Genomic DNA, 111574 nt, shown 5'->3' on the forward strand with positions numbered 1-111574 from the left:
ATATTAGACATCGAATGCGTACCTGTAAAGCGTTTTTTTCAGAAAAATCAAAAACTTTCAGCTTTGCTGCGCTACCGGGTTTTGTAGGAGCAGCCTTGTGCTGCGAAAGGGCCCGAGTGGTCACCGCAGATCAATGTCAGCGGGATTGTCCTCTTCGCAGCACAAGGCTGCTCCTACAGTAAAACGCGTGCGCAATAAAAAAGGGTGACCCTTGCGGATCACCCCTTTTCGATTTGGTAGGCACAATTGGACTCGAACCAACGACCCCCACCATGTCAAGGTGGTGCTCTAACCAACTGAGCTATGTGCCTGTCGTGTGGTGCGCATTCTACGCAATCCAAAAACCCTGTCAACACTTTTTTTCGTGCTAACTCACTGAATCTTAACCTCTTTATAGAAAGGCTTCGGCGACAGCCGGGTAAAGGATTTTTAACGGACGACTAGCGGGTGTTTATTATTATTGATAGCATCGCTACATTCGTTAAAAATATAAAACACGAGGTTCCTCGAGCATGGCCAACACCCCCTACCCCCAGTCCTACTACGCCGCCTCGGCTAACCCGGTGCCGCCACGTCCGGCGCTGCAGGGTGAGGTGGAAACCGATGTGTGCATCATCGGCGCCGGCTACACCGGCCTGTCCAGCGCCCTGTTCCTGCTGGAAAACGGCTTCAAGGTCAGCATCGTCGAAGCGGCCAAGGTCGGCTTCGGCGCATCCGGCCGCAACGGTGGCCAGATCGTCAACAGCTATAGCCGTGACATCGACGTGATCGAACGCACCGTCGGCCCCAAGCAGGCACAACTGCTGGGCCAGATGGCGTTCGAAGGTGGCCGCATCATTCGTGAGCGCGTCGCCAAGTACAACATCCAGTGCGACCTTAAAGACGGTGGCGTATTCGCTGCCCTCACTTCCAAGCAGATGGGCCACCTGGAGTCGCAAAAGCGCCTGTGGGAACGTTTTGGCCACAATCAGCTGGAGCTGATGGACCAGAAGCGCATCCGTGAAGTCGTCGCCTGCGACAGCTACATCGGCGGTATGCTGGACATGAGCGGCGGCCACATCCACCCGCTGAACCTGGCCCTGGGCGAAGCTGCCGCGGTCGAATCGCTGGGCGGCATCATTTATGAGCAGACCCCGGCCGTTCGCATCGAGCGTGGCGCCAACCCGGTCGTTCATACGCCACAGGGTAAAGTGCGCGCCAAGTTCATCATCGTCGCCGGTAACGCCTACCTGGGCAACCTGGTGCCAGAACTGGCCTCCAAGTCCATGCCGTGCGGTACTCAGGTGATCACCACCGAGCCCTTGGACGCAGACCTGGCACGTACCCTGCTGCCGCAGGACTACTGTGTCGAAGACTGCAACTACCTGCTCGACTACTACCGCCTGACCAGCGACAAGCGCCTGATCTTCGGTGGTGGCGTGGTCTACGGCGCACGCGACCCAGCAAACATCGAGGCGATCATCCGTCCGAAGATGCTCAAGGCCTTCCCGCAGCTGCAGAACGTGAAGATCGACTACGCCTGGACCGGCAACTTCCTGCTGACCCTGTCGCGCCTGCCTCAGGTCGGCCGCATTGGCGACAACATCTATTACTCCCAGGGCTGCTCGGGCCACGGTGTGACCTACACACACCTGGCAGGCAAGGTGCTGGCCGAGGCGCTGCGTGGTCAGGCCGAACGTTTCGACGCGTTCGCCGGCCTGCCGCACTACCCGTTCCCGGGTGGCCAGATGCTGCGTGTACCGTTCAGCGCCATTGGTGCCTGGTACTACAGCCTGCGCGACCGCCTGGGCTTCTGATACCTCTGTAACAACGCACCGGCCGCTTTGCGGGTAAGCCCGCGAAGCGGCCGGTGCGCGGCTTACCGCCCCAGGCTGTTCACCGCCTGTTTGGCGGCGACTTCCTGCCCTGCGCGGGCCAGCTCATCGGCAGCCTGCAACCAACGTTGCCGGTCAACCTGGGCGGGCAGTTGCCGCGGCGGTTGCAGCAGCACCGCCCAACTCCCCTGCTTGGCCCAGGCCGAGGCAAAGTCATCAAAGGCCATCAGTTGCCGACGGTGCATGCCAGAGCGCAACAGTACCCGTTGCTTGTAGCGGTCATAACCGATCAGCACGGCGTAGCGTGGCTCGCTCCACCAGGCCGAACCCTCCTCGTAACGCAGCAACACCGGGTTGCCCGCCGCCACTTGTGTGAGCAAGGCGTCCAGTTGTTTGTCCAGCGCATACACCACCATGCCGTAGTCCCGTGCGACACGGGGGATACTGGTATCCAGCGTTTCGGCGCCTTGGGGCAGGTTCAAAGGTTTATCCAGCAGCCCGGGGGTGATCGGCGCACCCTGTTGCGAAAGCAGCGCCGCCAGGGCCATGGCCCCGCTGTGGTTGGCGTTACCCCGGTAGAACGGCACGCTGCTGATTTCGACCCGCTGCGGCAGGCCTTTGAGGCTGGCGGGCGGTGCGCTGGCGCAACCGGCCAGGCTGACTGCCACCAAGCCAGCCAGCAGCAACCGGCGTGGGGCTGAAGCCAGCGATTTGAAGGAAACTTGCTCCATGGGCACTCGCTTGTTCCTATGCCAGGCAGGCAGCGCCCGGCTCTGGCCACCGATCATAGGGCCCACAGGTGCGCGGGTATAGTCCGACACCGGCTTGTAGCGAATCGGCCTCAGCAATAGACCTAAGGTCAATGGAACGTCACAAGGGGCAGGCTAGACTAATGAAGTGTCTGTAAGGCGAGCCCTGGCTGACAGCGCGCTGGCCCGAGAGAAGGAGGCACACATGAGCCTGACCCTGGCAATCCTCATGCTGGTAGGTATGTGGCTGAGCGTCGCAGCCGCCATGCTGTGGGGTGTACTGCGTATCGTACGGCGTCATTCCCATCATCACCTGCCACCGCAGGGTGTGGCCGAACCTCAGGCTGTGCGCGGGGCGCGGCGGCAGGTAGAGGCGCATTAAACGCACGTATTTGATGTATACCTGTGGGAGCGGGCTTGACCCGCGAATGGGGCCACGCGGTGGTTGGCACCGGCTTCGCCGGTGTTCGCGGGGCAAGCCCGCTCCCACATGGCCCCGCTTTTTCTAGATCAACCCTCAGCCGCTTCGCGCTTCATCCGCGCCCGGCGGGCCATGATGTTGAGGATCTCGATCAAGGTCGAGAACGCCATCGCCGCATACACATACCCTTTCGGCACGTGAGCGCCCATGCCTTCGGCAATCAGGGTCATGCCGATCATGATCAGGAAGCCCAGGGCCAGCATCACCACGGTCGGGTTGTCATTGATGAACTTGGCCAGCGGGTCGGCCGCCACCAACATCACGATCACAGCAGCGATCACGGCAATGATCATGATCGGCAGGTGTTCGGTCATGCCCACGGCGGTGATGATGCTGTCGATCGAGAAGACGATATCCAGCAACAGGATCTGGCCAATGGCCGCGGCGAAGCCCAAGGTGATGGTGGAACCGGCCTTGGATTCTTCCTTGGCGCCGTGCGGGTCGACGTTTTCGTGAATTTCCTTGGTCGCCTTCCACAGCAGGAACAGGCCACCGGCGATCAGGATCATGTCCTTCCACGAGAAGCTATGGCCGAACACATCGACCACCGGCTCGGTCAGCTGGACGATCCAGGCCACGGTGCTGAGCAGCGCCAGGCGCATGACCAAGGCCATGCTGATACCAATGCGCCGCGCCTTGGAGCGGTACTCCAGGGGCAGTTTGTTGGTGAGGATGGAGATGAAGATCAGGTTGTCGATACCCAGCACGATCTCCATGGCCACCAGCGTGGCGAGGGCGACCCAGGCGGTCGGGCTTGCGGCGAGTTCCAGCAAATATTCCATTTAATCAATCCTGCATCGGGTCTTGGGGTCAGATGTCCTGGGTCTTTTCTTGCTTTTCAACGTCTTTTGGCGGCTGGCCTTCGCTGCCGATGGCATCGCTCAGGGCCTGCTGCGCCGCTTCGTTGGTCTTGTCGATGGCCTGCTTGGCCGACTGGGCCGCCTGGTCCAGCATCTGCTGGGCGGATTTTTCGGCCTGATCGCAGCCGGCCAGGGTGAACAGGGCCAGGGCCAACACCAAAGGCGTGCCAATGGATTTAAGCTGCAACATGGGTTCCTCGCTTGTCGATATTCCGGCGGCGCACGCAGCGCCTGATGGAGTCGCATTCTAAAGAGGCCAATACATCAGGAAAATTCGTATTTTCAGCGGTTATACTTCGGTTTTTACGAATCGAGAAAACCCGATGCTCAACTACCGCCAATTGCACTACTTCTGGGCCGTGGCCAAGACCGGCAGCATTGCGCGGGCCAGTGAGCAATTGAACCTGACGCCCCAGACCATCAGCGGGCAGATCAGCCTGTTCGAGCAGACCTATGGCCTGGAGCTGTTTCAACGGGTCGGGCGGCAGCTGGAGTTGACCGAGACCGGCCGCCAGACGCTGGTGTATGCCGAGCAGATGTTCCAGATCGGCGGCGAGCTGGAAGCCCTGCTGCGTGCCGGCCCACAGGAACAGATCCTGTTCCGTGTGGGCGTGGCCGACGTGGTCCCCAAATCCATCGTCTATCGCCTGCTGGCGCCGACCATGGAACTGGACGAGGTGCTGCGCATCAACTGCCGCGAAGACAAGCTGGAGCGGCTGCTGGCAGACCTGGCGATCCAGCGCCTGGACCTGGTTATCTCCGACAGCCCGATGCCCAGCCACCTGGACATCAAGGGCTACAGCCAGAAGCTGGGCGAGTGCGGCCTGAGTTTCTTCGCCACCCAGGCCTTGGCACAACGCCATGGCGGCCCCTTCCCTGCTTGCCTGCAAGATGCGCCCCTGTTGATTCCAGGCCAGGAAACCGTGGTGCGCAGCCGCTTGCTGCGTTGGCTGGGCGAGCAACAGGTGCAGCCGCGCATCGTTGGCGAGTTCGACGACAGCGCCTTGATGCAGGCATTCGGGCAATCGGGCAGCGGCATTTTCGTCGCGCCCAGCGTCATCGCCGAGGAGGTGTGCCGCCAGTATGGCGTGCAGTTGATCGGGCAGACCGAGGCGGTGCATGAGTCGTTCTATGCCATCTCAGTGGAGCGCAAGGTCAAGCACCCGGGCATCGTGGCCATTACCGAGGGGGCACGGCGGGAGCTGTTTCACTGGTAATTTTTCCCACTTCATTGCCGGCAAGCCCTACAGCGGTCTGTGGTAAAGTCCCGCCCTTTCAAAAACCGAGACTGCGCTGCACATGACCCCTGTCTTCCGCCTCCTCAACCGCACCAGCCTGGTGACGCAGATCGTCATCGGCCTGCTCGCGGGCATCGCCCTGGCACTGCTGGCGCCCGACGTCGCCCGCAACCTGGCCTTCCTCGGCAAGGTGTTCGTCAGCGCCCTCAAAGCCGTGGCGCCGATCCTGGTGTTCATCCTGGTCATGGCCTCGATCGCCAACCACCGCCATGGCCAGGAAACCCACATCCGCCCGATCCTGTGGCTGTACCTGCTGGGTACCTTTGCCGCAGCCGTGGTGGCCGTGGTCGCCAGCATGCTGTTCCCGTCGCACCTGGCACTGAGCGCCGGCGACGCCGCCCTGAGTGCACCGGGCGGCATCACGGAAGTGCTGCAGAACCTGCTGCTGAGCGCCGTCGACAACCCGGTCAATGCCTTGCTCAACGCTAACTTCATCGGCGTGCTGACCTGGGCGATCGGCCTGGGCGTGGCCCTGCGCCATGCCGGCGAAACCACCCGCACTGTGGTCGAGGACCTGTCCAACGGCGTGACCCTGATCGTGCGCGTGGTCATCCGCTTCGCCCCGCTGGGCATCTTCGGCCTGGTCAGCGCGACCCTGGCCCAGTCAGGCTTGAACGCCCTGCTCGGCTACTTGCACCTGCTGGCCGTGCTGATTGGCTGCATGCTGTTCGTAGCCCTGGTGATGAACCCGCTGATCGTGTTCTGGAAGATTCGCCGCAACCCGTACCCACTGACGTTGTTGTGCCTGCGTGAAAGCGGTATCACGGCGTTCTTCACCCGCAGCTCGGCCGCCAACATTCCGGTCAACCTCGCGCTGTCGGAGCGCCTTGGCCTGCATGAAGACACCTATTCGGTGTCGATCCCCCTGGGCGCGACCATCAACATGGCCGGCGCCGCGATCACCATCACCGTGCTGACCCTGGCGGCCGTGCACACCCTGGGTATCCCGGTCGACTTGCCGACTGCGGTGTTGCTGAGTGTGGTGGCAGCGGTCTGCGCGTGCGGCGCTTCGGGCGTGGCGGGTGGTTCGCTGTTGTTGATTCCGCTGGCTTGCAGCCTGTTTGGCATCCCCAGCGAGATCGCCATGCAGGTGGTTGCCGTGGGCTTCATCATCGGCGTACTGCAGGACTCGGCCGAGACTGCGCTGAATTCTTCGACCGACGTGCTGTTCACGGCAGCGGCGTGCCAGGCTGAAGAGCGACGCGGGGCTTAAGCGTGTTGGGGCCGCTTTGCGGCCCTTTCCGACCAGCCCGGAGCCCCGGCAAGGCCGTTCAACAAGCGCTGCCAATTGCCTAATGCAGCGGCTTTACCTACGCTAGTGGCCTTTTCCTCGCAATGAGACTGGGCCATGTCAGAACACGAAACCGCAGGTGAAGGCCGTTTCAACAGCACCGAGATCCGCATTCTCGGCTCGCTGATCGAAAAACAGGCCACCAGCCCGGAAAGCTACCCACTGACTCTCAATGCCCTGGTCCTGGCCTGTAACCAGAAGACCAGCCGCGAGCCGGTGATGAACCTCACCCAAGGCCAGGTCGGCCAGGCCTTGCGCGCACTCGAAGGCCAGGGCATGACACGCTTGCAGATGGGCAGCCGCGCCGACCGCTGGGAGCAGCGCGTGGACAAGGCCCTGGAATTGGTGCCGGCGCAGCTGGTGCTGATGGGCCTGATGTTCCTGCGCGGGCCGCAAACCCTAAACGAGCTGCTCAGCCGCAGCAACCGCCTGCACGACTTCGACGACACTGAACAAATCCAGCACCAGCTGGAGCGCCTGATTTCACGGGATTTGGCTTTGCACCTGCCGCGCCAGGCAGGCCAACGCGAAGACCGCTATACCCATGCGCTGGGTGACCCGGCAGAAATCGAGGCGATTTTGGCCGCGCGCCAGCAGGAGGGGGGCGCCCGCAGCAGTGGCGGTAATGTTTCGGAGGAGCGCATAGAGGCCTTGGAAGCCCGGATTGCAGCGCTGGAGGCGCGCCTGGCCGAGCTCGAAGGCTGAGCCCTTCAGTGCTCGGGGTCGGGGAAGTTGCGGCAGCTTTTGCGCTCGGCCAGTTCTTTATCGCTGGGGCGCTGGTCGACGAACACAGTGCGGCCATCGGCGTAGATTTCCAGATAGCCCCAGTGCAGGTCCTGCTCCTTTTGCCCGGGCTTGGGTGGCACTAGCCACCAGGGTTCGCGGCTGATCAGGGTCATGGGTGAGATTCCTGAGGGTGTCTGGAGTAATCATAGACACCCTCAGGCTTGCGCTTGGCTTACGCCGGCGCCGAGGTGCGGATCAGGTGATCGAAGGCTGCCAGCGAAGCCTTGGCGCCCTCGCCTACTGCGATGACGATCTGCTTGTACGGCACGGTGGTCACGTCACCGGCGGCAAACACGCCTGGGATGTTGGTCGCGCCTTTGGCATCGACAATGATCTCGCCACGCGGCGACAGCTCGACCGTACCTTTCAGCCAGTCAGTGTTCGGCAGCAGACCGATCTGTACGAAGATGCCCTCCAGCGCCAGGTCATGCAGCTCATCGGTGGTGCGATCCTTGTAGCGCAAACCGGACACTTTCTCGCCATTGCCCAGCACTTCGGTGGTCAGCGCACTGGTGATCACCTTCACGTTCGGCAAGCTGTGCAGCTTGCGTTGCAACACGGCGTCAGCACGCAGTTGGCTGTCGAACTCGATCAGCGTCACCTGGGCGACAATGCCGGCCAGGTCGATGGCCGCTTCCACACCAGAGTTGCCGCCGCCGATCACCGCCACACGCTTGCCCTTGAACAGCGGGCCGTCACAGTGCGGGCAGTAGGCCACGCCGCGACCGCGGTATTCCTGTTCACCCGGCACGTTCATTTCGCGCCAGCGGGCACCGGTGGCCAGGATCACGGTCTTGGCCTTGAGCGAGGCACCACCGGCCAGGCGTACTTCGTGCAGGCCGCCGTCGGTGGCAGGGATCAACGCCTCGCCGCGCTGCAGGTTCATGATGTCGACGTCGTACTGCTTGACGTGTTCTTCCAGCGCGGTGGCCAGCTTCGGCCCTTCGGTTTCCTGCACTGAAATGAAGTTTTCGATGGCCAGGGTGTCGAGCACCTGCCCACCAAAGCGCTCGGCGGCAACACCGGTGCGGATGCCTTTACGCGCGGCATAGATCGCCGCCGCGGCGCCGGCTGGGCCACCACCGACCACCAATACATCGAATGCGTCCTTGGCGTTGATCTTCTCGGCCTGGCGGGTGCCGGCGCTGGTGTCGATCTTGCCCAGAATCTCTTCCAGGCCCATGCGGCCCTGGCCAAACACTTCGCCGTTCAGGTAAACGCTCGGCACCGCCATGATCTTGCGCGCTTCGACTTCGTCCTGGAACAGCGCGCCATCGATGGCCACATGGCGCACGTTGGGGTTGAGCACCGCCATCAGGTTCAGCGCCTGGACCACGTCCGGGCAGTTCTGGCACGACAGCGAGAAGTAGGTTTCGAAGGTGAATTCGCCTTGCAGCCCTTGGATCTGCTCGATCACGTCGGCGCTGGCCTTGGACGGGTGGCCGCCGACTTGCAGCAGCGCCAGCACCAGGGAGGTGAATTCGTGGCCCATGGGGATGCCGGCGAAACGCAGGCTGATGTCAGCCCCTGGGCGGTTGAGCGAGAACGAAGGACGACGGGCGTCGCTTCCGTCCGCGCGCAGGGTAATCAGGTTCGACAGGCCGGCGATTTCCACCAGCAGGTCGTGCAATTCGCGGGACTTCGCGCCGTCGTCGAGGGAGGCAACGATCTCGATCGGCTGGGTGACCCGCTCCAGGTAGGTTTTCAGTTGCGATTTAAGCGTGGCGTCCAACATACGGGCGATTCCTTTTTCAATCTTCAGATACAAAAACGCCCAGGCAGTAGCGCCCGGGCGTTTGGCGGGGCGGTAGGTATTTCAGCTTTGGCGGCTGCTTACCGCCCGCGACTGGCGCACGACCTTAGATCTTGCCAACCAGGTCCAGCGACGGTGCCAGGGTGGCTTCGCCTTCTTTCCACTTGGCCGGGCAGACTTCGCCTGGGTGGGCGGCAACGTACTGGGCAGCCTTGACCTTGCGCAGCAGCTCGCTGGCGTCACGGCCTACACCACCGTCGTTGAGTTCGACGATCTTGATTTGGCCTTCTGGGTTGATCACGAAGGTACCGCGATCGGCCAGGCCGGCTTCTTCGATCAGTACGTCGAAGTTGCGCGAGATGATGTGAGTCGGGTCACCGATCAGCGGGTATTCGATCTTGCCGATGGTGTCCGAAGTGTCGTGCCAGGCTTTGTGGGTGAAGTGGGTGTCGGTGGACACACCGTAGATCTCGACGCCCAGCTTCTGGAACTCGGCGTAGTTGTCAGCGAGGTCACCCAATTCGGTTGGGCAGACGAAGGTGAAGTCGGCCGGGTAGAAGAACACGACAGACCACTTGCCTTTCAGGTCGGCTTCGCTGACCTGGACGAACTCGCCTTTGTGGTAGGCAGTGGCGTTGAACGGTTTGACTTGGCTGTTGATGATAGGCATGAGAGACGCTCCTTCATGGGGTTGGAATCAGTTGATGGAGAGAATCCTAACCGTTCATCCCAATGAAGGCTCATTGGCAAAGCTGATGCTGCTGATTGGTTTTGGCTATAACCAAGGTTTATTAATAGAAGAGATTGCGCTGAACAACGCAGCTGCTGGTGTAGCAGAACCCTGTGGGAGCGGGTTTACCCGCGAACACCGGCAAAGCCGGTGCCATACACCGCGTTGCATTCTTCGCGGGTAAACCCGCTCCCACAGGATGGTGTCGTCACACGCGATTATCAGCGGGTAACGGTACGCATGGTCACGAACTCTTCGGCCGCCGTCGGGTGCACACCGATGGTCTCGTCGAACTGCTGCTTGGTCGCCCCGGCCTTCAGCGCAATCCCCAGGCCCTGGACGATCTCACCGGCATCCGGCCCAACCATGTGGCAACCCAGGACCTTGTCGGTCTCGGCATCGACCACCAGCTTCATCAGGGTCTTTTCCTGGATGTCGGTAAGGGTCAGCTTCATGGCCCGGAAACGGCTCTCGAAAATCTGCACCTTATGCCCGGCTTCCAGCGCCTGCTCTTCGGTCAGGCCGACGGTACCGATCGGCGGCTGGCTGAACACTGCGGTGGGGATGTTCTGGTAGTCCACCGGGCGGTACTGCTCGGGCTTGAACAACCGCCGTGCAACGGCCATGCCCTCGGCCAGGGCCACGGGGGTAAGCTGCACCCGGCCGATCACATCGCCGATGGCGAGGATCGATGGCGCAGTGGTCTGGTACTGGTCGTCGACGCGAATGTAGCCGCGGGCATCCAGCTCGACGCCGGTGTTTTCCAGGCCCAGGTTGTCCAGCATCGGCCGGCGACCGGTGGCGTAGAACACGCAGTCGGCAACCAGCTCGCGGCCGTCCTTGAGGGTGGCCTTGAGGCTGCCGTCATCCAGCTTGTCGATACGCTGGATGTCCGCATTGAACTGCAGATCGAGGCCGCGTTTTTCCAGCTCTTCTTTCAGGTGCGTGCGCACCGAGCCGTCGAAGCCACGCAGGAACAGGTCGCCGCGGTACAGCAAAGTGGTGTCGGCACCCAGGCCCTGGAAGATGCCGGCAAATTCGACGGCAATGTAGCCACCGCCCACCACCAGCACACGGCGTGGCAGTGCCTTGAGGTAGAACGCCTCGTTGGAGGTGATGGCCAGTTCCTTGCCTGGGATGTCTGGCACCTGCGGCCAGCCACCGGTTGCGATGAGGATGTGCTCGGCCGTGTAGCGCTGGCCGTCGACGTCCACTTCGTTGGCGCCGGTGAGCCGTGCATGGCCTTGCAACAAGGTCACCCCGCTGTTGACCAGCAGGTTGCGGTAGATGCCGTTGAGGCGCTCGATTTCCCGGTTCTTGTTGGCAATCAAGGTGCCCCAGTCGAAATGCCCTTCTTCCAGGGTCCAGCCGAAGCCTGCGGCTTGTTCCAGCTCGTCAGCGACGTGCGCGCCATACACCAGCAGCTTTTTCGGCACGCAGCCGACGTTGACGCAGGTACCGCCCAGGTAGCGGCTCTCGGCCACTGCCACTTTCGCGCCAAAGCCCGCGGCAAATCGCGCAGCGCGCACACCGCCGGACCCGGCACCAATCACGAACAGATCAAAATCGTAGGCCATTTATTCAGTCTCCTAGGCTGGCGCCCAGCATACCGCCGTTGGCCGCCGCAAACAAAAAAGCCACCCCGAAGGGTGGCTCTCAGACCTGCCAGGCTTATCAGTAAGCCTTGCCCGTCTTGTAGTAGTTCTCGAAGCAGAAGTTGGTCGCGTCGATGTAGCCTTCGGCGCCACCGCAGTCGAAACGCTTGCCCTTGAACTTGTAGGCGATCACGCAGCCATCTTTGGCCTGCTGCAGCAGGGCGTCGGTGATCTGGATTTCACCGCCTTTGCCCGGCTTGGTGTTGGCGATGATATCGAAGATATCCGGGGTCAGGATGTAGCGGCCAATGATCGCCAGGTTCGATGGCGCGTCTTCAGGGGCCGGTTTTTCGACCATGTCGGTGACGCGGAAGATGTCGTCGCGGATCATCTCGCCGGCGATCACACCGTACTTGTTGGTTTCCTGCGGGTCGACTTCCTGGATGGCAACGATCGAGCAGCGGTACTGCTTGTACAGTTTGACCATCTGGGTCAGTACACCGTCACCTTCCGGGTTGACGCACAGGTCGTCGGCCAGGACGACGGCGAACGGTTCGTCGCCGATCAGCGGGCGGCCGGTGAGGATCGCGTGGCCCAGGCCCTTCATTTCGGTCTGACGGGTGTAGGAGAAAGAGCACTCGTTGAGCAGACGACGGATGCCGACCAGGTATTTTTCCTTGTCGGTGCCCTTGATCTGGTTTTCCAGCTCGTAGCTGATGTCGAAGTGGTCTTCCAAGGCACGCTTGCCACGGCCAGTCACGATGGAGATCTCGTTCAGCCCGGCATCCAGCGCTTCTTCAACGCCATACTGGATCAGCGGCTTGTTGACCACCGGCAGCATTTCCTTGGGCATGGCTTTGGTAGCGGGCAGGAAGCGGGTGCCGTAGCCGGCGGCCGGGAACAAGCATTTTTTGATCATATACGTCCTTAACGAAGGCTAGGCCTGTGGAATTCGGCGCAGTCTAATCAGGCGGCAGTCACCTTACAATGCCCCACCTGAGGCCGACCGATGCCATGATAGAGATAACCCAGTGTAGATAGTTCCTGAGCATCGTAAATATTGCGACCATCGAATACCACTGGCATGCGCATAAGCCCCCGCACCCGCACGAAATCCGGCTGCCTGAACTGCTTCCATTCGGTCACCAGTACCAAGGCGTCCGCACCTTCGACGCAGGCGTAAGGGTCTTCGCTCAGGCGCAGTTGGCCAGTGGCCAAGGCGTGGGGGTAGCGCCCTGCCATGCCGCCCAGCGCCACCGGGTCGCAGGCCTGTACCCGCGCACCGGCCGCCAGCAAGGCGTCGATCAGTACCAGGCTGGGCGCCTCGCGCAGGTCGTCGGTACCGGGTTTGAAGGCCAACCCCCACAGCGCCACGCTACGCCCACGCATGAAGCCGCCAAAATGCTGGTGCAGCGCCTTGAACAGCAAGGTTTTCTGCGCTTCGTTACGGGCTTGCACCGCCTGCAGGATACCCGCCGGGTAGCCAAGCTGCTCGGCGGTGCGGATCAGCGCCCGGACATCCTTGGGGAAGCACGAGCCGCCATAGCCACACCCGGCATAAATGAAATGGCTGCCGATGCGCCGGTCGCTGCCAATGCCTCGTCGCACCTGCTCGATATCCACGTCCAGCTGCGCGCAAAGCCCGGCCAGTTCGTTGATGAAGGAGATCTTGGTGGCCAGAAAGGCATTGGCGGCGTATTTGCTGAATTCGGCGGCACGCGGCGCCATCAACAGGATGCGTTCACGGTTACGCACAAACGGCGCATACAGCCGCTGTAGGCACTGGCTGGCGGCTGCGCTGTCGGTGCCGATGATGATGCGGTCCGGGCGCATGAAGTCTTCGAGGGCGCTACCCTCCTTGAGAAACTCAGGGTTGCTCGCCACCTCGACAACGAAGCCTGCGCCACGCTCGCGCAGGCCAAGCGCAATGTGCCGGGCTACGCGTTCTGCGGTGCCTACGGGAACTGTCGACTTGTTCACCACCAGGCACGGGTGGGTCAGGTGTCGCCCCAGGCTGTCGGCCACGGCCAGCACATGCTGCAGGTCGGCCGAGCCGTCTTCCTGGCTCGGTGTGCCCACTGCGATGAACACCACCTCGGCGGCGGCCAGGGCTTGCTGCCAGTCATCGCTGAAGGCCAGCCGGGCCGCCTGCATGGCGCTGTGCAACAGCGCCTGCAGGCCTGGCTCGTGGATCGGGCAGTGGCCTTGGCGCAGTTGCATCAGGCGCTGCGGGTCGCGTTCCAGGCAGACCACGCGATTGCCCATTTCGGCAAAACAGGCCGCCGTCACCAAACCAACATACCCCGCCCCGATCACACAGAGTTCCATGGCCGCGCTCCTTCAGGATGATGGCGGCCATTGCAACCCGGCAGTGGTTGCAGGGCGGTGACGGGTAGATGACAAAAACGGTTGTTGCCTGTGCTGGCCCGCGAATAGGCCAGCACAGCAACCCCGTCAGCTACCGGTTCCCTGCCCGATCAGCACCCCCTCGACCTTCTGCCCATACAGGTTCACCCCGTCATTGGCATGAAACTTCAGCCGCGTCTTCTCGATAGAGCCCTCCACCAACCGCGGGTCCTGCGGGCGCTCATGGCGGTTGATCCATGCCGCCACATCCCAGGCCTGTTCATCGCTCAGGCTGCCAGGCTTGCCCAGCGGCATGTTGTATTTGATGAAGGACGCCGCCGTGTTGATACGGTGCATCCCGGCCCCCCAGTTGTAGGAATCCTTGCCCCACAACGGCGGCATCACATACTCGCCGGCCACCTGCTGCCCTTCGCCATTGTCGCCGTGGCAAATCGCACACTGGTCACGGTAGACCTGCTGGCCACGCTTGAAGTCGTAGCCACCCTGGGGTTGCGGTACGTCGGGGTAGCCGCGCCCGGCGATCTCCACGCCTGTCGGCGCCTTGGTCGACAACCAGTAGGCATACACCGACAACGCCGTCATCTGCGGGCTGTCAGCCGCCGGTGGTTTGCCATTCATGCTGAACTGGAAACACCCCTGAATGCGCTCGGCATAGGTGTTGACCTTGTCGTTTTTCTTGCGATACGCCGGGTACATCGGATACGCACCCCACATCGGCGCAGAGTGGGCCAGGCGCCCCTGATCAAGGTGGCAGTTGCTGCAGTTCATGCCGTTGCCCACGGCTTCAGGCATCAGCCGCCGGGTATCGACAAACAGCGCATGGCCCTGGCGGACCATCTTGCCAAAGGCATTGTCCGGCAACTCGCTCTCGGCAGGCGGCACGAACTGCGGCGCGGCCTGCACGCCCGGCACTTTCAACTGCGACTGGTCTTCCATGGCGATCGGGGCTGCCTGGGCACTGCCCATGGCCAACAGCAGCACGGCTGGAATCATCGGTTTCATGGCGTGACCTCCGGGTGGACGGGACGGGCGAAGAACGCGGCAATCGCCTTGACCTCGTCATCGGTCATGGCCTTGGCCACGCCGACCATCAGTTGGTTGGGGTCATTGCTGCGGCTGCCGTCGCGCCAGGCATTCAGTTGGGCTACCAGGTAAGCCGCAGGCTGGCCTGCCAGCGGAGGGAAATGCTCACCCACGCCGCTGCCGCCTGGGCCGTGGCATTGCACACACCCCGGAATCTGCCGCTCCCAGTCGCCATACAGTGCCAGGCGCGTGGTGGGGTCATCGGCGATCTGCTGGCGGCGCAGATCGGCTGCTGGCTCAGCCGGGAGGCTGGCCAGGTAGGCACTGACGGCTTTGATTTCGTCGTCGCTCAGGGCCTTGGCAAGCGGTTCCATGACCGGCTGCTTGCGGGTGCCATTGCGCCAATCCTGCAATTGCTTGCTGAGGTAACCGGCCGGCAGGCCGGCCAAGCGAGGGAACCCGGCAGCGGCAATGCCCTTGCCGTCTGGGCCATGGCAACCTATACAGGCCATGGCGGCGGGGTTCGCCCCGCCCTGGGTGAAGATCTTCTGGCCATCGGCGGCATGCGCCGTGGGCCAGGCCAGGATCAGCAGGCTGCCGATCACGACTCGACTCAACGGGGTCATCACGAATCTCCATTTCTTTTGTTATAAGCTTAGGCTTAAAAAACATAAGCAAATGGATACTAGACCCGTAGGGCAAGTCGCAACAACGCCAACACCTACCAGGTGACAGCTATTGGCCTTTTAACCGCGCATCCGTTGCGCCAGATCAATGGCCAGAAATGCACTGCGTCGCTGCGGTGCGCACATCACCCAGGCGCAACGGGAAGTTGTTCAACCGTTCATGCAATTTGATGCTGCTGCCGCTGCCACGCGAGTCGATATCGACCAGTGCCGCCGGCCCAGCCCCGGCCGTGAGCTTTTGCGGGACGATCAGGCGCAAGCCATCACCGCGTTGCTCCTCGACCAACGGATCACGGGTATCGGCCAGCTTCTGCTTGACGCAATCGGCGTATTCACGCGGTGTCTTGCCAGACATCACATCCAGCGTTTCGTGCGACTGCTCAAGCTCCGAAACGCTGACACAGCCCCCAAGCCCCAGGAACAACGCCGCCACCATCCACTTCATTTGCAGCACCTCTGCCATCAAGAATCCAGTTCGACCACAGCCAGGCCTGTTTGCTCCCTGCTTTGGCAGAATTATCTACGCCTGGCCATCGAGCGCGGCAGCTTAGCGTGACATCGTGGTATCTTTCGCCTTTGCAGATCCAAACCTTGCGGAGCATCACATGAAATTCGTACACCAGCGCGAGCACCTCAACGAGGACGATATCGTCGTCATCGAGTGCTCCCAGCGCTGCAACATCCGCCTGATGAACGACGCCAACTTCCGCAGCTTCAAAAATGGCGGTCGACACACCTACCATGGTGGTGCCTTCGACAAGTTCCCGGCCAAGATCACCGTTCCAAGTACCGGTTTCTGGAACATCACCCTCGATACCGTGACCACGCGCCCGATCTCGGTAACGCGCAAGCCGACCTTGACCCACAAGATCAAGATCATCCGTCGCTCGTCGTCGAAACTCAGATAAGACCGCCATGACCCAGACCATCAAGTACGTCATCAAATACAAACTCGACGGCGCGCGCCGTTGGGATTTCGCACTCATGACCGATGCCTCCCACGAGCAGGCGCTGCAAGCGCTGCGCAAGATCCACGGCGAAGATGCCGAAAAGATCAGCGACATCCAGGTCAGCAAGGCCCTGTAAACGCCCCGCAGGTACTGCCGCACCGATCACGCCGCCCGCAAGGAGACCCGCATGAGCCCTTGGCCCGACCGCCGTATTCTCGATCTGCTGGGCATTGAAGTGCCTATTCTGCAGGCGCCGATGGCAGGTGCGACGGGCTCGGCCATGGCCATTGCCGTGGGCGCTGCGGGCGGCCTTGGCGCACTGCCCTGCGCCATGTTGAGCAGTGACCAGGTACGTGATGAGATCGAAGCGTTCCGCGCCGGCTGCCCTGGGCGGCCGCTGAACCTGAACTTCTTCTGCCACCAACCACCACCGCCCGACGCGATCCGCGAGGCGCGCTGGAAGCAGGTACTCAAGCCTTACTACAGCGAGGTGGGTGCCGATTTCGACGCCCCTACGCCGGTCTCCAACCGCGCGCCGTTCGATGAGCAAAGCTGCCAACTGGTCGAGCAGTTGCGCCCTGAAGTGGTGAGCTTTCACTTCGGCCTGCCCGAGCCCCACCTGCTGCAACGGGTCAAGGCCAGTGGCGCCAAGGTGCTGTCCAGTGCTACCACGGTGGAAGAAGCGCTGTGGCTGGAGCGCAACGGCTGTGACGCGATCATCGCCATGGGCTATGAAGCGGGCGGCCATCGCGGCATGTTCCTCAGCGAAGACATCACCAGCCAGATTGGCACCTTCGCCCTGGTGCCACAGATCGTCGACGCGGTCACGGTGCCGGTGATTGCAGCCGGGGGCATCGCCGACCACCGTGGCCTGGTCGCGGCCCTTGCGTTGGGCGCATCGGCTGTGCAGATCGGCACAGCCTACCTGTTCTGCCCCGAGGCCAAGGTGTCTGCGGCCCACCGCCGCGCGCTGGACACCGCGCCCGCCAGCGACACGGCCCTGACCAACCTGTTCACCGGCCGCCCAGCGCGGGGCATCAACAACCGCATCATGCGTGAGCTGGGGCCGATGAGCGACCTGGCACCGCGCTTCCCGCTGGCAGGTGGCGCGCTGATGCCACTGCGTGCAATCACCGACCCGCAAGGCAACAGCGACTTCAGCAACCTGTGGTCGGGCCAGGCGCTGCGCTTAGGCAGGCACATGCCGGCAGCTGAGCTGACCCAGGAAATTGCCAGCAAGGCACTGCAAAAGCTATCGCGCTGAACAGCACTTGCAGGCCATTACCGCCGTCGTCGTCCAGCCCCCTTCCCGGCCAATGGCCTATCGCTATATAGTTCACGCTATAACGATAACCCAAGGAGCTGTCTTCATGCGTATCCGCCCATTCCACCTGGCCGCCACTGCACTGGCCAGCCTGATCTGCCTTAACACTGCCTGGGCCGACGAAGTCCAGGTCGCGGTCGCAGCGAACTTCACAGCCCCCATCCAGGCCATAGCCAAAGACTTTGAAAAGGACACCGGCCATACGCTGGTCGCCGCCTATGGTGCTACCGGGCAGTTCTACGCCCAGATCAAGAATGGCGCGCCGTTCGAAGTGTTCCTCGCCGCCGACGACAGCACCCCGGCCAAGCTCGAGCAGGAAAAGGAAATCGTCCCAGGCTCGCGTTTCACCTACGCCATCGGCACCCTGGCCCTGTGGTCGGCGAAAGAAGGTTACGTGGATGCCAAGGGGGACGTGCTGAAGCAGAACACGTACAAGCACTTGTCCATCGCCAACCCTAAAGCCGCCCCCTACGGCCTGGCCGCGACCCAGGTGCTCGACAAGCTGAAACTGACCGAGGCCACCAAGGGCAAGATCGTCGAAGGGCAGAACATCACCCAGGCCTTCCAGTTCGTGTCCACCGGCAATGCCGAGCTCGGCTTCGTCGCGCTGTCGCAGATCTACAAGGACGGCAAAGTCACCAGCGGCTCAGCCTGGATCGTGCCATCCAACCTGCACGACCCGATCCGCCAGGACGCCGTGATCCTTAACAAAGGCAAGGACAGTGCCGCTGCCAAGGCGCTGGTCGAGTACCTGAAAGGCCCGAAAGCCGCCGAGGTAATCAAATCCTACGGTTATGAGCTCTGATGCCACTAGACGCCAGTGACCTGGGTGCCATCTGGCTGACCATCAAACTGGCCAGCCTGACCACCTTGATCCTGCTGATCGTCGGCACACCCATCGCCTGGTGGCTGGCGCGCACGCGCTCTTGGCTGCGTGGGCCGGTGGGCGCGGTGGTGGCCCTGCCGCTGGTGCTGCCACCGACGGTCATCGGCTTTTACCTGCTGATCGCCCTCGGGCCCCATGGCTGGCTTGGCCAGGCCACCCAGGCATTGGGCCTGGGCAGCGTGGTATTCAGCTTCAGCGGGTTGGTGATCGGCTCCGTGATTTACTCCATGCCCTTTGTGGTGCAGCCCTTGCAAAACGCCTTTGGCGCGATCGGCCAACGGCCGCTGGAAGTGGCTGCCACCCTGCGCGCCAGCCCATGGGACACCTTCGTCCATGTGGTGCTGCCGCTGGCCCGCCCTGGCTTCATCACCGCCAGCATTCTGGGCTTTGCCCATACCGTGGGCGAGTTTGGCGTGGTGCTGATGATCGGTGGCAACATCCCCGACAAAACCCGCGTGGTCTCGGTGCAGATCTTCGATCACGTCGAGGCCATGGAATATGCGCAAGCCCACTGGCTGGCCGGTGCCATGCTGGTGTTCTCGTTCCTGGTGCTGCTCCTGCTGTACGCGGGGCGCCGCGGCAAAGCTGGCTGGAGCTGAAATGACTGCATCGATTGTGGCGCGCCTGAAGCTGGCACGCGACGACTTTACCCTGGATGTCGACCTGCAACTGCCAGGGCGCGGGATCAGCGCGTTGTTCGGCCATTCCGGGTCTGGCAAAACCTCCTGCCTGCGCTGCCTGGCAGGGCTGGAGCGCGCCGCCAGCGCCTACATCGAAGTAAACGGCGAGGTCTGGGAAGACAGCAGCCGCGGCTATTTTCAAGCGCCTCACCTGCGCCCGGTGGGCTATGTATTCCAGGAAGCCAGCCTGTTCCCGCACGTGTCGGTGCGCGGCAACCTGGAGTTTGGCTGGCGCCGGGTTGCGCCCAGCGAGCGCAAGGTCAGCCTCGAACAGGCGTGCCAGTTGCTGGGCATCGGCCACCTGCTCGCACGTCGGCCCGCCACATTGTCCGGCGGTGAGGCGCAGCGCGTCGGTATCGCCCGCGCGCTGCTGAGCAGCCCACGGCTGTTGTTGATGGACGAGCCGTTGGCTGCCCTCGATGGGCCGCGCAAGCGCGAAATCCTGCCGTACCTGGAGCGCCTGCATGACGAGCTGGATATCCCGCTGGTGTATGTCAGCCATGCCCAGGACGAAGTAGCGCGCCTTGCCGACCACCTGGTGCTGCTGGAGCAAGGCCAGGCCGTGGCCAGCGGCCCGATTGGCGAAACGCTTGCACGCCTGGACCTGTCGCTGGCCCAGGGCGAAGATGCCGGGGTGGTGTTCGAAGGCTTGGTAGTCGGGCATGACCCCAACTACGACCTGCTCGACCTTCGCCTGCCCGGCAGCGGCGCGCCGATACTGCGCATCGCCCACCCCGCTCACGTCATGGGCAGCCCCCTGCGGGTAAAGGTTCAGGCGCGCGACGTGAGCCTGGCCCTGACGGCGGACGGCGCCTCCAGCATTCTCAACCGGCTGCCGGTGCAGGTGCGCGAAACCCGCCCGGCAGACAACCCGGCCCATGTACTGGTGAGCCTGGATGCCGGGGGCAATGCCTTGCTGGCGCGCATCACCCGCTTCTCGGCCGACCAGCTCGGCCTGCACCCAGGCCAGGCCCTGATCGCCCAGATCAAGTCGGTGGCTTTATTGGGCTGAGCAACCCTGACGCGGCCGTTGTCCATTGATCAGAGACCTGATCGAGGCCTGCCGCCAATGCTCGACTGCCCCCTGCCCCGCACCCTGCATTACGTTGACGACAGCCAACCTGGCTTGAGCCGACGGCGCTGGCGCGACCGCTTCATCTACCTGGACACCGAGGGGCAGCGGGTTCGCGACGCCGACACCCTCGCACGCATTGCCGCACTGGTGATCCCTCCGGCCTATAGCGATGTGTGGATCTGCGCTGACCCGCAAGGCCATCTGCAAGCCACCGGCCGCGACGCCCGTGGCCGCAAGCAGTACCGCTACCATGAGCAATGGCGCGAACTGCGCGACCAGCACAAATACGGGCGCATGTTGGCATTTGCCCAGGCACTGCCGAAATTGCGCTCGCAACTGGAGACCCACCTGGCCAGACCGGGCCTGGACCGGGAAAAGGTGATGGCACTGGTCGTCAGCCTGCTGGACCACACCCTGATCCGCATCGGCAACCAGCGTTACCTGCGTGACAACCAGTCATACGGGTTGACCACGCTGCGCAACCGTCACGTCAAGGTGCAAGGCGGCACCATCCGCTTCCAGTTCCGTGGCAAGCGCGGCGTCGAGCACGATGTCACCTTGCACGACAGGCGCCTGGCCAACCTACTCAAGCGCTGCATGGAGCTGCCGGGCCAAGCGCTGTTCCAGTACCTCGACGAAGAGGGGCAACGCCACAGCATCGGTTCCAGCGATATCAACCAGTTCTTGCAGGCGCTTACTGGCGCTGACTTTACCGCCAAAGACTACCGCACCTGGGCTGGCAGCAGCCTTGCGCTGAACCTGCTAAGGCCGCTGGCCTGGGAGCCGGAAACCGAAGCGAAACGCCAGGTCGCTGCCATCGTCAAGCAGGTCGCCACGCGCCTGGGCAATACCCCGGCGGTATGCCGGCGCTGCTACATCCACCCAGCCGTGCTGGAACACTTTGCCCTCGGCCGCCTGGCCAGCTTGCCCCGCAAACGTAATCGCAAAGGCCTGGATCCAGAAGAAGTGGCGCTGTTGTTATTTCTACAGGCGCTGGAGGAACAGGACGATCATTGACACTGTCTATTTAGGCCATGATGCAGAGAAATTTCCCATCCGGGCTGAACCCCCCTATTCTTGCCACCGAGCACCTTCGCCGGGACACCGCTTGCGGCAGTTACCGGCGCCTGCACCTGAAGATACGCAACAGAATTTGTCTGTCGGGGAATTCCTATCCGCCGAAAGCGTCTTTAATGAGAAGGAAGAGGGACTGGCTCCCACCGCCGCGGCAATTAGCCCGACGGATTTCAACATTACCAAGGAGAACTACATGCTGATACTCACCCGTAAGGTTGGCGAAAGCATCGTCATCAACGATGACATCAAAGTCACCATTCTGGGCGTCAAAGGGATGCAGGTGAGGATTGGCATCGATGCACCGAAAGATGTTCAGGTGCACCGCGAAGAGATCTTCAAGCGTATCCAGGCTGGCAACCCAGCCCCGGAAAAACACGACGACTCGCACTGAGCAGCACTGCCTCAAGCCGCACGGACGCGCTTGATCGACCTGCGCCTCAGGTGCCCAGCAGTTCGCGCACCTTGGCGATCATCCTGTCCATATCGAAGGGCTTGTCGAACACCGCGGCGAACAGCTCCGGGCATCCTTGGCTGGCCTGCGCGCCGCTCATGAGGATGACCGGCAAGTCGCTTAGCTGCAGCTCATCGCGCATCCTGCGTGCCAGCTCTTCACCATTGAGCAATGGCATCATGTAGTCGGTGATCACCAGCTCGACGCGTTTTTCCTTCAGTGCTTCCAGCGCCTTCAGGCCATTGCTCGCCTTTTCCACCAGATAACCTTCATCCTCCAGGGCAAAGCCGAGGATGTCGGCGATCAGGTATTCGTCATCGACGATCAGAATGGTGTTCATCAGCCGCCCCGTCACCCGCCGCCTTGCTGCACCGGCGTCCCGGAGAGCACGCCGCTGGCGCCCTCGAAGGCCTTGCGCAAGGTAATGCCCTGCGGGCCGAGCAACAGCTCGTGCAGCGCGGGGTCATGGTGGCTGTCACGCACCTTGAGAATCGACAGCATGCGCCGCAGCTGGGAATCCAGTTCGACGAAACGCATCAGCATCAAGTTGTCGACGATGCTCGACAGGTCCGGTGCCGGGGCCATGATTTCCGACCCGAACATGTCACGCATCTCCCAGGTCAGCAGCACACTGACGTCTCGTGCCCGCAACTCGCCGGTCAATGCGCGGAAAAACGCGTTGAGCCGAGTCGGGTCGATTGCCAGGCGGCTGAAGGCGCCCAGGCTGTCGATCACCACACGCTTGCTGCCTAGTGCCTCGATACGCTCAAGCAAGCGCGCACCAACCTGGTCCAGCAAACCCTCCGTGGTGGGCTGCCAGCACAGCTGCAGCGCACCTTCGCGTTCCAGAGCGGCAAAATCGTAGCCAAGCGATAGCGCCTTGAGGCGCAGGCGTTCGGGCGTTTCGTAGAAGCCAAAATGCACACCAGGGGCTTCTTTCGTGCACGCGCTAAGGAAGGCCAGGCCCAGGGACGTCTTGCCGATACCGGAGGGCCCCATGATGAGGCTGACCGAGCCTGTGGCCAGCCCGCCGTCGAGCATTTCATCCAGGCTCGGAATGCCCGAAGAAACACGGCTCAGGCTGGCGTTGCCCAGGTGGCTGGGGTGGCTGAACAGCGATTCCAGACGTGGAAAAACATGCATGCCCGCTTCATCGATCAAGCATTCATGGCGCCCCGACAGGGCTGCGCTACCACGCGTCTTGCGCAGTTGAATATGGCGCACGGCACGGCTGCCCACCAACTGCTCGCCCAGTTCGAGCACACCATCGACCATGGTGTGCTCCGGGCTACCCTCGTCCAGCCGGGCGCTGGTCAACAACAGCAGGGTGCAGCCGGCAAAGGCCGCGTGGCCTTGCAGTTCCGACACGAATTTCTTGGTGTCCAGGGTCGTTTCGGCGCGCACGCGGGCATTGAGCACCCCATCGACGATCAGCAAGCTGGCCTGCTGCCGGTTGATTTCCTGGCGCAGCAGCTTGACCACGGCATCGAGCCCTTCCTGCTCCAAGGTATCGAAGGCACTGACAAATTGAATCTGGTCACCCACCAGCGTCGGATCAAAAAACGCCAGCGTCCCAAGGTACTGGAACAGCCGCTCGTGCGATTCACTGAGCAACGTCGCTACCAATACTCTGCCGCCACCCTGTACGTGGCCACAGGCCAACTGATTGGCGAGGATGGTTTTGCCCGCGCCAGGCGGGCCTTGAATGATGTAGGACGCGCCCGTGACCAGTCCGCCCTTGAGCAGGGCATCGAGCCCTTCGATCCCCGTCACCAGCCGCTTGAGTGCTTGTGCCATGGTGTGTACCTGTAGAATTGGCGATCCGCTTATGGGTCACACGCGGGCAAATAGAGACGCATGCACGTGCCTTGGCCAGGCACGCTGTCGACGCTGATGGCGCCATTGCTCTGCTTGGCAAAGCCATAAACCTGGCTCAGGCCAAGGCCGGTGCCCTTGCCGAAGGCCTTGGTGGTGAAAAACGGCTCGAAGATACGTGGCAGTACGTCGGGAGCAATCCCGCTACCGCTGTCCTGCACCTCGAAGCACACATAACGGCCCTGCAACCCTTCCACATCCCCAACCAATTCGACAACATCGACCGCCAGGCCAATGCTGCCTTTACCCTCGATGGCGTCACGGGCATTGAACAGCAAATTGAGCAGCACCATCTGCAACTGCCCGGCATCGACTTCGATGGCGGGCAGACTCGCGGGCAAATGGTGTTGCAGGTCGATTTCACTTGTCAGCGAATGCTCGAGCAAGCCACGCGTGGCAGCGATCAATTCCAGGGGCGCGATGCGCGTGACATCCAGTTTGCGGTGGCGGGCAAAGCTGAGCAGTTGTTGGGTCAGCTCGGTGCCCCGTTCGCCGGCCTCGACGATGTGATGCAACATGCGCTGGATGCGCTCCGGGTCGTGGGAGGCCAGGGCCAGCCGGGCGGAACTCAGGATGATCGTGAGCATGTTGTTGAAATCATGCGCCAGCCCACCGGTCAGCTGGCCGAGCGCTTCGAGCTTCTGCGCCTGGAACAGCTGCGCACGCACAGCGTCGAGCTGCAGTGCCGATTCGCGCCGGTCGGTAATGTCCCGGGTGACCTTGGCCAGCCCAATGATCTGCCCAAGGTCATCGCGAATCACATCTAGCGCGGCCAGCGCCCAGAATTGCGAGCCGTCCTTGCGCACGCGCCACCCCTCATCCTGCGCCACGCCTTGCTCGAGCGCCTGGCGCAGCAAGCGCTCGGGGCGCCCTTGCGCGCAATCCTGGGGGGTGAAGAATAACGAGAAATGCTGGCCGATCACTTCATCGGCCCGGTAGCCCTTGATGCGTTCGGCGCCAGCGTTCCACGACACCACATGCCCCGTCGGGTCGAGCATGTAGATGGCGTAGTCCACCACCGACTGAACCAGCTGTTCGTAGCGGTGCGCGGGCATGACAGGGTGTTCGAGACAGTCAGCTGAAACCATGCAAACTCCACAGGCACAGCGGGGAGGAATTGGGCGTGATCAGGAGTGTCCTCTGCAGCCGCCCTTGTGGCAACTGATTGTCAGCGTTCTCGGTCGACGAGTACAGGCATTGCGGCCACGGATGAGGGCTGTCTTCCCTTGATCATAGGTGCTGCGGTTGACGCAACTATAACAATGGGTTATAAAGCGCGCTTGAATGCAACGCGCTTTCTACTTAGATACATCTGCTTAGAAGCCCGTCGGTCGTCAAGGCCCATTCAAGTGCGAGTGTGGTGGAATTGGTATACACAGCAGACTTAAAATCTGTCGGCGTGAGCCTTGCGGGTTCGAGTCCCGCCACTCGCACCAAATTCCTTCTAAAAAGGCGCCCTGGTGGCGCCTTTTTGCTGCCCAGCGGAAATCCCCGGTGCAACTGCTAGAGTGGAGCTTGTCCCCGTCCACTGGTATGCCGCCATGCGCTACTCCCTGTTCGATGGTCAACGCGACGTCATCATCCTGGTTGCCCGCATTCTGCTGATGATTCTGTTTGTTGTGTCCGGGTGGGCCAAGTTGACCGGCTTTGAAGGCACGGTCAGCTACATGACCTCCCTCGGCGCCCCCGCCCCTTCAGTTGCCGCGGCCGTTGCGGTGATCATGGAGTTTTTCGTCGGCATCGTGCTGATTCTGGGGTTCTACACGCGCCCGCTGGCCTTCCTGTTTGCACTGTTCGTGCTGGGCACCGCATTGATCGGCCACCCGTTCTGGAACATGGTCGACCCCGAGCGCAGCGCCAACATGACCCAGTTCCTGAAAAACCTGAGCATCATTGGCGGCTTGCTGTTGCTGGCCGTGAGTGGCCCCGGCCGCTTCTCGCTGGACCGTCGCTGACTCACGCGTCTTCGCAGTCGTCGAACCAGGCCGGGTGATCACGCTCCTCATCATCGAGGTCATCCAGCGTTTCCTCATCCTCCTCGACAGGGTCTTCGGCGCCTTGGGCGTCTGCCTCGAGGTCGATGCCGTCGTAAAGGAATTCGTGGTCGAGCAGGTGGTCATGCTCGGGCTCGTGCAGATCGTCTTCGTCGCGCATGCGGGGCGGGCTCCTGGAATGGCGGGAGGCTTGTATAGGCTGAACAGGGGGCGAGGTCAATGGGTTGCGGCTTAATGCTGAGTTAACGGAGCGGGCGCAATCTGCAGGCTCTCCCTTCAAACGTTATTTGCCCGCCTGTTCATGGCGGGCTTTTTTTGGGCGGTGATTTTTTGATAGCAGGGCGAAGGGCCTGGCTTGAGATTTTTAGCGCGTTTGAGATCGAGCGCCGCGCGGGCGGCGCTCGATCTTATAAGCGCAGAAGCTCCAACGCCTTACACTTCGCAGCCCATATACCCCCCAGAATTGAACCCTACCCACACCAAAACGACAGCTTAATGACCCCCGCTTCACGTATTACCGACAATAGGGGCGGCACACTGGCCTTGCTCCGTACGTTCTTTTAGCCCGCCCCTTGTAGGCGGGCTTTTCTTTTCTATTGCATCGCCCGACCGGCTGACCAACGAGCGCCCCCTTCAAAACGCACTAAGCTCCACTATCCGATACTCGGGTATTCGGCTTTTCCACACATTGCCCATCGTCGCTCTGGCGATTCACACCGACGTGCCGATTTTCGGCACAAAGAGGGTGCTCCAATGGCGACAATCGAGACAAAAGCGTTCGCTCGCGGGTTGCTCAAAGTAGAGAACTGCTGGCAGGCCTACATCCTGTCACGCCAATCCACCCAGGGGCTTGCCGGCCACGAACTCACGGCTGCGCAAGAAGCGTGCGACCGCGACTACATTCGGTTTCAGAACCAAAGCCAGCAGTTTTACGCCGAAGTGCGCAAGCGGGTAGGCGACGCTGAAAAGCTGGAAGCGGACTTGGCACGCTACCCACCTCAATAACGCTTCTTCAGCCGTCATTGGGGTCGCTGTGCGACCCCATTCGCCTTATCTGACGACTTTGGAGCTGGGCCACCTCGCCGATGGCAGCTTGGGGCCGACACGATCGGATGCACCAATGCCAGACGCCACTTCCTGGATGGCTCCGCCCTTAGAAAGGAATGCTTTGATCTGCTCGTCTAGCCGCAGATGGGCTTTGTGCGTGGGGGACTGATGGGAGGCATTCATGACTGAACCTCGATAGAGGAGTCACTGAAATGCAGCAACTCGTTTGTCACTATACGCTGCATCGGCCACAGAATGGGCGAAATCCCCTGCCCTTGCCACCAGAGACTACCTTTACAGGGCCTCCACTCGCCGGTCACCGGCCGGCGGCGCCGCTTTCAAGATGTGGGTAAAGCTCCCGGTCAGGCCGAACCGAAGCTCTTTGGGCATCAAGAATGTGAAGTGGATGAGCCATGACCCATCGCCGAGCAACAACGTCTCGCTTCTGTACCGAATGACTTCCGCTTCGCTAATGCCGATCGCCACAGCGACTTCCTGATTGCTTGGCTTGCGATCCATTGAGGTGACTCCCTCCGACATTGCGCCGGGAAGCCATCAATACTCCTCCAGGGTCGGAAGCGCTACTTATAAATTTGTACCCTGACATACCGCTTCATGCTGCTGTAGCCCGATCAGTATGAAACGCCATCAAAAGGCAATGAGGTAAGCAGCAACGCCCTTAGCTAAACGCCAGGGTTTCCACAAGGAAAGGTGGTCGAACAATCGGCTGGAATGACCCGCGACACCTGCAACAGCGAGGTAGACGAACCACTTTCGCAGCGCTCTGGAGAGTTTCTTTTTTGTGAATCGCAACAGTCGGTACACCTTGAAAATAACCCTGTCGCTAAAAACGGAAAAGCCCAAGACCATGCTGAGCTTAGGCGTCACGCCCCAAGGGGATTCTGTATTTTCCGCCCCACAAAGAAAAACCCCGCAGACGTTAATCTGCGGGGCTTTCGAATAATGGAGGCCGAGGTCGGAATCGAACCGGCGTAGACGGATTTGCAATCCGGAGCATAACCACTTTGCTACTCGGCCTCAAAGTCGGATCTAGCTGCTTGCGCTTTGCTATCTCCTTGAAACACTGAACCTTTTTCAAAGTTCGCTGCGTTTCGATGGGCGCCATTATGTCTTCAATCATCAAACCTTGCAACCCCCTGAACATAAAAAAATTTCAAGGGGTTCAAGGTGTTAGCGCAAGCGGCCGAGTTTGCTCCAAAGCCCCACCACGGTGTTCTCCACCGTGCCGCTGGCAGCCATGCCGATACGCTCCTGCAGGCTCTTGCGTTCGGCGTAGTGCAGGTGGAACAGGTTGGCGTTGCGGGCGCGGTCACTGAGGTACTCGTCGCTGGTCTGCAGCTCGTCAACCAGCTTGCGGTTGAGAGCCGCCACGCCCAGCCAGACTTCGCCGGTGGCCACTTCGTCGATGTGCAACTGCGGGCGATAGCGCGAGACAAAGTCTTTGAACAGCTGGTGGGTGATGTCCAGGTCTTCCTGGAATTTCTCCCTGCCCTTTTCGGTGTTTTCGCCGAACACGGTGAGGGTGCGCTTGTATTCGCCCGCCGTGAGCACTTCGAAATCGATGTCATGCTTCTTCAACAGGCGATTGACGTTAGGCAGTTGCGCCACCACACCAATCGAACCCAGCACGGCAAATGGCGCGCTGACGATCTTCTCGCCAATGCAGGCCATCATGTAGCCGCCGCTGGCCGCCACCTTGTCGATGCACACGGTCAACGGGATGCCCGCCTGGCGAATACGCGCCAGCTGCGAAGCCGCTAGGCCGTAGCTGTGTACCAGGCCGCCGCCACTCTCCAGGCGCAGCACCACTTCGTCCTGCGGGGTGGCGAGGGTCAGCAGCGCGGTGATTTCGTTGCGCAGGCTCTCAGTGGCCGAGGCCTTGATGTCGCCATCGAAATCGAGCACGAAAACTCGGCCCTTTTCTTCGGCCTTGCCTTTTTTCTGCTGTTTTTCCGCCTTGGCCTGCTGTTTGCGCAGGGACTTGAGCTGGGCCTTGTCGAGCAGGCCCGACTCCAAGCGCTCACGCAGCTCTTTATAGAACTCATTGAGGCGGGTGACCTGCAATTGCCCGCCCGGTTTGCGCCGCCCTTTACCGCGCAAACCGGCGATGGCCGACAGCACTACCAGGATGGCAATCACCAAGGTGGCGGTTTTGGCGAGAAAGCTTGCGTATTCGGCAAGAAACTCCACGTTGACTCCTTCATAGACCAGCGCCAGTTCGGCGCGTAACTGCTGCAAGCATACCGGTGCGCCTGAGGCGCTGCCAGCCGGTGTAAACGCTGGCAACACAGTTCAAACAACCTTTTCAAACGCTTGTATGTTTTTTCGTTGACAGCCTGTGTGGCACATCCTAACCTCGCAGCAACCTCCAACAGGCCGGATACCTCCGTGGGCAACCTCTACCTGATCCGACATGGCCAAGCCTCCTTCGGTGCCGAGGACTACGACGTCCTCTCGACCATCGGTGTGCGTCAGAGCCAAGCCCTGGGTGAACACCTGGCCCTGCTCGGCGTGCAGCTGGATCGTTGCGTGGCCGGCGACCTGCGCCGCCAGCAGGACACCGCACGCCTGGCCCTGGAGGCCTTGCACGCCACAGGCTGCCCGGTTCCGGCTGTTGAGACCGATGCGGCATTCAATGAGTTCGATGCCGATGGCGTGATCCGTGCCCTGCTGCCCGGCCTGCTGGCGCAAGAACCCGATGCCCTGCACATCCTGCGCAATGGCGCGCAGCATCGCAGCGAATTCCAGCGCCTGTTCGCGCTGATGGTGCAGCGCTGGCACGCGGGCGATCATCCTGCCGACGATGGCCTGGAGACCTGGCAGGCCTTCACCGCGCGCGTCCAGCGTGGCCTGCAACGTGTGCTCGAAGGCGCGGGCAGTGGCGACAACATCGCCATCTTCACCTCCGGCGGCACCATTGCGGCCCTGCTCCATCTGGTTACCGGCATTACCCCCAGCCAAGCCTTCGCGCTGAACTGGCAGATCATCAACACGTCGCTCAGCCAACTGAAGTTTCGGGGCCGCGACGTGGCACTGGCCTCCTTCAACAGCCAAGCCCACGTGCAGCTGTTGAGGGCGCCGGAGCTTGTCACCTACCGATGAGCCCGGCTTGTTGTGTCCCTGCGGACGCGAATATAACTTAATAAGGATTACGCCATGAGCGATGTAGCTAAAGCCGTCGAAGCGATGAAAGCAAAGTTCAATCCAGCCGCTGCCGCAGGCCTGGACCTGGTGTTCAGCTTCGACATCACCGACGAAGACAAAAAGTACGCCCTGATCATCAAGGACGGTACGTGTGACATCCAAGAAGGCGAAAACCCAGACGCCAACTGCACCCTGGTGCTGGACAGCGAGACCCTCAAGGGTATCGTCAGTGGCGAGACCGACGGCATGCAGGCCTTCATGGGTGGCAAGCTGCGCGTCGAAGGCGACATGATGCTGTCGATGAAACTCAGCGAGCTGTTCCCGTCCTGAGTGATGGGCACGCCGATTGATCAAAAAACCGAAGCCTGACCGGCTTCGGTTTTTTTTTGCCCGATCACATCAAGGCGATTGATCCATCAGCAACACCCTCACCTATATGACGGCTGGCACGCTTGTTCCAACGCCGGCAGGCCATTAGATTAGCCAATAGTTGTTGCGAACGAAAATAAGGAAAACGCATGACGCTCACCGATCAGTCCACCCAGGTCCGCCCCGGCGAAGAACTCGACGCGGCCGTCATCGACCCTTATCTCAAGGCCCATATTCCCGGCCTCGAAGGCTCGCCGAGCATCAGCCAGTTCCCCGGCGGGGCCTCCAACCTCACCTACCTGGTCACCTACCCCGGCCGAGATTTTGTGCTGCGCCGCCCGCCATTCGGGCAGAAGGCCAAGTCGGCCCACGACATGGGCCGTGAATTTCGCATCCTTAATCAGCTCAACAGTGGCTTCCCTTACTGCCCCAAGGCGTACGTGCACTGCACCGACGAGACCCTGATCGGCGGCGAGTTCTATGTGATGGAGCGGGTCAACGGCATCATCCTGCGCTCGGACATCCCGGCTGAACTCAAGCTCGACGCAGCCAGTACCGAAGCCCTGTGCAAAAGCTTCATCGACCGCCTGGTCGAGCTGCATCAGGTCGACTACCAAGCCTGCGGCCTGGCCGACCTGGGCAAGCCGGAAGGCTATGTGCAACGCCAGATCGAGGGGTGGACCAGCCGCTACGCTAAAGCCATCACCGAGGATGCCCCGCGCTGGGAGCACGTGATTGCCTGGCTGCACGACAAGATGCCCGCCGACCACCCACGCCCCGGCATCGTCCACAACGACTACCGCTTCGATAACGTGATACTCGATGCCGACAACCCGATGCGCATCATCGGTGTGCTGGATTGGGAGATGGCCACCCTCGGTGACCCACTGATGGACCTGGGCAACAGCCTGGCCTACTGGATCGAGGCAGCAGACCCGGCGCCCGTGCAACTGATGCGCCGCCAACCCAGTAACGCGCCCGGCATGCTCACCCGCCGACAGTTCGTCGACTACTACGCCGAGCGCGCCGGCATTCGCCTCGACAACTTCGATTACTACTATTGCTATGGCCTGTTCCGCCTCGCCGGCATCGTCCAGCAGATCTACTACCGCTACTACCACGGCCAAACCCAGGACAAACGCTTCGCCCAGTTCATCCACATGAACCGGCTGCTGGAGCAGATGGCCTTGCAGGTGACCCGCACCTCCACGCTCTGACGACAGATAACAAGGAAAACAGCATGTCCAAGACCCACTTGTTCGACCTTGACGGCAAGATCGCCTTCGTTTCCGGCGCCAGCCGCGGCATCGGCGAGGCCATTGCCCATCTGCTGGCGCAGCAGGGCGCCCATGTCATTGTCTCCAGCCGCAAACTGGACGGCTGCCAGCACGTTGCCGACGCGATCATCGCCGCCGGGGGCAAGGCCACCGCAGTGGCCTGCCATATCGGCGAAATGGAGCAGATCCAGCAGGTGTTCGCGGGGATACGCGAACAGTTCGGGCGCCTGGATATCCTGGTCAACAACGCGGCCACCAACCCGCAGTTCGGCAACGTGCTGGACACCGACCTGCTCGCCTTCCAGAAGACCGTCGACGTCAATATCCGCGGCTACTTTTTCATGTCGGTGGAAGCCGGCAAGCTGATGCGCGAACACGGCGGCGGCAGCATCATCAACGTGGCGTCGATCAACGGTGTTTCGCCTGGGCACTTCCAAGGCATCTATTCGGTGACCAAGGCTGCGGTGATCAACATGACCAAGGTCTTCGCCAAGGAATGCGCGCCATTCGGCATCCGCTGCAACGCCCTGCTACCCGGCCTGACCGATACCAAGTTCGCCTCGGCACTGGTGAAGAACGAGGCCATCCTCAACGCCGCCCTGCAGCAAATCCCGCTCAAGCGCGTGGCCGACCCCAAGGAAATGGCCGGCGCGGTGCTGTACCTGGCCAGCGACGCCTCCAGCTACACCACCGGCACCGCACTCAACGTCGACGGTGGTTACTTGTCCTGATCAGGCCTTGATCGCCTGCAAGGTGTAGCTCAAGGGCAGGCGTGACGGCTGGTGGCGCAAACGCCACTCGCCGTCGGCGCCCTTGTCCATCTGCCCAGGCAGCGCTTCCCAAGGGATGCTCGGGTGCTCGACCAGGCCGGTCAGTTGCAGCCCGTGCGCCAGCAAGGCACTGATAACCTCGCCCAGGCCGTGGTTCCACTCATGGGTCTCGGTATGGACGAGGCGCTGGTCGGTTTCGACGTACGTCTGGTCGGTGTGCCACACCGTCGGGGTTTCGTGCTCGAAGTACGGATACTCGATCAACAGGCGGTCCTGGTGGTCTTCGTTGACGGCCATCAGCATCGGGTGGCCATCGCGCAGGAACAGCCGCCCACCCGGTCTCAACAAGGCCGCCACAGCGCGCGCCCACGGCTCGATGCGAGGCAGCCAGCAGAGCGCGCCGATGCCGGTGTAGACCAGGTCGAACGTCCCCGCTGGCAGCACCTGGTCGGCGGCGTAGACATCTGACTCCACATACGCGATTGGCGCTGCGCAGCGTTCGGCCAACGCCCGCGCCTGCGCCAGCGAAGCCGCGGAAAAATCCAGACCACAAACCTGCGCGCCAAGGCGCGCGAGCGACAGGGTATCGGTGCCGATGTGGCACTGCAGGTGGACGGCCTTGAGCCCGTGGATATCGCCCAGCAGCGGCAAGTCGAAACGAACGGTTTCGGAAAGATGCGCGGGGCGTTCGACCAGCAGCTCGACCTCATAGTCTTTCGAGGCAGCGTGCAAGGGGGCGCGTTCGTCCCAGCTGGTGCGGTTGAGTTGCAGCGATCGGTCCATGGTTGACGTCCTTGTCTGCTCGTACTGTTTTATTACAGGCACGTCGCCGCAGCAGCACGCCGCTGCAGCGCCACGCCGTCATTTTTTTGCGCGTAGTAATCGACCCGCGCCCCACCCGCCTGCGGATAAACGTCCACGAACGCCTCGGCCTCGCGGGTATACACGGTGAAACCACCCTGTTTGCGCGGCTCCAGGTAGCCACTGGCATCGTCCCCGAACACCGCCTCTTCCTGCCAGCTGAACTGAATGCATTGGGCGACCAGCTCTGGCGCCTTGTGCGAATCGAGCTGCGCGGTCGGCTTGCCGCCACGTGCCGTTTCCATGGTCGCGGAAGCGCAACCGACCAGCATCAGTACTGCGGCCATCGGCAGAATCGCTCGCATGTTCAATCCTCAGGGCAAAAAAGAAGGCGACTCTAGCATTGGCGGGCACCGCGAGTGAATTGTCGGGCGCATGCTGCTGTCGCAGTAGGAACATGCCGTCACAAGGAAACCGCGATGAAAAAGCATCACCTGATACCCGCCCTGCTGCTCGCCGCCCTGCCCTGCCTGCCGTTGGCCGCTTCTGCCGCCCCGTCCGCCGAAGAAAGCATTACGGGGCCAGAAACCCACAACCGTGAACTCAAGGTGGGTGACAAGGCCCCCGACCAATACAAGCGCGATGATCAGACGGTAAAAGACTGGAAGGCCAAAGGCCTGCCCACCCCAGAAAAGGAAAGCCATTGGGTACGCATGGGCGAGCACTACGTGCTGGTGCAGATCACCAATGGGGTTGTGTTGGCGATCCACCCGGCCAGCTGAATCAACTGACCTGCACCAAGGCCGCCATGTGCACGGTGTTGCGCCCGGCGGCCTTGGCCTGATAAAGCGCTGCATCCGCCTGCGCCAGCAGGCTTGATGTGCTGTCCCTGGGCCCCGGCACACCGCACCACAGCCCGACACTGAAACGCAGCTCGATCTCATCACCGGCAAAACGCGCGGGGCTGTTGGCAATCGCTTCCCGCAAACCCTGCAGCGCGGCCATCGCCCCGCTTCTGTCGGTACCTGGCAACAGCAGCAGGAATTCTTCACCGCCATAGCGCCCGAGGCTGTCCCCCTGGCGCAAACGCTGCTGCAACTGACGCACGCAATGGCACAACACCTCGTCACCCGCCAAGTGCCCATACAGGTCGTTGATCCGCTTGAAATGATCGATATCGATCATGGCCACGGCCAGGCTGCTCTGCGCCTCGCGGGCGCGGTCCAACTCGACGCCGAAGCGTTCAAGGATCGCCCGGCGGTTGTAGGTGCCGGTCAACACATCGCGCAAGGCCAGGTGCTGCAAGCGCGATTCGCTACGCTCCTTGGCCATCAAGACCAGGCCAATGGAATACATCATCACCGTGACTGTGCCGATCGCCACCGAAATGCTCTGTTTGAGGTTGCTGGTGTCATAGCGCATTTCCACCGCCGTGCCATTGGCCACCGCCACGGCGCGCATGCCCAACCCGACCAGGCTGATCAGCGCACCGATCTGCAGCAGCAGGTGCGCCCTGCCTGGCCGCTCGACGTACCGCCTGGCCCAGTACAGGATCATCGAGCACTGCAGCATCAGCACCAGCGTCGCCAGCAACATGCGTGGTTCGAGGGTGTCGAGCAGCAGCATCAGCCCGACCAGCATGCACGCCGGGATGATGAAGATCAGCCGCCACGGGATCACTTGCTCACGCACCCGGAACAAGCTGGCCGAATAAAACGCCAGGGCCAGTGACAGCAAGCTGTTGCCCAGGCCATAGCTGAGCCACAGCGGCGCTTGCGTGTAAACGGTGTAGCAGACATACGCCAAGGCATGCACCAGCAGCCCGCAGCCGGTAAGCAGCAGGTTGTCGCGGCGGTTGCTGCGGCCGACCAGCAGCAGGCAGAAAGCCAGAATGGTCGCTACCAGGGCGACCGCGGCGAACAGCGTGGGGGTGTGGGCGATCATCGTGATTCACCGTGTGGCAGTTTGCCGTCTTGGCTGCGGCTTACCGTGCAGTCTAGGTGCCGACGGCCGGCTCGGCCATGACCGAGCGAGACAGAACAGCAGCCGGCAAGCACGCCACTCATCGCTGGCAGGACAATTTTTTGCCCGCCCAGGAAACCAAATGGATCGATCCCAGTCTGAGGAAGTGTCCCGTAAACCTTTGCGGATCAAGGACCTATATCGTGATGACCCGCCTTGCAAGCTTTTCGCTGATTGCCGCCATCCTGCTGACTGCTGGCTGCCACAGCCATCGCTACCATGACGACGACGATGGCTGGCGTGATCGCGACCGTGGCCATGGCCACCATCATCGGCATGACCGTGACGATGACGACGACCGTCAATACCGCGGTGACCGCTACTACCGCTGAAGCGTCTTTGCAACCCTGACCCGCCGCCCGCTGCGCGGCACCTTAACCTGATGATTCCTTTTGAGGTTCGTACCATGCGTCTGACTCTGCCTTCCCTTGCCCTCGGCCTGCTGCTGTGCCAGGGCGCTTTCGCCGGTGACGGTACCGCCGCCATTGGCGGTGGCCTGGGTGGTGTACTGGGTAACGTTGTCGGCCAACAGATCGGCGGCAGCACAGGTGCTGCCATCGGCGCCGGTGTCGGCGGCGCTGCCGGCAGTGCGGTAGGCGCTCGCAAGGGCAACCGCACCGAGGCTGCCATCGGCGGTGGCCTGGGCTCTGCGGGCGGTTCGCTGCTCGGTGGCAAAGTCGGCGGTTCTGCCGGCTCCACCATTGGTGCCGGCCTGGGTGGCGCGGCCGGTGGTGCCATCGGTAACCACATGGGCGACAACAACGGCAAGAAGCACCACCGTCACCGTCACTGATCCAGGCGATAAACAGGGGCCGCATAGCGGCCCCTTTTGCGTCTTAAACCCTGCAACACATCAACACACCCTTCATCCCAAGCTGGCACACTGGCTGCTAATGTCTACCGTGCCCCTGTGTGAAGGAACACCCCCTCCCCATGAACCACGAGCTGCTCTGGGTCCTCGGCCTGCTGGCCATCGTCGTCGTCCTCTTCATCATCAACCGCCCGCGCATGGACGTGGTCGCCCTCATGGTGATCCTCGCCCTGCCGTTATCGGGCATCCTCACGGTGGAGCAGGCACTGGCCGGTTTCAGCGACCCCAACGTGGTACTGATCGCTGCCCTGTTCGTGATCGGCGAAGGCCTGGTACGCACCGGCATTGCCTACCGCATCGGCGAATGGATGAGCGAACGCGCGGGCAACAGTGAAGCGCGCTTGCTGATACTGCTGATGGTGGCGGTGGCGGGCCTGGGGTCGGTGATGAGTTCTACGGGAGTGGTGGCGATCTTCATCCCGGTGGTGCTGAGCATCGCCGCACGCCTCAAGCTCTCGCCCAGCCGCCTGATGATGCCGCTGAGCTTTGCCGGCCTGATCAGCGGCATGCTCAGCCTGGTGGCCACGCCGCCCAACGTGGTGGTGCACAGCGAACTGGTGCGCCATGGCGAACAGGGCTTCAATTTCTTCAGCTTTACCCCGTTCGGCCTGGTGGTGCTGGTGCTGGGCATCGGCTACATGCTGCTCACCCGCCACTGGCTCAACGGCGAAGTGCGCAAGGACGGCCGGGTAGAAACCCGCCGCACGTTGCTTGACCTGGTACTGGACTACAAGCTCAGCGGCCGCGAGCGGCGCCTGCGCATCCGCCCGCATTCACCGCTGATTGGCCACACCCTGGGCGAGCTGGAGCTGCGTACAAAGCATGGCGCCAACGTGATCGGCATCGAGCGCCAGCACAAATTCACCACACGGGTGATCACCGCCGACTCCAATACCGTGTTGCACCAGGGCGACGTGCTGCTGCTCGACTTGTTCGCCAACCGCGACGACCTGCGCAGCCTGTGCCAGACCATGCAACTGGAGCCCCTGCATTTCAAGGCAGCCTACTTCATCGATCAGTCGCAGGAACTGGGCATGGCCGAAGTGTCGCTGCCACCCGGCTCGCAGCTGATCGGCAAGAGCGTCCTCGAGCTGGCGTTCCGTACCCGCTTCGACCTTAACGTGGTCGGCTTGCGCCGCGATCAGGTGGCCATCGAAGAGCAACTGGTGGAAGAAAAGCTGCGCCTGGGCGATACCCTGCTGGTGGTCGGCCCCTGGAAAGCCGTGCGTCAACTGCAGAGCAAACCGCACGACTTTCTGGTGCTGAGCTTGCCCGCCGAGATCGACCAGGTCGCCCCGGCCCGCACGCGTGCGCCGCAGGCCTTGTTGAGCCTGGCGGTGATGGTCGGGCTGATGGTCAGCGGCGCGGTGCCCAATGTGATCGCCGCGCTGATCGGCTGCCTGCTGATGGGCGCAGGCCGGTGCATCGACATGAACAGCGCCTACCGGGCAATCCATTGGCAGAGCCTGGTACTGATCGTCGGCATGCTGCCGTTCGCCCAGGCCCTGCAAAAAACCGGCGGCATCGACTTGGCCGTGACCGGGCTGGTCAGTGTGCTGGGCGGGGCCGGCCCCAGTGCCATTCTTGCCTGCCTGTTTGCCGTGACGGCGGTGATCGGCCTGTTCATTTCCAACACCGCCACTGCCGTGCTGATGGCGCCGGTGGCAATCAGCACGGCCACGCAACTGGGCATGTCGCCCTACCCCTTCGCCATGACCGTGGCCCTCGCCGCATCGGCTGCGTTCATGACGCCCGTTTCGTCACCGGTCAACACCCTGGTGCTGGGCCCGGGGCAATACCGGTTCGGTGATTTCGTCAAAGTCGGCGTGCCATTCACCTTGCTGGTGATGCTGGTGACTGTGGTGATGGTCCCGTGGTTCTTCGGCTTGTAAGGAAATCGACTGGGGATACCGGCAATTTGGCATTATCTTGCAGGATCGCGGCAGATTGACATCAAGTACCCTGTCGAAACACACTGACACGTAATTGCCCCAGGTGCTTCAAGCCGTTGTCCTGGATTTCGTTTCCGCTTGCCGGTCGAGTTCATGGTTTTTCCAGCCCAATCGCGCTTGTTGCCCTATGTCGCGCTGCTTTGCCTCACGTTTGCCCTGACCCTCGGCGGCATCCTGGCACGCCCCATCGAGTCCCTCTCCCTGTTCTGGCCGGTGAATGCGGTATTGGTCGGCGTGCTGTTGCGCTACCCCCGCCAGGCCAACGCCCTCGGCTTCATGCTGGTGTGGCTGGCCATGGTGCTGGCCGACCTGCTGTGCGGCAGCGCCTGGAAGCCGGCGTTGTGGTTCAACCTGTGCAACCTCGGCATGGTGTTCACCGTGTGGCAGTTGTTGTCACGCGTGCCGCGCCTGCACCGACGCATGCGCAGCCCGCATGGCGTACTCAGTGTGTTTGCCGCGTGCGCCGCTGGCGCAATGGTTGCCGCGAGCCTGGCCTCGGTGATGGCCGCACCGTGGTTCGAGCAATCGCTGCAGGCCACCTGGCTGGCCTGGTTCAGTGAACAGTTCTCGACCGGCGTACTGGTGCTACCGGTGCTGCTGTCGGCGCCCTCGGTGCGGGCAATGGTGCGCAGTGGCGCCCAAGCAGTGCGTTTGCCGCCGCTGCTGGTGCTGCTTGGCTCGCTGGCCTTCAGCATCGCCTTCGGTGGGCCAGGGGCGATTGCCTTCCCGATCGCCGCCCTGCTGTGGTGTGCCTGGACCTACCCGCCGTTTCTGGTCTCGATGCTGACGCTCACCGCCGGCAGCACCCTCATCGTCGCAGTCGCGCAAAACCTCATGCACTTCAGCGTGCCGCAGAGCGAACCCGGGGTCACCACCCTGATGTCGGCGCGCCTAGGTATCGCCATGCTGGTGCTCGGGCCGCTGGTGGTGGCCTGCGTCAGCCAGGCCAACCGCAGCCTGATGGCACGCCTGGCGCACCAGGCCACCATCGACCACCTGACCGGGGTACTGACCCGCAGCGCGTTCACCCGCCGCGCCAATGCACTGCTCGACAGCCGCCAGCAACATGCCCAAGCATTGCCGCTGACGTTGATGATGCTGGATATCGATCACTTCAAGGCGATCAACGACGCGCATGGCCACGCTATCGGTGATCAGGTACTGCGCCAGTTCGCCCGCACCCTACAAGACCAGTTGCACGAAGGCGAACTGTTCGCGCGCATGGGCGGCGAGGAGTTCGTCGTGATCCTCCCAGGCCTTGCGCCAGATCGCGCCAAATTCACTGCCGAACGCCTGCGCCGGGCCGTACAGGACCTGCACGTGGTGCACGCCGACCATCGCCTGCAGATCACCGTGAGCATCGGCCTGGACGGCTGCGCCGCCGACACCCCGGCGCCGAGCCTGGACGAGCTACTGGCGCGCGCTGACCAGGCGCTGTACCGGGCCAAGGCGCATGGCCGCAATTGTGTTGAACAGGCCGAGGCACAGCGCCAGGTGGTCTGACTCAACCGGCCAGCAAATCCCAGGACAGCTTGGCAATCAGTACGCACAGCAAAATCAGAAACAACCCACGCACGAAACCTGCGCCCTTGCGCACCGCCAGCCAAGTGCCGGTCAATGCACCGAGGATGTTGCAGGCCGCCATGGGCAAGGCGATGGCATACAGTACGTTGCCCGACGGCACGAAGAACACCAGCGCCGCCAAGTTAGTGGCGATATTCACCACTTTGGCCGAAGCCGAAGCGTGCAGGAAGTCCAGGGCAAAAAAACGAATGAACAGAAAGATCAGGAAGCTGCCGGTCCCTGGCCCGAACAGGCCATCGTAAAAACCAATGGCCCCACCGATCAACACCGCCAGGCATTGCTCCTTGCGGCCGATCTGCGTGGGCTTGTGCAACGTGCCGAAGTCCTTTTTGCAGAACGTGTAGATCGCCATCAGCACGATCATCACCAGCACGGCCGGGCGCATCACGCTGGGCGGCACCAGCGATACCGTGGCGGCGCCGGCAAACGACATGACAAAGGCACTGAGCGCCGCGGGCACGATCAGCCCCCAGTCCAATGTGACCTTGCGGATGAACGAGCGAGCCGCAAAGGCAGTGCCGCACACCGAGGCCAGTTTGTTGGTGCCCAGCAAGGCCGCCGGTTGCGCGGTGGGCAGCACGTTGAACAGCGCCGGGATCTGAATAAGCCCGCCACCGCCTACGGCGGCATCGATCAAACCGGCGGCAAAGGCGAACACAGAAAGTACAGCGATATCCATCATGACGCGGCTCCAGGCAGTAAGACAGGCTGCAAGGCTAATCAAAGTGCCGCGCTTGTGTTGAAATGCCACATTGCGAAAACTGCAATGAGGAGCAGGCAATGGCCTTGGACATGCTGCGGGAGATTCAGGCGTTCGTCAGTGTTGCCCACAAGCGCAGCTTCGTCGCTGCGGCACGCGCCCTAGGGCGTTCACCCAGCGCAGTAACCCGAGCGGTGCAAACGTTGGAGGACAACGCCGGCAGTAAACTGCTCAACCGCAACGCCAACGCGGTGACCCTGACCGAAGCTGGCGAGCGCCTGCTCCCCCATGCCGAACGCTTGCTGGATGTGCAACGTGATGCAGTCGACGAGTTGGCCGCGCTAAGCGGTAGCGCCCAAGGCTGGATCCGTTTCGCCGTGCCGCAATTGCTCGGTGAGCATGTGTTGCCCCGGGTACTCGCTGAGTTTTCCCAGCGTCATCCACAGGTGACCCTGGACGTGCAGTACAGCGATGCCGCCCTGGACCCGCTGCTGGACAAGTTCGACTTCGTGGTGCGCGGCGCCTTTCCGCAATCCAGCGAACTGATCGGCTATCCGCTGTGGGGTTACCAACGCCATCTGTATGCAAGCCCTGCTTACCTGGCCAGCACCGGCAACCCGCAACACCCAGAAGACCTGGAGCGCCATGCACTGATTCTGCATACCGCCCCACGCATACTCAAAGCCTGGCATTTCTGCCGAGATGGCCAGATCACCAGCCTGCGCCCAACGCCACGGCTTCGGCTGGGTTCTGGCGATGCGGTGTACCACAGCACACTGGCCGGGGCCGGTATCGCCCGCCTGGCGGCCTGGGTGGGCGAAACTCAGGTCAAGGCCGGGCGCCTGGTGCGGGTGTGCCCGCAATACCGCTTGACCTCAAGCACCGGCCAAGACCCGCAAATGCACGCGCTGTACCCGGCCGGCGAGTTGCCCGCGCGGGTTCGTGAACTGCTGCAGGCCCTGCGCCGCGCCGGCCTGTCGGCGTGACGGCGAGGACTCAAAAGGACTGTTCAAATTCTGCTCAATTTAACAGAGCCCGCTTCCGGCTTGGCTTGCAGCATTTTATCCACAGACCTACCCACGTTTTTTGTGGACAGATTTCCCAGCGCAAAGAACGACTTATCGCACATGCAGCAACGCTGTATTGGCCAGCCTGACCAACTCGATCCACTCAAGCGTGCTGATCTCACCCGCCTGTTCCAATACGCCTGCGCTTCGCAGTGCCTCGTCGTACGCGTCCTCATCGAGCGTGCCTTCAGCGAGAAAACGGCTACGCCACTCCAGCATGGCTGAAGTGCCTTTCTTGCATTCCATGTGTGTTTCGACTCCAAGGCAAAAGACCGGCCCATCAACGTGGGCCGCAGGACGGCGGCGGGAGATTACACGAGCCATTCGCACTTGAGAATTACTTGCAGGTACCACTGATCAGTCATGGTGAATGAACGGGGTAGCCGGGGGCGCAGGCGGGTGGGCCCATCTGGCGAATCAGACGGGCCGCGAAGGGAGGAGTCGGGTGAAAGTCAGCTTGGCGGAATGGTGCCCAAAATACCTATCAGAATGGTCAGGAGCAGAAAACCACCCAGGAACAGCGTCAGCTTGCCCATCGGAACCTCTACAGTGTGATGCGGGGATGGGCCTATTGTCGGTCCATGGCTGATACGGTTACAGATGCAGGTTTGTAGAAAAAAAGCGGATCAGATGCCAGTGATCAGCACCGTGGTGCGCCCCACCTCAACTCAGTTGCTCCAGTTTTGTCAGCGGCAACCAACCGAACTCATCATCGTCATGGCGCCGGCACCACATCCAGCCATTGAGCGAGCGCACCTTCTGCACCAGTTGCCCGGGGTCGGCATCCAGCTCATGGGCCGAGTAGTGATCAAGCGCCCTGCCTTTCTCCACACTGAACCGCTCGATCAATTGCGCCGGCACCCACCCCGGCTCCTGCCCAGGGCATGAACACAAGTACCAGTCCTGCCAGCCCGGCTCCCCTTCATAGCGCGGGCCGATATCCAGCAGCGTGCCCTTGGCAAAACGAATCGGCCTTGGGTATTCGCTGCGGTGGCGCTCAATCACGACGTAATGCATAGGGCCTCTCCTTGGCCTGGGGAAATTATCGATCGTAGCAGAAGCGGTCTGACACGCTGCGACGGCATGGTTGTATCTTTATGTGTACAAACTGAGACCTGATACACAAGAACGTTTCCTACAGCTAAATCGGACATACCCTTGATACAGAGGTCCTCTTTACTGGCTTGCATCAACCCATACCTGCGGCCTTGCCAAGGAGATGCATGATGCTTGCCCACCCCTCGACACCTTCAAGCCACCCAACACGCCGCATCCGCCACCTCCTCGCCTGTGCCCTTCTTCCCCTTGGCCTGATGGCGACTGCCGCCTGTTCGGCTGCGTCAGCACCGGCTCAGGCAACGGCCACCCCAGCGGAGCGCTTCGGCCCACTCAAGCACGTTGAAGCTGGCGTTCTCGATGTGGCCTATGTCGAGCAAGGCCCAGCCGATGGCCCTGTGGTCATCTTGCTGCATGGGTGGCCCTACGACATTCACAGTTTCGAGGCGGTGGCACCGAAGCTCGCCGCAAAAGGCTACCGCGTGCTCGTGCCGTACGTACGGGGCTATGGGCAGACCCGCTTCCTTTCAGCGCAGACCCTACGCAATGCCCAGCCCTCGGCCCTGGCCAGCGACGTCATCGCCTTCATGGATGCCCTTCACATCCAGCACGCCGTACTCGCCGGTTTCGACTGGGGCGCCCGTACTGCCGACATCGTCTCGGCCCTGTGGCCCGAGCGGGTCAAAGCACTGGTGTCAGTCAGTGGCTACCTGATCAGCAGCCAGGAAGCCGCCAAGGCGCCGCTCCCGCCCAGTGCCGAACTGCAATGGTGGTACCAGTACTACTTCGCCACCGAGCGCGGCCAAGCCGGTTATGACAAGAACCGCCATGCGTTCGCCAAGCTGATCTGGCAAACCGCCTCACCCAAGTGGGCCTTCGATGACACCACCTTCGAGCGCAGTGCCAAGGCGCTGGACAACCCCGATCAGGTTGCCATCACCGTGCACAACTACCGCTGGCGCTTGGGGCTGGCACAAGGCGAGGCCCGCTACGCCCCACTGGAAGCGAAACTGGCCACCTTCCCCAGCATCAGTGTGCCGACCATCGCCTTGGAAGGTGATGCCAACGGAGCACCGCACCCACCGGCAGAAAGCTATGCACAACGCTTTACCGGCAAGTACGCGTACCGCCTGATCAGTGGCGGCATTGGCCACAACCTGCCCCAAGAAGCCCCCGATGCGTTCGCTCAAGCAGTGATCGACGCGGACCACCTGTAGTCACCGACGTGTTTCCCGCGTCAGCAGCCCCTACTTCAGGGGCTGTAATTGCTACATAAGGTTTCACAACGTTCGGTGACCCTGCTTTACACCGCTGCTGGCGACGGCGCGACCTAAATTGCTCGAAACCCTTGAGCCTGGGGCGTTGAGAACCTTATGCAGCACACGATTTGAAACGGTCAGATGCGAAGTTTGTAGGATCTTTACCCGTACATCGTAGGAGAAATCCAAGCAGTGGCATTTCCCTGTATGAAACATCAGTTTCATCGGCAAAATCGAGCTGCTACGGTCCCATTTTCCTACAACGGCACGGATGCCCACCGCATGAGAAAAGCATGGACCCGTTCGACGCCTCGGCCCTGAAACTGCAAAAGAACCTGCTCAACCTGCGACAGTCGCGTGATCGATTTAGAAAGGAGGGCTATGACAAGGAAGCCGATGACCTTGATAAGTCGATCGCGCGAATAGAGGCGGTGTTGAGCAAGATGTCGGGCACCGTCAAACCACCGACCTTGCAGTAGCCCCTGTTCAGCCAGCGGCCAGCGCATGAGTGATTTGTAGCGTCTGCGCGGGTAAGCTCTTTGCTCATGCCTTCATACAGGAATAAGGAAATGAGCGTTGACTGGCACGCAGGGCCGATCACCAGAAGCACCCCACTGGACAAACACTACCGGAGCACGCAAAAAGTTCGACGGTTCCTAACGGATGAGTGCGGAAGCGCATTCAAGTTTGATCGCGCCTTCATGGCCTGGATCAAGAGCGGCGAGCCGTTGACGATGGGCGACGTGGCTGACGGGTGGATACGTACCCATCTTTGAAGCTGGCGCGCTGAGGGTGAGGGGTTAACTCAAGCTAGATGTACTCGGTAACGTGCGGTAATACACCGAACCCAGGCGGGGTGAGTTACCGAGATAATATCCATCGATGATGCAGGGCCACTCCCTCAATGGCCTGATGAACAATGGACTGGTCAGGACGCTTTATCGATGACGAGCTGGAACGCTTTCTATAAGCGCACGGACAAACGTGCCCCCTCCCCACTGCTCAGTTACGCGATTGACCACGTCAAAGATCAATACCCCCGTCACGCAGTCGACCTGGGGTGCGGCGCCGGTAATGAGGCTTGGCAACTCATCCAGGCAGGCTGGCAGGTTCTGGCTATAGACAAAGAACCTGAAGCCATCGCCAGGACGATCCGCAAGTGCTCATTGAGCGACGCCCGCATGCTCGACGCGAAAGTCGCAGACTTTGAGCACCTCACCGAGTTGCCTGCCTCGAACTTGATCCACGCCGGCCTTTCACTGCCTTTTTGCCACCCTGGCCGATTCGATTACCTCTGGAGCCAGGTGCGCGATGCACTACTGCCAGGTGGCGTCTTCGTGGGCCATTTCTTCGGCCTGAGGCACAGCTGGGCGAGCCAAGTGCAGATGTCATTTCAAAGCGTGGAAGACGTTCGGCGGCTTTCAGAAGGGCTTGAGGTTATCCTGTTGCGTGAAACCGAATGCCCTATGATCATCGACTCTGAATCAGTGAATTGGCATCGGATCGATGTGATCGTGCGCAAGGTGCATTCCGCCAAGGCTGACCAAGCCTAATGACCCGAACCGTATCCCCTTTACGCCTTTTGTCGTTCTCTGCTGGAAGCCCTAATGAACAAATTGATCCTGCCTATCGCCATCTTCTTTAGCGTACTCATCGCTGGGAAGGCATCCGAACATTTCGGGCTGGAAGGCAGCTGGAAAATCGGCCTGCTTTGCGTCGTAGCGGCTGCCGTGCAGATCGCCGTGACCCGTTTCCAGCGCCTGCAACAGCAAAAAGTGCAACGCTGACCCTGCGACGGAACCGCCTTAGCCCGCCTTGGCGGGCTTTGTTTTGCCCGTTGAAATCAGAATCGATATCCCCGGTTCGCGAGAGCAAACAAAAGGGAATTGGCCTCACCATCAACCCAACTGTCTGCCTCAGCACCCGCACAGCCAGATGATCGCGGATCCGTTTTGTACGTTCATTTCTCGAATGACGCCCACTGCTTTACGCAAATCAAAACAACGAAAGCGGGTAGTTAATGATTAGGCGGTTTTCATTGAAACTGGTATTAGTCCCCCACGCTCGACGCAGTGTCGAATTTCGCCATTTGACGTTCAGGTCTTTAAGTGCGCCAGATTGAAAAACATAAGCCAGTTCACTCTCCCTGCCCCACTCCTTGGCGTCAGTCTCAGTACCCACATGGATACCGCTTCCCTTGATGTACCGGTTCATAAGGGTCAGCCCGGGCACACCCAGCGCCGTGAAATTATAATCATGTCGCAACTGCCAAGAGCGCTCATTAGCATTTTCGTAGCTAGAGTTAAAGCTGTCATTGGCCAGTGAGCCACCCGACGTGCCGTTAACTTTCATCCAACCGTCCTGACCAGAGACCTTTTGCAACCCGATATAAAATGTGTTTGCACCATACTTGGCGAAAAACAAACCAGATCCTGTACGGTTATCAAGATCTCCCGCCAGAGATCGCCCCTCATCCTTACCAGTGAACCATTGTAAATTGGCACCCAGCGTCCAGTCGCCAACGGATTGGCTATGGGTGAGCTGCACCATCTGCTGACTATAGATATCTTTCAACTCAGCCCCCCACACGCCGAGCATCGTCCGCTTGTCATTGAACGTATACTCGCCACCCAGGAAGTTGAACCGATCAGAGGTGACGCCCGGTTTCTGCGCGAGGAACATATCCTCCATGCTGGCATCATTTCGCGGGCTGTTAGCACGGAATTGCCCGCCGTAGAGGGTAACATTTTCGATTTCTCGAGAAGTAATCTGTGCACCGCGGAACGTCTGGGGTAACGACCGGCCGTCATCTGAACGCAAGATTGGCAGCGTGGGCATCCATTCGCCGACCTTGAGCTCTGTAGAAGAGAACCGCGCTTTACCTGCAATTGCCAAACGCCCGTAATCATCGGCCGCGCGGCCATCGTCATGAATGGGCAGCAATTGTGTTCCTCGGGTGCCACGCCCACTGTCTAACTTCACGGCGAACAGCCCCAGGGCGTCAACGCCAAAGCCCACCGGCCCCTGGGTAAAGCCCGACTTATAACTCATGATAAAAGCTTGACTCCACTCTTCTGCTTTGCCTTGAGTGGCAGAGTCGCTTACAAAGTTACGGTTAATGTAAAAATTACGTAGCGCCAGCGCAGCTGTTGAATCCCCTATAAATCCAGCCTCGGTTGCCTGCACGCAGGCTGCCGTACTGAAAAGCGGCAGAACAAAAAATATCTTTGCGTTATTGTAAATATATTCGGATGCGCGGATTTTCATTTTTTATTATTTCCATCACAGACATTTAATATAAACGCAGCTTGTCACGCCGAGCATTCATTCAACGAGGTTTTGTACAACGCTTTCTATTAATTGACGCCCCCCTTTAAGCAGAGGGTTCTTCCGTTTCTATGAATAGCGCAAGCCTGCATGACCTCAGGCTTATTACTGCGCCTCCGTGGCGCAGCGCGGCGCGCTATTGTTGCGACATCCAGCAGACGGCGACGGCCGAGCCCGTCAATTCGTGAGCGCAGGCCAAACTCCCACTACCCTCTATAAAGTCAAAAAATGAGCACGCCAAAGACAAAGCGCATGGCACTTGGCGAGGCGCGCCCAGAAGAGGAAAACGATCAAGCACTACCTGCAGTGTCGCTGCAGGTCAGCAAATCTCAACCCGCGCTGGAAGGTGTCTTGCAGCGGGTGTATTCCAGTTGGTAAAGCGTGGTGGCGAGCTGCTGCTCAGGGTCGTCCAGCAGGTTGCTCAACTCCGCGACCAGTCGCTCTCTGATATGTCCGACATAGTCAGCGGCGCAACCTTCGATCATGATGATCCAGGATGGAATTTCAGTGCCCTCTGATCGGGCCTTCTTCTCCGCAGTCTCAACCTTGCTGACGGCTTCATCAGCGGTGCAGAAGTGGACACCGGTGATCCCTTGTGCGTCGACCAGCGGGGGCAACATTCGATCGCGCAATGCTTGCAGAACGTCCGTGTAGCGCTCGACGGCGACATTGAAGCGCAGGGTCACCAAATAAGCGCCATTACCCACACCGGCCGTGTAATGAACGTCGCAAATCGATCGGGCGACATTACGGTATGACTGCACGACTTTCTGTGTCCATGGCGTCGGCGCATTTAGGCGAGCCAGGTAATCTGGCCCCCCCAGCACCTCGACAGAATCAGCCTCGTACAGATTGAAATAAGCAGGCCCAGCATCGAGCGCGATGTATCGTCGCCCCCGCTGAAATCCCGGAATCGCCGCGCGCTCTGGCATGTGTTCACGGTTATGCCATTCGTAGAACTCATCCCGCGCGTCGGGCACAAGATCATGCCAAATTGCAACCACACCTGTTCCTGCAAAGCTCATGTCTCATTCTCCGGCATTAATCAACGTTAGGATGACGGCCCGCAACCCAGGCAGCTCCCATTTCCGCTACATACGGCACTACCGCCTGAGACTGTTCGCCCAGCCCTGTGCCCCCTACGCGCATGACGTCACCCGCCTTGAGAAACACATTTGGTTTCTGTCCAAGCCCAACACCTGGTGGTGTCCCGGTGATAATCACATCACCCGGCATGAGCGGCATGAAACGGCTCAGGTAAGAAACGATGTGCGCGACACTGAAAATCATGGTCCGAGTGTTACCGTTCTGATAACGCTTGCCGTTCACTTCCAGCCAGAGGTCGAGGTTCTGCGGATCGGCGATTTCATCGCGAGTCACCAACCAAGGGCCAAGTGGCGCGAAGGAAAAGCTGCTCTTACCCTTGGTCCATTGCCCTTCGTACTCAAGCTGATAGGCACGTTCGGAGACATCGTTAGCCAGGCAGTATCCGGCCACATGATCCAGCGCCTTGCTTTCTTCTATGTGCCAGGCGGGTGAACCAATCACGATGGCCAGTTCAACTTCCCAGTCGAGCTTCTTAGAATCACCCGGCAGAATCACAGGGTCGTTTGCACCGCTGATAGAGCCTGTGTGTTTATTGAATACAACAGGCTGGCTCGGAATAGGCGTGTTGGTCTCGGCGGCGTGGTCAGAATAATTGAGGCCGATGCAGATCAGGTTCGGCACACTGCCCACACACGGCCCTAGACGCGATCCCGCAGGCGCGAACGGCAGACGCTCAATGTCGACACCGCGCAGCTTCTCGATGCTGGACGGCGACAGCGCCGCTGCATCGATATCATCGACGATGCCAGTGAGATCCCTGACCTGTCCTTGAGCATCCAAAATTCCAGGCAGTTCTTGTCCAGGCAAACCGAAACGAACCAAGCGCATACGTTACTCCTCAAGCGTTGAAAAAAAGACAGACAGTGAACCTGCCTCGCCGAACTGGATGTCCAGCGGCTGGTGAGTGGGAACTTCGAGTACCCCTGCATAGGAGCCGGTGATCACGACCTGACCCGCTTGCAGATCAATGCCCCGTGCAGAAAGAAAATTGGCAAGCCAGACGATCGGCGAGACGGGGTCTTGATCCGGGTGAGTGCCGGCAACGCTCACAGGCTCGACACCCGGATGACTAAGCGTTACATCAAGGTGAGTGGGCAAATTGTTCGAGGTTAGTGAAACGGCACGTGCCCCCAGGACTAGCCCCTGGTTGAACAACCCGTCAGCCAGCAACTGCTCAAACGTAACTTTTTGCGGATCGGTGTACCGACTGTCGATCACCTCCAGCGCAAGGTGTACCTGGCTGATAGAGCGCGTTATATCGTCGGCCGTGTAAGGCGCCGCGCGGGCAGGAAGGCCGGCCCCTAACACGCATGCAAGCTCAGGTTCGATTCGCACCTTGGAAGTTGCGAAGCCCAGGGAGTATTGGTCGCAGCTCACGATGCTATCGGTGTAGATAGGCGCGACTATCCACTTGCCGGGCTTGGGCAATGCGCATTTCCATCCGCCCACTTTTTTCCCGGCCAGCACACCGACATGCTGCTGTATCTCGAAGCCTTGCTCTAGGCTCAGTGAAATCTCATTGCATGGCAGGGCATCTAATTTATTACCCGTTTGGCGTGCGTTCACGAGGTGCGCGGCGGCTTGCAGAAGGATGGATTCAGGCGCATCGGCTGATTGACTGAACTTATCCATGCACTTCATCCCTGCACACTGGATTGCCGAGGCCATACCGTACCGAGCTTGTTCGCAGCATCCTCGAGCAATGCATGCAAATCCTCGTAGCGGTCTGGATGCATGCGCAACACCGGACCGGCGATACTCATGGTCCCGACCACAATTCCAGATGGAATGAGCCTCACCGGAACCGCGATTGCCCACACGCCGGCCTCAGCCTCTTCCACAACGAGTCCGTAGCCCCGTGCTCTGGTCGCCGCCAAGTCGGAAAGTAAGCGTTCGACAGTATTGATAGCCCGAGGACCCTTGCCTGTACCCTGGTCTTTGCCCAAACCGTCGCGGATAGCAATCTCGACAGCTTGCTCGTCAGGCATAGATGCAAGCCAGGCTTTGCCATTAGCGGTGGTGTACAGATTGATAGGCTGATCCATGGCGGGCGAGTACATCAACCCAGGTGCAGCGCCTTGAGCCGAGGCCAGCCAGGACAAACCGCCCTCGCATACGACAGTTAGGCGTACCAGCTCATGGGATAAAGACGCTACATTTTCAATGATCGGCTGAACAAGCTCCGGCAAGCCGATGCCGTTCAGATAACGCTGCCCCAAAAGCGCCAATTTGAGTGTCAGACGGTATTGGGATGTCGCCTCATCCTGCTCGGCCCACCCTTGCTCCACCAATTGTGCAAGCACACGGTGCGCAGGCCCCTTTTCCATCCCCAATTCACCTGCAATATCGGACATTCGCATCCAGCGGGCCTCACGAGCCAGCAGCTCGATAGCCTCAAGGCAACGATCAACAGCACCTTTAACGACTCTCATGGAATTATTCTCAGCTGGTTTTGAGCAGCGCCGACGAAAATGTCACGCCGTTCTATCTGGAACACAGTTACAATAGTAATCATCACGCGATCGTCAAGTCAACGCAAATACGTTCAGTCGCTTGCCCCCTCCCCAACTGCTTATCTATACCCGACTCACTAGAAGTACAGCGATGAGGCTGCATTCACGCTGGCGGGCCTTCCACTCCCTCAAACCATGAATGGCTCGTGAACAGCCGGCCTAAGGGCGGCCGACTCATGAACCTGAACCGTGCCAGCACGCTTGACAAAGGCAATGCTCGGGAACAACATTACAAATGGAACGACGTTACAATAACAAAATTACGGTACCGGAGACACTTCATGAGCCATGGCATCCCGAGCGATCCACACTCCAAGCGTCAGTCAAGGAAGGCCGCAGCTAGCGGCTGGATCGGCTCGGCGTTGGAGTACTACGACTTTTTCATTTATGCGACTGCCGCTGCCCTGCTTTTCCCGCAACTGTTTTTTCCAACGGACGATCCAACCGTAGGAATCATCGTTTCACTCGCTAGCTTCGGCGTTGGGTATATCGCACGACCTATAGGAGCAGTGGTGCTAGGGCACTTGGGTGACCGCCATGGCCGCAAGACAGTATTGGTCTACTGCATGTTCTTGATGGGCTTCTCGACCATGTGCATTGGCTTACTCCCGACCTACCAGCAGATCGGCGTGTGGGCTCCCGCAATACTGATTATCTTGCGTCTGATCCAAGGGTTCGCGGTTGCCGGTGAAGTGTCTTGCGCAAGCTCTATGACCATGGAGCATGCACCTGACGGGCGCCGTGGTTACTTCGCAAGCTTTACCCTTCAAGGGGTGCAAGCCGGGCAACTGCTCGCGGCGGCGGTTTTCCTGCCGCTCGCCCAATTCATGCCTGCGGATGACTTTGCGTCATGGGGCTGGCGAATTCCCTTCTTGCTTAGTGCTGTGGTGCTTGTGGTCGGATGGATCATCCGCCGCGAAGTACATGAGGCCCCAGTCTTCGCGGAGGCGCGAGCACAGGACAAGCCTCGTAAATTGCCAGTAGTCGAGGTACTCACTGAAAGCTGGAAGGATGTATTGCGTGTCATCTGCATGGCACTCTCTGCAGTACTTGCAATCCTCGCCTCCGTGTTCGGCGCCACCTATGCAGTCCAGCCAGCTTACGGTATTGGTTTTCCCTCCGGCTTGTTCATGTGGATTCCTGTCCTGGGCAATTTGTGCGCTGTGATACTTATCCCATTCGTCGGTAAACTCTCTGACAAAATTGGCCGTCGCCCCCCGGTGATCGTGGGCGTGCTCTGCGGCGGTCTCTTGTCGTTTGGGTACCTCTATGCAATCAGTATCCACAATCTCTGGCTGTCTTTGATTCTCTCGCTTCTCATGTGGGGCGTGGCCTACCAAGGTTTCAATGGTGTTTTCCCAAGCATGTTCCCTGAGTTGTTCCGCACACGGGTACGCGTCACTGGTATGGCCATCGGTCAAAACATCGGCGTGGCATGCACTGCGTTTCTACCAGCCCTGTTCGTATCGGTTGCGCCGCCTGGCACCGAAAATATCCCTCTGAAAATTGGAGCGCTGACTTTCGGTATCTGTGCCATCTGCGCCATTGCGGCGTTTACTACCCGCGAAACGTTCCGTATTCGTCTGAGCGAACTGGGTGACCCCAACGCTGTGCCAATGTCGAAGGAGGAGTACGAACTGCTGCGGGAAAAATCCAATCCCAGATCGAGCACTAGCACCCCCAATCAAGCACTCAAAAATCAACTCCAGTGATGCCCGACTGACAACCAGACCCATCACTCTCAACGTGTTGCGCAGTTGCTCTGCGCAGCACGTTAAGCACCCCGGCGATAAACGTGTGCGCCGCCAGCAAGAAAGTCCAACAGCTGCGAGCTGGCAATTGGCGTGCCCCCGTCAACTACAGTAGGTTCACATGCATCCACTCATCACCGGCACAACGCGCATCTATGGATTGATAGGTGATCCGCTCAAGAGCGCCAAATCCCCGATGCTGCTGAATAGGCTATTCGCCGAAGCACAGTCTGACGCCGTCTGCATTCCATTCGAGGTCGGTACGCAGGGCCTGGCCGAGTTCGTAAAAGGCGCGCGCGCAATCCGCAACCTCGCTGGACTGCTGATTACCATGCCGCACAAGCAAACCATGCTTGAAGTCGTAGACATTCTTCACCCTACCGCGCGCCAGATCGGCGCAATCAATGTGGTTCGCTGCGACAAGGACGGTCGCTGGGAGGGAGCTGTGTTCGATGGGCTCGGCTGCGTACTGGGCATGCAGCGTCAGGGTGTTTCTCTACACGGGAAATCAGTTCTCCTGGTCGGAGCAGGGGGCTCGGGAAGGGCCATCGCTTTCGCCGTTGCCGCTGCTGGCGCTCGCTCACTGACCATTTCAGATTTGGATCCGCTCCGCGCCGCTGACTTGGCGCAAAACGCTGGCAAAGAAGGGGCGTGCAACGTACAAGCAGGGCCTCCAGACCCTACAGGTCATGACATCGTTATCAATGCTACCCCGCTTGGCATGAACCCTGATGATCCGATGCCAATAGAAGCAGCGCGGCTGAACCCAGCCACGGTGGTGGTCGACATCATCACTCGAGCCGAGCCGACCGCTTTATTAATTGAGGCACAAACACGCGGATGCAAAACCCTTGACGGCCAGCCCATGCACGTAGGCCAGGCCTTGCTGGCTCTTAGTTTCTTGGGTTTTGAAGACATCGAGCGCCGTTACTCGACGGGATTGTAGCCTCCCATACCCTTCCCCTGACTGCCAGCCCGCACCCTCCTCATCACTCCAATCAGAACATTCCACGATGCGCATGCTTTCGGCATGCGCGCACCCCTCACGCCGACTGCTATTGCTCCACAGCGCCGGCGCAGCGCTCAGCGCCAGATCAAAACGTAACTTACTTCCGTTCATAACAGGGTCGTGATAGTCTGTTTTGCAACCTCAAAAATGTAGCTTGCGCGCTATTCTTTCGCGGTTCGATCCGTAACCTCCATGGCACCGCAGGTTTGTCAAACATACTTATTTATAAAGGTGGATGTTTGAAAGTCGTTCTCCTAGAAGTCAGCCACTGGCACACCCCGCTCTATCTCGATGCGCTTGAGCGCTTGCCTGATGTAACGGTCACGGCGGTGTCCGACGCAACGGGGTCGCGGGGCCCCGCTCTCGCCCAGCGTTTCGGAGCGCAACTTTACGATCACTGGGAAACCCTGCTGGAAAACGAGGAAGCCGATTTTGCCTTCGCCTTTGGCCCGCATGATGAGCTGTATGCCATGGGCGAGGCATTGATCGAGCAAAAGGTCCCCTTCGCGATGGAAAAGCCTTGCGGGCTAACCCAGCATGAGGTGCTGGACCTTTACCAACGCACCGAAGCCAACGGTCTGTTCGTGGCGGTGCCGTTGATATGGAGGCACAGTGAATTACTGAACCGCCTAAAACAAGAAGCCAGGCAGAGTGAAGCCAAGTGGAGAACCCTGGCGTTTCGGTTCAACGCTGGCCCGCCTGGACGTTACCTGGCTAACAGTTGCTCTTGGATGCTTGAGCCGAAACGATCGGGGGGCGGATGCACGATCAATCTCGCCCCTCATTTCGTCGATCTGGTTGAGGAAATCTCCGGAGAGGCGATTCGCAGCGTGTCGGCAGTGATGTATCGCGATTCGCTACTGACAGCAGTAGAGATCGGCTCGTTGATGACCCTGGTGACCGAGAGTGGCTGCATCTGCACTATCGAAACGGGGTACAATTATCCCGCCAATACACCCGAGCAACGGGAGTATTCATTTTCAATGTCAACTGATCAGTTCTATGCGCGCTCTACCGCTGACGGCTTGCGACTGGTCGACGCGGCCGGGCAGGCAAGTGACCTGCACATGAGCTTGAACTCTGACGTGTATTACGACAACTTCGTAACCGACATCCTCGCGCCTGACCGAGACGTTGCTTATACAGGCGCCGGGCTAGCAACCATGCACCGCGTCATGCGTATCATCGAGGCGGCCTATGAGTCAGATCGCCTGGGTGGCGCCCCCATCACCCTATAATGCCCTGACGCGAAACAAAGGACTAAAAATTGTCACATATAGGCCGCTACTTCAATACTCTGGAACTGCTCCTTTCCCATCCAGGCGGCCTCGCCCTGTCTGAAATCAGTGAACAGACTCAAGTGGCGATGGCCACGGCTCACCGTATATTGAGCGCCCTGCGGGAAAGAGGCTACGTTTACCAGGACGAGCAGGACCATTACTGCCTGACGCTGAAAATTCCCAGCATGGGCGTGAACTACATCACTGAAACTGGGTTTGCCAGGATCATGCAACCTTTGCTCAACGAACTAGCCAGCGAAACCGGCGAGCATGTTCGCCTGGCGGAAGTTGCAGAGGATCATCTGACTTGGGTACTGCAGGCCACGAAAAATACCAGGGGCCTTCAATACCGCCGCGCCCTAGACGAAAAAATCATTCCCCATACCACTGCGGCAGGCAAAGCATGGCTCTCCACTATGCGTGATGAGCGCGCCATGCGCATTCTCGCCGCCTGGGATATCGAGAATAGCCGAGAATATGCAGGGCCCAACGCACGCGTTTCGATTCGCGACATTTTTGATGACATCGCACTGATCCGCAAAGAGGGGCATGCGGTAGTACGAGAAGAAGGCGAAGTGGGCGTGTGCGTCGTGGCAGTGCCTGTATTCGACCCCTCACGATCAAGCAACTCGGCCCCGGTGGCAACCCTAAGCATCGCCGGCCCCATTGCACGCATGCGCGAGGAAACCTTGGATGCTCATATCGAACACTTGAAACGATCGGCCACAAGGGTGGGAGAGTGCTGGTCCCTGTGGACTTCTGTCAGCGAGGGAGACTTGTAAGCTGCGCGCTAACGCTCTAACTTGCACCTGGGCCCATTGCGGGCCTCAGGGCTACGGAGACGACGAGCGATAGGAGGCAACTACGAAATATTCCAACCCTTCTCACGCAGGTCCTGGACACCTTTATTCAGTTCATATAAGGCGTTTTCTTCGCGGATGATTTCGAGCACGCAGTTTTCAATACCGCAGGTCGCGTGAACGGCCTCACCCAATCCGATGAAGTCTACGACTCCGGTGCCAACTGGGTCATGCCCCCACACATCCGTGCCGGTGTCGGATACATGCACAAAGTCGATAGCACTGTGGTAGGCCAGCAAACTCGCTACTGGGTCCTCACCTATGTAAGCAGCGTTGGCGATGTCATAAACGACTCTGACGACATCATCATTGACAGTATCAACAACCTCAGCCAGCTCCCGCATTGTAGGGGTGAAGCAATACGGGGTATTTTCTAGCAGCAAGCGCACACCAGCCTGTTTCGCCAGCGGCGTCAGAGCCGCCAGGCTCTCGTACATCCAATCAAAAGTCTTTTCGAGCGGTGGAGAAATCATCGGGCGCCGCGTGCCAGGAGATATCACCACCTCCTGGGTATCCCAAGCGACAGCCAGGTCAATCACCGCCTTAATGTGATCAATGCTCTTCTGACGCATGTTGGCGGCGGGACTAGCCAAGTTGACGTCATAGCCGCCGGCATTGAGCGACCTGATCTTGGCATCGTACTGACGCAGACGCACGCTTGCAGCAGAACGCTCTGCAGTCGACATTTCCACCGGCCAGCAATGTGGCGAACTTACGGGCACCTCGAACACACGGTGCCCATGCTCAGAGAGCTGCGCAATTGCATCGATTGCCGTGGATGACCACAGATAAGAAAACGTGCTGATGATCAAAGGCTGCGCTTGCCCGGGGCTCGCAGCCGAAAATTGCCGTTTGTGGGCAAGCCCCAAACGCAACCCAGGATGAAATCGTTCGAAAAATCATGGCCATGGGTGGCGTCGCGATCTCATTGTCTGGTGATCTCGGCGATCCTGCGGTGCCTGACCAACTGGTAGCAGCTGCAGTAGCCGAATTCGGCGGGCTTGACACGCTGGTTGCGAATGCTGGCGTCGCCAGCCCCGGCGCGATCTGCAATTTGTCCATTGAGGATTGGGACGACATGTTCGCCGTCAATCTTCGCGGCGCCTGGTTGCTTGCCAAAGCAAGCTACCCGCATCTTCGCGAGAGCCGAGGCTCAGCGTGCTTTACCTCGTCGATGTCTGGCCAGCTTCCGCACGCCGGCTCTGGCGCCTACAGCCCCACCAAGGCAGCATTAACAATGCTGGCGCAAACTCTCGCTCTGGAGTGGGCACCTGAAGGCATTCGGGTCAATATCGTGTCGCCAGGCATGACACATACACCCATGTCTGAAAAAATGTACGCTGATCCGCAGATCAAGAAAGCACGAGAAGCGATCATTCCACTGGCCAGAATCGGCGAACCGCTAGACATCGCAAACGTGATCGAATTTCTCATTAGCCCGCTAGCCGGCTATGTCACGGGGCAGGATATCTGTGTCGATGGCGGGTTCTCCAAATCGATCCTTAGCCATATTCCAGGTCGCCCAAGCTCCAAATGATTATCACGGCTGCGGATTGAGCCCTATACAGAAAGAGTTAAATCCAAACCCTCTACAAGATACTAAAATGGGGCCGTCCGACCTTGCGTTGTGTCGTGCGGCTTCGACCGAAGCTGTATCCTCGCGAGCTTCTACTCGCACTTACCTGCGCCTCCTGGCCTTTTAAACCCCTCCCCCTAAAACTCAAGCCCGCCGACCTACTCGGGCGGGGCGGCCTTAGCATCGATGGCGACAACATTTACAAGCAGTTGATCTGCGACGCAGCAGTGGGGGATGGCGGTCGGCAAACAAAGCATCAACCGACCGTCGAGGGGCGCGGGGTCAGCACCTCTGAGCTATTGGCCAGGCCGAGGGCGAGCCACAAAACGAGCTCATCGACTCGCTGAAAAGGTCACCTACTACCGGCGCAAGCGCACCAGCAAGCGCAGGAAGAACCGCGGCAAGGAATGAATCAGATATTTCTTCCTGGACAAGTCAGCAAGCCGAGACCCTTAGGCAGCGATCTGAGCTTGGCTCGACTGAAGTGGGGCGAACTCGAAGCGAAGGCGAGCAGCTAAGGACTTAGTCATGCTGGGGCCGAGGTAGGCAGTTGCTCGACATCTTCGAGAAGGCGCCAATCGACGGGCTCAGACCTACGGACGTATCAGAAGCGCTTCCGAGATCAACCATTCCCAAGAGTGTTCCCACGGGTAGTTTTTCTGTGCCCTAAAAACGCAAAAAGCCCTGAATAATCAGGGCTTTGAATATGGCGGAAGCGTAGAGATTCGAACTCTAGGATAGTTGCCCATCGACGGTTTTCAAGACCGTTGCCTTAAACCACTCGGCCACGCTTCCAGCTCGTTTTGCGGCCGCCATAATACCGTAATGAAACACGCTGTCAAACTCTCTGTGTCGCGGGTTGCAGGACGTCTGATAGACTCCTAGCATCTGAACGTCTGAAACCACAGGTTTACCAAGGAGCCTCGCCATGCGCGAACAGGATTACGCCGTACACCACGGCCAGCAGGTCGAGCAGCAGGAGATCAGCAAAGTCCTGCGCAACACGTACAGCCTGCTGGCACTCACCCTCGCCTTCAGCGGTGTCATGGCCTTTGTGGCCCAGCAGATGCGCGTCGGCTACCCGAACGTGTTCGTGGTGCTGATCGGCTTCTACGGGTTGTTCTTCCTCACCAACAAACTGCGTGATTCGGCCTGGGGCCTGGTGTCCACCTTCGCCCTCACTGGCTTCATGGGCTTCATCCTCGGCCCTATCCTCAACCGTTACCTGGGCATGGCCGGTGGCGCTGAAGTGGTCAGCTCGGCATTCGCCATGACCGCACTGGTGTTCGGTGGCCTGTCGGCCTATGTGCTGATCACCCGCAAGGACATGAGCTTCCTCAGCGGCTTCATCACGGCAGGCTTCTTCGTGCTGCTGGGTGCGGTGGTTGCCAGCTTCTTCTTCCAGATCAGCGGCCTGCAACTGGCGATCAGCGCTGGCTTCGTGCTGTTCTCGTCGGTCTGCATTCTGTTCCAGACCAGCGCGATCATCCATGGCGGCGAGCGTAACTACATCATGGCGACCATCAGCCTGTATGTATCGATCTACAACCTGTTCGTCAGCCTGCTGCAGCTGTTCGGCATCATGGGCCGCGACGACTGATACCGCGCCTCATGACAAAAAGCCCGCTTCGGCGGGCTTTTTTGTGCGCCAAAGACTGACTTAAAAGTCAGCTTATTGAGCGAACAGACACCGATCATGCCGCCATCGTGCTTGCCCCTACCCCAATTGCGCTTCAGCCCGTAGAATGCGCTCCTTTTTTCTTCCGGGGCGGCTTTCTGCAATGAGCTCACACGAACACAGCCCAGGCGCATCGGCGCCTGCCAATGAACTGGTGCTGGGTCTTGAGGACAAGCCACGGCTGCTGATCGGCCTGCTGGCGGCGCTGCAGCACCTGCTGGCGATCATCGTGCCGATCGTGACACCTGGCCTGCTTATTTGCCAGGCGCTGGGTGTTTCGGCGCGGGACACCAACCTGATCGTATCCATGTCGCTGGTGATCTCCGGCATTGCCACCTTCGTTCAGTGCAAGCGCTTCGGGCCGTTTGGCGCGGGGTTGCTGATCGTTCAGGGCACCAGCTTCAACTTCGTCGGGCCGTTGATTGCTGGCGGCGCGCTAATGGTGAAGCAAGGCACGCCGGTGGAAGGCGTGATGGCGGCCATTTTTGGCGTGGTGATCGCAGGTTCGTTCGTGGAGATGGGTGTGTCGCGCATCCTGCCGTTCGTCAAACGCCTGATCACGCCACTGGTGACCGGCATCGTCGTGCTGATGATTGGCCTGACCCTGATCAAGGTCGGCCTGATCAGCATGGGCGGCGGCTTTGGCGCGATGGCCAACGGCACCTTCGCCAATGGCGAAAACCTGCTGCTGTCGGGCGTGGTGCTGGCGATCATCGTCATTCTCAACCGCATCCCGGTGGTATGGATGCGCAGCTGCGCTATCGTCATCGCCTTGGCGGTGGGCTATGCGCTGGCGGGCTACCTCGGCCGCCTGGACTTCACCGGCATGCACGAGGCTGCGCTGTTCCAGGTGCCCACGCCGCTGCACTTTGGCCTTAGCTTCTCGTGGGCGCTGTTCATTCCGATGCTGGTGATCTACCTGGTGACATCGCTGGAAGCCATTGGTGACGTTACCGCCACCAGCAAGGTCTCGCGCCAACCGGTCGAAGGCCCGGTGTGGATGCAGCGGATCAAAGGCGGCGTGCTGGTCAACGGCGCCAACTCGCTGCTGGCCGGCTTGTTCAACACCTTCCCCAGCTCAATCTTCGCCCAGAACAACGGCGTTATTCAGCTGACCGGCATCGCCAGCCGCCATATCGGCATCTGGATCGCCGTGATGCTGGTGCTGTTGGGCCTGTTCCCGTCGGTTGCCGGAGTAATCCAGGCGGTACCAGAGCCAGTACTGGGTGGCGCGGCCATGGTGATGTTCGGCGCGGTAGCGGCCTCGGGTATCAACATCCTGGCCAGCACGCAGCTGGACCGTCGCGCCCTGCTGATCATTTCCGTGTCGCTGGCCTTGGGCCTGGGCGTGGCCCAGGTACCTGAGTTCCTGGCCCACATGCCGGCGGCAATCCGCAATGTGCTGGAGTCGGGCGTCGCCACCGGCGGTATTTGCGCCCTGGTGCTGAACTGGTTCCTGCCAGAGAGCAAAGAGCGCGCCTGACCCTTCAGCACCTCGCTGAAAAGCCCACCCCCTCTGCACAAGGCCACGAGGTCCTTGTATGAGCGGGGTTGGGCTTTTTTGCTTTATCATGGCGGCATTCCTTTGCATGAGTTGTCCATGAAATTCGCTATCGCGGTTTTTTCCCCGGCCCATGCGCCCTCCTCGCGCCGCGCCCTGCGCTTTGCCGAGGCGGTGCTGGCCGGCGGGCATGAGGTTGCCCGGTTGTTCTTCTATCAGGACGGGGTGCACAGTGCCTCGGCCAACGTGGTAACGCCCCAGGACGAGTTGGATGTCGCCGCTCAATGGCGCACCTTCATCGACCTCCACCAGTTGGACGCGGTGGTGTGCATTGCCGCTGCGTTGCGCCGTGGCGTGCTCGACGAGGCCGAAGCCAGCCGCTATCAACGGCCGGCCGCGAACCTGCCCAAGCCCTGGGAGCTGTCCGGGCTCGGCCAACTTCACGAGGCGGCGCAGAGTGCCGATCGGCTGATCTGCTTCGGAGGCGATTGAAATGGCCAAGTCCTTGTTGATCATCAGCCGCCAGGCACCCTGGAACGGCCCATCGGCCCGTGAGGCACTGGACATCGCACTGGCCGGTGGCGCGTTCGACCTGCCACTGGGCATGCTGTTCCTGGACGATGGCGTGTTCCAGCTCGCCCCGGGCCAGCAACCCGCAGCCTTGCAACAGAAGAACCTGGCGGCCAACCTGCAGGCTTTGCCGATGTTCGGCGTCGAAGCGCTCTTCGCCTGCAGCCATAGCCTGCGCCAGCGCGGCCTTGCCGCCGACACCCTGGCGCTACCGGTGCAGGTGCTAGACGACGCGGCACTGACCGCATTGATCGCCCGTTTTGACCAGGTGGTAACGCTGTGATGACAACCCTGCATGTAATTGCCCACTCGCCCTTCGCCGACGACCGCCTGGCCAGTTGCCTGCGCCTGCTCGGCGCCGACGATGCACTGCTGCTGTGCGGTGACGCGGTCTATGCACTGCACGCCGACAGCGAGCCCCAGCGCCTGCTGCAAGCCGCCGCGCTCGAGCAGCGCTTGTTCGCCCTCGAAGAAGACCTGCACGCCCGCGCGGTCGCCAACGACCTGGCCACGCCTGTGGACTATGCGGCATTCGTCGAGCTGTCGCTGCATTACGACAAGGTCAACAGCTGGCTATGAGTACGCTGAACGTTGGCGATCAAACGATTGCCCTGGACAAGGACGGCTTCCTGGTCGACCTGCACGACTGGTCCCCTGCCGTCGCCGATGCCCTCGCCACGCGTGAAGGCATCCCGCTGACCGCTGACCACTGGGAAATCCTCGAGCTGCTGCGCCAGTTCTACCAGGAATTCCAGCTTTCGCCGGCCACACGCCCGCTAATCAAGTACACCGCGCTGAAGCTGGGCCCTGAAAAGGGCAACAGCCCGCACCTGAACCGCCTGTTCAACGGCACTCCTGCCAAACTTGCCGCCAAGCTGGCGGGCCTGCCCAAGCCGACCAACTGCATATGATCGAACCACGCCCGCTCACCCTGGAAACACCCGCCGAACACCCGTTCGCCGAATTCGTGCGCATCCTTGGCAAAGGCAAGCGCGGCGCGCGCGGCCTGACCCGCGAAGAAGCCCGCGCGGCCATGACCTTGCTGCTGGAAGGCAAAGTCGAGGACACCCAGCTCGGTGCCTTCCTCATGCTGCTGCGGCACAAGGAAGAAAGCGCCGATGAACTGGCCGGTTTCACCGAGGCCCTGCGCGCGCACTTGCAAGCGCCGCACATTGCCGTGGACCTGGACTGGCCCACGTACGCGGGCAAGAAGCGCCACCTGCCCTGGTACCTGCTGGCGGCCAAGTGCCTGGCCAACAACGGGGTGCGCATCCTGATGCATGGCGGCGGCGCCCACACCGCCGGGCGCATGTTCACTGAACAACTGCTCGAACAGCTGCAGATTCCGCTGAGCCGCGACTGGACGGCCGTCAGCACCGCGCTCGACCAGCAGCGGCTGGCGTTTTTCCCGCTGCAGGACTGGGCACCCCAATTGCAACGCATGATTGACCTGCGCAACACCTTGGGCCTGCGCTCGCCAATTCACTCCTTGGTTCGGGTACTGAACCCGCTGGGTGCACGCTGCGGCCTGCAGAGCATCTTCCACCCTGGCTACCAGGCGGTGCACCGTGAAGCTAGCCGCCTGCTCGGCGACCATGCCGTGGTGATCAAGGGCGATGGCGGCGAGATCGAGGTCAATCCCGATGTCATCAGCCATCTCTATGGCACTACAGCGGGCGAGGCCTGGGATGAAGAGTGGCCAGCCCTGAGCGAACGCCGCCATGTCAAACCATCGAGCCTGCAGCCGCAGCAACTGCTCGCCGTGTGGCAGGGCGAAGCCGAAGACAGCTACGGCGAAATGGCCGTGGTCGCCACCATGGCCCTGGCCTTGCGCGGGCTGGGGCAGAACCGTGACGACGCCTTCGCCACAGCGCGTCGCTACTGGAGCGAACGCAACGCATCGATTTAATCGATTAAAGACCCCGAGTCTTTGCGCTATTTATTCGAACGATATTCCCTAGACTGGGCTCCAACGACAAACAACTTTGTTCCAGGAGCTCAACATGGGCCTTTTGATCGACGGCCGCTGGCACGACCAGTGGTATGAAACCGGCAAAGACGGGGCCTTCAAACGCGAAAACGCCCAGCGCCGCAACGCGTTGCCCGCACCCGAGGCCGGCCGTTATCACCTGTACGTGTCGCTGGCTTGCCCATGGGCGCACCGCACCCTGATTTTCCGTGCCCTCAAGGGCCTGTCGCCGCTCATCGATGTGTCGGTGGTGAGCTGGCTGATGCAAGAGAATGGCTGGACCTTCGACCAGCAGCAGGGCTCCACCGGCGACCACCTCGACGCACTCGAATTCCTGCACCAACGCTACACCCAGGATGACCCGCACTACACTGGGCGCGTTACCGTGCCGGTGCTGTGGGACAAAAAAGAGAAGCGTATCGTCAACAACGAATCGGCCGAGATCATCCGCATCTTCAACAGCGCCTTCGACGAGCTGACCGGCAACCGCCTGGACCTCTACCCCGAGCCCTTGCGCCCGGCGATCGAAGCGCTGAACGAACGGATCTACCCCGCGGTGAACAATGGTGTCTACCGCGCAGGCTTCGCCACCACGCAAGAGGCCTACGAGGCCGCGTTTGACGAGGTGTTCAATGAGCTGGATTACCTGGAAGACGTGCTGAGCCGCAATCGCTACCTTGCTGGCGAGTACCTCACCGAGGCGGATGTACGACTGTTCACTACGTTGGTGCGCTTTGATGCGGTGTACCACGGGCACTTCAAGTGCAACCTGCGACGCCTGAGCGACTACCACAACCTGTCAAACTGGCTGCGCGAAGTGTACCAGTGGCCGGGGGTGGCGCAGACGGTGGATATGGAGCATATCCAGAAGCATTACTACATGAGCCACAAGACCATCAACCCGAATGGGATCGTGCCTAAAGGGCCATTGCAGGACTTTGGTCTGGCGCATGATCGGGAGCGGTTGGTGGGCCAGGGAATCTGGGTTAACCGGTGACACAGCGGGGCTGCTTTGCAGCCCTTCGCAGCACAAGGCTGCTCCTACAGCTCCGGCGCACGCCTGTGTAGGAGCAGCCTTGTGCTGCGAAGGGCCGCAAACGGCCCCACCCGTTTCAGCTATGTTGCGAACCTTCAAACCACGCCAGCTTCTCACGCAACTGCACCACTTCCCCCACAATCACCAGGGTCGGCGCATGCACTTCATGCTGGGCGACAAGCGCCGGCAAATCCGCCAGGGTACCCGTAAACACCCGTTGATTGCGCGTAGTGCCTTGCTGCACCAGCGCCGCTGGCGTACTGGCCGCACGCCCATGACGAATCAGTTCGGCGCAAATGGTCGGCAAGCCTACCAACCCCATGTAGAACACCAGGGTTTGCGCCGGTGCCACCAGGTCATCCCAAGGCAAATTGCTGGTGCCATCCTTGAGGTGCCCGGTCACGAAGCGCACCGATTGGGCGTAGTCGCGATGGGTCAGCGGGATGCCGCCATAGGCTGAACAACCACTGGCCGCGGTAATGCCGGGCACCACCTGGAAGGGGATGCCCTGCTCGGCCAGCTGTTCGATCTCCTCGCCACCACGGCCAAAGATGAACGGATCGCCACCCTTGAGCCGCAGCACGCGTTTGCCCTGCTTGGCCAAGTCGACCAGCAGGCGGTTGATCTGGTCCTGCGGCACGGCATGGTCAGCGCGGCGCTTGCCGACGTAGATACGCTCGGCATCACGCCGGCACATGTCGATGATGGCCGGGGCCACCAGGCGGTCGTACAGCACCACATCGGCCTGCTGCATCAGGCGCAAGGCGCGGAAGGTCAACAAGTCCGGATCGCCCGGCCCTGCCCCCACCAGATACACCTCACCGCCCTGCTGCACCGGCGCGCCATCGACCATGGCCTGCAACAGGCGTTCGGCCTCAGCACCCTGCCCGGCCAGCTGACGCTCGGCAATCGGGCCCTGGAAGACATTTTCCCAAAAGCCGCGACGCTGGTTGACGTCTGGGTACAGGCGTTTGACCTGGTGCCGGAACCGCGCCGCCAGCCCGGCCAGTTCGCCGTAGGCCGAAGGGATCCACGCTTCCAGCTTGGCGCGAATCAAACGCGCCAGCACGGGCGCATCACCCCCACTGGAGACTGCCACCACCAACGGCGAGCGGTCGACGATGGCCGGGAAGATCACCGTGCACAGGGCCGGCGCGTCCACCACGTTGACCGGCAGGTTGAGCGCCTGGGCATCGGCCGACACCTGGGCGTTCAGCCCAGCGTCATCAGTGGCCGCGATCACCAGCCGGCAACCGACCAGGTCGGGCGCCTGATAGCCGCGCACCAAGACCTCACCGCCACCTTCCCGGGCCAGTGCGGCCAGTTGGCCGTCAACCTCGGGCGCCACCACGCGCAGCGCGGCGCCGGCATCCGCCAGCAGGCGCGCTTTGCGCAAGGCAATTTCACCGCCGCCGACGACCAGTACCCGGCCGCCCTGCAGCTTGTGGAACAGTGGCAGGTAATCCATTTAGCGGATGACCTCGACACCACCCATGTACGGCTTGAGCACCTCAGGCACACGGATCGAACCGTCGGCCTGCTGGTAGTTCTCCAATACCGCCACCAGGGTGCGGCCTACTGCCAGGCCGGAACCGTTGAGGGTATGCACCAGCTCTGGTTTGCCGGTTTCCGGGTTGCGCCAGCGGGCTTGCATGCGACGCGCCTGGAAATCACCGCAGTTGGAGCAGGAGCTGATCTCGCGGTACTTGTCCTGGCTCGGTACCCACACTTCCAGGTCGTAGGTTTTCACCGCACCGAAGCCCATGTCGCCGGTGCACAGCGCCAGTACCCGGTAGGGCAGTTCCAACAGCTGCAGCACGCGCTCGGCATTGCCGGTCAGGCCTTCGAGGGCTTCCATCGACTTGGATGGCTCGACTACCTGGACCATTTCGACCTTGTCGAACTGGTGCTGGCGGATCATGCCACGGGTGTCACGGCCCGATGCGCCGGCTTCACTGCGGAAGCAAGGCGTGTGGGCGACCAGCTTGAGCGGCAGTTGCTTGGCATCAAGGATTTCACCGGCAACCAAGTTGGTCAGCGAAACCTCGGCGGTTGGGATCAGGTAGAAGTCAGCTTCGCCTTCGCGGCTGATCTTGAACAGGTCTTCCTCGAACTTCGGCAGCTGGCCGGTGCCCTGCAGGGCCGGCGCTTGTACCAGGTACGGGGTGTAGTGCTCTTCGTAGCCGTGCTCGCCGGTGTGCAGGTTGATCATGAACTGCGCCAGGGCGCGGTGCAGACGGGCAATCGGGCCACGCAGCACGGCAAAGCGGGCGCCAGACAGCTTGGCTGCCGCTTCGAAGTCCAGGCCACCGCTGATTTCGCCCAGGGCGACGTGGTCTTTGATTTCAAAGTCGAAGGCCTTAGGGGTGCCCCAGCGGCGTACTTCAACGTTGTCGTCTTCGCTGGCACCAACCGGCACGCTGGCGTCCGGCAGGTTAGGAATGGTCAGCAGGATGCTATCCAGCTCAGCCTGGATGCCGTCCAGCTCGACTTTGCCTGCGGCCAGCTCATTGGCCATGCGCTCGACGTCGGCCATCAGCGGCGCGATATCTTCGCCCTTGGCCTTGGCCTGGCCGATGGACTTGGAACGGGCGTTACGCTCGGCCTGCAGTTGCTCGGTGCGCGTCTGCACGGCCTTGCGGCGCTCTTCCAGTGATTCGATGCGCGCGACATCCAGGCTGAAGCCACGGGAGGCCAGGCGATCCGCCACTTCCTGAAGTTGGCCGCGTAACAGTTTGGAATCGAGCATATCGTTCTCTCGTTATGTGTAGGTGTTGGTTCAGAATCGGGTCAAGGACAGGCCAGCCCAGGTCGCGAGCAGCCCGCCCACCACGCTGATACCGGTATAGCCCAAAGCCAGGGGCATCTGCCCGCTTTCCATGAGGCGTACGGTATCGAGCGAAAAGGAGGAAAACGTGGTTAAGCCGCCCAGGAAGCCGACGATCAGGCCCGCGCGCAGCTCGACCGGCACCAGGGGCTTGTGCAAAAACAGGCCATACAGCAGGCCGATCAACAGGCAGCCGATCAAATTGACCGCCAGCGTACCGAGATAGAAGTGCCGTGGCCAGTGGGCAACCACCCAGTTCGTGGTGGCGAAGCGCAGTAACGTGCCGGCGATGCCGCCTGCACTGACGGCGGCGATCAATGCAATCACGGTTTTCTCCGTTGCCGGGGGCTGCTGCGATCCAGCTCGGCCAGGTGCCGCAGCTTCTCGCCGATCTTCAGCTCCAGGCCGCGGGGCACGGGTTGGTAATACTGGCGAGGCTCGAGTTGGTCAGGGAAGTAGTCTTCACCTGCCGCGTAGGCATCGGGCTCGTCATGGGCATAGCGGTATTCGTCGCCGTAGCCCAATTGCTTCATCAACTTGGTCGGGGCGTTGCGCAGGTGCAGCGGCACTTCCAGCGAACCATGCTCGGTCGCCTCACGCAGGGCAGTCTTGAAGCCCATGTATACCGCATTGCTCTTTGGCGCACAGGCGATGTAGGTGATGGCCTGGGCCACGGCCAGCTCACCCTCGGGGCTGCCCAGGCGCTCTTGCACGTCCCACGCCGACAGGCAAAGGCTCAGAGCACGAGGGTCGGCGTTGCCGATGTCTTCGCTGGCCATGCGCACCACGCGGCGGGCGATGTACAGCGGGTCGCACCCCCCATCGAGCATGCGCGCGAACCAATACAGCGCGGCATCGGGGTTGGAGCCACGCACCGATTTGTGCAACGCTGAGATCTGGTCATAGAACGCCTCGCCGCCCTTATCGAAGCGCCGACGGCTGTCCCCGAGCAGGCTTTGCAGCAGCTCCACGCCAATTTCGCTGCCATCTTCAGCCAGGTCCGAGGCGTTTTCGAGAAAGTTGAGCATGCGCCGGCCATCGCCGTCGGCGGCAGCCATGAGCATCTTGAAGGCCTCGTCGCCCACCTGCAGGTTGTGCTTGCCCAGGCCGCGCTCTTCGCTCAAGGCACGGTCGACGAGCTTGCGCAGCGCCGGCTCGTCCAAGCTCTTGAGCACGTACACCCGCGCGCGCGAAAGCAACGCATTGTTGAGCTCGAAGGACGGGTTTTCGGTGGTGGCGCCAATGAAGATCAGCGTGCCATCTTCCACGTAGGGCAAAAAGGCGTCCTGCTGCGACTTGTTGAAGCGGTGCACTTCGTCGACGAACAGGATGGTGCGACGGCCATACTGGGCCGCCTGCTGCTTGGCCACCTCGACCGCCTGGCGAATCTCCTTGACCCCTGCCAGTACCGCCGAGACCGTTTCGAAGTGCGCGTCACAGAACTGCGCCAGCAGCCGCGCCAAGGTGGTCTTGCCCACCCCGGGCGGCCCCCAGAAGATCATCGAGTGCAACGCCCCCTGCTCCAGCGCTTCGCGCAGCGGCTTGCCGCGCGCCAGCAGGTGCTCCTGGCCAACGTACTCGTCCAGGTTGGACGGGCGCAGGCGAGCAGCCAGGGGCTGGGCGACGGGTTCGCTTCGAAACAGGTCCATCACGGGCTCCGGTTACTCCTGGATGATATCCGCGCCTTTCGGGACATCGAACTTGAACTTGCTGTCAGGCACCGCCTGGTTGGCCTTCACCCCACTGAACAGGATGTTTGTCCGCTGGCCGACGCTGTCGATCAGCTGCATGTCATTGATCAGGCCCTTGCGGAACGACACGCGCAGGGAGTCGAACAAGGTGTCCTTGGTTTTCGGCTTCAAGGTGAAATCCATGACTTCGCCCTGCTCCTTGGACGCGATGTCGAAGCTTTGGCTGATCTTCGACACGTCACCGGACAGCAGCAGCGCCGGGGTCTGGTTCAGGCGTACATCAAGCTTCTTGATGGTGGCCTGCTCAAGGTCCGGGTCCCACAGGGTGACCATCTTGCCATCAGACACCACCACCTGCTCCTGCGGGGCATCGGTGTGCCAGTAGAAAAGGCCCGGGCGCTTGACGGTCATCTGGCCCTTGGTCTCCTGCAAGCTGGTGCCGTCGGCACCCAGCGTCAGCTGAGAGAAATTGGCATCGATCGTCTGCGACTTTTCCAGCAACTGGGTCAGGCGCTTCACGTCCAACTCGCCGGCATGGGCCGACACAGAGCCCATGGCCAGGGCAGAAACCAACAGCATGCGAATCGCGCGCATGGAAATCCTCGTAGGACAGTAAATGAGCCAGGCGCCGATCAGGCGCCCGGCAAGGTGTTCATCAATCGCGCGGGCCGCCTGGGGCTATCACTTCCCGCGAGCCGTTGCTGTTCATCGGGGTGACCACGCCGGCCATCTCCATTGCCTCGATCATGCGTGCGGCACGGTTGTAGCCGATCTTCAGCTTGCGCTGCACAGCAGAAATGGAGGCACGGCGGCTCTCGAGCACGAACTGCACGGCTTCATCATACAGTGCATCGCTTTCCGAATCGTCGCCGTCACCACCACCGCCGCCGCCTTCGAAGCCGCTGCCGGCCTCTTCGACGCCGTTGAGGATGTCGTCGTTGTAGTCCGGCGCGCCACGCAGCTTCCAGGCTTCCACCACGCGGTGCACTTCGTCATCGGAAACGAACGCGCCGTGCACGCGGATCGGCAAGCTGGTGCCGGGTGGCATGTACAGCATGTCACCGTGACCGAGCAACTGCTCGGCGCCACCCTGGTCGATGATGGTGCGGGAGTCGATCTTGCTCGACACCTGGAACGCCATGCGCGTCGGGATGTTGGCCTTGATCAGGCCGGTGATCACGTCAACCGACGGGCGCTGGGTGGCGAGGATCAGGTGAATACCGGCGGCCCGCGCTTTCTGGGCGATACGGGCGATCAGTTCTTCGACCTTTTTGCCGACGATCATCATCATGTCGGCGAATTCGTCGACCACCACCACGATGGTCGGCAGGGTCTTCAGCGCGGGTGGCTCGTCGTCCATGCTCTCGCGACGGTACAGCGGGTCGTGGATGACCTCGCCGGCCTCCTGAGCGTCCTTGATCTTGCGGTTGAAGCCGCCCAGGTTACGCACGCCCATCGCGGCCATCAGCTTGTAGCGCCGCTCCATCTCGGCGACGCTCCAGCGCAGCGCGTTGGCGGCGTCCTTCATGTCGGTGACCACCGGGCACAACAGGTGCGGGATGCCTTCGTAGATCGACAGTTCGAGCATCTTCGGGTCGATCATGATCAGCCGCGCGTCTTCCGGGCCGGACTTGAACAGGATCGACAGGATCATCGCGTTCACACCCACCGACTTACCAGAACCGGTAGTACCGGCCACCAGCAGGTGCGGCATCTTGGCCAGGTCGGTGATCACCGGTTTGCCACCGATGTCATGGCCCAAGGCCAACGCAACCGGCGACTTGGACTCGTCGAACTGCGGCGACGACAGCACTTCAGAGAAGCGCACCATCTGCCGGTTTTCGTTAGGGATCTCGATACCCACGGTGGTCTTGCCCGGGATCACCTCGACCACGCGCACGCTGGTCACCGCCAGCGAGCGCGCCAGGTCCTTGGCCAGGTTGGCGATACGGCTGACCTTGACCCCTGCCGCGGGCTGGATTTCGTAGCGGGTAATGACCGGGCCTGGGTGGATGGAGTCCACCGAGACTTCCACGCCGAATTCCTTGAGCTTGATTTCCAGCAGCTGGCCAACACCGGCCAGGGATTCTGGCGAGTACTCGATCTTTTTCTGCTCGGCCGGATCGAGAATGGAGATCGACGGCAACGTGCCTTCCACAGCGCTGTCGACGAACAGCGGGGTCTGTTTTTCCTTCATCACCCGCTTGCTCGGCTCTGGCGCCTTGGCCGGGGCTGGCGGGATGATCACTGGCGCCGCAGGTTGCTCGCGGGGCACCACTGTCTCGCGCGCCACCACGGGTTCGCGCGGTGGGGCAGGCCGGGCGGGCGCCTCTTCGCGCTCGACGCTACGCTCACGCAGCTGAGGCTTGACCGGCTCGCGCTTCTGCGCAGCCGCTGGCGCGGTGTTGAAACTCGGTTCATCCACCTCACGCAACTGCGCCTCCAGGCGCTTGCGCTCGTTGCGGGCTTCCCACCAGCGGTTGGCGGCGCCTTGCACCAGCTCGAACAGGTCGAGGGTGATCTTGCCGGTAAGGTCCATCACTTTGAACCAGGACAGGTCGGTGAACACCGTCAGGCCAAACAGGAACAGGGCAATGAACATCAACGTGCTGCCCTGCACGTTCAACAGGCTGCGCGCCAGTTCGCCCAGGCTTTCGCCGAGGGCACCGCCCGCGGAGAACGGAATGCTCGCCGGCGGGTGGAAATGGATATGCGCCAGGGCTGCGCCCGACAGCACCAGGAACACCAGCCCGATCAGGCGCCAGGAGAACAGCCAGCCGCTCCACTCCCAGGGTTGGTGGCGCTCGCGGAAGATCTGCCAGGTCTTGATCGCCAGCAACAGCGGGAAGATGTAGGCGAAATAGCCCAGCACCATGAACAGGATGTCGGCGAAGTAGGCCCCTGCTCGCCCGGCGGCGTTTTGCACCTGGTCAATGTTGCTGGTGTGGCTGAAGCCAGGGTCGGAAGTGTCGTAGGTCAGCAGCGCCATCCACAGGTACAGGCACAGGGCGCCGACAGCGATCAACGCACCTTCCTTGAGACGATAGTGCAGCTGCTGCCGCCACATAGGCACTGGCAAGGGAGCTGGAGTTGCGGTGGATTTCTTCAAAACGCGTCTATTCCTGCGCGTGCTGCGCGTCCAATAGTGATCGGCCGGTGTCTGGCCAATGAACCACTACTTTTAACATTACTGCCCGCCAGCCGCCATGGCGGCGCGCCGCACATGGGCTTGAGGGGGCTGCTTTCACTTAGCTGCAATTTGAGCATGCATTTTCTTTTGTGACAAAGGCTTATGCTGTGTTTTTGCACAGGTGTGACAGCAAATGTCCCGGATGGTGCCTGAGGCCTCATGAATGTGTAGGAAAATGCCTAAGGGCTGCCTGCGCTACGGCGAATGAACCGCAGTGATTGACCCTGCTTTTCAGCCACGCCATGCTGACCACTCCCCTCCCCCACCGCACGATAGACCATGCTTACCTGGCTGACCCGCGACTCGCTGACCTTTCCGCCACTGGAAAAGGCCCTGCACGAACCCAACGGCTTGCTCGCCGCCGGCGGCGACCTGAGCCCCGAGCGCCTGGTGCAGGCCTATCGCCACGGCTGCTTCCCCTGGTACCAGGACGGCCAGCCGATCCTCTGGTGGTCACCCAACCCTCGCACCGTGCTGCTGCCAGACGAACTGCACATCTCGCGCTCGCTGGCGAAGTTCATGCGCCAGGGCCACTACCAGGTCAGTTTCGACACCGACTTCTCCAGCGTGATCGCCGCCTGCGCCGCGCCGCGTGACTACGCCGACGGCACCTGGATCACCGACACCCTGCGCGCGGCCTACTGCGAGCTGCACCGGCTCGGCTACGCCCATTCGGTGGAGGTGCGCCAGGACGGTGAGCTGGTCGGCGGCCTGTACGGCCTGGCCATGGGCCGCCTGTTCTTCGGCGAATCGATGTTCAGCCGCGCCGACAATGCCTCCAAGGTCGGCTTCGTGACCCTAGTCACACACCTGCGCCAGGCCGGTTTTGTGCTGATCGACTGCCAGATGCCGACCAACCACCTGCACAGCCTTGGCGCGCGCGCCATCAGCCGCGCCGACTTTGCCGACTACCTCGCGCGCTACCTCGACCAGCCCAACAGCGCCACCTGGGTTCCCTAGGCGAGTTCTCAGAGCTGGCTTACACTTAAGGCAAAGTCTCACCGAAGGGGTTGATCATGACAGAGTTGGCGCGGTTGAAGTTTTATGCCACTCAACCCCACTCCTGCAGCTACCTGCCCGAGGAGCAGGCAACCACGCTGTTTCTCGACCCCAGCCAGCCAATGGACGTGAACGTGTACGCCGACCTGTCGGAGATGGGTTTTCGGCGCAGTGGCGATCACCTGTACCGCCCCCATTGCCAAAACTGCAACGCCTGTGTGCCAGCACGCATTCCGGCGGCGCGCTTCATCCCCAACCGCCAGCAACGGCGCATTCTAAAGCGCAACGCCGACTTGACCGTGACCGCCGCACGCCCGGCGTTCAAGGAAGAGTATTTCGACCTGTACCGGCGCTACATCGAAACCCGTCATGCCGACGGCGACATGTACCCGCCCAGCCGTGATCAGTTTTCCACCTTCCTGGTACGTGACCTGCCCTTCTGCTGGTTCTACGAGTTCCGCCTGGCAGGGCGCCTGCTGGCGGTGGCGGTATGCGACCTGCTGCCCAACGGCTTGTCGGCGGTCTACACCTTCTACGAGCCCGACGAAGAGCGCCGCAGCCTGGGCCGTTTCGCCATCCTCTGGCAGATCACCGAAGCCCTTCGGCAGAACCTGGAGGCGGTTTACCTCGGGTACTGGATCAAGAACTGCAAGAAGATGAACTACAAGACCCAGTATCGCCCCATCGAGCTGCTGATCAACCAACGCTGGGTCACCCTCAACTGAAAGCATTGGCTTGAAATACTATTTTCCGGCATAATCCACGCCACTTTTTTGCCCGGTGCGGTTATGCGTCGGGCCAACACTGGACACCGAGGGCTCAACTGCATGTCGAAAGAAGACAGCTTCGAAATGGAAGGTACTGTCGTCGACACCCTGCCCAACACCATGTTCCGCGTGGAGTTGGAAAACGGGCACGTCGTAACCGCGCACATCTCCGGAAAGATGCGCAAGAACTACATCCGTATTCTCACTGGCGACAAGGTCCGCGTCGAACTGACACCTTACGACCTGAGCAAAGGCCGCATCACGTATCGTGCGCGCTAAGCCCAAGCCATGAAAAAGCCCGGCCAAGTGCCGGGCTTTTTTGTGCCTGCAAGAGTGGCTGGGCTGCTTTGCAGCCCATTCGCAGCGCAAGGCTGCTCCTACCTGGGAATGTGACACCCTGTAGGAGCAGCCTTGCGCTGCGAATGGGCCGCAAAGCGGCCCCCGCTATCACGCCACCTCAGCCGTGGTTTCGAAGTCGAACACCAACTCGCCATCGCGCAAGTCGACGTGCACCACGCCGCCATGCTCGGCCAGCTCACCGAACAGGATCTCTTCAGCCAGCGGCCGCTTGATCTTGTCCTGGATCAGCCGCGCCATCGGCCGTGCACCCATCTGCACGTCGTAGCCCGACGCCGCCAGCCAGCCGCGCGCTTCATCACTGACCTCCAACAGCACACGTTTATCTTCCAGCTGCGCCTGCAGTTCGATAAGGAACTTGTCGACGATGCTCTTGATGGTTTCGTGGCTCAGGCGGCCAAACTGGATGATGGTGTCCAGGCGGTTGCGGAACTCCGGCGTGAAGCTCTTGCGAATGACTTCCATGGCATCGGACGCATGGTCCTGATGGGTAAACCCGATCGAAGCCCGCGCCGCAGTCTCAGCCCCGGCGTTGGTGGTCATGATCAGGATCACGTTACGGAAGTCTGCCTTACGCCCGTTGTTGTCGGTCAGCGTGCCGTGGTCCATCACCTGCAGCAGCAGGTTGAAGACTTCAGGGTGCGCCTTCTCGATTTCGTCCAGCAACAACACGCAATGCGGCTGCTTGGTGATCGCCTCGGTCAACAGGCCACCTTGGTCGAACCCGACATAGCCAGGCGGTGCACCGATCAAGCGCGAAACGGTATGCCGCTCCATGTACTCAGACATGTCGAAGCGCACCAGCTCCACACCCAGCGCCTTGGCCAACTGCCGCGCCGCTTCGGTCTTGCCGACACCGGTAGGCCCGGCGAACAGGAACGAACCCACCGGCTTGTCGGGCGCCTTGAGCCCCGCACGGGACAGCTTGATCGCCGTCGCCAGCGAGTCGATGGCAGCGTCCTGCCCGAACACGGTCAGCTTCAGGTCACGCTCAAGGTTGCGCAGCAGCTCCTTGTCGGAACTGGTGACATGCTTCGGCGGAATCCGCGCGATCTTGGCGACAATGTCTTCGACTTGTGGCACTTCGATACGCTTGACTCGGTTTGCCTCAGGCTGCAGGCGCTGATAGGCACCCGCCTCGTCGATCACGTCGATGGCCTTGTCCGGCATGTGCCGGTCGTTGATGTAGCGCGAGGCCAGCTCTGCAGCGGCGCGCAGGGCTTCGTCGCTGTACTCGATGTTGTGGTGGCTCTCGAACCGGCCCTTGAGCCCGCGCAGGATCCCCACGGTGTCTTCCACCGAAGGCTCGCTGACATCGACCTTCTGGAAACGCCGTGCCAGTGCACGGTCCTTCTCGAAGATGCCGCGGAATTCCTGGAAGGTGGTCGAACCGATGCAGCGAATGTCGCCAGACGACAGCAGCGGCTTGAGCAGGTTGGACGCATCCATGACCCCACCGGAAGCCGCACCGGCGCCGATGATGGTGTGGATCTCGTCAATGAACAGGATCGCCTGCGGGCGTTTGCGCAGTTCGCCGAGCAGCGCCTTGAAGCGCTTCTCGAAGTCGCCGCGGTACTTGGTACCGGCCAGCAGTGCACCCAGGTCGAGGGAATACACCACGCTCTGGGCCAGCAGGTCAGGCACCTGGCCGTCGACGATACGCTTGGCCAGGCCTTCGGCGATGGCCGTCTTGCCCACCCCGGCCTCACCGACCAGCAGCGGGTTGTTTTTGCGCCGGCGCGCCAGGATCTGCGCAACACGCTCGACTTCCTGCTCACGCCCCACCAGCGGGTCGATGCGACCGGCACGTGCCAGTTCGTTCAGGTTGCTGGCATAGGCATCCAGCGGGTTGCTCGACGATGACGTTTCGCCACCGTCCTCGTCCTGCATCTCCTGGTCGCCTTCGGTGTTGGGGCCATGGCCCGGCACCTTGGAAATACCGTGAGCGATGTAGTTGACCACGTCGATACGGGCCACGCTCTGCTGCTTGAGCAGGAACACGGCCTGGCTTTCCTGTTCGCTGAAGATCGCCACCAGCACATTGGCGCCGGTCACTTCGCGCTTGCCGGAGCTCTGCACATGGAACACGGCACGCTGCAGCACACGCTGGAAGCCCAGGGTAGGCTGGGTTTCGCGGTCTTCGTCGTTAACCGGAATCAGGGGTGTGGTGGAATCGATGAACTCTTGCAGGTCGTGCTTGAGTTTGTCGAGATTGGCGCCACAGGCGCGCAGAACGGTCGCAGCAGCCTCATTGTCAAGGAGTGCCAGCAGCAGATGTTCGACGGTCATGAACTCATGACGCTTCGAACGAGCCTCCTTGAAGGCCAGATTGAGGGTGACTTCGAGCTCGCGGTTTAACATAGCTTCACCTCATACCCAAGTGGTCGGCGATTAACCGTCCTTCTCGATTTCACAGAGTAGCGGATGCTGGCTTTCCCTGGCGTATTGGTTGACCTGCATGGCCTTTGTTTCGGCGATGTCACGGGTAAACAATCCGCACACTGCCCGCCCCTCGGTATGGACGGTCAGCATGATCTTGGTCGCCAGCTCGCGGTTCAGACTGAAGAACGTCTCGAGCACTTCGACGACGAAATCCATTGGTGTGTAGTCATCGTTGAACAAAACCACCTTGTACATCGGTGGCGCCTGCAGGATCGGCTTGGCTTCCTGGACAGCAAGACCTGAGCCGTCGTCCTCATTCGATTGCGGGCGATCCTGATTGAATGTTAGTCGAATCTCACTAGGTGCATGCATGGAAAGAATTTCATCATGATCGACAGGTTAAAGTTGTGGGTTGAGCGCAAAGTCAGCCTCCGGCGCACGCGCCGCATGACCTTGACTATCGGCAAAACGGTGTTACAACCAATAAGAACCCACCGTGGTCGATAAAGATCCGCGCAGTCAACCAGATTTTTCGCATGGTTCGTATGCGGATGAAGTGGATGATACTCCAGTGATGGAGTCCTTTGCAGAGGGACATAGGGATGGCAAGCGGTAAAGTCAAGTGGTTCAACAATGCCAAGGGCTACGGATTCATCAACGAGGAAGGTAAATCCGATGACCTTTTCGCTCATTACTCGGCCATCCAGATGGACGGATACAAGACGCTGAAGGCTGGCCAGTCCGTGGAGTTCGACATCATCCAGGGCCCCAAAGGCCTGCACGCGGTCAACATAAAGGACGCCGCTGCCGCTGCGGCTGCCAAGGCCCAAGGCCAGACCGCAAGCGAAACCGCCAGAGCCTGACCACTGCTCCGTGTGGGTATACGAAAAAACCGGTCGCCTCTTTAGCCAGGCGACCGGTTTTCTCTTGCCTCACATATGCTTGATCATCTCATCGCCAAAGCCCGAGCTGCCCACCAACGTCGCCCCGTCCATCAGGCGTTCGAAGTCATAGGTCACGGTCTTGGCGGCAATCGCGCCATTGGTGCCCTTGATGATCAGGTCGGCCGCCTCGGTCCAGCCCATGTGGCGCAGCATCATCTCTGCAGACAGAATCACTGACCCCGGGTTGACCTTGTCCTGCCCGGCGTACTTGGGCGCGGTGCCGTGGGTGGCCTCGAACATGGCCACGGTATCCGACAGGTTGGCACCCGGCGCAATGCCAATACCACCCACCTCTGCCGCCAGGGCGTCGGACAGGTAGTCGCCATTGAGGTTGAGGGTGGCGATCACGTCGTATTCAGCTGGGCGCAGCAGGATCTGCTGGAGCATGGCGTCGGCGATGGCATCCTTGACGATGACCTCACGCCCAGTCTTGGGGTTTTTGAACGTCATCCAGGGGCCGCCGTCGAGCAGCTCGGCAGCAAACTCGTCGCGGGCCACCTCGTAGCCCCAATCCTTGAAGGCCCCTTCGGTGAACTTCATGATGTTGCCCTTGTGCACCAGGGTCAGCGACTCGCGGTCGTTGTCCACCACGTATTGCAGAGCCTTGCGCACCAAGCGCTTGGTACCCTCGCGGGAAACCGGTTTGACGCCGATACCGCAGTCCTGGTCGAAACGGATCTTGGTGACGCCCATTTCCTCCTTGAGGAACTTGATCACCTTGTTCGCCTCAGGCGAGCCGGCTTTCCATTCGATGCCGGCGTAGATGTCTTCGGAGTTTTCGCGGAAGATCACCATGTCGACATCGCCCGGTTTTTTCACCGGGCTCGGCACGCCCTGGAACCACACCACCGGGCGCAGGCACACGTACAGGTCAAGCTGCTGGCGCAACGCCACGTTCAGCGAGCGGATACCGCCCCCAACCGGCGTGGTCAGCGGGCCCTTGATCGACACCACGTACTCGCGCACCGCATCGAGGGTTTCCTGCGGCAGCCAGGTGTCCTGGTCATAGACCTGGGTGGCCTTCTCGCCCGCGTACACCTCCATCCAGGCAATCTTGCGCTTGCCGCCGTAGGCCTTCTGCACGGCGGCGTCCACGACCTTGATCATCACCGGCGAGACATCGACGCCAATCCCATCGCCTTCGATATAAGGAATGATGGGGTTATCGGGCACATTGAGCGAATGGTCTGCATTGACGGTGATCTTGGTGCCGTCGGTCGGAACCTTGATTTTCTGGTATCCCATGCTTGCACTACTCCGCTTTCGGGTGTGATTGGACATCCTGCAATCCAATGAGCCTAAACCACATCTGCTGACCTGCAAGGGCTGCGACATCGCGCCACATTGCCCCTACGTCTTTGGTCTTATAAATGGCGCCGATGTCACTTGGCCTTGCTGATTAGCCCAAAGGGTTTGATATACTCCGCCGCGACCGAAGGGTCATTGGGGCGATCCCTAGGAAAATGCGGCTCGCCCTTGGCCAAGAACGGCCACAAAGCCTGGGCTGTTACCGCAGCTCAGCACTTGACGCTCGACTGATGCATCCACCATCACCGCTCGCAGCCTCTCGACTTTCCGCTCATGGCGTCGCCAGGGCGAAGCGCCTACCCTGCGCACCTCGAGACTCGAGTACGCTCAGCACATAGAGAGTTAACCCGCATGCCCACCCGTTCCAAGATCATCTATACCTTCACCGACGAAGCCCCCGCCCTCGCCACCTACTCGCTGCTGCCGATCGTCGAAGCCTTCACCGCTTCCGCTGACATCGCCGTCGAAACTCGCGACATCTCCCTGGCCGGCCGTATCCTCGCGGCATTCCCGGAGCAACTGGGCGCCGAGAAGCAAGTAGGCGATCACCTGGCGGAACTGGGCCAACTGGCTACTACGCCTGAAGCGAACATCATCAAGCTGCCGAACATCAGCGCCTCGGTACCGCAGCTCAAGGCCGCGATCAAGGAACTGCAAGGCAAGGGCTTCAACATCCCTGACTACGCCGATGAGCCGTCCACCGAGGCCGAAAAAGAATCTCGCGCCCGTTACGACCGCATCAAAGGCAGCGCCGTTAACCCGGTACTGCGCGAAGGCAACTCTGACCGCCGCGCGCCGCTGTCGGTCAAGAACTACGCACGCAAGCACCCGCACAAGATGGGCGCCTGGGCTGCCGACTCGCAGTCGCACGTTGCCCACATGACCCAAGGCGACTTCTACGGCAGCGAAAAGGCCGCCCTGATCGAGGCTGACGACAGCCTGCGCATCGAGCTGGTCGCCAAAGACGGCACCACCACCGTCCTGAAAGCCAAGACCGCGGTCAAGGCTGCCGAAATCGTCGACTGCGCGACCATGAGCCGCAAAGCCCTGAAAGCCTTCATCGCCGAGCAGATCGCCGATGCCAAGGCCTCCGGCGTGCTGCTGTCGGTGCACCTGAAAGCCACCATGATGAAGGTCTCCGACCCGATCATGTTCGGCGTCATCGTCGAAGAGTTTTATAACGACGTGCTGGCCAAGCACGCCGCTGCACTGGCTGAAGTAGGCTTCAACGCCAACAACGGCATCGGCGACCTGTACGCCCGCATCAAGGACCTGCCAGCTGACAAGCAGGCCGAGATCGAAGCCGACATCCAGGCTCTGTACGCCGTTCGCCCGGCCCTGGCCATGGTCAACTCCGACAAAGGCATCACCAACCTGCACGTACCGAGCGACGTCATCGTCGACGCCTCGATGCCGGCCATGATCCGTGACTCGGGCAAGATGTGGAACACCGCCGGCGAGCTGCAAGACGCCAAGGCGATCATCCCGGACCGCTGCTACGCCGGCATCTACCAGGCCACCATCGAAGACTGCAAAGTCAACGGTGCCTTCGACCCGACCACCATGGGCAGCGTGCCGAACGTTGGCCTGATGGCGCAGAAAGCCGAAGAGTACGGCTCCCACGACAAGACCTTCCAGATCCAGGCCGATGGCGTGGTACGTGTGGTCGATGGCAAAGGCCAGGTCGTGCTGCAGCAGAACGTCGAAGCCGGTGACATCTTCCGCATGTGCCAGACCAAAGACGCGCCGATCCAAGACTGGGTCAAGCTGGCCGTCAACCGTGCCCGCCTGAGCAACACCCCGGCGGTGTTCTGGCTGGACCCGGCTCGCGCCCACGACGGCGTGATGATCGAGAAAGTCCAGAAGTACCTGAAGGATCACGACACCGCTGGCCTGGACATCCGTGTCCTGGCACCGGTCGATGCCATCAAGTTCTCCCTGGCTCGCATCCGCGAAGGCAAGGACACCATCTCGGTGACCGGCAACGTGCTGCGCGACTACCTGACCGACCTGTTCCCGATCATGGAGCTGGGCACCAGCGCCAAGATGCTGTCGATCGTCCCGCTGATGAACGGCGGTGGCCTGTTCGAAACCGGCGCTGGCGGTTCGGCACCGAAGCACGTGCAGCAGCTGGTTGAAGAGAACTTCCTGCGTTGGGACTCGCTGGGTGAATTCCTGGCCCTGGCCGCTTCCCTGGAGCACCTGGGCAACACCTACGACAACCCGCGCGCCAAAGTCCTGGCCAACACCCTGGACCAGGCCACCGGCAAGTTCCTCGACACCAACAAGTCGCCTTCGCGCAAAGTCGGTGGTATCGACAACCGCGGCAGCCACTTCTACCTGACCCTGTACTGGGCCGAGGCCCTGGCTGCTCAAGCTGACGACGCCGCCCTGCAGGCGCGTTTCGCACCGCTGGCAAAAGCCCTGGCCGAGAACGAAGCGACCATCGTCGCCGAGCTCAACGCCGTTCAAGGCAAGCCGGCCGACATCGGTGGCTACTACGCCCCGAATGCCGAGCTGACCGCCAAGGTGATGCGCCCAAGCCAGACCTTCAACAGCGCCATTGCCGCCCTGTAAGGTCCGCTTGAAGTAACCCCACAAACCCCGGCCACGCACCGGGGTTTGTGCTTTCTGGATCTTGGGGGCTGCTTTGCAGCCCATCGCCGGCAAGCCAGCTCCCACAGGTGATGCATACCCTGAGATGTATGCATCACCTGTGGGAGCTGGCTTGCCGGCGATGGACCGCAACGCGGTCCCGGCAATCGACAAGGACACTTCAATGACCTGGCAACCCCACATCACCGTCGCCACCCTCGTCGAGCACGAAGGTAAATTCCTGTTCGTCGAAGAATTCAAAGCCGGCCAGCACGTCTTCAACCAACCCGCCGGCCACCTCGAACCCAACGAAACCCTGCCCCAGGCCGCCCTGCGCGAAACCCTCGAAGAAACCGCCTGGGAAGTCGAACTGACCGGCGTCGTCGGCATCTACCTGTACACCGCCCCCAGCAATGGCGTGACTTATCAGCGCATCTGCTTCGCCGCCCGCCCCGTGCGCCACCATGCCGACCTGGCACTGGACAGCGACATCGTCCGCGCCGTCTGGCTGACCCGCGACGAACTGCTGGCCGACCCCACCCGCTGGCGCAGCGAGCTGGTGCCGCGCTGCCTTGACGACTACCTCGCCGGCCCGCTGCACAGCCTCACGCTGCTGCGCGACTGACGTGCAGCCTCGGGTTTGATAGAATCGGCGTTTTTCCCCTCTGATACACATCGGTAGCCATGACCAGCCCAGCACTCAAAGACCCCGCCAAGACCCGCGTCATCGTCGGCATGTCCGGCGGCGTGGACTCCTCCGTCTCCGCCCTTCTGCTCATGGAGCAGGGCTACCAGGTGGAAGGGCTGTTCATGAAGAACTGGGAAGAGGACGACGGCACCGAATACTGCACCGCCCGCGAAGACCTGGCCGACGCCCAGGCCGTGTGCGACCGCATCGGCATCAAGCTGCACACCGCCAACTTCGCCGCGGAGTACTGGGACCACGTGTTCGAGCACTTCCTCGAAGAGTACAAAGCCGGCCGCACGCCCAACCCAGACATCCTCTGCAACCGCGAAATCAAGTTCAAGGCGTTCCTCGACTACGCCCTGTCGCTGGGCGCCGACCTGATCGCCACCGGCCACTACGTGCGCCGTCGCGACACCGGCGCGCTCACCGAGCTGCTCAAGGGGCTCGACCCGAACAAGGACCAGAGCTACTTCCTGCATGCGGTTGGCGGCAAAGAAATCGCCCGCACCCTGTTCCCGGTCGGCGAACTGGAAAAGCCAGAGGTGCGCGCCATTGCCGAAAAGCATGGCCTGGCCACCGCCAAGAAGAAAGACTCCACCGGTATCTGCTTCATCGGCGAGCGCCGTTTCAGCGACTTCCTCAAGCAGTACCTGCCAGCCCAGCCCGGTGAAATCCAGACCACCGACGGCGAAGTCATCGGCCGCCACCATGGCCTGATGTACCACACCATCGGCCAGCGCCAGGGCCTGGGTATCGGCGGCCTGAAGGACGCTGGCGACGAGCCGTGGTACGTGCTGCACAAGGACCTGGCCCGTAATGTGCTGGTGGTCGGCCAGGGCAATGAACACCCTTGGCTGTTCTCCCGCGCCCTGCTCGCCTCGGAAATCTACTGGGTCAACCCGATCGACCTCAGCAGCCCGCGCAAGCTCACGGCCAAAGTGCGCTACCGCCAGAGCGACCAGCACTGCACCCTGGAACTGACCGAGAGCGGTTACCGCGCCGTGTTCGACGAACCGCAACGCGCGGTCACCCCAGGCCAGTCGGTGGTGTTCTATGACGGTGAAGTGTGCCTGGGCGGCGGCGTGATCGAGACTGCCGAGCCCTGGAGCCCGCGCGCATGAGCAACCTGCAGGAGCAATTGATTGCCCTGGGCGGCGTGTTCCAGGCCGCCGTGCTGGTCGACCGCATCGCCCGCACCGGCCAGGCCAGCGAAGCCAACATCGGCTGCATGCTGGGTAGCCTGCTGGTGCGCGACCCCAAGGACACCCTGGAGGTGTTCGGCGGTGACGACCTCAACCTGCGGGACGGCTACCGCGCCCTGGTCGGCGCCCTGGAGCGCGACCCCAGCAGCCTGCAGCGCGAGCCCCTGCGCTATGCCCTGTCCATGTTGGGCCTGGAACGCCAACTGGCCAAGCGCGGCGACCTGCTCGACACCATCGGCAACCGCCTGCCGCAAATCCAGTCACAGGCCGACCATTTTGGCCTGGTTCATGAAAACGTCATCGCCTCCAGTGGCGCCTTGTACCAGGACACCCTGAGCACCTTGCGCCAGCGTATCCAGGTACACGGCGACATGCGCTTCCTGCAGCAGGCCAGCAATGCCTCCAAAATCCGCGCCCTGCTGCTGGCCGGCATCCGCGCCGCGCGCCTGTGGCGCCAGCTGGGTGGCCATCGCTGGCAGCTGGTGTTCAGCCGTCGCAAGCTGCTGAACGAACTGTACGACATGATGCGTACGCCTTCCTGAAGGCAACGCCGACCCTTGTAGGAGCAGCCTTGTGCTGCGAATGGGCTGCACAGCAGCCCCAGCCTCTCAAACATTGCCGGGGCTGCTGCGCAACCCTTTCGCGACACAAGGCCGCTCCCACAAAGGCACTGCGAGATGTTTTTATAGGCCCGACCTTTGGTCAGCCACCCGACCCGGGCGCTTTTTTCATGTATGATATGCGCCCTTCCAAAAGCCTGACTGTCCGAGAACACCCCATGCAGCTTTCCTCGCTCACTGCGGTTTCCCCTGTAGACGGCCGTTATGCCGGCAAAACCCAGGCCTTGCGCCCCATTTTCAGCGAATACGGCCTGATCCGTTTCCGCGCCCTGGTCGAAGTGCGCTGGTTGCAGCGCCTGGCCGCCCACCCGCAGATCGGCGAAGTGCCGGCGTTCTCCGCCGAAGCCAACGCCCTGCTGGACACCCTGGCCACCGACTTCAAGCTCGAGCACGCCGAACGCGTCAAGGAAATCGAGCGCACCACCAACCACGACGTCAAGGCCATCGAGTACCTGCTCAAAGAGCAGGCTGCCCAACTGCCTGAGCTGGCCAAGGTTAGCGAGTTCATCCACTTCGCCTGCACCAGCGAGGACATCAACAACCTGTCCCACGCCCTGATGCTGCGCGCTGGCCGCGACGACGTGCTGCTGCCGCTGATGCGCCAGATCGCCGACGCGATCCGCGCCCAGGCCCACGCCTTGGCCGACGTGCCGATGCTGTCGCGTACCCACGGCCAACCGGCTTCGCCGACCACCCTGGGTAAAGAGCTGGCCAACGTCGTGTACCGTCTGGAGCGCCAGATCGCCCAGGTAGCCGCCGTGCCGCTGCTGGGCAAGATCAACGGCGCCGTGGGCAACTACAACGCCCACCTGTCGGCCTACTCGCAGATCGACTGGGAAGCCAACGCCCGTGCCTTCATCGAAGACGAGCTGGGCCTGCAGTTCAACCCGTACACCACGCAGATCGAGCCGCACGACTACATCGCTGAGCTGTTCGACGCGATCGCCCGCTTCAACACCATCCTCATCGACTTCGACCGCGACGTCTGGGGCTACATTTCCCTGGGCTACTTCAAGCAGAAGACCGTCGCCGGTGAAATCGGCTCGTCGACCATGCCGCACAAGGTCAACCCGATCGACTTCGAGAACTCCGAAGGCAACCTGGGTATCGCCAACGCGCTGTTCCAGCACCTGGCCAGCAAGCTGCCGATCTCGCGCTGGCAGCGCGACCTGACCGACTCCACCGTGCTGCGCAACCTGGGCGTGGGCTTCGCTCACAGCGTCATCGCCTACGAAGCCAGCCTGAAGGGCATCGGCAAGCTGGAAGTCAACACCGCACGTATCGCCGCCGACCTGGACGCCTGCTGGGAAGTCCTGGCCGAGCCGATCCAGACGGTCATGCGCCGCTTCAACATCGAGAACCCGTACGAGAAGCTCAAAGAGCTGACCCGTGGCAAGGGCATCACCCCTGAGGCGCTGCTGACCTTCATCGACGGCCTGGACATGCCAGCCGACGCCAAGGCCGAGCTCAAGCAGCTGACCCCTGCCACTTACATCGGTAACGCGGCAGCGCAGGCCAAACGCATCTAAGCTGACCGACGCGTTCAACGCCCGGCTTAGCCGGGCGTTTTTATTCCCGTACGAAAATTACGTTTTTTCAATAGGTTGAACATGAATCCTGATACTCCACTGCAGCTGCTGGGCGGCATCTCGGCCCGCGAATTCATGCGCGACTACTGGCAGAAGAAGCCCCTGCTGGTACGCCAGGCCTTCCCCGACTTCATCAGCCCGATCGAGCCCGACGAACTGGCCGGCCTGGCGCTGGAAGAAGAAGTCGAATCGCGCCTGGTGCTCGAACACGGCGAGCGCCCGTGGGAGCTGCGCCGCGGCCCGTTCGAAGAAGAAGTCTTCGCCACCCTGCCCGAGCGTGACTGGACCTTGCTGGTACAGGCCGTGGACCAGTTCGTCCCTGAAGTGGCCGAACTGCTGGAAGAATTCCGCTTCCTACCCAGCTGGCGCATCGACGACGTGATGGTCAGCTTCGCCGCCCCGGGTGGCAGCGTCGGCCCGCACTTCGACAACTACGACGTGTTCCTGCTGCAAGGCCACGGCAAGCGCAACTGGAAGATCGGCCAGATGTGCAACAGCGACAGCCCGCTGATCGAGCACGCCGACCTGCGCATCCTCGCCGACTTCGAACAGAGCGGTGAGTGGACCCTGGAACCTGGCGACATGCTCTACCTGCCGCCGCGCCTGGCCCACTACGGCGTAGCCGAAGACGACTGCCTGACCTACTCGGTCGGCTTCCGCGCGCCAAGCGCTGCTGAAGTGCTGACCCACTTCACCGACTTCCTCGGCCAGTTCCTGCCGGACGAAGAGCGCTACAGCGACGCCGACGCCCAGCCGGTCAGCGACCCGCACCAGATCCAGCACGACGCCCTCGACCGCCTCAAAGGCCTGCTCGACAAGCACATGGGTGACAAAGACCTGCTGCTGACCTGGTTCGGCCAGTTCATGACCGAGCCGCGCTACCCGGAGCAGGTCGTGGGTGAAGAGCTCACTGAGGAACAGCTGATCGAAGCGCTGGAAGATGGCGCCATCCTGATCCGCAACCCAAGCGCGCGCATGGCCTGGTCCGAGCTCAACGACGACCTGATGCTGTTCGCCAGCGGCCGCAGTTGCCCATTGCCGGCCAAACTGCGTGAGCTGCTGAAGCTGGTCTGTGCTGCCGATGCGTTACACATCGAAAACCTTGCAGAGTGGCTGCAGGATGAAGATGGCCTTATGCTGGTACAGCAGCTGATCAAACAAGGAAGCCTGGGATTCGCCAATGAATAAGATTCGTGTGCGCCTCGCCGACTGGCATAAGGACAACGCCGACATCCGCCGCATCCGTGAGGCGGTGTTCATTGCCGAACAGCACGTACCACCGGAGCTTGAGTGGGATTCGGACGATCCGACCGCGGTGCACTTCCTGGCCCTGGAGGGTGACTACCCGATCGGTACCGCCCGCCTGCTGCCTGACGGCACCATTGGCCGGGTCTCGGTGCTCAAGGACTGGCGCGGCCTGAAGGTTGGCGATGCACTGATGAATGCGGTCATCGTCGAGGCCCAGAACAGCGACCTGAAGCAGCAGATGCTCAGTGCCCAGGTACACGCCACGCCGTTCTACGAGCGCTTGGGCTTTCGCGTAGTCAGCGAAGAGTTCCTTGAAGCCGGCATCCCGCATGTAGACATGGTGCGCGACTCGCGCGCCTGATCTTTCACCTGCACTGGCCTCTTCGCGGGCAAGCCCGCGAAGAGGCCGGCACAGGCTGAAGACACTTCCCCTGACAAAAACCTGTACATCCATCCAGATAAAACTTGCCTCTGCGCCCCTGCTTGCGCATCCTACTGCCCATCACCCCCGATGAAGCGTGCTCGGCCATGCGCCTGTTCCTCTGCGAAAAACCCTCCCAGGCAAAAGACATCGCCAAAGTGCTCGGCGCCAACCGCAAGGCCGACGGCTGCTGGCAAGGCACCGACGTCTGCGTCACCTGGTGCATCGGCCACCTGCTCGAAACCGCCCCGCCCGACAGTTATGACGAACGCTACAAGCGCTGGAACCTCGCCGACCTGCCGATCATTCCCGAAAAATGGAAGATGCTGGTCAAGCCTAAGACCGCCAGCCAGTTCAAGGCTGTCAAACGCCTGCTAGGTGAGGCGCGCGAGCTGGTCATCGCCACCGACGCCGACCGCGAAGGCGAAATGATCGCCCGCGAACTGGTCGAGCACTGCCGTTACCGCGGGCCGATCCAGCGCCTGTGGCTGTCGGCCCTTGATGACGCCTCCATCCGCAAGGCCCTGGCACGCCTGCTGCCGGGCCAGGAAACCTTCAGCCTTTATCACTCGGCGCTGGGCCGCTCCCGCGCCGACTGGCTGATCGGCATGAACATGAGCCGGCTGTTCACCTTGCTCGGGCGCCAATCCGGCTACCAGGGCGTACTGCCGGTTGGCCGGGTACAGACCCCGACGCTGCGCCTGGTGGTGGACCGTGATCGGAGCATCGCCGACTTCGTCCCGGTACCGTTCTGGGCCATCGACGTGCAACTCGAACAGGCTGGCCAGGGCTTCAATGCCCAGTGGCGGGCCCCGGAAGATGCCTGTGACGACCAGGGCCGGTGCCTCAACCAGGCGCTGGCGCAACAGGCTGCCGCCGACATGGGCAATGCGGGCACTGCCCGCGTGGCCAAGGTGGCGACTGAACGCGTACGCGAAGCCGCCCCCCTGCCCTTCGACCTGGGCACCCTGCAGGAGCTGTGCTCAAAGAAGTTCGGCTTCGGCGCCCAGGAAACCCTCGACATCGCCCAGGCCCTGTACGAAACCCACAAACTGATCACGTACCCGCGCAGCGACTGTGGTTACCTGCCGCTGAGCCAGCACGCCGAGGCCCCCGCCATCCTTGCCGCCCTGCAGCGCGCCGATGGCAGCCTAGCGCCGCTGCAGGCTCACCTGGAGCCCCAGCGGCGCTCCCGCGCCTGGAATGACGCCAAGGTCAGTGCCCACCACGGCATCATCCCCACTGCCGCGGCCAGCGACCCCTCGCGCCTGCCCGCCAAGTACAAGGCGGTCTATACCCTCATCCGTGCCCGTTACCTGGCGCAGTTCCTGCCCAACCACGAGTACGACCGCACCCAGGCCGATTTCGACTGTGCAGGCCATGCCTTGCGTGCCGTGGGTAAGCAAATCGTCGAGCCTGGCTGGCGCCGTGCCTTGCCCGAGGCGCTGGCCCCGGCCAAAGGCCGCGAGGCGCCGCCGGCCCAGGTTCTGCCAGCCCTGCGCGAAGGCCAGGACTGCAACGTTCAAGGGCTGCAACTCAAGGACATGTGGACCCAGCCACCCAAGCCCTTTACCGAAGGCGACCTGATCAAGGCCATGAAAAACGTCGCCAAACTGGTAGATGACCCGCGGTTGAAGCAGAAGCTCAAGGAAACCACCGGCATCGGCACCGAAGCGACACGGGCCAGCATCATCCAGGGCTTGCTCGACCGTGGTTATCTGGTCAAGAACGGCAAGGCTTTGTCCGCGACGCCCGCAGCCTTCAGCCTCATCGACGCCGTACCCAGGGCCATTGCCGACCCCGGGACCACGGCCATCTGGGAGCAGGCACTGGACATGGTGCAGAGCGGTGAAATGAGTCTGGAAGAGTTCGTCGCCCGGCAGTCGGCCTGGATGGGCAAGCTGGTCGAACGCTGCAGCGGCATGCGCATGACCATTACCGCGCCTGCGGCCGGCGCCGCACCACCTTGGAAAAAGAAGCGCCGGGGCGGCGGCAAAAGTAAAGCCACTGGAAGCAAACCGACCGCAGGCAAGCCAAGGCAGCCTCGTAAAAAGGCAGCGACCTGAAGCCTGCGCTGTATCTGTAGGAGCGGGCTTGCCCGCGAAAGGACCAGCACAGGCACCACCAAAACACAGGTAAACCATAAAACCCGACCAACGCACTGGCGCCGTGAAATTTACCTGCTAAATTTTCATGAAAATAATCACAATAATTTTCATGAGGCACCGGCATGTTCAAGCAATCCGCGCAACACATCGCCAGCTATTACGCCCAGACCTACCCCACCCGCATTCCCCTGCGCCCCACCCTGCAAGGCCGCCACGACACCGACATCCTCATCGTCGGTGCAGGTTTCAGCGGCCTGCACACCGGCCTGAGACTAACCATGGCCGGCAAGCGTGTCACGCTGCTGGAAGCAAGCCGTGTGGCGTGGGCCGCTTCCGGGCGCAACGGCGGCCAAGCGTTGCTGGGCTGGTCGTGCGACATGCCACCGCTGGAGAAGGCCCTTGGCGTAGAACGCACCCGGCGCCTGTGGGACAGCATGTGCTGGGCGGCCGATGAAATGCGTGAGCTGCCACAGCGCCATGGCTTCGATATCGACTACCGGCTTGGCAGCTTATGGGCAGCCGTGCTGCCGCGCCGCGTAAAAATGCTTGAAGAAGCCCTGCACGACGCCGAAACCAAATGGGGCTATGACGCCCTGCGCCTGATAGGGCGCGACGAGCTACCCCAGTGGATCGACAGCCCACGCTACCAAGCCGCGCTGTATGACGCCAAAGGCGCCCACCTCAACCCCCTCAAGCTCGCCCAAGGCCTTGCCAGCAATATCGAGGCAGCCGGTGGCCATATTTTCGAGCAAAGCCAGGTGCTCGGCTACCAGCAGACTGGCAACGGTTATGTGACCCGCACTGAGCATGGCGAGGTACACAGCCAAATTCTGGTACTGGCCTGCAACGCGTACATCGACCGCCTCGACCCGGCCCTGTCGCGCCGCTTGCTGCCCGTCGGCTCCTACCAGGTCGCCACCGCGCCCCTGGAAGCTGACGTCGCCAAGTCATTGTTGCCGCGCAACAGCTGCGTGATCGACAACCAGTTCGTACCCGACTATTTCCGCCTTACCCCCGACAACCGCCTGCTGTTTGGCGGCGGCTGCACCTACCTGGGCGGCATCCCCAAGGATGTGGCCAGCGCCACCCGCCCTTACCTTGAACGGGTGTTCCCGCAGTTGGCCGGCGTGGCCATCGACTATGCCTGGGGCGGCCACATCGACTGCAGCATCCAGCGCACCCCCGACATCGGCCGGGACGGCGAGCGCTATTGGTTACAAGGCTTCTCGGGCCACGGCGTGCTGCCGACCCTGGCCGGGGCGCGGGCGGTCAGCGATGCGATCCTTGGCAACGATGACCTGCTGGCGCTGTACCAAGGTATCGATAACGGCCGCTTCCCAGGCGGCGACTTGATGGCCGCACCGCTGGAAGCCGCAGCCAAAGCCTGGTACAGGTTGCGCGACCATGTCTGATGAAGTTCAAACACTGGCGCTGCTGATTCGCGACCTGCGCAAGCACCGCGGGCTGACGCTCGACGAGCTGGCCGGTAAGGTCAAGCGCTCACTGGGGTTTCTGTCCCAGGTCGAGCGCGGCTTGTCACGGCCGACCGTGGCCGACCTGACCGCAATCAGCGAAGCGCTGCACGTACCGACCACCTACTTCTACCAGGCCGGCCAACCCCGGCCGCTGGACTGGGTTACCCGACCGGGCGAGCGGCGCACCATCTACTACGCCGAAGGCATCAGCGACGTGCTGGTGTCACCTACCTTGAATGGCGGCTTTTCCATGCTCGAAAGCCACTTGGCGCCCGGCGCCAGCAGTGGCGAGGGGCACCTGAATGACAGTTCCGAGCAAGGCGGTTTCGTCCTGGAAGGTGAGCTGACGCTGTGGCGCGATGGCCACGCCGAGGCCGTCACGCTCCGGCGCAACGACAGCTTTCAGCTGCCGCCGCACAGCCAGTTCCGCTACGCCAACCTGACCGACCAGACGACCCGGGTTCTCTGGGTCTTCCGATGAGAGCACAGCATGACCATCACAACAGGTTTTCCCGATCTGCTCAGTGAAGTACGCGCCTTCCGTGCCCGCTACCCCGAAGTACGCCATGTCGACCTGCTGAGCCTGGACATCCCCGGGCATTTCTACGGCAAGCGCTACCCCGTCGACATGCTGGAAAAGGTCGCCGCCGGCAGCCCGCTGAAACTGCCGCAGAACTGCGTGTTGCTAGGGGTACAGGGCGGGCTGTTCCCGATTGGTGACTACTGTTTCAGCGACGGCGACCCGGATGCCGTGCGGCGCCTGATCCCCGGCACCCTCAAGCCAGTCACCTGGGAGCGCGAGCCGCTGGGGCAGATGTTGATCAGCTCCGACGGCACCGCCGCGCCCATCGAGTTCGAGCCCCGGGAAGTGCTCGCCCGCGTACTGCAACGCCTGGCGCGGCGTGGCATTCGCCCGGTGGTGGCGTTCGAGCTGGAGTTTTACCTGTTCGAGCGGGCACTGAAGGAAGGGCTGCCGCAGTTCCCCCGCGACCCGTTCAGCGATGACCCGGACGATCAGCCCAACATGCACATCGAGCGCCTGTCGCGCTTCAGCGACGTGCTGCGCGACATGGTCGAAACGGCTAATGCCCAAGGGGTGGATGCCAACGTCATCACGGCCGAGCTGGGGCCGGGCCAGTTCGAGATCAATTTCGGCCACTGCGACGACGGTCTGCGTGCCGCCGACTGGGCTGCCCTGTTCTGCCGCAGCACCCGTGGCGTGGCGCTCAAGCACGGGCTGCGTGCTTCGTTCATGAGCAAACCCTACCTGCACGCCCCTGGTAGCGGCATGCATGTACACGTCAGCCTGTACGACAACGACGGCAACAACCTGCTGGCTGCCGATGGGCAACGCCCGCTGCGCCATGCGGTGGCGGGCTGCCTGGCGGTCCTGCCGCACTGCATGCCGATCTTTGCAGCCAACCACAATGCGTTCCGTCGCTACGGCGCCATGGTCAACGCCGCCAGCCGTGCGAGCTGGGGCTATGAAGACCGCGATGCGTGCATACGCATTCCCGAGTCCGATGTGCGCAACTTGCGCATTGAGCATCGTCTGGCTGGCGCGGACGCCAACCCGTACCTGGTGCTGGCGGCGATCCTGTGCGGGATGGAGCATGGGCTGGATGCGGCGCAGGAGCCGATCACACCGCTGAACGAAGACCGCGGCAGCGGCATCGACTTCCCCAAGGACATGCTCAGCGCAGTCACCGCGATGCGCAGCCACCCCGCAGTGAATGAGGGGCTGGGGGAAGAATTCGTGATGGTGTATTGCGAGAACAAGCGGCAAGACCACCTGGCATTCATGCAAGAAGTCAGCGCCAGGGAGTACCGCTGGTTCCTGTAATGGCTTGATTGCCAATGCCGACCCTTTCGCGGGGCAAGCCCGCTCCCACAGGTTTACTACCAGGTTAAAGACGGTGATATACCTGTGGGAGCGGGCTTGCCCCGCGAAGAGGCCGGTACTGACAACACAGAAATCTCTCCTATTCTCAATAGCTCACTTGGCAATCCCCTGCACAGAGGAGACGCGACCATGAGCTACGTAACCACGAAGGATGGCGTTCAGATCTTCTACAAAGACTGGGGCCCGCGCGATGCGCCGGTCATTCACTTCCACCACGGCTGGCCGCTCAGTGCCGATGACTGGGATGCCCAGTTGCTGTTCTTCCTGGCCCAGGGCTTTCGCGTAGTCGCCCACGACCGCCGCGGCCATGGGCGCTCCAGCCAGGTGTGGGATGGCCATGACATGGACCACTACGCCGATGACGTAGCCGCCGTGGTCGACCACCTGGGCATCCAGGGCGCCGTGCATGTCGGCCATTCCACGGGGGGCGGCGAAGTGGTGCGCTACATGGCACGCTACCCCGGCGACAAGGTGGCCAAGGCGGTACTGATTGCTGCAGTGCCACCGCTGATGGTGCAGACACCGGCCAACCCAGGCGGCCTGCCCAAGTCGGTCTTCGACGGCTTCCAGGCCCAGGTCGCGAGTAACCGGGCGCAGTTCTACCGCGACGTGCCCACGGGGCCTTTCTACGGTTACAACCGGCCCGGGGCCAAACCGTTGGAAGGCATCATCGGCAACTGGTGGCGCCAAGGCATGATCGGCAGTGCCAAGGCGCACTACGACGGCATCGTGGCGTTTTCGCAGACCGACTTCACCGAGGACCTCAAGCGCATCACACAACCGGTGCTGGTCATGCACGGTGACGATGACCAGATCGTGCCTTACGAGAACGCGGGGCCGTTGTCGGCCAAGTTGCTGCCTAATGCCACGTTGAAGACCTACAAAGGGTATCCGCACGGCATGCCGACCACCCATGCCGATGTGATCAATGCGGATTTGCTGTCGTTTATTCGGAGCTGAGATTTTTCAGGCCGATTGCTTGTTAAATGAAGCATCGCAACCGGCCTGTACTCTACACCTTCAAGCAACTGGTAAAATTATCAGTTGTGCATCTATAGCCTCTGGCCGAAAGTAGTCTGAACTGTACCCATCCCAGAGGTCGGCCATGCAGGACTCCCTTCAACACCAGCGCACCGTAAAAGGCCGGCACCCCAGCGAACGCTTCAATACGCTTGTTTATACAGCTTATGGTTACATCAATAAGCCACCCCCAGCCGTTTACCTTGGTTTCACTGGGCAGCACTATGATAGCTTCACGAACTGCTATCTCCTCGGCGAGGGTTATCGCGCTTACAGCCCTTCACTGGCGCGTTTCTTATCTCCAGATAACCTAAGCCCATTTGGACAAGGAGGGCGAAATGCATATGCTTACGGTGCAAACGACCCAATTAATCATGTCGACCCCTCGGGTCATATCCCTAGCAAAAAAACCACAAACGATGGTTATGTGAATTTTTCTACCTCTAAGCAGGCATACCTGGAAAAGAAATTAGTGTATCGGTCGAGCAAAGCCTTGCATAAAAAAAGCGACACGGAGCTAGTAAGTCTCGCACGTGACGCGACGCAAAGCATCGCAGGGCTAGAGGAAGTTGACTGGGGCCGTCCATCCATGCCGAGGAAGTACCTTATACGAGCCGCCGAACTCCCTCTGAGAAAGCAGCTTGTAAAGCTAATACCTCAATATGATTCAGACGAGACAGAAGCGGACCTGAAATTTTATTACAACCAACATGTCGAAAACTTCGAGAAAAAGCTGATAGAGAAAAATTTATTAAAAAAGTCAACATCCACGTCGACCTTGGAAACATTGCTGAGCGATTCAAATTCAGACATCCGGCAGGCAGGGTTTACCTAGCAACGTAGCTGAAGCAGAATTCCACTTCCCGTTTACTTTAGTCCCCCAAAATGCCCTTCGAACTCACCGTAGAACCCCTCACCTTACTCATCCTGGCCCTGGTTGCCTTCGTCGCCGGTTTCATCGACGCCATCGCCGGCGGCGGCGGCCTGCTCACCACCCCCGCCCTGCTCACCGCCGGCATGCCGCCACACCTGGTGCTGGGCACCAACAAGCTCAGTTCCACCTTCGGCTCGGCCACGGCCGGCTTCACTTACTACAAGCGCAAACTGTTCCACCCCGCGCAGTGGCGCCCGGCGTTGTTCGCCACCCTGGTAGGCGCCTCGCTGGGCGCGGTGATCGCCCACTACCTGCCCGCCGAATGGCTGAACAAGATGCTCCCGGTCGTAGTCTTCGCCTGCGGCGTCTACTTGCTGTTCGGCGGCACGCCCAAGGCGCCGCTGGATGCCGACGCACCGATCAAGAAGAAATGGCAGGTCCCCCAAGGCTTCACCCTGGGTTTCTACGATGGCGTGGCAGGCCCCGGCACTGGCGCGTTCTGGACCGTGAGCACCCTGCTGCTGTACCCGATCGACCTGGTGCGCGCCAGCGGCGTGGCGCGCAGCATGAACTTCGTCAGCAACATCGCGGCGCTGACGGTGTTCATCATTTCCGGGCAGGTGGATTATGTCGTCGGCCTGTGCATGGGCCTGTCGGTGATGGTGGGTGCGTTCTTCGGCGCACGCACGGCGATCAGCGGCGGCAGCAAGTTCATCCGCCCGGTCTTCATCACCGTGGTGCTGGCACTGACCGTGCGCCTAGCGTGGCAGCACTGGTTCGGGCAGGCCTAAGCGTTCAGCCACGTACAAATCGATCAGGTAACGGGCGATGGAGCGCCCAGCCGGCAGCGGCGGCAGGTCATGCACGCTGAACCACTGGGCGTCCTCGATCTCGTCCGGCTGCATGACAATCTCGCCGCCCGCGTACTCGGCATGGAACCCCAGCATCATCGAATGCGGGAACGGCCAGCACTGGCTGCCGACGTAGCGGATGTTCTGTACCTCGACAGCCACCTCTTCGCGCACTTCGCGCACCAGGCAATCCTCGGCCGACTCGCCGGGTTCGGCAAAGCCCGCCAAGGTGCTGTAGACACCGGTGACGAAACGCGGCGAGCGCGCCAGCAGAATCTCGTCACCGCGGGTGACCAACACGATCATGCTCGGCGAAATGCGCGGGTAGCTGCGCAGGTCGCACGGCTGGCAGTACATCGCCCGCTCCCAGCGGATTTGCGTCATCGCCTGGCCGCAGCTGCCGCAAAAACGGTGCTCGCGTGCCCAGGTACCGATCTGCGCGGCATAACCCAGCACCTTGTACAGGTCGAAGTCGCCTTCGAGCATGAACGCGCGCAGGCCACGCCAGCTGCAACCCGGCAGGTCGGTAGCGCTGCGCAGTTCGAGCAGGAACACCGGCTCGCCATCGAAGTGACCGATACCATGCTCGCACAGCACGTCCAGGTCCTGGCGCTTGAGCCATTCGCGGGGGAACAGCGCGCCGTTGTCGTCCACCAGGAACCCTTCCGGGCTGCGGGCGACGGCCAAGCCCCCGGTGATCTGCGGGTCGAGTACTGCGGTAGTCCAGCGTGCTGACATGTCGGGGTTCCTTGCTGCACGCCCCCCGACCCAGTCAGTCGGCGAACGTCGGTTTCTGTTTGCTCATGTGCGCCGCCACGGCCACGCGCAGGTCTTCAGACTGCAGCATCGCGGCGTTCCAGGTGGCGATGTATTCCAGGCCATCGTCAATGCGATGGTCACGCATGTAGCTGAGCATTTCCTTGGTGCCGGCCACGGCGATCGGCGATTTTGCGGCAATCTCACGGGCGATGGCAAAGACCCCGTCAAGCAGCGCGGCCTGATCATCATAGACCCGGTTGACCAGGCCGATGCGCAGCGCCTCATCGGCCTCGACGTTGCGCCCGGTGAATGCCAGCTCGCGCATGATGCCGTCGCCAATGATACGTGGCAAACGTTGCAGCGTGCCGACATCGGCGGCCATGCCCATGTCGATTTCCTTGATCGAGAACTGCGCATTTTGGCTGCAGTAGCGCATGTCGCACGCCGAGATGAGGTCGATGGCGCCCCCAATGCAGTAGCCCTGGACGGCCGCCAGCACCGGCTTGCGGCATTTGTCGACGGCGTTGAACGACGCCTGCAGGCGCAGGATGGTGCTGCGCAGCAAGCGCGCATTACGGCCAACGTCCTTGCCCAACTGGCCGGCCAGCGAGGCCAGCATCATCAGGTCGATGCCGGCAGAGAAATGCTTGCCCGCACCGCTGATGACGACGGCGCGCACCGCATCGGTGTCGTCGGCCCACTGGAAGATGTCGATGATCTCCTCCCAGAAGGCAGCATTCATCGCGTTGACTTTCTCGGGGCGGTTGATCTGGACGTGGGCAATGCTTTCAGTCAGTTCAACCTTGAACGCGCTGTACTCGGTCACGGGCGGCACTCCTGCTGGGAAAGGGTCATAACGCAGGATGTTAACCCAGCCAGGAGGCCGCACTTGTGCCAAAAGCAGGACGGCAAATCTTGCCTAAGTCGGCACGATCCGGCACCGTGCGCCATCGCTGAATCATAAGGATACATATTCATGCCCCGCTCCCTGCCCGGTGCGCTCGCCCACAACTTCCTGGGCCAGTCACCGCTTTGGTACAAGGCTGTCATCGGCCTGTTCTTGGTGCTCAACCCCTTGCTGCTGCTGACTGCAGGCCCGGTCACGGCGGGCTGGGTGCTGGTGATCGAATTCATCTTTACCTTGGGCATGGCGCTGAAGTGCTACCCGTTGATGCCTGGCGGCTTGTTGCTGGTCGAAGCACTGCTGCTCGAGATGACCACCCCGCAGGCCCTGTACGAGGAGCTGCTGCACAACTTTCCGGTGATTCTGCTGTTGATGTTCATGGTCGCCGGCATTCACTTCATGAAAGAGCTGCTGCTGTTCCTGTTCTCGCGGATCTTGCTCGGTGTGCGCTCGAAGGCGGCCCTGTCGCTGCTGTTCTGCGTGCTGTCAGCGTTCCTCTCGGCCTTTCTGGATGCGCTGACAGTCACGGCGGTGATCATCAGCGCTGCCGTGGGCTTCTACGCGGTCTTTCACCGCGTTGCCTCGGGCGCCAACCCGCGTGAAGAAAGCGCGCTCGACAGCGACCAACATATCCCGCAACTGCACCGCGAAGACCTCGACCAGTTCCGCGCCTTCCTGCGCAGCCTGTTGATGCACGGTGCGGTCGGCACTGCATTGGGCGGCGTGTGCACGCTGGTGGGCGAACCACAGAACCTGCTGATCGGCCATGAGATGGGCTGGCACTTCGCCGACTTCTTCCTCAAGGTCGCCCCGGTGTCGTTGCCGGTGCTCGGCGCCGGGCTGCTGACCTGCGTAGCGCTGGAAAAACTACGCCTGTTCGGCTACGGCACACTGATGCCTGAACGCGTGCGCCAGGTGCTGGCTGCCTACGCCGCCGAAGATGACGCCGCCCGTACGCCGGCCCAGCGTGCCGCGCTGTGGGTACAAGGCAGCGCCGCGCTGATCCTGATCATCTGCCTGGGGCTGCACATTGCCGAAGTGGGCCTGATCGGCCTGCTGGTGATCGTGTTGATCACTGCGTTCACCGGCATCACCGACGAACACCGCCTGGGCCGCGCCTTCCAGGATGCCATGCCGTTCACCGCGCTGTTGGTGGTGTTCTTCGCCGTGGTCGCGGTGATCCATCAGCAGCAGTTGTTCAGCCCGCTGATTGCCTGGGTACTGGCACTGCCTGCCGAACAACAACCGGGCATGCTGTACCTGGCCAACGGTTTGCTGTCGGCGATCAGCGACAACGTGTTCGTCGCCACCATCTACATTACCGAGGTCAAGCAGGCCTTCATGAACGGCGGCATGAGCCGCGAGCATTTCGAGACGCTGGCGGTGGCGATCAATACCGGCACCAACCTGCCAAGCGTGGCGACGCCGAATGGGCAGGCGGCGTTCCTGTTCCTGCTGACCTCGGCGATTGCACCACTGATCCGCCTGTCGTATGGGCGCATGGTGTGGATGGCGTTGCCCTATACCGTGGTCATGGGTGGGCTGGGATGGTGGGCGGTGACTTACTGGCTGTAAAACCTGGCGGCGTGGGGATATTCGATACAACTTTTCCCGCACGCCCGCATCGAAGCAAAGGTAAATCCCCATCCGCTTCAAGGAGGTTCGCCATGGCGATGCGCACGGCACTGATGCTTTCCTGCATAACCCTTGCCCTGGTCGGCTGCGCGGGTTCGAACGATGAACACCGCACGCCGCCGACCACCCAGCAGGTTGACCTGCAACGCTACCAGGGCACCTGGTATGAGCTGGCGCGCCTGCCGATGTTCTTCCAGCGCAACTGCGTGCAATCCGAAGCGCGTTACGGCCTGCGCGAGGACGGGCGTATCGACGTCAACAACCGCTGCAAGGAAAAGGACGGCCAGTGGAACGAGGCCAAGGGCATCGCCGAAGCCCAGCAACCGGGCAAGACCGACAAGCTCTGGGTGCAGTTCGACAACTGGTTCAGCCGGCTGGCTCCGGGCCTGACCAAGGGTGAGTACTGGGTGCTTTACCACGACAAGGACTACCGCGTGGCCCTGGTCGGGCACCCCAACCGCGAGTACCTGTGGTTGCTCTCGCGCACGCCGGCAATCACCGACCAGGAACGCGAGCAACTGCTGTCGATTGCCCGCAAGCAAGGCTACGACACCAGCAAGCTGATCTGGCGCCAGGAAGGCTAGCCCGCTGCACGGCTGGCACGTCGACGACGCGGGGCAATCAGGCTAAGGTGTGCGCCCCGCCTCCCCTCGAAGGAACGAGCCGTTGATCACCTGCCACGTCAAATACACCGTCGACCCTTACCAGCTGCCGGCCTTCGAAGCCTATTCGCGCCTGTGGATGCGCCTGGTCACGCGCATGGGCGGCAAGCACCATGGCTATTTCCTGCCTGCCGAAGGTGCCAACAACATCGCCTACTGCCTGTTCAGTTTTTCAAGCCTGGCCGCCTACGAGCAGTACCGCAAGCAGGCAGAGACCGACCCGGAATGCATCGCTGCAGTCGCCCTGGCCACTGAGCAACGGTTCATCCTCAGCTATGAACGCAGCTTCCTCAAGCCGCTGCTCGAACCGCGCATTCGCTCGCTGGCGCTGTGCGTTTTCCATCACCAAGGGAAGATTCTGGTCAACGTCTTCGACGACCCGGTGACGCAGCAGACGCTGTGCCGCCCACTCGGGGGTGGTATCGAGTTTGGTGAGCGGGGCCGTGACGCCATCGCCCGGGAAATCGAAGAAGAATTGGGGCAGTCGATCAGCGATGTGCGGTTGCTCGGCACGCTGGAGAGCCTGTTCCACTATGCCGATACGCCGGGGCATGAGATTGTGCAGGTATTCGATGCACGCTTGGACGACGCCAGCCTTTACCAGCAGCCCTGGGTAGAAGGCCGCGAGTCCGACGGCAGCCCCTTCCGCGCCCGGTGGTGCGATAGCGCCGACTTCGAGCGCATCGGCCCGCTTGTGCCGCAGGGCCTGCAAGCGTTGTTGCGCGACCTGTCGCTGCTGGGCTGAAGCAAAGGAGCCTGATCATGGACCTGCTGTTTCTAGGCACCAGTGCCGGGGTGCCGACCAAGGCCCGCAACGTCAGTGCCACGGCCCTCATCGAGGCCAGCGGCAGCCACTGGTACCTGATCGATTGCGGCGAAGGCACGCAGCATCGGCTGCTGCAGACGCCGCTGTCGATACGCGACCTGCGCGGCATCTTCATCACCCATGTACACGGCGACCATTGCTTCGGCCTGCCCGGCCTGCTGGCCAGCGCCGGGATGAGCGGGCGTACCCAGCCGCTGGATATCATCCTGCCCGCCGCCCTGCATGACTGGGTGCGCCTGGGCTTGACCGCCAGCGACACTTACCTGCCTTTCGAGGTGCGCCTGCTCGCCGTTGAAAGCCTGACTGACTGGCGTAGCGAGACGCTGCAGGTCAGTACTGTGCAGCTGTCGCACCGGGTGCCGAGCGTGGGCTTCGTGTTCACCGAGCTCAACCCCGAACCGCGCCTGGACGTGCAGCGCCTGGATGCCGAAGGCATTCCACGCGGGCCGTTGTGGGGCGACCTGGCCAAAGGGCTGTCGGTCGAGCATGAGGGGCGGACCCTGCACGGCCAGGACTACCTGCGCGCATCGCGGCCGGCGCGACGGGTGATCGTGTGCGGTGACAACGACAACCCCGAGCTGTTGGCGGAGGCGGCCAAGGGCGCGGATGTGATGGTGCACGAAGCGACCTTTACCCAGGCGGTCGTCGAGCGCACGGGGGCTACCTTCGGCCACAGCACAGCAGCGCAAGTGGCACGGTTTGCCGAGGCGGCGGGTGTGCACAACCTGGTGCTCACGCATTTCAGTGCACGCTACCAGGGCGATCCGCGGCGCAGCCCGTGCATCGACGATATACGTGTGGAGGCCCTGGCGCATTACAGCGGGCATCTGACCTTGGCGCAGGACCTGCAGCGGTATCACATTGGGCGGGATGGGTGTCTTGTGGTGGTGGGGTAGATAGGGTTGCGGCTGATAGGTGCATGCCGTTAGGGCTGTGGCGCCTATGAGATCGAGCGCCGCCCGCGCGGCGCTTCGCAGCACAAGGCTGCTCCCACATTTGTTTCGGGCCAGTTATTCCTGAGGCATGAGCGCGCGGCCCCTGGTGCCCACCTTGATCTCGAGTCGGACAAACAAGGCGGTCGCGCGCAGACTTCACAGGCCTCACTGGCCCGAAACAAATGTGGGAGCAGCCTTGTGCTGCGAAGCGCCGCGCGGGCGGCGCTCGATCTTGTAGGTGCCCCAAACCTCCCGCCAGGCACCTGTAAGCCGCCCCCCTCCCTCAAAACATACCGCCCCTACGCCGCCAACCGCCCACTGGCAATCGCCTCCGACGCCGCCAGCATCGCCCGCAACAACACCGCACACCCCGCCGCCAGGTCCTCCGGTGTGGCGTTCTCGATTTCGTTGTGGCTGATGCCATTCTCGCAAGGCACGAAGATCATCCCCGCTGGCCCCAATTCGGCCAGGAAGATCGCGTCATGCCCCGCTCCACTGACGATATCCATGTGCGGCAGGCCCAGCGCACCTGCCGAATCGCGCACGGCATCGACGCAGGCCTTGTCGAAATACAGCGCCGGGAAATCCGCCGTAGGGATCAGCTCATGCGCCAGGCCATGCTTGGCGCAGGTGCTTTCGATCACCCCGCGCACTTCGGCAATCATCGCGTCCAGTTGCTCGCCTTCAAGGTGACGGAAGTCCAGGGTCATGCGCACCTCACCCGGGATCACGTTGCGTGACCCTGGGTAGGCCTGCAGGCAACCCACCGTGCCACAGGCATGTGGCTGGTGCCCAAGGGCCGTACGGTTGACTGCCTCGACCACGGCGGCAGCGCCCACCAAGGCATCCTTGCGCAAGTGCATGGGCGTTGGGCCGGCATGGGCTTCGACCCCGCGCAAGGTCAGGTCGAACCACTTCTGGCCCAGCGCACCCAACACCACGCCGATGGTCTTGGCCTGGTCTTCAAGGATCGGCCCCTGTTCGATATGCGCTTCGAAATAAGCCCCCACCGGGTGGCCGAGTACCGCGCGCTGGCCGGCGTAGCCGATAGCATCGAGCGCCTCGCCAACACTCACCCCTTGTGCATCACGCTTGGCCAGCGTCTCTTCCAGCGTGAACTTACCGGCGAACACCCCAGAGCCCATCATGCAAGGGGCAAAGCGCGAGCCCTCCTCGTTGGTCCACACCACCACTTCCAGCGGCGCTTCGGTTTCAACGCAGAGGTCGTTGAGGGTGCGGATCACCTCCAGCCCGGCCATCACCCCATAACAGCCATCGAACTTGCCGCCGGTGGGCTGGGTATCAATATGGCTGCCGGTCATCACCGGTGGCAGCTTAGGGTTGCGCCCTGGGCGGCGGGCGAAAATATTGCCGACCGCATCGACACTCACAGTGCAACCGGCTGCCTCGCACCACTCGACGAAGAGGTCGCGGGCCTGACGGTCGAGGTCGGTCAGCGCCAGCCGGCAGACACCGCCTTTGGCTGTGGCGCCGAGGCGGGCAAGGTCCATCAGCGATTGCCACAGGCGTGCGCTGTCAACGTGGCGGGCGGTGGTCTTGAGGATATCGTGGACTGGAGTCATGGGTTTTCCCTCAGGCTTTTTTGTTGTTTATCAAGGCAACGGCTTGGCCACCCGCGCCGGGCTGCGCGCCGCCAAGCCACCCAGGACGTAGTACAACGCCCCACCCAGCAGCGAGCCGGTGAACCAGCCATAGTCGTAGAACCAGCTGAAGCTGCTGTTGCCGATCGACATCACGGTCAGCGCCACCGGGACGCCGAAGGCGGCGAAGCCAGCCCAGTTCCAGGCCGGATACACGTCATCGCGGTACAACCCGGCCAAGTCCAGGCGCTGCCGACGGATCAGGAAATAGTCCACCACCATGATCCCGGCAATCGGCCCGAGCAGGCTCGAGTACCCCAGCAACCAGTTCGAATAAACGCTTTCCAGGCTCAGGTCCGAGACGATCCAGCCCAGCTTCTTGAGCAGTTCATGGCCCATCAGCGCCAAGCCGATAAACCCGGTCAGCCACACCGCGCGGCTTCGCCCGATCAGGCGCGGCGCGATGTTCTGGAAGTCGTTGGTGGGCGAGACGATGTTCGCCGCCGTGTTGGTCGACAACGTGGCGATCACGATCAACGCCATGGCCAGCGCCACCCAGCCCGGGCTTTGGATCTTGCCGATCAGGCTGACCGGGTCAGACACCGTTTCACCCACCAGCGACGCGGAGGCTGCAGTCAGCACCACGCCCAATGCCGCGAACAGGAACATGGTCAGCGGCAGGCCGAAGATCTGCCCCAGTATCTGGTCCTTCTGGCTTTTGGCGTACCGGCTGAAGTCGGGAATGTTCAGCGAGAGCGTGGCCCAAAAACCGACCATGGCGGTGAGCCCGGCACAGAAGTAGCTGACCACGCTGGCGCCCTCTGGCCGCTTGGGCGGCTGCGCCAGCAACTCGGTCATCGACATGTGCGGCAGTGCCCAGAACAGCAAGCCCACGCCCACCGCCACCAGCAACGGCGCCGAAAGCGTTTCGAGCCACTTGATCGACTCCGCCCCGCGCAATACCACCCACAGGTTGAGGGCCCAGAAAATCATGAAGCCGATCACCTCCCCGGTGCCCTCCAGGGCCTTCCAGCCATCGAACATCGAGCCGAGGAACAGGTGAATGGCCAGGCCGCCGAACATCGTCTGGATACCGAACCAGCCGCAGGCCACCACCGCGCGAATCAAGCACGGCACGTTCGAGCCGAGGATGCCAAACGAGGAACGCAACAGCACCGGAAACGGGATGCCGTACTTGGTGCCAGGGAACGCGTTGAGGGTCAGCGGGATCAGCACGATGAGGTTGGCCAGCAGGATCGCCAGCAGCGCCTCGCCCACGCTCAGGCCAAAGTAGGCCGTGAGCACGCCGCCGAGGGTGTAGGTGGGCACGCAGATGGACATACCCACCCACAGGGCGGTGATGTGCCATTTGTTCCAGGTGCGTTGGTGCACCTTGGTGGGTGCGATGTCGTGGTTGTAGCGCGAGCTGTCGAGCACGTCAGTGCCTGCGTCCAGCTCGAACAGGCCATCCTGCTCGATCACTTGCGATCTGCTCTGTTGCATGGGGCCTTCTCCAGGTTTTTCTAATTGTTTGCTCATCGGGCTAAAGCGATGGCCGGAGTACACACACCACCAGTACTGCTCCTCCGGTCCGGCCTGGCGGTTGTGGCCGTACTCAAATTACGTGCCGGGTTGGCCTGAGCCGTCCCGGTTGGCCGCCGCCGACCGGAGGTAATCAACTGAACTGCAAGGCATTTATCGACGCAAAGCGAAAGCACGGTTATCCCTTCGCCTGCCTGTTGCGCCCGCTCAAGCCAGGCTTGCGTCCGGCGCGTGTTTCAAACCGGTGCAGCCTGTTTTTTCAGCCACGCGGCAGGCGTCTTCTGGCCCGCTATCAAGCAGCTGATTTTGCATGGAAAATCTTGACCAATTTGGCTTCTTGTCAAGTGCGTCAAAATGGTGAAAGGCCTCACCATTTTGGTGATTCAAACAATAATTATCTAAATATCAATAAGTTACGAAAGTTATAAGCTCATAAATTATTTTCTTGAACAATCCCAAATCACCATCTAGATTCCATTCTTGTCAGGCCTGACAGGATTGTAGGCTACCCTTCGATCACCGGCAGTCACTGGCGTATAACAATTCAAGAACCGGCCCAGACCGGTCAGCCTGCGAGGAAGACGGCATGTCCCTGTTGATCCGTGGTGCCACCGTGATCACCCACGAAGAGCGTTACACCGCCGATGTCCTGTGTGTCGATGGCCTGATAGCGGCCATAGGCGCAAACCTCGAACCGCCCACCGACTGCGAAATCCTCGACGGCAGTGGCCAGTACCTGATGCCCGGCGGCATCGACCCGCACACCCACATGCAACTGCCCTTCATGGGCACCGTGGCCAGCGAAGACTTCTTCAGCGGCACCGCTGCCGGCCTGGCCGGTGGTACCACCTCCATCATCGACTTCGTCATCCCCAACCCGCAGCAGTCATTGCTGGAGGCCTTTCACACCTGGCGTGGCTGGGCGCAAAAGAGTGCCTGCGACTACGGCTTCCACGTCGCCATCACCTGGTGGAGCGAGCAGGTCGCAGAAGAGATGGGCGAGCTGGTGGCCAACCACGGGGTGAACAGCTTCAAGCACTTCATGGCGTACAAGAACGCCATCATGGCGGCCGACGATACCTTGGTCGCCAGCTTCGAGCGCTGCCTGCAACTGGGCGCGGTGCCTACCGTGCATGCCGAGAACGGCGAGCTGGTCTACCACCTGCAGAACAAGCTGCTGGCCCAAGGCCTGACCGGGCCAGAGGCACACCCGCTGTCGCGCCCTTCGCAGGTCGAAGGCGAGGCGGCCAGCCGTGCTATCCGTATTGCCGAAACCATCGGTACGCCGCTGTATGTGGTGCACATCTCGAGCCGCGAAGCCCTGGACGAGATCACCTACGCTCGGGCCAAAGGCCAGCCGGTGTATGGTGAGGTACTGCCAGGCCACCTGCTGCTCGACGACAGCGTCTACCGCAATCCGGATTGGGCCACGGCCGCAGGCTATGTAATGAGCCCGCCCTTCCGCCCGCGGGAACACCAGGAAGCCCTGTGGCGCGGCCTGCAGTCGGGCAACCTGCACACCACCGCCACCGACCACTGCTGCTTCTGCGCCGAACAAAAGGCCATGGGCCGCGATGACTTCAGCCGCATCCCCAATGGCACCGCCGGCATCGAAGACCGCATGGCGGTGCTGTGGGATGCCGGAGTCAACAGTGGGCGCTTGTCGATGCAGGAATTCGTCGCGCTGACCTCCACCAACACGGCCAAGATCTTCAACCTGTTCCCGCGCAAGGGCGCGATTCGCGTCGGTGCCGACGCTGACCTGGTGCTGTGGGACCCGCAGGGCACGCGGACGATTTCGGCGCAAACCCACCACCAGCGCGTGGACTTCAACATTTTCGAAGGCCGCACCGTTCGCGGCATCCCCAGCCACACCATCAGCCAGGGCCGTGTGCTGTGGGCCGATGGCGACTTGCGCGCCGAACCTGGCGCCGGTCGTTACGTGGAGCGCCCGGCCTACCCCTCGGTGTACGAGGTGTTAGGCCGCCGCGCCGAGCAACAGCGCCCGACACCCGTTCAGCGCTGAGCATTACCCGCACTGCACCTGCACTGCCGTACCGGCCCTGAAGAGGCCGGGCGGCGCCGTATTGCCGTTGACTGCCACATCCAAAAAAGAAAAGAGAGGCTACAACCGTGATCGATGCCCTGAACCACTTGCCGCGCCCCCGGGCCGGCGCCGACCAGCTGGCCGAGCGCTTCGGCGATCTCGCCCCTCCCCTCACCGCCCGCCAGGCCGCCGTGGAGAGCGCACGCTGCCTGTATTGCTACGACGCGCCCTGCGTCAATGCGTGCCCCAGCGAAATCGACATTCCCTCGTTCATCCACCGCATCAGTGACGAGAACCTGCAAGGCGCCGCCGAACGCATTCTCTCGGCCAATATTCTCGGCGGCAGTTGCGCCCGTGTCTGCCCGACCGAAATCCTCTGCCAACAGGCCTGCGTACGCAACAACGCCCAAGAATGCGCACCGGTGCTGATTGGCCAGTTGCAACGCTATGCGCTGGACAACGCGCACTTCACCGAGCACCCCTTCACCCGCTCCCCCGCTACCGGCAAGCGCATCGCCGTGGTCGGCGCCGGCCCTGCGGGGTTGTCCTGCGCGCATCGCCTGGCCATGCATGGGCATGACGTGGTGGTGTTCGAAGCCTGCGAAAAAGCCGGTGGCCTCAACGAATACGGTATCGCCCGCTACAAACTGGTAGACGGCTACGCCCAGCGCGAAGTGGAATTCCTGCTGGGCATCGGTGGCATCGAAATCCGCCACGGCCAACGCCTGGGGGACAACCTTGGCCTGGGCGAGCTGCGCGATCAATACGACGCGGTGTTCCTGGGCCTGGGCCTGAATGCGGTACGCCAGCTCGGCTTGGCCGATGAAGAGGCACCTGGGGTGCTCGCCGCCACGCAGTACATCCGCGAACTGCGCCAGGCCGATGACCTGAGCCAACTGCCGCTGGCCGACCGCTGCCTGGTGATCGGCGCCGGCAACACCGCCATCGACATGGCCGTGCAGATGAGCCGCCTGGGCGCCCGTGACGTCAACCTGGTGTACCGCCGCGGCCACGCCGACATGGGCGCCACCGATCACGAGCAAGACATCGCCAAGGCCAACCAAGTGCGCCTGCACACCTGGGCACGCCCCGAAGCGGTACTGCTGGACGATGCCGGCCAGGTGCGCGGCATGCGCTTTGCCCGCACCGAGCTTGCCGACGGGCGCCTGCGCGACACCGGCGAAACCTTCGAGCTGGCCGCCGATGCGATCTTCAAGGCCATCGGCCAACGCTTCGATGACGCCAGCCTCGCCGACCCCGTGGCGGCGCAACTGGCCCGCGAGGGTGAACGCATTCGCGTCGATGCGCACATGCGCACCAGCCTGGCGGGCGTCTACGCGGGCGGCGACTGTACCGCCCTGGGCCAGGACCTCACCGTCCAGGCTGTGCAGCACGGCAAGCTGGCCGCTGAAGCCATCCATGCCCAACTCATGCTCAACGTGGAGGCAGCGTAAATGGCCGACTTGTCTATCGAATTTGCCGGTATCAAGGCACCCAACCCATTCTGGCTGGCCTCGGCGCCCCCCACCGACAAGGCCTACAACGTGGTCCGCGCCTTCGAGGCTGGCTGGGGCGGTGTGGTCTGGAAAACCCTCGGCGAAGACCCGGCGGCGGTCAACGTGTCGTCGCGCTACTCGGCGCACTACGGCCCCAACCGCCAGGTGCAGGGGATCAACAACATCGAACTGATCACCGACCGCTCGCTGGAAATCAACCTGCGCGAGATCACCCAGGTGAAGAAGGACTGGCCCGACCGTGCGCTAATCGTGTCGTTGATGGTGCCGTGCGAGGAAGAATCCTGGAAGTTCATCCTACCTCTGGTGGAGGCCACGGGCGCTGATGGTATCGAGCTGAACTTCGGCTGCCCCCACGGCATGCCTGAGCGCGGCATGGGCGCAGCAGTCGGCCAGGTACCGGAATATGTGGAGATGGTCACCCGCTGGTGCAAGACCTATTGCGCCCTGCCGGTGATCGTGAAACTCACACCCAACATCACCGACATTCGCCAGTCGGCCCGCGCCGCGCACCGTGGCGGGGCGGATGCGGTGTCGTTGATCAACACCATCAACTCGATCACCAGCGTGGACCTGGACCGCATGGTGGCCCACCCGATAGTCGGCGACCAGAGCACCCATGGCGGCTATTGCGGGTCGGCGGTCAAGCCGATCGCGCTGAACATGGTCGCGGAAATCGCCCGCGACCCGCAAACACGCGGCTTGCCCATCTGTGGCATCGGCGGCATCGGCAACTGGCGAGACGCGGCCGAGTTCATTGCCCTGGGCAGTGGCGCCGTGCAGGTATGCACGGCAGCGATGCTGCACGGGTTCCGCATTGTCGAAGACATGAAAGATGGCCTGGCGCGCTGGATGGACCAGCATGGGCACCGCAACCTGGAAGCATTCAGAGGCCAGGCGGTGGGGCACACCACTGACTGGAAGTACCTGGACATCAACTACAAGTCAGTGGCGCACATTGACCAGGACGCCTGCATTAGGTGCGGTCGTTGCCATATCGCCTGCGAAGACACCTCGCACCAGGCCATTGCCAGCACGGCCAAGGCCGACGGCACCCACGTCTACAGCGTGATCGAGGAGGAATGCGTGGGCTGCAACCTGTGCCAGATCACCTGCCCGGTGGAAAACTGCATCGACATGGTGGCGCAGGATACCGGCAAGCCTTACCTGAACTGGACACAGGATCCGCGTAACCCCTATCGCGAGGCGAGCTGAGGCTGAAAAAGCCGGGGCCGCTGCGCAGCCCTTCGCGGGGCAAGCCCGCTCCCACAGGATACTTGCCAGCCTGAGAAGGCACGCAAAACCTGTGGGAGCAACTGTCTTGTAATGCTTGTTCCGGCCGCATCGCTGGCAAGCCAGCTCCCACAGGTGCGGCGCTAGCCTTGGAGGCTACACAGTTCAGGTGGGAGCAACTGTCTTGTGGTGCTTGTTCTGGCCTCATCGCTGGCAAGCCAGCTCCCACAGGTGCGGCGCTAGCTTTGGAGGCTACACAGTTCGGGTGGGAGCTGGCTTGCCTGCGATGGGCTGCACAGCAGCCCCCGACAATCAAACCACCGCCGTCTCATGCAGGTACACCCACACCACCCGCTGCTCGCCACACTCAACAATCGCCAACGAATACCGCGCAGTCTCCTGCCCCTGCAACCGGTGGGTCTCCTTGTAGCGCACCGCCACACTTGCCCCCGCCTGCCAGACTACCTGCACGTCACTGACATCGATTTCTAGCCCTGGCCGAGCGCCGCCCCCCCGCTCGAACAACTGCCCCACCTGCTGGCGATCAACAATCGCGCCCGCCGTGGTGACCATACTGAAGTTGTCGGCAAACACCGCCATCAACTCGCTGCGAAGCGCCTCGGTCTGCGCAGCGGGCCGGGTGAATACGGCATGGATCAAATCATGTACATCGTGGATGCTGCGTACAGCCCGTTCACTCAAGCTCATAGTCAAGGTTCCAACCCAATGCCGCGCAGGATGACACTGGTCACCGTCTGCACCGCGTTTTCAAACGCCCTGTCCGACAACGCCTCGCCGCCATTGAGCAACGCCACCTGATAACCGAAGTCCGCATAGTGCTGGGTCGATGCCCAGATCATGTACAGCAGTGCAGACGGCTCCACCGGCAGGATGCGCCCTTCTTCCACCCAACGGCGGATCTTGGCCTCCTTCAGCTTTGCCCACGGCACGAGGCTTTCATCCAGGCTCACGCCCAGCACAGGCGCCCCGTGCAGCATTTCTTCAGCCCAGATCTTGGAACCCAGCGAGCGCGAGCGCGAGTGGCCCATCTTGGCCCGGATGTAACTGGTGAGCACCACCCGCGGGTCATCGAAATTTTCGAAGCACAACGCGTCCTGTTTCCACACGTCCAGCAGGTCCTGCAGCACCGCGCGGAACAGTTCGTCCTTGGTGCTGAAGTAGTAATGCAGGTTAGAGCGCGGCAGCTCAGCTTGCTCGGCGATATCACCCATAGAGGTAGCGCCGTAGCCTTTTTCGGCGAACACCTTTTCCGCCGCCTGAAGAATTTTCTCGATATTGCGCCGACGGATCTCGATCTTGTGGTTGGCCATTAAGGTTGGGCCGTCCACACCGCCAGTTCATAGCCGTCCGGGTCCACGAAATGGAACCGGCGCCCCCCCGGGAACGCAAACGTCGCCCGGCTGATCACCGCCCCCGCCGCCACGATCCGCTGCTGCGTTGCCTGCAGATCGTCCGCATACAGGATGACCAGCGGGCCACCCAGGCGCACCGGCTCACCCGTGGTAAAGCCCCCGGTCAGGCGACCATCGCTGAACTCCGTGTAACTGGGCCCGTAATCGGTGAAACGCCAGCCGAACACGCTGCCGTAAAAAGCCTTGCTCCGTGCGATATCGCCGACGTTGAATTCGATGTTGTCGATCTGCCGATCGTGGCCACGAACGCTCATGCGTGCTCCTTGCCGATGGGGATGCTCCAGTCTACTGCAGTCGTTGCACATCCGCCGACCTATCCACAACGCGCCCGGTCCCGCGCCGGGCACTGCGCACGGTGCAGGTTCAGTGCCGTGTTGATGATGCCGATATGGCTGAACGCCTGTGGGAAGTTGCCCAGCATTCGCTTGCCGGCCGGGTCGTACTGCTCCGCCAGCAAACCCAGGTCGTTGCACAGGCCGCTCAGCCGTTCGTACAAGGCTTGCGCCTGCGTTTGCCGGCCCAGCAGGACATAGACGTCGGCGAGCCAGAACGAACACACCAGGAAGGTGCCCTCGCCCGGGGTCAGGCCATCGCTGCAGCTGTCGGTGTCATAGCGCAACAGCAAGCCATTTTTCAGCAGGCGCTGCTCGATTTCCTGCAGGGTGCGCAGAAAACGAGGGTCATCCGCTGGCAAAAAACCGGTCAAGGCGATGTGCAGCAGGCTGGCGTCCAACTCGTTGGCGCCATAGGCCTGCACGAAAAATGTACCGCTGGGGTCCAGCCCGTTCTCACACACTTCCCGATGGATCTCATCCGCCACCTGGCGGTAATGCCGCCCGCGCGCGCGGTCTTCTTCGGTGGTGTCGGCCAACCCTGCGGCGCGGTCGAATGCCACCCAGGCCATCACCTTGGAGTGCACGAAATGCTGCCTGCCGCCGCGCACTTCCCAGATACCTTCATCGGGCTCGCGCCAGATGCGCTCGACATACGGCAGGATCAACCGGGCAATCGCGGCGCTGCGTGGGTGGCGGGGCAAACCGCCTTTGATTGCCTGGCTCATGGCATCGGCCAGTTCGCCGTAGATATCCAGCTGCCGCTGCCCCGACGCCGCGTTGCCCACCCGCACCGGCTGCGAGTGCTCGTAACCGGCCAACCACGGCAAGGTGTATTCCTGCAGGTCGCGCTCGCCGGCCAGGCCATACATGATCTGCATCTGCTCGGGGTTGCCGGCGACCGAACGCAGCAGCCATTCACGCCAGGCCTGGGCTTCGTCGAAGTAGCCAAGGTTCATGAACGCCAACAAGGTCATGGTGGCGTCGCGCAGCCAGCAGAAGCGGTAGTCCCAGTTGCGTTCACCGCCGATACGTTCGGGCAGCGACGTGGTAACCGCGGCAACGATCCCGCCGGTGGGCGCGTAGGTCATCGCCTTGAGCGTGAGCAGCGAACGACGCACCCGGGCGGTATAGGGGCCGACCTCCGGGCAGCGGGCGGCAAAGGCCTGCCATTGGTCGATGGTTTGCCCCAGCGCGGTGTCGACATCGCAATCGGGCTGAACAGGCAGG

At 61.5% G+C, this 111574-nt stretch carries 114 protein-coding genes, 4 tRNA genes and 3 pseudogenes (1 of these 121 cut by a window edge); 70 read left to right on the forward strand and 51 right to left on the reverse strand.

The features are described 5' to 3' along the window. Positions 1 to 234 precede the first annotated feature (234 nt). A tRNA-Val gene (locus D886_RS0103965) sits at positions 235 to 311 on the reverse strand. 201 nt (positions 312 to 512) lie between these two features. Between D886_RS0103965 and D886_RS0103970 the strand changes: the two genes are divergently transcribed. Beyond that, entirely contained in the window at positions 513 to 1796 is a 1284-nt protein-coding gene (locus D886_RS0103970) for an FAD-binding oxidoreductase (protein ID WP_027592660.1), read from the forward strand. Between the two features lie 62 nt (positions 1797 to 1858). Here the strand turns inward: D886_RS0103970 and D886_RS0103975 are convergent, their stop codons facing one another. Further along, on the reverse strand, positions 1859 to 2602 hold the full coding sequence (locus D886_RS0103975) for a peptidase C39 family protein (protein WP_027592661.1): 744 nt from the start codon (positions 2600 to 2602) through the stop codon (positions 1859 to 1861). A 166-nt stretch (positions 2603 to 2768) separates the two neighbouring features. On the opposite strand from D886_RS0103975, the gene D886_RS28320 reads away from it, so the two are divergent. Beyond that, positions 2769 to 2945, forward strand: coding sequence for a hypothetical protein (locus tag D886_RS28320; protein ID WP_177323871.1), 177 nt, complete (start codon positions 2769 to 2771; stop codon positions 2943 to 2945). Between the two features lie 128 nt (positions 2946 to 3073). Here the strand turns inward: D886_RS28320 and D886_RS0103985 are convergent, their stop codons facing one another. Beyond that, a complete protein-coding gene (locus D886_RS0103985) occupies positions 3074 to 3826 on the reverse strand; it encodes a TerC family protein (protein WP_027592662.1) in 753 nt (250 codons plus the stop codon). Positions 3827 to 3854: 28 nt separating this feature from the next. Beyond that, a complete protein-coding gene (locus D886_RS0103990) occupies positions 3855 to 4094 on the reverse strand; it encodes a hypothetical protein (protein ID WP_027592663.1) in 240 nt (79 codons plus the stop codon). A 133-nt stretch (positions 4095 to 4227) separates the two neighbouring features. On the opposite strand from D886_RS0103990, the gene nhaR reads away from it, so the two are divergent. From nhaR to D886_RS0104005, 3 genes are all read left to right on the forward strand, one after another. Further along, entirely contained in the window at positions 4228 to 5121 is an 894-nt protein-coding gene (nhaR, locus tag D886_RS0103995; RefSeq protein WP_027592664.1) for a transcriptional activator NhaR, read from the forward strand. Positions 5122 to 5203: 82 nt separating this feature from the next. Beyond that, complete coding sequence (gene sstT, locus D886_RS0104000; RefSeq protein WP_027592665.1) at positions 5204 to 6415, forward strand: serine/threonine transporter SstT; 1212 nt, start codon at positions 5204 to 5206, stop codon at positions 6413 to 6415. Positions 6416 to 6550: 135 nt separating this feature from the next. Continuing rightward, positions 6551 to 7198, forward strand: a complete 648-nt coding sequence (locus D886_RS0104005) for a YceH family protein (protein ID WP_027592666.1) — start codon at positions 6551 to 6553, stop codon at positions 7196 to 7198. 5 nt (positions 7199 to 7203) lie between these two features. Here the strand turns inward: D886_RS0104005 and D886_RS0104010 are convergent, their stop codons facing one another. The 9 genes from D886_RS0104010 to D886_RS0104050 all read right to left on the reverse strand — a co-directional run bounded on the left by D886_RS0104010 (position 7204) and on the right by D886_RS0104050 (position 15878). Next, a complete protein-coding gene (locus tag D886_RS0104010) occupies positions 7204 to 7392 on the reverse strand; it encodes a hypothetical protein (RefSeq protein ID WP_027592667.1) in 189 nt (62 codons plus the stop codon). A gap of 59 nt (positions 7393 to 7451) precedes the next feature. After that, complete coding sequence (ahpF, locus tag D886_RS0104015; protein WP_027592668.1) at positions 7452 to 9014, reverse strand: alkyl hydroperoxide reductase subunit F; 1563 nt, start codon at positions 9012 to 9014, stop codon at positions 7452 to 7454. A gap of 124 nt (positions 9015 to 9138) precedes the next feature. Continuing rightward, positions 9139 to 9702, reverse strand: coding sequence for an alkyl hydroperoxide reductase subunit C (gene ahpC / locus D886_RS0104020; RefSeq protein ID WP_027592669.1), 564 nt, complete (start codon positions 9700 to 9702; stop codon positions 9139 to 9141). Between the two features lie 281 nt (positions 9703 to 9983). Next, positions 9984 to 11339 carry a glutathione-disulfide reductase gene (gorA, locus tag D886_RS0104025; protein ID WP_027592670.1) on the reverse strand — a complete coding sequence of 452 codons (1356 nt, stop codon included), beginning with the start codon at positions 11337 to 11339 and terminating at the stop codon, positions 9984 to 9986. 97 nt (positions 11340 to 11436) lie between these two features. Further along, positions 11437 to 12276, reverse strand: coding sequence for a UTP--glucose-1-phosphate uridylyltransferase GalU (galU, locus tag D886_RS0104030; RefSeq protein WP_027592671.1), 840 nt, complete (start codon positions 12274 to 12276; stop codon positions 11437 to 11439). Positions 12277 to 12323: 47 nt separating this feature from the next. Next, complete coding sequence (locus D886_RS0104035) at positions 12324 to 13685, reverse strand: UDP-glucose/GDP-mannose dehydrogenase family protein (RefSeq protein ID WP_027592672.1); 1362 nt, start codon at positions 13683 to 13685, stop codon at positions 12324 to 12326. Between the two features lie 126 nt (positions 13686 to 13811). Further along, positions 13812 to 14726 carry a c-type cytochrome gene (locus tag D886_RS0104040; RefSeq protein WP_027592673.1) on the reverse strand — a complete coding sequence of 305 codons (915 nt, stop codon included), beginning with the start codon at positions 14724 to 14726 and terminating at the stop codon, positions 13812 to 13814. Beyond that, on the reverse strand, positions 14723 to 15373 hold the full coding sequence (locus tag D886_RS0104045; RefSeq protein WP_027592674.1) for a cytochrome c: 651 nt from the start codon (positions 15371 to 15373) through the stop codon (positions 14723 to 14725). The genes D886_RS0104040 and D886_RS0104045 overlap by 4 nt, the downstream gene beginning before the upstream one ends. A 145-nt stretch (positions 15374 to 15518) precedes the next feature. Then, positions 15519 to 15878, reverse strand: a complete 360-nt coding sequence (locus D886_RS0104050) for a hypothetical protein (protein WP_027592675.1) — start codon at positions 15876 to 15878, stop codon at positions 15519 to 15521. A gap of 160 nt (positions 15879 to 16038) precedes the next feature. Between D886_RS0104050 and D886_RS0104055 the strand changes: the two genes are divergently transcribed. From D886_RS0104055 to csrA, 8 genes are all read left to right on the forward strand, one after another. Next, a complete protein-coding gene (locus D886_RS0104055) occupies positions 16039 to 16341 on the forward strand; it encodes a DUF1883 domain-containing protein (protein WP_027592676.1) in 303 nt (100 codons plus the stop codon). A 7-nt stretch (positions 16342 to 16348) separates the two neighbouring features. Next, the gene (locus tag D886_RS28325) at positions 16349 to 16519 is read left to right on the forward strand and encodes a hypothetical protein (RefSeq protein WP_177323872.1); all 171 of its coding nucleotides are present in this window, start codon (positions 16349 to 16351) and stop codon (positions 16517 to 16519) included. A 51-nt stretch (positions 16520 to 16570) separates the two neighbouring features. Continuing rightward, positions 16571 to 17647, forward strand: coding sequence for a nitronate monooxygenase family protein (locus D886_RS0104065; RefSeq protein WP_027592677.1), 1077 nt, complete (start codon positions 16571 to 16573; stop codon positions 17645 to 17647). 106 nt (positions 17648 to 17753) lie between these two features. Continuing rightward, a complete protein-coding gene (gene modA / locus D886_RS0104070; protein ID WP_027592678.1) occupies positions 17754 to 18512 on the forward strand; it encodes a molybdate ABC transporter substrate-binding protein in 759 nt (252 codons plus the stop codon). After that, a complete protein-coding gene (modB, locus tag D886_RS0104075) occupies positions 18512 to 19192 on the forward strand; it encodes a molybdate ABC transporter permease subunit (RefSeq protein ID WP_027592679.1) in 681 nt (226 codons plus the stop codon). The genes modA and modB overlap by 1 nt, the downstream gene beginning before the upstream one ends. A gap of 1 nt (position 19193) precedes the next feature. Then, positions 19194 to 20285 (forward strand): molybdenum ABC transporter ATP-binding protein, encoded by a 1092-nt coding sequence (modC, locus tag D886_RS0104080; RefSeq protein WP_027592680.1) that lies wholly within the window; start codon positions 19194 to 19196, stop codon positions 20283 to 20285. Positions 20286 to 20342: 57 nt separating this feature from the next. Further along, positions 20343 to 21365, forward strand: coding sequence for a DNA topoisomerase IB (locus tag D886_RS0104085; RefSeq protein WP_027592681.1), 1023 nt, complete (start codon positions 20343 to 20345; stop codon positions 21363 to 21365). 253 nt (positions 21366 to 21618) lie between these two features. Continuing rightward, positions 21619 to 21816, forward strand: coding sequence for a carbon storage regulator CsrA (gene csrA, locus D886_RS0104090; protein WP_023381281.1), 198 nt, complete (start codon positions 21619 to 21621; stop codon positions 21814 to 21816). A 46-nt stretch (positions 21817 to 21862) separates the two neighbouring features. Here the strand turns inward: csrA and D886_RS0104095 are convergent, their stop codons facing one another. Genes D886_RS0104095 through D886_RS0104105 form a run of 3 tightly spaced genes read right to left on the reverse strand, consistent with a single transcriptional unit; the run spans position 21863 to position 24839 of the window. Beyond that, positions 21863 to 22216 carry a response regulator gene (locus D886_RS0104095; RefSeq protein ID WP_027592682.1) on the reverse strand — a complete coding sequence of 118 codons (354 nt, stop codon included), beginning with the start codon at positions 22214 to 22216 and terminating at the stop codon, positions 21863 to 21865. 11 nt (positions 22217 to 22227) lie between these two features. Beyond that, positions 22228 to 23673, reverse strand: coding sequence for an ATPase domain-containing protein (locus tag D886_RS0104100; RefSeq protein ID WP_027592683.1), 1446 nt, complete (start codon positions 23671 to 23673; stop codon positions 22228 to 22230). 29 nt (positions 23674 to 23702) lie between these two features. Then, on the reverse strand, positions 23703 to 24839 hold the full coding sequence (locus D886_RS0104105) for a nitrogen regulation protein NR(II) (protein ID WP_027592684.1): 1137 nt from the start codon (positions 24837 to 24839) through the stop codon (positions 23703 to 23705). 263 nt (positions 24840 to 25102) lie between these two features. On the opposite strand from D886_RS0104105, the gene D886_RS0104110 reads away from it, so the two are divergent. Both D886_RS0104110 and D886_RS0104115 read left to right on the forward strand, forming a co-directional pair. Continuing rightward, positions 25103 to 25187, forward strand: a tRNA-Leu gene (locus D886_RS0104110). A 105-nt stretch (positions 25188 to 25292) separates the two neighbouring features. Further along, positions 25293 to 25706: a DoxX family protein gene (locus tag D886_RS0104115; protein WP_027592685.1), complete on the forward strand. Its 414-nt coding sequence runs from the start codon at positions 25293 to 25295 to the stop codon at positions 25704 to 25706. Between the two features lies 1 nt (position 25707). Here the strand turns inward: D886_RS0104115 and D886_RS0104120 are convergent, their stop codons facing one another. Then, entirely contained in the window at positions 25708 to 25905 is a 198-nt protein-coding gene (locus D886_RS0104120) for a hypothetical protein (protein ID WP_027592686.1), read from the reverse strand. A 593-nt stretch (positions 25906 to 26498) separates the two neighbouring features. On the opposite strand from D886_RS0104120, the gene D886_RS0104125 reads away from it, so the two are divergent. After that, on the forward strand, positions 26499 to 26750 hold the full coding sequence (locus D886_RS0104125) for a hypothetical protein (RefSeq protein WP_027592687.1): 252 nt from the start codon (positions 26499 to 26501) through the stop codon (positions 26748 to 26750). Positions 26751 to 26795: 45 nt separating this feature from the next. Here the strand turns inward: D886_RS0104125 and D886_RS28725 are convergent, their stop codons facing one another. The 4 genes from D886_RS28725 to sohB all read right to left on the reverse strand — a co-directional run bounded on the left by D886_RS28725 (position 26796) and on the right by sohB (position 29003). After that, on the reverse strand, positions 26796 to 26975 hold the full coding sequence (locus D886_RS28725) for a hypothetical protein (RefSeq protein ID WP_369124820.1): 180 nt from the start codon (positions 26973 to 26975) through the stop codon (positions 26796 to 26798). A 111-nt stretch (positions 26976 to 27086) separates the two neighbouring features. Beyond that, the gene (locus tag D886_RS0104130; protein WP_027592688.1) at positions 27087 to 27311 is read right to left on the reverse strand and encodes a hypothetical protein; all 225 of its coding nucleotides are present in this window, start codon (positions 27309 to 27311) and stop codon (positions 27087 to 27089) included. A 445-nt stretch (positions 27312 to 27756) separates the two neighbouring features. Then, positions 27757 to 27830, reverse strand: a tRNA-Cys gene (locus D886_RS0104135). A 153-nt stretch (positions 27831 to 27983) separates the two neighbouring features. Next, a complete protein-coding gene (gene sohB / locus D886_RS0104140; RefSeq protein ID WP_027592689.1) occupies positions 27984 to 29003 on the reverse strand; it encodes a protease SohB in 1020 nt (339 codons plus the stop codon). A gap of 198 nt (positions 29004 to 29201) precedes the next feature. Between sohB and D886_RS0104145 the strand changes: the two genes are divergently transcribed. The 4 genes from D886_RS0104145 (at position 29202) to D886_RS0104160 (ending at position 32334) form a co-directional block, all read left to right on the forward strand. Continuing rightward, complete coding sequence (locus tag D886_RS0104145) at positions 29202 to 29915, forward strand: histidine phosphatase family protein (RefSeq protein ID WP_027592690.1); 714 nt, start codon at positions 29202 to 29204, stop codon at positions 29913 to 29915. Positions 29916 to 29969: 54 nt separating this feature from the next. Beyond that, complete coding sequence (locus D886_RS0104150; protein WP_027592691.1) at positions 29970 to 30287, forward strand: SCP2 sterol-binding domain-containing protein; 318 nt, start codon at positions 29970 to 29972, stop codon at positions 30285 to 30287. A 188-nt stretch (positions 30288 to 30475) separates the two neighbouring features. Beyond that, entirely contained in the window at positions 30476 to 31543 is a 1068-nt protein-coding gene (locus D886_RS0104155; protein WP_027592692.1) for a phosphotransferase family protein, read from the forward strand. A gap of 23 nt (positions 31544 to 31566) precedes the next feature. Continuing rightward, positions 31567 to 32334: an SDR family oxidoreductase gene (locus D886_RS0104160; RefSeq protein WP_027592693.1), complete on the forward strand. Its 768-nt coding sequence runs from the start codon at positions 31567 to 31569 to the stop codon at positions 32332 to 32334. Here D886_RS0104160 and D886_RS0104165 read toward each other — a convergent pair whose 3' ends face one another. Together D886_RS0104165 and D886_RS0104170 are read right to left on the reverse strand one after the other, a co-directional pair. Next, positions 32335 to 33156, reverse strand: coding sequence for a bifunctional 2-polyprenyl-6-hydroxyphenol methylase/3-demethylubiquinol 3-O-methyltransferase UbiG (locus tag D886_RS0104165; RefSeq protein WP_027592694.1), 822 nt, complete (start codon positions 33154 to 33156; stop codon positions 32335 to 32337). It abuts the gene before it with no gap. Positions 33157 to 33188: 32 nt separating this feature from the next. Further along, positions 33189 to 33539 carry a hypothetical protein gene (locus D886_RS0104170; protein WP_027592695.1) on the reverse strand — a complete coding sequence of 117 codons (351 nt, stop codon included), beginning with the start codon at positions 33537 to 33539 and terminating at the stop codon, positions 33189 to 33191. A gap of 114 nt (positions 33540 to 33653) precedes the next feature. Between D886_RS0104170 and D886_RS0104175 the strand changes: the two genes are divergently transcribed. Next, a complete protein-coding gene (locus tag D886_RS0104175) occupies positions 33654 to 33956 on the forward strand; it encodes an RcnB family protein (RefSeq protein ID WP_027592696.1) in 303 nt (100 codons plus the stop codon). Position 33957: 1 nt separating this feature from the next. Here D886_RS0104175 and D886_RS0104180 read toward each other — a convergent pair whose 3' ends face one another. Next, complete coding sequence (locus D886_RS0104180; RefSeq protein WP_027592697.1) at positions 33958 to 35118, reverse strand: GGDEF domain-containing protein; 1161 nt, start codon at positions 35116 to 35118, stop codon at positions 33958 to 33960. Between the two features lie 224 nt (positions 35119 to 35342). On the opposite strand from D886_RS0104180, the gene D886_RS0104185 reads away from it, so the two are divergent. The 4 genes from D886_RS0104185 to D886_RS0104200 all read left to right on the forward strand — a co-directional run bounded on the left by D886_RS0104185 (position 35343) and on the right by D886_RS0104200 (position 39522). Beyond that, positions 35343 to 35528: a hypothetical protein gene (locus tag D886_RS0104185; RefSeq protein ID WP_027592698.1), complete on the forward strand. Its 186-nt coding sequence runs from the start codon at positions 35343 to 35345 to the stop codon at positions 35526 to 35528. A gap of 74 nt (positions 35529 to 35602) precedes the next feature. Continuing rightward, complete coding sequence (locus D886_RS0104190; RefSeq protein WP_027592699.1) at positions 35603 to 35989, forward strand: glycine zipper domain-containing protein; 387 nt, start codon at positions 35603 to 35605, stop codon at positions 35987 to 35989. A 140-nt stretch (positions 35990 to 36129) separates the two neighbouring features. After that, complete coding sequence (locus tag D886_RS0104195; protein ID WP_027592700.1) at positions 36130 to 37959, forward strand: SLC13 family permease; 1830 nt, start codon at positions 36130 to 36132, stop codon at positions 37957 to 37959. A gap of 138 nt (positions 37960 to 38097) precedes the next feature. Continuing rightward, on the forward strand, positions 38098 to 39522 hold the full coding sequence (locus D886_RS0104200; protein ID WP_027592701.1) for a GGDEF domain-containing protein: 1425 nt from the start codon (positions 38098 to 38100) through the stop codon (positions 39520 to 39522). Position 39523: 1 nt separating this feature from the next. Here the strand turns inward: D886_RS0104200 and D886_RS0104205 are convergent, their stop codons facing one another. Then, entirely contained in the window at positions 39524 to 40285 is a 762-nt protein-coding gene (locus tag D886_RS0104205; RefSeq protein WP_027592702.1) for a TSUP family transporter, read from the reverse strand. A 98-nt stretch (positions 40286 to 40383) separates the two neighbouring features. Between D886_RS0104205 and D886_RS0104210 the strand changes: the two genes are divergently transcribed. After that, entirely contained in the window at positions 40384 to 41289 is a 906-nt protein-coding gene (locus D886_RS0104210; protein WP_027592703.1) for a LysR family transcriptional regulator, read from the forward strand. A 132-nt stretch (positions 41290 to 41421) separates the two neighbouring features. On the opposite strand, the gene D886_RS0104215 is transcribed toward D886_RS0104210, so the two are convergent. Both D886_RS0104215 and D886_RS0104225 read right to left on the reverse strand, forming a co-directional pair. Further along, positions 41422 to 41616, reverse strand: coding sequence for a hypothetical protein (locus D886_RS0104215; RefSeq protein WP_027592704.1), 195 nt, complete (start codon positions 41614 to 41616; stop codon positions 41422 to 41424). Positions 41617 to 42033: 417 nt separating this feature from the next. After that, positions 42034 to 42387: an SH3 domain-containing protein gene (locus D886_RS0104225; RefSeq protein ID WP_027592705.1), complete on the reverse strand. Its 354-nt coding sequence runs from the start codon at positions 42385 to 42387 to the stop codon at positions 42034 to 42036. Positions 42388 to 42596: 209 nt separating this feature from the next. Between D886_RS0104225 and D886_RS0104230 the strand changes: the two genes are divergently transcribed. The 5 genes from D886_RS0104230 (at position 42597) to D886_RS0104250 (ending at position 45472) form a co-directional block, all read left to right on the forward strand. Next, positions 42597 to 43643, forward strand: a complete 1047-nt coding sequence (locus tag D886_RS0104230) for an alpha/beta fold hydrolase (protein ID WP_027592706.1) — start codon at positions 42597 to 42599, stop codon at positions 43641 to 43643. Between the two features lie 335 nt (positions 43644 to 43978). Then, positions 43979 to 44164 carry a hypothetical protein gene (locus D886_RS0104235; protein WP_027592707.1) on the forward strand — a complete coding sequence of 62 codons (186 nt, stop codon included), beginning with the start codon at positions 43979 to 43981 and terminating at the stop codon, positions 44162 to 44164. Between the two features lie 90 nt (positions 44165 to 44254). Further along, on the forward strand, positions 44255 to 44461 hold the full coding sequence (locus D886_RS0104240; RefSeq protein WP_027592708.1) for a DUF6434 domain-containing protein: 207 nt from the start codon (positions 44255 to 44257) through the stop codon (positions 44459 to 44461). A 168-nt stretch (positions 44462 to 44629) separates the two neighbouring features. Further along, positions 44630 to 45238: a trans-aconitate 2-methyltransferase gene (locus D886_RS26740; protein ID WP_033693977.1), complete on the forward strand. Its 609-nt coding sequence runs from the start codon at positions 44630 to 44632 to the stop codon at positions 45236 to 45238. 54 nt (positions 45239 to 45292) lie between these two features. Next, entirely contained in the window at positions 45293 to 45472 is a 180-nt protein-coding gene (locus D886_RS0104250; RefSeq protein ID WP_033693980.1) for a hypothetical protein, read from the forward strand. Between the two features lie 208 nt (positions 45473 to 45680). Here D886_RS0104250 and D886_RS0104255 read toward each other — a convergent pair whose 3' ends face one another. The 5 genes from D886_RS0104255 to D886_RS0104275 form a co-directional block, all read right to left on the reverse strand. Next, complete coding sequence (locus tag D886_RS0104255; RefSeq protein WP_081717449.1) at positions 45681 to 46952, reverse strand: OprD family porin; 1272 nt, start codon at positions 46950 to 46952, stop codon at positions 45681 to 45683. A 389-nt stretch (positions 46953 to 47341) separates the two neighbouring features. Then, a complete protein-coding gene (locus D886_RS0104260; RefSeq protein WP_027592711.1) occupies positions 47342 to 48037 on the reverse strand; it encodes a hypothetical protein in 696 nt (231 codons plus the stop codon). A 16-nt stretch (positions 48038 to 48053) separates the two neighbouring features. Continuing rightward, entirely contained in the window at positions 48054 to 48947 is an 894-nt protein-coding gene (locus D886_RS0104265; RefSeq protein ID WP_027592712.1) for a fumarylacetoacetate hydrolase family protein, read from the reverse strand. A gap of 3 nt (positions 48948 to 48950) precedes the next feature. Further along, entirely contained in the window at positions 48951 to 49751 is an 801-nt protein-coding gene (locus tag D886_RS0104270) for a 2-keto-4-pentenoate hydratase (RefSeq protein WP_027592713.1), read from the reverse strand. Positions 49752 to 49756: 5 nt separating this feature from the next. Then, complete coding sequence (locus D886_RS0104275) at positions 49757 to 50551, reverse strand: IclR family transcriptional regulator (protein WP_027592714.1); 795 nt, start codon at positions 50549 to 50551, stop codon at positions 49757 to 49759. Between the two features lie 362 nt (positions 50552 to 50913). Here D886_RS0104275 and D886_RS0104280 point away from each other — a divergent pair, with 362 nt between their 5' ends. From D886_RS0104280 to D886_RS0104295, 4 genes are all read left to right on the forward strand, one after another. Next, on the forward strand, positions 50914 to 52344 hold the full coding sequence (locus D886_RS0104280) for an MFS transporter (protein WP_027592715.1): 1431 nt from the start codon (positions 50914 to 50916) through the stop codon (positions 52342 to 52344). 160 nt (positions 52345 to 52504) lie between these two features. Beyond that, positions 52505 to 53329 carry a shikimate dehydrogenase gene (locus D886_RS0104285; protein ID WP_027592716.1) on the forward strand — a complete coding sequence of 275 codons (825 nt, stop codon included), beginning with the start codon at positions 52505 to 52507 and terminating at the stop codon, positions 53327 to 53329. Positions 53330 to 53631: 302 nt separating this feature from the next. Then, positions 53632 to 54630, forward strand: coding sequence for a Gfo/Idh/MocA family protein (locus D886_RS0104290; protein ID WP_027592717.1), 999 nt, complete (start codon positions 53632 to 53634; stop codon positions 54628 to 54630). A 29-nt stretch (positions 54631 to 54659) separates the two neighbouring features. After that, positions 54660 to 55454 carry an IclR family transcriptional regulator gene (locus D886_RS0104295; RefSeq protein ID WP_027592718.1) on the forward strand — a complete coding sequence of 265 codons (795 nt, stop codon included), beginning with the start codon at positions 54660 to 54662 and terminating at the stop codon, positions 55452 to 55454. Positions 55455 to 55534: 80 nt separating this feature from the next. Here D886_RS0104295 and D886_RS0104300 read toward each other — a convergent pair whose 3' ends face one another. Beyond that, complete coding sequence (locus D886_RS0104300) at positions 55535 to 56344, reverse strand: sugar phosphate isomerase/epimerase (protein ID WP_027592719.1); 810 nt, start codon at positions 56342 to 56344, stop codon at positions 55535 to 55537. 20 nt (positions 56345 to 56364) lie between these two features. Between D886_RS0104300 and D886_RS26745 the strand changes: the two are divergent. Then, positions 56365 to 57069: pseudogene (locus D886_RS26745) on the forward strand (SDR family NAD(P)-dependent oxidoreductase); the annotation flags it as partial. A gap of 746 nt (positions 57070 to 57815) precedes the next feature. On the opposite strand, the gene D886_RS0104310 reads toward D886_RS26745, so the two are convergent. Further along, positions 57816 to 57903, reverse strand: a tRNA-Ser gene (locus D886_RS0104310). A gap of 133 nt (positions 57904 to 58036) precedes the next feature. Here D886_RS0104310 and D886_RS0104315 point away from each other — a divergent pair. The 8 genes from D886_RS0104315 to D886_RS0104350 all read left to right on the forward strand — a co-directional run bounded on the left by D886_RS0104315 (position 58037) and on the right by D886_RS0104350 (position 63823). Further along, positions 58037 to 58708: a Bax inhibitor-1/YccA family protein gene (locus D886_RS0104315; protein ID WP_003251184.1), complete on the forward strand. Its 672-nt coding sequence runs from the start codon at positions 58037 to 58039 to the stop codon at positions 58706 to 58708. A 181-nt stretch (positions 58709 to 58889) separates the two neighbouring features. After that, a complete protein-coding gene (locus D886_RS0104320) occupies positions 58890 to 60269 on the forward strand; it encodes a nucleobase:cation symporter-2 family protein (RefSeq protein ID WP_027592720.1) in 1380 nt (459 codons plus the stop codon). A 117-nt stretch (positions 60270 to 60386) separates the two neighbouring features. Continuing rightward, positions 60387 to 60779, forward strand: a complete 393-nt coding sequence (gene tusD / locus D886_RS0104325; RefSeq protein WP_027592721.1) for a sulfurtransferase complex subunit TusD — start codon at positions 60387 to 60389, stop codon at positions 60777 to 60779. Position 60780: 1 nt separating this feature from the next. Continuing rightward, positions 60781 to 61140: a sulfurtransferase complex subunit TusC gene (gene tusC, locus D886_RS0104330; protein WP_027592722.1), complete on the forward strand. Its 360-nt coding sequence runs from the start codon at positions 60781 to 60783 to the stop codon at positions 61138 to 61140. Further along, on the forward strand, positions 61140 to 61436 hold the full coding sequence (gene tusB / locus D886_RS0104335; protein ID WP_027592723.1) for a sulfurtransferase complex subunit TusB: 297 nt from the start codon (positions 61140 to 61142) through the stop codon (positions 61434 to 61436). Before tusC ends, tusB begins: the two co-directional genes overlap by 1 nt. Then, complete coding sequence (locus tag D886_RS0104340; RefSeq protein ID WP_027592724.1) at positions 61433 to 61768, forward strand: TusE/DsrC/DsvC family sulfur relay protein; 336 nt, start codon at positions 61433 to 61435, stop codon at positions 61766 to 61768. The genes tusB and D886_RS0104340 overlap by 4 nt, the downstream gene beginning before the upstream one ends. Continuing rightward, positions 61765 to 62766: a glycosyl transferase family protein gene (locus tag D886_RS0104345; RefSeq protein ID WP_027592725.1), complete on the forward strand. Its 1002-nt coding sequence runs from the start codon at positions 61765 to 61767 to the stop codon at positions 62764 to 62766. The genes D886_RS0104340 and D886_RS0104345 overlap by 4 nt, the downstream gene beginning before the upstream one ends. Positions 62767 to 62860: 94 nt before the next feature. Continuing rightward, positions 62861 to 63823 carry a glutathione S-transferase family protein gene (locus D886_RS0104350; RefSeq protein ID WP_027592726.1) on the forward strand — a complete coding sequence of 321 codons (963 nt, stop codon included), beginning with the start codon at positions 62861 to 62863 and terminating at the stop codon, positions 63821 to 63823. Positions 63824 to 63938: 115 nt separating this feature from the next. Here the strand turns inward: D886_RS0104350 and cysG are convergent, their stop codons facing one another. The 6 genes from cysG to D886_RS0104380 form a co-directional block, all read right to left on the reverse strand. Further along, a complete protein-coding gene (cysG, locus tag D886_RS0104355; RefSeq protein ID WP_027592727.1) occupies positions 63939 to 65330 on the reverse strand; it encodes a siroheme synthase CysG in 1392 nt (463 codons plus the stop codon). Further along, positions 65331 to 66611 (reverse strand): serine--tRNA ligase, encoded by a 1281-nt coding sequence (serS, locus tag D886_RS0104360; RefSeq protein WP_027592728.1) that lies wholly within the window; start codon positions 66609 to 66611, stop codon positions 65331 to 65333. Positions 66612 to 66641: 30 nt separating this feature from the next. After that, a complete protein-coding gene (crcB, locus tag D886_RS0104365) occupies positions 66642 to 67016 on the reverse strand; it encodes a fluoride efflux transporter CrcB (RefSeq protein ID WP_027592729.1) in 375 nt (124 codons plus the stop codon). Continuing rightward, entirely contained in the window at positions 67013 to 68338 is a 1326-nt protein-coding gene (locus D886_RS0104370; protein WP_027592730.1) for a replication-associated recombination protein A, read from the reverse strand. Before D886_RS0104370 ends, crcB begins: the two co-directional genes overlap by 4 nt. Positions 68339 to 68350: 12 nt before the next feature. After that, positions 68351 to 68974 carry an outer membrane lipoprotein chaperone LolA gene (gene lolA / locus D886_RS0104375; RefSeq protein WP_027592731.1) on the reverse strand — a complete coding sequence of 208 codons (624 nt, stop codon included), beginning with the start codon at positions 68972 to 68974 and terminating at the stop codon, positions 68351 to 68353. Positions 68975 to 69035: 61 nt separating this feature from the next. Next, positions 69036 to 71447: a DNA translocase FtsK gene (locus D886_RS0104380; RefSeq protein ID WP_177323873.1), complete on the reverse strand. Its 2412-nt coding sequence runs from the start codon at positions 71445 to 71447 to the stop codon at positions 69036 to 69038. 402 nt (positions 71448 to 71849) lie between these two features. On the opposite strand from D886_RS0104380, the gene aat reads away from it, so the two are divergent. The 3 genes from aat to infA all read left to right on the forward strand — a co-directional run bounded on the left by aat (position 71850) and on the right by infA (position 73615). Further along, positions 71850 to 72530: a leucyl/phenylalanyl-tRNA--protein transferase gene (gene aat, locus D886_RS0104385; RefSeq protein ID WP_027592733.1), complete on the forward strand. Its 681-nt coding sequence runs from the start codon at positions 71850 to 71852 to the stop codon at positions 72528 to 72530. 56 nt (positions 72531 to 72586) lie between these two features. Then, positions 72587 to 73294: an arginyltransferase gene (locus tag D886_RS0104390; RefSeq protein WP_027592734.1), complete on the forward strand. Its 708-nt coding sequence runs from the start codon at positions 72587 to 72589 to the stop codon at positions 73292 to 73294. Positions 73295 to 73396: 102 nt separating this feature from the next. Further along, positions 73397 to 73615 carry a translation initiation factor IF-1 gene (infA, locus tag D886_RS0104395; protein ID WP_002553999.1) on the forward strand — a complete coding sequence of 73 codons (219 nt, stop codon included), beginning with the start codon at positions 73397 to 73399 and terminating at the stop codon, positions 73613 to 73615. Positions 73616 to 73783: 168 nt separating this feature from the next. On the opposite strand, the gene clpA is transcribed toward infA, so the two are convergent. Both clpA and clpS read right to left on the reverse strand, forming a co-directional pair. Further along, the gene (gene clpA / locus D886_RS0104400; RefSeq protein ID WP_027592735.1) at positions 73784 to 76054 is read right to left on the reverse strand and encodes an ATP-dependent Clp protease ATP-binding subunit ClpA; all 2271 of its coding nucleotides are present in this window, start codon (positions 76052 to 76054) and stop codon (positions 73784 to 73786) included. A 30-nt stretch (positions 76055 to 76084) separates the two neighbouring features. Beyond that, positions 76085 to 76447 carry an ATP-dependent Clp protease adapter ClpS gene (gene clpS, locus D886_RS0104405; RefSeq protein WP_003251220.1) on the reverse strand — a complete coding sequence of 121 codons (363 nt, stop codon included), beginning with the start codon at positions 76445 to 76447 and terminating at the stop codon, positions 76085 to 76087. A gap of 230 nt (positions 76448 to 76677) precedes the next feature. On the opposite strand from clpS, the pseudogene cspD reads away from it, so the two are divergent. After that, positions 76678 to 76936: pseudogene (cspD, locus tag D886_RS0104410) on the forward strand (cold shock domain-containing protein CspD); the annotation flags it as partial. Between the two features lie 71 nt (positions 76937 to 77007). Here the strand turns inward: cspD and icd are convergent. Then, positions 77008 to 78264: an NADP-dependent isocitrate dehydrogenase gene (icd, locus tag D886_RS0104415; RefSeq protein WP_027592737.1), complete on the reverse strand. Its 1257-nt coding sequence runs from the start codon at positions 78262 to 78264 to the stop codon at positions 77008 to 77010. 414 nt (positions 78265 to 78678) lie between these two features. Between icd and D886_RS0104420 the strand changes: the two genes are divergently transcribed. The 14 genes from D886_RS0104420 to D886_RS0104490 all read left to right on the forward strand — a co-directional run bounded on the left by D886_RS0104420 (position 78679) and on the right by D886_RS0104490 (position 94861). After that, positions 78679 to 80904: an NADP-dependent isocitrate dehydrogenase gene (locus D886_RS0104420; protein ID WP_027592738.1), complete on the forward strand. Its 2226-nt coding sequence runs from the start codon at positions 78679 to 78681 to the stop codon at positions 80902 to 80904. Between the two features lie 202 nt (positions 80905 to 81106). Further along, positions 81107 to 81547, forward strand: coding sequence for an NUDIX hydrolase (locus tag D886_RS0104425; protein WP_027592739.1), 441 nt, complete (start codon positions 81107 to 81109; stop codon positions 81545 to 81547). Positions 81548 to 81606: 59 nt separating this feature from the next. Continuing rightward, positions 81607 to 82731: a tRNA 2-thiouridine(34) synthase MnmA gene (gene mnmA, locus D886_RS0104430; protein ID WP_027592740.1), complete on the forward strand. Its 1125-nt coding sequence runs from the start codon at positions 81607 to 81609 to the stop codon at positions 82729 to 82731. Further along, positions 82728 to 83354, forward strand: coding sequence for a high frequency lysogenization protein HflD (gene hflD, locus D886_RS0104435; protein WP_027592741.1), 627 nt, complete (start codon positions 82728 to 82730; stop codon positions 83352 to 83354). The genes mnmA and hflD overlap by 4 nt, the downstream gene beginning before the upstream one ends. Before the next feature lie 236 nt (positions 83355 to 83590). Beyond that, positions 83591 to 84961 carry an adenylosuccinate lyase gene (purB, locus tag D886_RS0104440; RefSeq protein WP_027592742.1) on the forward strand — a complete coding sequence of 457 codons (1371 nt, stop codon included), beginning with the start codon at positions 83591 to 83593 and terminating at the stop codon, positions 84959 to 84961. 81 nt (positions 84962 to 85042) lie between these two features. After that, positions 85043 to 86209 carry a cupin domain-containing protein gene (locus D886_RS0104445; protein ID WP_027592743.1) on the forward strand — a complete coding sequence of 389 codons (1167 nt, stop codon included), beginning with the start codon at positions 85043 to 85045 and terminating at the stop codon, positions 86207 to 86209. Continuing rightward, on the forward strand, positions 86202 to 86630 hold the full coding sequence (locus D886_RS0104450) for a GNAT family N-acetyltransferase (RefSeq protein ID WP_027592744.1): 429 nt from the start codon (positions 86202 to 86204) through the stop codon (positions 86628 to 86630). Before D886_RS0104445 ends, D886_RS0104450 begins: the two co-directional genes overlap by 8 nt. 167 nt (positions 86631 to 86797) lie before the next feature. Continuing rightward, complete coding sequence (locus D886_RS0104455) at positions 86798 to 88756, forward strand: DNA topoisomerase III (RefSeq protein ID WP_027592745.1); 1959 nt, start codon at positions 86798 to 86800, stop codon at positions 88754 to 88756. Between the two features lie 164 nt (positions 88757 to 88920). After that, a complete protein-coding gene (locus tag D886_RS0104460) occupies positions 88921 to 90210 on the forward strand; it encodes an FAD-binding oxidoreductase (RefSeq protein WP_027592746.1) in 1290 nt (429 codons plus the stop codon). After that, positions 90203 to 90754: a helix-turn-helix domain-containing protein gene (locus D886_RS0104465; RefSeq protein ID WP_027592747.1), complete on the forward strand. Its 552-nt coding sequence runs from the start codon at positions 90203 to 90205 to the stop codon at positions 90752 to 90754. Before D886_RS0104460 ends, D886_RS0104465 begins: the two co-directional genes overlap by 8 nt. Before the next feature lie 15 nt (positions 90755 to 90769). Continuing rightward, positions 90770 to 92116, forward strand: a complete 1347-nt coding sequence (locus D886_RS0104470; RefSeq protein ID WP_027592748.1) for a glutamine synthetase family protein — start codon at positions 90770 to 90772, stop codon at positions 92114 to 92116. Between the two features lie 189 nt (positions 92117 to 92305). Next, on the forward strand, positions 92306 to 93136 hold the full coding sequence (locus tag D886_RS0104475) for an alpha/beta fold hydrolase (RefSeq protein WP_027592749.1): 831 nt from the start codon (positions 92306 to 92308) through the stop codon (positions 93134 to 93136). Between the two features lie 145 nt (positions 93137 to 93281). Continuing rightward, a complete protein-coding gene (locus tag D886_RS28730) occupies positions 93282 to 94031 on the forward strand; it encodes an RHS repeat-associated core domain-containing protein (RefSeq protein WP_081717451.1) in 750 nt (249 codons plus the stop codon). Between the two features lie 50 nt (positions 94032 to 94081). Beyond that, a complete protein-coding gene (locus D886_RS0104490) occupies positions 94082 to 94861 on the forward strand; it encodes a TSUP family transporter (RefSeq protein ID WP_027592751.1) in 780 nt (259 codons plus the stop codon). Here the strand turns inward: D886_RS0104490 and nudC are convergent. Further along, the gene (gene nudC / locus D886_RS0104495; protein ID WP_027592752.1) at positions 94829 to 95659 is read right to left on the reverse strand and encodes an NAD(+) diphosphatase; all 831 of its coding nucleotides are present in this window, start codon (positions 95657 to 95659) and stop codon (positions 94829 to 94831) included. The two genes, D886_RS0104490 and nudC, sit on opposite strands and share 33 nt — an antisense overlap. Before the next feature lie 34 nt (positions 95660 to 95693). After that, positions 95694 to 96506: a crotonase/enoyl-CoA hydratase family protein gene (locus D886_RS0104500; RefSeq protein ID WP_027592753.1), complete on the reverse strand. Its 813-nt coding sequence runs from the start codon at positions 96504 to 96506 to the stop codon at positions 95694 to 95696. 150 nt (positions 96507 to 96656) lie between these two features. Here D886_RS0104500 and nhaB point away from each other — a divergent pair, with 150 nt between their 5' ends. The 5 genes and pseudogenes from nhaB to D886_RS0104525 all read left to right on the forward strand — a co-directional run bounded on the left by nhaB (position 96657) and on the right by D886_RS0104525 (position 100603). Continuing rightward, positions 96657 to 98159 (forward strand): sodium/proton antiporter NhaB, encoded by a 1503-nt coding sequence (gene nhaB / locus D886_RS0104505; RefSeq protein ID WP_027592754.1) that lies wholly within the window; start codon positions 96657 to 96659, stop codon positions 98157 to 98159. 92 nt (positions 98160 to 98251) lie between these two features. Next, entirely contained in the window at positions 98252 to 98803 is a 552-nt protein-coding gene (locus D886_RS0104510; protein WP_027592755.1) for a lipocalin family protein, read from the forward strand. Positions 98804 to 98885: 82 nt separating this feature from the next. Continuing rightward, a pseudogene (locus D886_RS28735) lies at positions 98886 to 99185 on the forward strand (NIPSNAP family protein); the annotation flags it as partial. Then, entirely contained in the window at positions 99180 to 99626 is a 447-nt protein-coding gene (locus D886_RS28740; RefSeq protein WP_027593177.1) for an NUDIX hydrolase, read from the forward strand. The pseudogene D886_RS28735 and the gene D886_RS28740, both read left to right, overlap by 6 nt. A 17-nt stretch (positions 99627 to 99643) precedes the next feature. Then, positions 99644 to 100603 (forward strand): MBL fold metallo-hydrolase, encoded by a 960-nt coding sequence (locus D886_RS0104525; RefSeq protein ID WP_027592756.1) that lies wholly within the window; start codon positions 99644 to 99646, stop codon positions 100601 to 100603. Between the two features lie 338 nt (positions 100604 to 100941). Here the strand turns inward: D886_RS0104525 and D886_RS0104530 are convergent, their stop codons facing one another. Beyond that, positions 100942 to 102225 (reverse strand): Zn-dependent hydrolase, encoded by a 1284-nt coding sequence (locus tag D886_RS0104530; protein WP_027592757.1) that lies wholly within the window; start codon positions 102223 to 102225, stop codon positions 100942 to 100944. A 30-nt stretch (positions 102226 to 102255) separates the two neighbouring features. Then, on the reverse strand, positions 102256 to 103746 hold the full coding sequence (locus D886_RS0104535; protein ID WP_027592758.1) for an NCS1 family nucleobase:cation symporter-1: 1491 nt from the start codon (positions 103744 to 103746) through the stop codon (positions 102256 to 102258). 625 nt (positions 103747 to 104371) lie between these two features. Here D886_RS0104535 and hydA point away from each other — a divergent pair. The 3 genes from hydA to preA all read left to right on the forward strand — a co-directional run bounded on the left by hydA (position 104372) and on the right by preA (position 108561). Beyond that, entirely contained in the window at positions 104372 to 105811 is a 1440-nt protein-coding gene (hydA, locus tag D886_RS0104540; protein ID WP_027592759.1) for a dihydropyrimidinase, read from the forward strand. Positions 105812 to 105918: 107 nt separating this feature from the next. Beyond that, positions 105919 to 107286, forward strand: a complete 1368-nt coding sequence (locus tag D886_RS0104545; protein ID WP_027592760.1) for an NAD(P)-dependent oxidoreductase — start codon at positions 105919 to 105921, stop codon at positions 107284 to 107286. Next, positions 107287 to 108561: an NAD-dependent dihydropyrimidine dehydrogenase subunit PreA gene (preA, locus tag D886_RS0104550; RefSeq protein WP_027592761.1), complete on the forward strand. Its 1275-nt coding sequence runs from the start codon at positions 107287 to 107289 to the stop codon at positions 108559 to 108561. 330 nt (positions 108562 to 108891) lie between these two features. On the opposite strand, the gene D886_RS0104555 is transcribed toward preA, so the two are convergent. The 4 genes in view from D886_RS0104555 to D886_RS0104570 are tightly spaced (at most 59 nt apart) and all read right to left on the reverse strand, a layout consistent with a single transcriptional unit that may run on beyond the window. Next, positions 108892 to 109287 (reverse strand): DUF4440 domain-containing protein, encoded by a 396-nt coding sequence (locus D886_RS0104555; protein ID WP_027592762.1) that lies wholly within the window; start codon positions 109285 to 109287, stop codon positions 108892 to 108894. A gap of 2 nt (positions 109288 to 109289) precedes the next feature. After that, positions 109290 to 109910 (reverse strand): TetR/AcrR family transcriptional regulator, encoded by a 621-nt coding sequence (locus tag D886_RS0104560; protein ID WP_027592763.1) that lies wholly within the window; start codon positions 109908 to 109910, stop codon positions 109290 to 109292. Further along, positions 109910 to 110266 (reverse strand): VOC family protein, encoded by a 357-nt coding sequence (locus tag D886_RS0104565; RefSeq protein ID WP_027592764.1) that lies wholly within the window; start codon positions 110264 to 110266, stop codon positions 109910 to 109912. Before D886_RS0104565 ends, D886_RS0104560 begins: the two co-directional genes overlap by 1 nt. Before the next feature lie 59 nt (positions 110267 to 110325). Further along, a protein-coding gene (locus D886_RS0104570) for a glycoside hydrolase family 15 protein (RefSeq protein WP_027592765.1) crosses the window boundary here: on the reverse strand, positions 110326 to 111574 show its 3' portion. Its footprint extends 548 nt past the window's final position; only the last 1249 of its 1797 coding nucleotides appear in the window; its start codon lies off the right edge, out of view; it ends in the stop codon at positions 110326 to 110328.

Source organism: Pseudomonas sp. LAIL14HWK12:I7, assembly GCF_000483465.1.
Classification (GTDB): domain Bacteria; phylum Pseudomonadota; class Gammaproteobacteria; order Pseudomonadales; family Pseudomonadaceae; genus Aquipseudomonas; species Aquipseudomonas kermanshahensis.

Coding starts and splice junctions, on each gene's coding strand:
- ahpC (WP_027592669.1), bottom strand. CDS start 9,702: ATGCCTATCATCAACAGCCAAGTCAAACCGTTCAACGCCACTGCCTAC.
- D886_RS0104285 (WP_027592716.1), top strand. CDS start 52,505: ATGCATCCACTCATCACCGGCACAACGCGCATCTATGGATTGATAGGT.
- tusC (WP_027592722.1), top strand. CDS start 60,781: ATGGCCAAGTCCTTGTTGATCATCAGCCGCCAGGCACCCTGGAACGGC.
- lolA (WP_027592731.1), bottom strand. CDS start 68,974: ATGCGCGCGATTCGCATGCTGTTGGTTTCTGCCCTGGCCATGGGCTCT.
- D886_RS0104535 (WP_027592758.1), bottom strand. CDS start 103,746: ATGCAACAGAGCAGATCGCAAGTGATCGAGCAGGATGGCCTGTTCGAG.
- D886_RS0104115 (WP_027592685.1), top strand. CDS start 25,293: ATGCGCTACTCCCTGTTCGATGGTCAACGCGACGTCATCATCCTGGTT.
- D886_RS0104230 (WP_027592706.1), top strand. CDS start 42,597: ATGCTTGCCCACCCCTCGACACCTTCAAGCCACCCAACACGCCGCATC.
- tusB (WP_027592723.1), top strand. CDS start 61,140: ATGACAACCCTGCATGTAATTGCCCACTCGCCCTTCGCCGACGACCGC.
- D886_RS0104420 (WP_027592738.1), top strand. CDS start 78,679: ATGCCCACCCGTTCCAAGATCATCTATACCTTCACCGACGAAGCCCCC.
- clpS (WP_003251220.1), bottom strand. CDS start 76,447: ATGCATGCACCTAGTGAGATTCGACTAACATTCAATCAGGATCGCCCG.
- D886_RS0104560 (WP_027592763.1), bottom strand. CDS start 109,910: ATGGCCAACCACAAGATCGAGATCCGTCGGCGCAATATCGAGAAAATT.
- D886_RS0104050 (WP_027592675.1), bottom strand. CDS start 15,878: ATGAAGTGGATGGTGGCGGCGTTGTTCCTGGGGCTTGGGGGCTGTGTC.
- D886_RS0104105 (WP_027592684.1), bottom strand. CDS start 24,839: ATGGTTTCAGCTGACTGTCTCGAACACCCTGTCATGCCCGCGCACCGC.
- D886_RS26740 (WP_033693977.1), top strand. CDS start 44,630: ATGACGAGCTGGAACGCTTTCTATAAGCGCACGGACAAACGTGCCCCC.
- D886_RS0104100 (WP_027592683.1), bottom strand. CDS start 23,673: ATGGCACAAGCACTCAAGCGGCTGGTGACGGGGATCGAAGGGCTCGAT.
- D886_RS0104490 (WP_027592751.1), top strand. CDS start 94,082: ATGCCCTTCGAACTCACCGTAGAACCCCTCACCTTACTCATCCTGGCC.
- D886_RS0104005 (WP_027592666.1), top strand. CDS start 6,551: ATGTCAGAACACGAAACCGCAGGTGAAGGCCGTTTCAACAGCACCGAG.
- D886_RS0104165 (WP_027592694.1), bottom strand. CDS start 33,156: ATGGACCGATCGCTGCAACTCAACCGCACCAGCTGGGACGAACGCGCC.
- D886_RS0104150 (WP_027592691.1), top strand. CDS start 29,970: ATGAGCGATGTAGCTAAAGCCGTCGAAGCGATGAAAGCAAAGTTCAAT.
- cysG (WP_027592727.1), bottom strand. CDS start 65,330: ATGGATTACCTGCCACTGTTCCACAAGCTGCAGGGCGGCCGGGTACTG.
- D886_RS0104190 (WP_027592699.1), top strand. CDS start 35,603: ATGCGTCTGACTCTGCCTTCCCTTGCCCTCGGCCTGCTGCTGTGCCAG.
- D886_RS0104265 (WP_027592712.1), bottom strand. CDS start 48,947: ATGCGCTTGGTTCGTTTCGGTTTGCCTGGACAAGAACTGCCTGGAATT.
- D886_RS0104315 (WP_003251184.1), top strand. CDS start 58,037: ATGCGCGAACAGGATTACGCCGTACACCACGGCCAGCAGGTCGAGCAG.
- serS (WP_027592728.1), bottom strand. CDS start 66,611: ATGCTCGATTCCAAACTGTTACGCGGCCAACTTCAGGAAGTGGCGGAT.
- D886_RS0104255 (WP_081717449.1), bottom strand. CDS start 46,952: ATGAAAATCCGCGCATCCGAATATATTTACAATAACGCAAAGATATTT.
- csrA (WP_023381281.1), top strand. CDS start 21,619: ATGCTGATACTCACCCGTAAGGTTGGCGAAAGCATCGTCATCAACGAT.
- D886_RS0104445 (WP_027592743.1), top strand. CDS start 85,043: ATGAATCCTGATACTCCACTGCAGCTGCTGGGCGGCATCTCGGCCCGC.
- D886_RS0103970 (WP_027592660.1), top strand. CDS start 513: ATGGCCAACACCCCCTACCCCCAGTCCTACTACGCCGCCTCGGCTAAC.
- D886_RS0104065 (WP_027592677.1), top strand. CDS start 16,571: ATGAGCCCTTGGCCCGACCGCCGTATTCTCGATCTGCTGGGCATTGAA.
- D886_RS0104055 (WP_027592676.1), top strand. CDS start 16,039: ATGAAATTCGTACACCAGCGCGAGCACCTCAACGAGGACGATATCGTC.
- D886_RS0104345 (WP_027592725.1), top strand. CDS start 61,765: ATGATCGAACCACGCCCGCTCACCCTGGAAACACCCGCCGAACACCCG.
- D886_RS0104205 (WP_027592702.1), bottom strand. CDS start 40,285: ATGATGGATATCGCTGTACTTTCTGTGTTCGCCTTTGCCGCCGGTTTG.
- D886_RS0104225 (WP_027592705.1), bottom strand. CDS start 42,387: ATGCATTACGTCGTGATTGAGCGCCACCGCAGCGAATACCCAAGGCCG.
- D886_RS0104525 (WP_027592756.1), top strand. CDS start 99,644: ATGGACCTGCTGTTTCTAGGCACCAGTGCCGGGGTGCCGACCAAGGCC.
- D886_RS0104235 (WP_027592707.1), top strand. CDS start 43,979: ATGGACCCGTTCGACGCCTCGGCCCTGAAACTGCAAAAGAACCTGCTC.
- D886_RS0104565 (WP_027592764.1), bottom strand. CDS start 110,266: ATGAGCGTTCGTGGCCACGATCGGCAGATCGACAACATCGAATTCAAC.
- purB (WP_027592742.1), top strand. CDS start 83,591: ATGCAGCTTTCCTCGCTCACTGCGGTTTCCCCTGTAGACGGCCGTTAT.
- ahpF (WP_027592668.1), bottom strand. CDS start 9,014: ATGTTGGACGCCACGCTTAAATCGCAACTGAAAACCTACCTGGAGCGG.
- D886_RS0104195 (WP_027592700.1), top strand. CDS start 36,130: ATGAACCACGAGCTGCTCTGGGTCCTCGGCCTGCTGGCCATCGTCGTC.
- sstT (WP_027592665.1), top strand. CDS start 5,204: ATGACCCCTGTCTTCCGCCTCCTCAACCGCACCAGCCTGGTGACGCAG.
- galU (WP_027592671.1), bottom strand. CDS start 12,276: ATGATCAAAAAATGCTTGTTCCCGGCCGCCGGCTACGGCACCCGCTTC.
- D886_RS0104185 (WP_027592698.1), top strand. CDS start 35,343: ATGACCCGCCTTGCAAGCTTTTCGCTGATTGCCGCCATCCTGCTGACT.
- infA (WP_002553999.1), top strand. CDS start 73,397: ATGTCGAAAGAAGACAGCTTCGAAATGGAAGGTACTGTCGTCGACACC.
- preA (WP_027592761.1), top strand. CDS start 107,287: ATGGCCGACTTGTCTATCGAATTTGCCGGTATCAAGGCACCCAACCCA.
- D886_RS0104530 (WP_027592757.1), bottom strand. CDS start 102,225: ATGACTCCAGTCCACGATATCCTCAAGACCACCGCCCGCCACGTTGAC.
- D886_RS0104170 (WP_027592695.1), bottom strand. CDS start 33,539: ATGCGAGCGATTCTGCCGATGGCCGCAGTACTGATGCTGGTCGGTTGC.
- D886_RS0104425 (WP_027592739.1), top strand. CDS start 81,107: ATGACCTGGCAACCCCACATCACCGTCGCCACCCTCGTCGAGCACGAA.
- D886_RS0104040 (WP_027592673.1), bottom strand. CDS start 14,726: ATGAAACCGATGATTCCAGCCGTGCTGCTGTTGGCCATGGGCAGTGCC.
- gorA (WP_027592670.1), bottom strand. CDS start 11,339: ATGGCCTACGATTTTGATCTGTTCGTGATTGGTGCCGGGTCCGGCGGT.
- icd (WP_027592737.1), bottom strand. CDS start 78,264: ATGGGATACCAGAAAATCAAGGTTCCGACCGACGGCACCAAGATCACC.
- D886_RS0104010 (WP_027592667.1), bottom strand. CDS start 7,392: ATGACCCTGATCAGCCGCGAACCCTGGTGGCTAGTGCCACCCAAGCCC.
- D886_RS0104035 (WP_027592672.1), bottom strand. CDS start 13,685: ATGGAACTCTGTGTGATCGGGGCGGGGTATGTTGGTTTGGTGACGGCG.
- D886_RS0104130 (WP_027592688.1), bottom strand. CDS start 27,311: ATGGATCGCAAGCCAAGCAATCAGGAAGTCGCTGTGGCGATCGGCATT.
- D886_RS0103990 (WP_027592663.1), bottom strand. CDS start 4,094: ATGTTGCAGCTTAAATCCATTGGCACGCCTTTGGTGTTGGCCCTGGCC.
- D886_RS0104460 (WP_027592746.1), top strand. CDS start 88,921: ATGTTCAAGCAATCCGCGCAACACATCGCCAGCTATTACGCCCAGACC.
- hflD (WP_027592741.1), top strand. CDS start 82,728: ATGAGCAACCTGCAGGAGCAATTGATTGCCCTGGGCGGCGTGTTCCAG.
- mnmA (WP_027592740.1), top strand. CDS start 81,607: ATGACCAGCCCAGCACTCAAAGACCCCGCCAAGACCCGCGTCATCGTC.
- D886_RS0104250 (WP_033693980.1), top strand. CDS start 45,293: ATGAACAAATTGATCCTGCCTATCGCCATCTTCTTTAGCGTACTCATC.
- modB (WP_027592679.1), top strand. CDS start 18,512: ATGCCACTAGACGCCAGTGACCTGGGTGCCATCTGGCTGACCATCAAA.
- D886_RS0104465 (WP_027592747.1), top strand. CDS start 90,203: ATGTCTGATGAAGTTCAAACACTGGCGCTGCTGATTCGCGACCTGCGC.
- D886_RS0104450 (WP_027592744.1), top strand. CDS start 86,202: ATGAATAAGATTCGTGTGCGCCTCGCCGACTGGCATAAGGACAACGCC.
- D886_RS0104390 (WP_027592734.1), top strand. CDS start 72,587: ATGACAGAGTTGGCGCGGTTGAAGTTTTATGCCACTCAACCCCACTCC.
- nhaB (WP_027592754.1), top strand. CDS start 96,657: ATGCCCCGCTCCCTGCCCGGTGCGCTCGCCCACAACTTCCTGGGCCAG.
- nudC (WP_027592752.1), bottom strand. CDS start 95,659: ATGTCAGCACGCTGGACTACCGCAGTACTCGACCCGCAGATCACCGGG.
- D886_RS0104175 (WP_027592696.1), top strand. CDS start 33,654: ATGAAAAAGCATCACCTGATACCCGCCCTGCTGCTCGCCGCCCTGCCC.
- D886_RS0104155 (WP_027592692.1), top strand. CDS start 30,476: ATGACGCTCACCGATCAGTCCACCCAGGTCCGCCCCGGCGAAGAACTC.
- D886_RS0104340 (WP_027592724.1), top strand. CDS start 61,433: ATGAGTACGCTGAACGTTGGCGATCAAACGATTGCCCTGGACAAGGAC.
- D886_RS0104280 (WP_027592715.1), top strand. CDS start 50,914: ATGAGCCATGGCATCCCGAGCGATCCACACTCCAAGCGTCAGTCAAGG.
- D886_RS0104555 (WP_027592762.1), bottom strand. CDS start 109,287: ATGAGCTTGAGTGAACGGGCTGTACGCAGCATCCACGATGTACATGAT.
- D886_RS0104370 (WP_027592730.1), bottom strand. CDS start 68,338: ATGGACCTGTTTCGAAGCGAACCCGTCGCCCAGCCCCTGGCTGCTCGC.
- D886_RS0104095 (WP_027592682.1), bottom strand. CDS start 22,216: ATGAACACCATTCTGATCGTCGATGACGAATACCTGATCGCCGACATC.
- D886_RS0104510 (WP_027592755.1), top strand. CDS start 98,252: ATGGCGATGCGCACGGCACTGATGCTTTCCTGCATAACCCTTGCCCTG.
- tusD (WP_027592721.1), top strand. CDS start 60,387: ATGAAATTCGCTATCGCGGTTTTTTCCCCGGCCCATGCGCCCTCCTCG.
- modC (WP_027592680.1), top strand. CDS start 19,194: ATGACTGCATCGATTGTGGCGCGCCTGAAGCTGGCACGCGACGACTTT.
- D886_RS0104275 (WP_027592714.1), bottom strand. CDS start 50,551: ATGAGAGTCGTTAAAGGTGCTGTTGATCGTTGCCTTGAGGCTATCGAG.
- D886_RS0104120 (WP_027592686.1), bottom strand. CDS start 25,905: ATGCGCGACGAAGACGATCTGCACGAGCCCGAGCATGACCACCTGCTC.
- D886_RS0104085 (WP_027592681.1), top strand. CDS start 20,343: ATGCTCGACTGCCCCCTGCCCCGCACCCTGCATTACGTTGACGACAGC.
- D886_RS28320 (WP_177323871.1), top strand. CDS start 2,769: ATGAGCCTGACCCTGGCAATCCTCATGCTGGTAGGTATGTGGCTGAGC.
- D886_RS0104125 (WP_027592687.1), top strand. CDS start 26,499: ATGGCGACAATCGAGACAAAAGCGTTCGCTCGCGGGTTGCTCAAAGTA.
- D886_RS0104475 (WP_027592749.1), top strand. CDS start 92,306: ATGAGCTACGTAACCACGAAGGATGGCGTTCAGATCTTCTACAAAGAC.
- D886_RS0103985 (WP_027592662.1), bottom strand. CDS start 3,826: ATGGAATATTTGCTGGAACTCGCCGCAAGCCCGACCGCCTGGGTCGCC.
- D886_RS28325 (WP_177323872.1), top strand. CDS start 16,349: ATGACCCAGACCATCAAGTACGTCATCAAATACAAACTCGACGGCGCG.
- D886_RS0104240 (WP_027592708.1), top strand. CDS start 44,255: ATGAGCGTTGACTGGCACGCAGGGCCGATCACCAGAAGCACCCCACTG.
- modA (WP_027592678.1), top strand. CDS start 17,754: ATGCGTATCCGCCCATTCCACCTGGCCGCCACTGCACTGGCCAGCCTG.
- D886_RS0104455 (WP_027592745.1), top strand. CDS start 86,798: ATGCGCCTGTTCCTCTGCGAAAAACCCTCCCAGGCAAAAGACATCGCC.
- D886_RS0103975 (WP_027592661.1), bottom strand. CDS start 2,602: ATGATCGGTGGCCAGAGCCGGGCGCTGCCTGCCTGGCATAGGAACAAG.
- clpA (WP_027592735.1), bottom strand. CDS start 76,054: ATGTTAAACCGCGAGCTCGAAGTCACCCTCAATCTGGCCTTCAAGGAG.
- D886_RS0104320 (WP_027592720.1), top strand. CDS start 58,890: ATGAGCTCACACGAACACAGCCCAGGCGCATCGGCGCCTGCCAATGAA.
- D886_RS0104210 (WP_027592703.1), top strand. CDS start 40,384: ATGGCCTTGGACATGCTGCGGGAGATTCAGGCGTTCGTCAGTGTTGCC.
- D886_RS0104180 (WP_027592697.1), bottom strand. CDS start 35,118: ATGATCGCCCACACCCCCACGCTGTTCGCCGCGGTCGCCCTGGTAGCG.
- D886_RS0104260 (WP_027592711.1), bottom strand. CDS start 48,037: ATGAGCTTTGCAGGAACAGGTGTGGTTGCAATTTGGCATGATCTTGTG.
- D886_RS0104215 (WP_027592704.1), bottom strand. CDS start 41,616: ATGGAATGCAAGAAAGGCACTTCAGCCATGCTGGAGTGGCGTAGCCGT.
- D886_RS0104160 (WP_027592693.1), top strand. CDS start 31,567: ATGTCCAAGACCCACTTGTTCGACCTTGACGGCAAGATCGCCTTCGTT.
- hydA (WP_027592759.1), top strand. CDS start 104,372: ATGTCCCTGTTGATCCGTGGTGCCACCGTGATCACCCACGAAGAGCGT.
- D886_RS0104350 (WP_027592726.1), top strand. CDS start 62,861: ATGGGCCTTTTGATCGACGGCCGCTGGCACGACCAGTGGTATGAAACC.
- D886_RS0104270 (WP_027592713.1), bottom strand. CDS start 49,751: ATGGATAAGTTCAGTCAATCAGCCGATGCGCCTGAATCCATCCTTCTG.
- D886_RS0104380 (WP_177323873.1), bottom strand. CDS start 71,447: ATGTGGCGGCAGCAGCTGCACTATCGTCTCAAGGAAGGTGCGTTGATC.
- D886_RS0104045 (WP_027592674.1), bottom strand. CDS start 15,373: ATGACCCCGTTGAGTCGAGTCGTGATCGGCAGCCTGCTGATCCTGGCC.
- nhaR (WP_027592664.1), top strand. CDS start 4,228: ATGCTCAACTACCGCCAATTGCACTACTTCTGGGCCGTGGCCAAGACC.
- D886_RS28730 (WP_081717451.1), top strand. CDS start 93,282: ATGCAGGACTCCCTTCAACACCAGCGCACCGTAAAAGGCCGGCACCCC.
- D886_RS28725 (WP_369124820.1), bottom strand. CDS start 26,975: ATGAATGCCTCCCATCAGTCCCCCACGCACAAAGCCCATCTGCGGCTA.
- aat (WP_027592733.1), top strand. CDS start 71,850: ATGCTTACCTGGCTGACCCGCGACTCGCTGACCTTTCCGCCACTGGAA.